General features: G+C 65.5%; 91 protein-coding genes and 1 other RNA gene (1 of these 92 only partly in view). 63 read left to right on the forward strand and 29 right to left on the reverse strand.

What is annotated here, in order from left to right:
• Positions 1 to 1046, reverse strand: the 5' portion of a protein-coding gene (locus HZZ13_RS16570) for a sensor domain-containing diguanylate cyclase (protein ID WP_197960620.1). Its footprint begins 451 nt before the window's first position; only the first 1046 of its 1497 coding nucleotides appear in the window; its start codon is at positions 1044 to 1046; its stop codon lies beyond the left edge, outside the window.
• A gap of 146 nt (positions 1047 to 1192) precedes the next feature.
• On the opposite strand from HZZ13_RS16570, the gene HZZ13_RS16575 reads away from it, so the two are divergent.
• Complete coding sequence (locus HZZ13_RS16575; protein WP_036021774.1) at positions 1193 to 1456, forward strand: DUF7662 domain-containing protein; 264 nt, start codon at positions 1193 to 1195, stop codon at positions 1454 to 1456.
• Between the two features lie 193 nt (positions 1457 to 1649).
• Here HZZ13_RS16575 and HZZ13_RS16580 read toward each other — a convergent pair whose 3' ends face one another.
• Together HZZ13_RS16580 and HZZ13_RS16585 are read right to left on the reverse strand one after the other, a co-directional pair.
• Complete coding sequence (locus tag HZZ13_RS16580; protein ID WP_197960621.1) at positions 1650 to 4526, reverse strand: EAL domain-containing protein; 2877 nt, start codon at positions 4524 to 4526, stop codon at positions 1650 to 1652.
• 153 nt (positions 4527 to 4679) lie between these two features.
• On the reverse strand, positions 4680 to 5678 hold the full coding sequence (locus tag HZZ13_RS16585; protein WP_197960622.1) for an NAD(P)H-quinone oxidoreductase: 999 nt from the start codon (positions 5676 to 5678) through the stop codon (positions 4680 to 4682).
• Positions 5679 to 5796: 118 nt separating this feature from the next.
• On the opposite strand from HZZ13_RS16585, the gene HZZ13_RS16590 reads away from it, so the two are divergent.
• Positions 5797 to 5988, forward strand: coding sequence for a DUF1192 domain-containing protein (locus HZZ13_RS16590; protein WP_197960623.1), 192 nt, complete (start codon positions 5797 to 5799; stop codon positions 5986 to 5988).
• Positions 5989 to 6552: 564 nt separating this feature from the next.
• Complete coding sequence (gene rcdA, locus HZZ13_RS16595) at positions 6553 to 7062, forward strand: protease adaptor protein RcdA (RefSeq protein WP_197948094.1); 510 nt, start codon at positions 6553 to 6555, stop codon at positions 7060 to 7062.
• A 151-nt stretch (positions 7063 to 7213) separates the two neighbouring features.
• Here rcdA and rpmE read toward each other — a convergent pair whose 3' ends face one another.
• Entirely contained in the window at positions 7214 to 7441 is a 228-nt protein-coding gene (rpmE, locus tag HZZ13_RS16600; protein ID WP_027573780.1) for a 50S ribosomal protein L31, read from the reverse strand.
• A gap of 199 nt (positions 7442 to 7640) precedes the next feature.
• Here rpmE and HZZ13_RS16605 point away from each other — a divergent pair, with 199 nt between their 5' ends.
• Complete coding sequence (locus tag HZZ13_RS16605) at positions 7641 to 9491, forward strand: ABC transporter ATP-binding protein/permease (RefSeq protein ID WP_197960624.1); 1851 nt, start codon at positions 7641 to 7643, stop codon at positions 9489 to 9491.
• 148 nt (positions 9492 to 9639) lie between these two features.
• On the opposite strand, the gene HZZ13_RS16610 is transcribed toward HZZ13_RS16605, so the two are convergent.
• From HZZ13_RS16610 to HZZ13_RS16620, 3 genes are all read right to left on the reverse strand, one after another.
• Positions 9640 to 10086, reverse strand: a complete 447-nt coding sequence (locus tag HZZ13_RS16610; protein WP_197960698.1) for a GNAT family N-acetyltransferase — start codon at positions 10084 to 10086, stop codon at positions 9640 to 9642.
• A 113-nt stretch (positions 10087 to 10199) separates the two neighbouring features.
• On the reverse strand, positions 10200 to 11228 hold the full coding sequence (locus tag HZZ13_RS16615) for a peptidoglycan -binding protein (protein ID WP_197960625.1): 1029 nt from the start codon (positions 11226 to 11228) through the stop codon (positions 10200 to 10202).
• A gap of 192 nt (positions 11229 to 11420) precedes the next feature.
• Positions 11421 to 12434 (reverse strand): flagellar motor protein MotA, encoded by a 1014-nt coding sequence (locus HZZ13_RS16620; protein WP_197960626.1) that lies wholly within the window; start codon positions 12432 to 12434, stop codon positions 11421 to 11423.
• A 165-nt stretch (positions 12435 to 12599) separates the two neighbouring features.
• Here HZZ13_RS16620 and HZZ13_RS16625 point away from each other — a divergent pair, with 165 nt between their 5' ends.
• The 3 genes from HZZ13_RS16625 to HZZ13_RS16635 all read left to right on the forward strand — a co-directional run bounded on the left by HZZ13_RS16625 (position 12600) and on the right by HZZ13_RS16635 (position 18212).
• Positions 12600 to 13619 carry an SAM-dependent methyltransferase gene (locus HZZ13_RS16625; protein ID WP_197960627.1) on the forward strand — a complete coding sequence of 340 codons (1020 nt, stop codon included), beginning with the start codon at positions 12600 to 12602 and terminating at the stop codon, positions 13617 to 13619.
• Between the two features lie 231 nt (positions 13620 to 13850).
• Positions 13851 to 15044 (forward strand): efflux RND transporter periplasmic adaptor subunit, encoded by a 1194-nt coding sequence (locus tag HZZ13_RS16630; RefSeq protein ID WP_197960628.1) that lies wholly within the window; start codon positions 13851 to 13853, stop codon positions 15042 to 15044.
• A 6-nt stretch (positions 15045 to 15050) separates the two neighbouring features.
• On the forward strand, positions 15051 to 18212 hold the full coding sequence (locus tag HZZ13_RS16635) for a multidrug efflux RND transporter permease subunit (RefSeq protein ID WP_197960629.1): 3162 nt from the start codon (positions 15051 to 15053) through the stop codon (positions 18210 to 18212).
• Positions 18213 to 18349: 137 nt separating this feature from the next.
• Here the strand turns inward: HZZ13_RS16635 and HZZ13_RS16640 are convergent, their stop codons facing one another.
• The 8 genes from HZZ13_RS16640 to tkt form a co-directional block, all read right to left on the reverse strand.
• On the reverse strand, positions 18350 to 19141 hold the full coding sequence (locus HZZ13_RS16640) for an inositol monophosphatase family protein (protein WP_197960630.1): 792 nt from the start codon (positions 19139 to 19141) through the stop codon (positions 18350 to 18352).
• An 84-nt stretch (positions 19142 to 19225) separates the two neighbouring features.
• Positions 19226 to 20299 carry a tetratricopeptide repeat protein gene (locus HZZ13_RS16645; RefSeq protein WP_197960631.1) on the reverse strand — a complete coding sequence of 358 codons (1074 nt, stop codon included), beginning with the start codon at positions 20297 to 20299 and terminating at the stop codon, positions 19226 to 19228.
• A gap of 8 nt (positions 20300 to 20307) precedes the next feature.
• Positions 20308 to 20997: a thiamine phosphate synthase gene (locus tag HZZ13_RS16650; RefSeq protein ID WP_197960632.1), complete on the reverse strand. Its 690-nt coding sequence runs from the start codon at positions 20995 to 20997 to the stop codon at positions 20308 to 20310.
• 3 nt (positions 20998 to 21000) lie between these two features.
• Positions 21001 to 22026, reverse strand: a complete 1026-nt coding sequence (locus tag HZZ13_RS16655) for a class I fructose-bisphosphate aldolase (protein ID WP_197960633.1) — start codon at positions 22024 to 22026, stop codon at positions 21001 to 21003.
• Between the two features lie 236 nt (positions 22027 to 22262).
• Positions 22263 to 23330: a class II fructose-bisphosphate aldolase gene (gene fba, locus HZZ13_RS16660; RefSeq protein ID WP_197960634.1), complete on the reverse strand. Its 1068-nt coding sequence runs from the start codon at positions 23328 to 23330 to the stop codon at positions 22263 to 22265.
• Between the two features lie 39 nt (positions 23331 to 23369).
• On the reverse strand, positions 23370 to 24566 hold the full coding sequence (locus tag HZZ13_RS16665; RefSeq protein ID WP_197960635.1) for a phosphoglycerate kinase: 1197 nt from the start codon (positions 24564 to 24566) through the stop codon (positions 23370 to 23372).
• A gap of 153 nt (positions 24567 to 24719) precedes the next feature.
• On the reverse strand, positions 24720 to 25727 hold the full coding sequence (gene gap / locus HZZ13_RS16670; protein WP_197960636.1) for a type I glyceraldehyde-3-phosphate dehydrogenase: 1008 nt from the start codon (positions 25725 to 25727) through the stop codon (positions 24720 to 24722).
• 148 nt (positions 25728 to 25875) lie between these two features.
• A complete protein-coding gene (gene tkt / locus HZZ13_RS16675; RefSeq protein ID WP_197960637.1) occupies positions 25876 to 27891 on the reverse strand; it encodes a transketolase in 2016 nt (671 codons plus the stop codon).
• A 301-nt stretch (positions 27892 to 28192) separates the two neighbouring features.
• On the opposite strand from tkt, the gene HZZ13_RS16680 reads away from it, so the two are divergent.
• The 5 genes from HZZ13_RS16680 (at position 28193) to HZZ13_RS16700 (ending at position 30979) form a co-directional block, all read left to right on the forward strand.
• The gene (locus HZZ13_RS16680; RefSeq protein ID WP_014439722.1) at positions 28193 to 28513 is read left to right on the forward strand and encodes a DUF4164 domain-containing protein; all 321 of its coding nucleotides are present in this window, start codon (positions 28193 to 28195) and stop codon (positions 28511 to 28513) included.
• Complete coding sequence (locus HZZ13_RS16685; protein WP_197960638.1) at positions 28510 to 28893, forward strand: cell division protein ZapA; 384 nt, start codon at positions 28510 to 28512, stop codon at positions 28891 to 28893. Before HZZ13_RS16680 ends, HZZ13_RS16685 begins: the two co-directional genes overlap by 4 nt.
• Positions 28894 to 29162: 269 nt before the next feature.
• Positions 29163 to 29323, forward strand: a non-coding RNA gene (ssrS, locus tag HZZ13_RS16690) — 6S RNA.
• Between the two features lie 257 nt (positions 29324 to 29580).
• Complete coding sequence (locus tag HZZ13_RS16695; protein WP_197960639.1) at positions 29581 to 30177, forward strand: 5-formyltetrahydrofolate cyclo-ligase; 597 nt, start codon at positions 29581 to 29583, stop codon at positions 30175 to 30177.
• Positions 30155 to 30979 carry a TIGR00282 family metallophosphoesterase gene (locus HZZ13_RS16700; RefSeq protein WP_197960640.1) on the forward strand — a complete coding sequence of 275 codons (825 nt, stop codon included), beginning with the start codon at positions 30155 to 30157 and terminating at the stop codon, positions 30977 to 30979. The genes HZZ13_RS16695 and HZZ13_RS16700 overlap by 23 nt, the downstream gene beginning before the upstream one ends.
• Before the next feature lie 437 nt (positions 30980 to 31416).
• Here HZZ13_RS16700 and HZZ13_RS16705 read toward each other — a convergent pair whose 3' ends face one another.
• Positions 31417 to 33165 (reverse strand): methyl-accepting chemotaxis protein, encoded by a 1749-nt coding sequence (locus HZZ13_RS16705; RefSeq protein ID WP_197960641.1) that lies wholly within the window; start codon positions 33163 to 33165, stop codon positions 31417 to 31419.
• 204 nt (positions 33166 to 33369) lie between these two features.
• Between HZZ13_RS16705 and HZZ13_RS16710 the strand changes: the two genes are divergently transcribed.
• The 7 genes from HZZ13_RS16710 (at position 33370) to HZZ13_RS16740 (ending at position 38905) form a co-directional block, all read left to right on the forward strand.
• Positions 33370 to 34116, forward strand: coding sequence for a YebC/PmpR family DNA-binding transcriptional regulator (locus tag HZZ13_RS16710; protein ID WP_197960642.1), 747 nt, complete (start codon positions 33370 to 33372; stop codon positions 34114 to 34116).
• Positions 34117 to 34352: 236 nt separating this feature from the next.
• On the forward strand, positions 34353 to 34880 hold the full coding sequence (ruvC, locus tag HZZ13_RS16715; protein WP_197960643.1) for a crossover junction endodeoxyribonuclease RuvC: 528 nt from the start codon (positions 34353 to 34355) through the stop codon (positions 34878 to 34880).
• 240 nt (positions 34881 to 35120) lie between these two features.
• On the forward strand, positions 35121 to 35738 hold the full coding sequence (gene ruvA / locus HZZ13_RS16720) for a Holliday junction branch migration protein RuvA (protein WP_025034044.1): 618 nt from the start codon (positions 35121 to 35123) through the stop codon (positions 35736 to 35738).
• Positions 35739 to 35758: 20 nt separating this feature from the next.
• Positions 35759 to 36790 (forward strand): Holliday junction branch migration DNA helicase RuvB, encoded by a 1032-nt coding sequence (gene ruvB / locus HZZ13_RS16725; protein ID WP_197960699.1) that lies wholly within the window; start codon positions 35759 to 35761, stop codon positions 36788 to 36790.
• Positions 36791 to 36919: 129 nt separating this feature from the next.
• Complete coding sequence (locus tag HZZ13_RS16730) at positions 36920 to 37840, forward strand: metallophosphoesterase (protein ID WP_197960644.1); 921 nt, start codon at positions 36920 to 36922, stop codon at positions 37838 to 37840.
• Between the two features lie 68 nt (positions 37841 to 37908).
• Complete coding sequence (gene ybgC / locus HZZ13_RS16735; RefSeq protein WP_197960645.1) at positions 37909 to 38358, forward strand: tol-pal system-associated acyl-CoA thioesterase; 450 nt, start codon at positions 37909 to 37911, stop codon at positions 38356 to 38358.
• 79 nt (positions 38359 to 38437) lie between these two features.
• Positions 38438 to 38905, forward strand: a complete 468-nt coding sequence (locus HZZ13_RS16740; protein ID WP_157283760.1) for a nuclear transport factor 2 family protein — start codon at positions 38438 to 38440, stop codon at positions 38903 to 38905.
• A gap of 291 nt (positions 38906 to 39196) precedes the next feature.
• Here HZZ13_RS16740 and HZZ13_RS16745 read toward each other — a convergent pair whose 3' ends face one another.
• Positions 39197 to 39910 carry a type 1 glutamine amidotransferase gene (locus tag HZZ13_RS16745; RefSeq protein ID WP_197960646.1) on the reverse strand — a complete coding sequence of 238 codons (714 nt, stop codon included), beginning with the start codon at positions 39908 to 39910 and terminating at the stop codon, positions 39197 to 39199.
• A gap of 50 nt (positions 39911 to 39960) precedes the next feature.
• Complete coding sequence (locus HZZ13_RS16750) at positions 39961 to 40887, reverse strand: LysR substrate-binding domain-containing protein (RefSeq protein ID WP_197960647.1); 927 nt, start codon at positions 40885 to 40887, stop codon at positions 39961 to 39963.
• Between the two features lie 276 nt (positions 40888 to 41163).
• Between HZZ13_RS16750 and HZZ13_RS16755 the strand changes: the two genes are divergently transcribed.
• The 20 genes from HZZ13_RS16755 (at position 41164) to HZZ13_RS16850 (ending at position 62958) form a co-directional block, all read left to right on the forward strand.
• Positions 41164 to 42198, forward strand: coding sequence for an ABC transporter substrate-binding protein (locus HZZ13_RS16755; RefSeq protein WP_197960648.1), 1035 nt, complete (start codon positions 41164 to 41166; stop codon positions 42196 to 42198).
• Positions 42199 to 42221: 23 nt separating this feature from the next.
• Complete coding sequence (locus HZZ13_RS16760) at positions 42222 to 43262, forward strand: ABC transporter ATP-binding protein (RefSeq protein ID WP_197960649.1); 1041 nt, start codon at positions 42222 to 42224, stop codon at positions 43260 to 43262.
• Positions 43259 to 44134 (forward strand): ABC transporter permease, encoded by an 876-nt coding sequence (locus tag HZZ13_RS16765; RefSeq protein ID WP_197960650.1) that lies wholly within the window; start codon positions 43259 to 43261, stop codon positions 44132 to 44134. The genes HZZ13_RS16760 and HZZ13_RS16765 overlap by 4 nt, the downstream gene beginning before the upstream one ends.
• Positions 44131 to 44937 carry an ABC transporter permease gene (locus tag HZZ13_RS16770; RefSeq protein ID WP_197960651.1) on the forward strand — a complete coding sequence of 269 codons (807 nt, stop codon included), beginning with the start codon at positions 44131 to 44133 and terminating at the stop codon, positions 44935 to 44937. The genes HZZ13_RS16765 and HZZ13_RS16770 overlap by 4 nt, the downstream gene beginning before the upstream one ends.
• Before the next feature lie 8 nt (positions 44938 to 44945).
• A complete protein-coding gene (locus HZZ13_RS16775) occupies positions 44946 to 46082 on the forward strand; it encodes an NAD(P)/FAD-dependent oxidoreductase (protein ID WP_197960652.1) in 1137 nt (378 codons plus the stop codon).
• Between the two features lie 27 nt (positions 46083 to 46109).
• On the forward strand, positions 46110 to 46406 hold the full coding sequence (locus HZZ13_RS16780; protein ID WP_197960653.1) for a (2Fe-2S)-binding protein: 297 nt from the start codon (positions 46110 to 46112) through the stop codon (positions 46404 to 46406).
• Positions 46403 to 47821 (forward strand): FAD/NAD(P)-dependent oxidoreductase, encoded by a 1419-nt coding sequence (locus HZZ13_RS16785; RefSeq protein ID WP_197960654.1) that lies wholly within the window; start codon positions 46403 to 46405, stop codon positions 47819 to 47821. The genes HZZ13_RS16780 and HZZ13_RS16785 overlap by 4 nt, the downstream gene beginning before the upstream one ends.
• Positions 47818 to 48939 (forward strand): NAD(P)/FAD-dependent oxidoreductase, encoded by a 1122-nt coding sequence (locus HZZ13_RS16790; RefSeq protein WP_197960655.1) that lies wholly within the window; start codon positions 47818 to 47820, stop codon positions 48937 to 48939. Before HZZ13_RS16785 ends, HZZ13_RS16790 begins: the two co-directional genes overlap by 4 nt.
• Before the next feature lie 13 nt (positions 48940 to 48952).
• A complete protein-coding gene (locus HZZ13_RS16795) occupies positions 48953 to 49300 on the forward strand; it encodes a RidA family protein (protein WP_197960656.1) in 348 nt (115 codons plus the stop codon).
• A 423-nt stretch (positions 49301 to 49723) separates the two neighbouring features.
• Positions 49724 to 51043, forward strand: a complete 1320-nt coding sequence (locus HZZ13_RS16800; protein ID WP_197960657.1) for a solute carrier family 23 protein — start codon at positions 49724 to 49726, stop codon at positions 51041 to 51043.
• Between the two features lie 69 nt (positions 51044 to 51112).
• Complete coding sequence (locus tag HZZ13_RS16805) at positions 51113 to 51949, forward strand: SDR family oxidoreductase (protein ID WP_197960658.1); 837 nt, start codon at positions 51113 to 51115, stop codon at positions 51947 to 51949.
• Positions 51950 to 52015: 66 nt separating this feature from the next.
• Positions 52016 to 52837, forward strand: coding sequence for an NAD-dependent protein deacetylase (locus HZZ13_RS16810; RefSeq protein WP_197960659.1), 822 nt, complete (start codon positions 52016 to 52018; stop codon positions 52835 to 52837).
• 141 nt (positions 52838 to 52978) lie between these two features.
• The gene (locus HZZ13_RS16815; RefSeq protein ID WP_197960660.1) at positions 52979 to 55063 is read left to right on the forward strand and encodes a hydantoinase/oxoprolinase family protein; all 2085 of its coding nucleotides are present in this window, start codon (positions 52979 to 52981) and stop codon (positions 55061 to 55063) included.
• Positions 55064 to 55065: 2 nt separating this feature from the next.
• The gene (locus HZZ13_RS16820; RefSeq protein ID WP_197960661.1) at positions 55066 to 56724 is read left to right on the forward strand and encodes a hydantoinase B/oxoprolinase family protein; all 1659 of its coding nucleotides are present in this window, start codon (positions 55066 to 55068) and stop codon (positions 56722 to 56724) included.
• A 33-nt stretch (positions 56725 to 56757) separates the two neighbouring features.
• Positions 56758 to 57759 carry a TRAP transporter substrate-binding protein gene (locus tag HZZ13_RS16825; RefSeq protein WP_197960662.1) on the forward strand — a complete coding sequence of 334 codons (1002 nt, stop codon included), beginning with the start codon at positions 56758 to 56760 and terminating at the stop codon, positions 57757 to 57759.
• Between the two features lie 9 nt (positions 57760 to 57768).
• Positions 57769 to 58362 (forward strand): TRAP transporter small permease subunit, encoded by a 594-nt coding sequence (locus tag HZZ13_RS16830; RefSeq protein WP_197960663.1) that lies wholly within the window; start codon positions 57769 to 57771, stop codon positions 58360 to 58362.
• 31 nt (positions 58363 to 58393) lie between these two features.
• Complete coding sequence (locus tag HZZ13_RS16835; protein ID WP_197960664.1) at positions 58394 to 59698, forward strand: TRAP transporter large permease; 1305 nt, start codon at positions 58394 to 58396, stop codon at positions 59696 to 59698.
• Between the two features lie 324 nt (positions 59699 to 60022).
• Complete coding sequence (locus HZZ13_RS16840; protein WP_197960665.1) at positions 60023 to 61741, forward strand: pyrroloquinoline quinone-dependent dehydrogenase; 1719 nt, start codon at positions 60023 to 60025, stop codon at positions 61739 to 61741.
• Between the two features lie 93 nt (positions 61742 to 61834).
• On the forward strand, positions 61835 to 62173 hold the full coding sequence (locus HZZ13_RS16845) for a c-type cytochrome (protein WP_246504453.1): 339 nt from the start codon (positions 61835 to 61837) through the stop codon (positions 62171 to 62173).
• A 17-nt stretch (positions 62174 to 62190) separates the two neighbouring features.
• Complete coding sequence (locus HZZ13_RS16850) at positions 62191 to 62958, forward strand: substrate-binding periplasmic protein (RefSeq protein WP_197960666.1); 768 nt, start codon at positions 62191 to 62193, stop codon at positions 62956 to 62958.
• Between the two features lie 251 nt (positions 62959 to 63209).
• Here HZZ13_RS16850 and HZZ13_RS16855 read toward each other — a convergent pair whose 3' ends face one another.
• Complete coding sequence (locus HZZ13_RS16855; RefSeq protein ID WP_197960667.1) at positions 63210 to 63854, reverse strand: glutathione binding-like protein; 645 nt, start codon at positions 63852 to 63854, stop codon at positions 63210 to 63212.
• Positions 63855 to 63961: 107 nt separating this feature from the next.
• Between HZZ13_RS16855 and HZZ13_RS16860 the strand changes: the two genes are divergently transcribed.
• The gene (locus HZZ13_RS16860; protein WP_197960668.1) at positions 63962 to 64648 is read left to right on the forward strand and encodes a TetR/AcrR family transcriptional regulator; all 687 of its coding nucleotides are present in this window, start codon (positions 63962 to 63964) and stop codon (positions 64646 to 64648) included.
• A 1-nt stretch (position 64649) separates the two neighbouring features.
• Here HZZ13_RS16860 and HZZ13_RS16865 read toward each other — a convergent pair whose 3' ends face one another.
• Positions 64650 to 66617 carry a methyl-accepting chemotaxis protein gene (locus HZZ13_RS16865; protein ID WP_197960669.1) on the reverse strand — a complete coding sequence of 656 codons (1968 nt, stop codon included), beginning with the start codon at positions 66615 to 66617 and terminating at the stop codon, positions 64650 to 64652.
• A 160-nt stretch (positions 66618 to 66777) separates the two neighbouring features.
• The gene (locus tag HZZ13_RS16870) at positions 66778 to 67743 is read right to left on the reverse strand and encodes a 2-hydroxyacid dehydrogenase (protein ID WP_197960670.1); all 966 of its coding nucleotides are present in this window, start codon (positions 67741 to 67743) and stop codon (positions 66778 to 66780) included.
• A 142-nt stretch (positions 67744 to 67885) separates the two neighbouring features.
• On the opposite strand from HZZ13_RS16870, the gene HZZ13_RS16875 reads away from it, so the two are divergent.
• From HZZ13_RS16875 to HZZ13_RS16890, 4 genes are all read left to right on the forward strand, one after another.
• Positions 67886 to 68254 (forward strand): YciI family protein, encoded by a 369-nt coding sequence (locus HZZ13_RS16875; protein WP_024337611.1) that lies wholly within the window; start codon positions 67886 to 67888, stop codon positions 68252 to 68254.
• A complete protein-coding gene (locus tag HZZ13_RS16880; protein WP_197960671.1) occupies positions 68251 to 69546 on the forward strand; it encodes an RNA polymerase sigma factor in 1296 nt (431 codons plus the stop codon). The genes HZZ13_RS16875 and HZZ13_RS16880 overlap by 4 nt, the downstream gene beginning before the upstream one ends.
• A gap of 193 nt (positions 69547 to 69739) precedes the next feature.
• Positions 69740 to 70279: an SRPBCC family protein gene (locus HZZ13_RS16885; protein WP_197960672.1), complete on the forward strand. Its 540-nt coding sequence runs from the start codon at positions 69740 to 69742 to the stop codon at positions 70277 to 70279.
• 30 nt (positions 70280 to 70309) lie between these two features.
• On the forward strand, positions 70310 to 70723 hold the full coding sequence (locus HZZ13_RS16890) for a VOC family protein (protein ID WP_197960673.1): 414 nt from the start codon (positions 70310 to 70312) through the stop codon (positions 70721 to 70723).
• A 104-nt stretch (positions 70724 to 70827) separates the two neighbouring features.
• Here HZZ13_RS16890 and HZZ13_RS16895 read toward each other — a convergent pair whose 3' ends face one another.
• The 3 genes from HZZ13_RS16895 to HZZ13_RS16905 form a co-directional block, all read right to left on the reverse strand.
• Positions 70828 to 71178, reverse strand: coding sequence for a hypothetical protein (locus HZZ13_RS16895; protein ID WP_197960674.1), 351 nt, complete (start codon positions 71176 to 71178; stop codon positions 70828 to 70830).
• A gap of 404 nt (positions 71179 to 71582) precedes the next feature.
• A complete protein-coding gene (locus tag HZZ13_RS16900; protein WP_197960675.1) occupies positions 71583 to 72020 on the reverse strand; it encodes a hypothetical protein in 438 nt (145 codons plus the stop codon).
• 120 nt (positions 72021 to 72140) lie between these two features.
• Entirely contained in the window at positions 72141 to 72929 is a 789-nt protein-coding gene (locus HZZ13_RS16905) for an SDR family NAD(P)-dependent oxidoreductase (RefSeq protein ID WP_197960676.1), read from the reverse strand.
• 240 nt (positions 72930 to 73169) lie between these two features.
• Between HZZ13_RS16905 and HZZ13_RS16910 the strand changes: the two genes are divergently transcribed.
• From HZZ13_RS16910 to HZZ13_RS16940, 7 genes are all read left to right on the forward strand, one after another.
• Positions 73170 to 73592 carry a YciI family protein gene (locus HZZ13_RS16910; RefSeq protein ID WP_246504454.1) on the forward strand — a complete coding sequence of 141 codons (423 nt, stop codon included), beginning with the start codon at positions 73170 to 73172 and terminating at the stop codon, positions 73590 to 73592.
• A gap of 51 nt (positions 73593 to 73643) precedes the next feature.
• Positions 73644 to 74009, forward strand: a complete 366-nt coding sequence (locus HZZ13_RS16915) for a YciI family protein (RefSeq protein ID WP_197960677.1) — start codon at positions 73644 to 73646, stop codon at positions 74007 to 74009.
• A 126-nt stretch (positions 74010 to 74135) separates the two neighbouring features.
• The gene (locus tag HZZ13_RS16920; protein WP_197960678.1) at positions 74136 to 74876 is read left to right on the forward strand and encodes a TetR/AcrR family transcriptional regulator; all 741 of its coding nucleotides are present in this window, start codon (positions 74136 to 74138) and stop codon (positions 74874 to 74876) included.
• Between the two features lie 121 nt (positions 74877 to 74997).
• Positions 74998 to 75489: a DUF2852 domain-containing protein gene (locus tag HZZ13_RS16925; protein ID WP_197960679.1), complete on the forward strand. Its 492-nt coding sequence runs from the start codon at positions 74998 to 75000 to the stop codon at positions 75487 to 75489.
• 196 nt (positions 75490 to 75685) lie between these two features.
• Positions 75686 to 75886, forward strand: coding sequence for a hypothetical protein (locus HZZ13_RS16930; RefSeq protein WP_197960706.1), 201 nt, complete (start codon positions 75686 to 75688; stop codon positions 75884 to 75886).
• 33 nt (positions 75887 to 75919) lie between these two features.
• A complete protein-coding gene (locus HZZ13_RS16935; RefSeq protein ID WP_197960680.1) occupies positions 75920 to 76177 on the forward strand; it encodes a hypothetical protein in 258 nt (85 codons plus the stop codon).
• Positions 76174 to 76338, forward strand: coding sequence for a hypothetical protein (locus HZZ13_RS16940; RefSeq protein ID WP_197960707.1), 165 nt, complete (start codon positions 76174 to 76176; stop codon positions 76336 to 76338). The genes HZZ13_RS16935 and HZZ13_RS16940 overlap by 4 nt, the downstream gene beginning before the upstream one ends.
• Here the strand turns inward: HZZ13_RS16940 and HZZ13_RS16945 are convergent.
• On the reverse strand, positions 76325 to 77488 hold the full coding sequence (locus HZZ13_RS16945) for an acyl-CoA desaturase (protein ID WP_197960681.1): 1164 nt from the start codon (positions 77486 to 77488) through the stop codon (positions 76325 to 76327). The genes HZZ13_RS16940 and HZZ13_RS16945 overlap by 14 nt on opposite strands.
• Before the next feature lie 316 nt (positions 77489 to 77804).
• On the opposite strand from HZZ13_RS16945, the gene HZZ13_RS16950 reads away from it, so the two are divergent.
• Positions 77805 to 78572, forward strand: coding sequence for a serine acetyltransferase domain-containing protein (locus HZZ13_RS16950; protein WP_197960682.1), 768 nt, complete (start codon positions 77805 to 77807; stop codon positions 78570 to 78572).
• A 10-nt stretch (positions 78573 to 78582) separates the two neighbouring features.
• On the opposite strand, the gene HZZ13_RS16955 is transcribed toward HZZ13_RS16950, so the two are convergent.
• Entirely contained in the window at positions 78583 to 79101 is a 519-nt protein-coding gene (locus HZZ13_RS16955) for a DUF2231 domain-containing protein (protein ID WP_197960683.1), read from the reverse strand.
• Between the two features lie 415 nt (positions 79102 to 79516).
• Here HZZ13_RS16955 and tolQ point away from each other — a divergent pair, with 415 nt between their 5' ends.
• From tolQ to ftsH, 10 genes are all read left to right on the forward strand, one after another.
• Positions 79517 to 80233: a protein TolQ gene (gene tolQ, locus HZZ13_RS16960; protein ID WP_197960702.1), complete on the forward strand. Its 717-nt coding sequence runs from the start codon at positions 79517 to 79519 to the stop codon at positions 80231 to 80233.
• A 145-nt stretch (positions 80234 to 80378) separates the two neighbouring features.
• Complete coding sequence (tolR, locus tag HZZ13_RS16965; protein WP_197960684.1) at positions 80379 to 80831, forward strand: protein TolR; 453 nt, start codon at positions 80379 to 80381, stop codon at positions 80829 to 80831.
• Between the two features lie 4 nt (positions 80832 to 80835).
• Positions 80836 to 81795 carry a cell envelope integrity protein TolA gene (gene tolA, locus HZZ13_RS16970; protein WP_197960685.1) on the forward strand — a complete coding sequence of 320 codons (960 nt, stop codon included), beginning with the start codon at positions 80836 to 80838 and terminating at the stop codon, positions 81793 to 81795.
• A 41-nt stretch (positions 81796 to 81836) separates the two neighbouring features.
• Positions 81837 to 83183 carry a Tol-Pal system beta propeller repeat protein TolB gene (tolB, locus tag HZZ13_RS16975; protein ID WP_197960703.1) on the forward strand — a complete coding sequence of 449 codons (1347 nt, stop codon included), beginning with the start codon at positions 81837 to 81839 and terminating at the stop codon, positions 83181 to 83183.
• 257 nt (positions 83184 to 83440) lie between these two features.
• Positions 83441 to 85777 carry a putative bifunctional diguanylate cyclase/phosphodiesterase gene (locus tag HZZ13_RS16980; RefSeq protein WP_197960686.1) on the forward strand — a complete coding sequence of 779 codons (2337 nt, stop codon included), beginning with the start codon at positions 83441 to 83443 and terminating at the stop codon, positions 85775 to 85777.
• Between the two features lie 146 nt (positions 85778 to 85923).
• Entirely contained in the window at positions 85924 to 86667 is a 744-nt protein-coding gene (locus HZZ13_RS16985; protein WP_197960687.1) for an N-acyl amino acid synthase FeeM domain-containing protein, read from the forward strand.
• Between the two features lie 261 nt (positions 86668 to 86928).
• Entirely contained in the window at positions 86929 to 87417 is a 489-nt protein-coding gene (pal, locus tag HZZ13_RS16990) for a peptidoglycan-associated lipoprotein Pal (RefSeq protein WP_197960688.1), read from the forward strand.
• A gap of 225 nt (positions 87418 to 87642) precedes the next feature.
• Positions 87643 to 88767, forward strand: a complete 1125-nt coding sequence (gene ybgF, locus HZZ13_RS16995; protein WP_197960689.1) for a tol-pal system protein YbgF — start codon at positions 87643 to 87645, stop codon at positions 88765 to 88767.
• A gap of 66 nt (positions 88768 to 88833) precedes the next feature.
• Positions 88834 to 89889 (forward strand): tRNA lysidine(34) synthetase TilS, encoded by a 1056-nt coding sequence (gene tilS / locus HZZ13_RS17000; protein ID WP_197960690.1) that lies wholly within the window; start codon positions 88834 to 88836, stop codon positions 89887 to 89889.
• Between the two features lie 278 nt (positions 89890 to 90167).
• Complete coding sequence (gene ftsH, locus HZZ13_RS17005) at positions 90168 to 92090, forward strand: ATP-dependent zinc metalloprotease FtsH (protein ID WP_197960691.1); 1923 nt, start codon at positions 90168 to 90170, stop codon at positions 92088 to 92090.
• Between the two features lie 450 nt (positions 92091 to 92540).
• Here ftsH and HZZ13_RS17010 read toward each other — a convergent pair whose 3' ends face one another.
• On the reverse strand, positions 92541 to 93395 hold the full coding sequence (locus HZZ13_RS17010) for an alpha/beta fold hydrolase (protein ID WP_197960692.1): 855 nt from the start codon (positions 93393 to 93395) through the stop codon (positions 92541 to 92543).
• Positions 93396 to 93620: 225 nt separating this feature from the next.
• On the opposite strand from HZZ13_RS17010, the gene HZZ13_RS17015 reads away from it, so the two are divergent.
• On the forward strand, positions 93621 to 95114 hold the full coding sequence (locus tag HZZ13_RS17015) for a hypothetical protein (protein ID WP_246504456.1): 1494 nt from the start codon (positions 93621 to 93623) through the stop codon (positions 95112 to 95114).
• Positions 95115 to 95122: 8 nt separating this feature from the next.
• Here HZZ13_RS17015 and HZZ13_RS17020 read toward each other — a convergent pair whose 3' ends face one another.
• On the reverse strand, positions 95123 to 95806 hold the full coding sequence (locus HZZ13_RS17020; RefSeq protein ID WP_197960693.1) for a class I SAM-dependent methyltransferase: 684 nt from the start codon (positions 95804 to 95806) through the stop codon (positions 95123 to 95125).
• A gap of 9 nt (positions 95807 to 95815) precedes the next feature.
• A complete protein-coding gene (locus HZZ13_RS17025; RefSeq protein ID WP_197960694.1) occupies positions 95816 to 96811 on the reverse strand; it encodes a glycosyltransferase family 2 protein in 996 nt (331 codons plus the stop codon).
• Between the last annotated feature and the right edge of the window lie 531 nt (positions 96812 to 97342).

The raw sequence follows: 97342 nt of genomic DNA on the forward strand, positions 1-97342 counted from the left end.
TCGATGACGGAATCGAACTTGCGGCGGTTTTTCAGGCCCGTGAGCGCGTCCGTCGTCGCCAACTCCTCGAGCTTGCGCTCGGCCTCGGCGCGTCGGCCGATCTCGCGCGCGAGCACGAGGGTCGATCCCAGCACGAACAGGATGAGCGCCAGCACCACGGCGCCGATGCGAAGCGCCTCCTTCTGCCAGAGCGCGAACACCGCGGCCAGCGGCTTGCCGGCGACCACGAACAGCGGTCCGCTGTTGCTGCTGCGGACATAGAGTCGCGGCGTCGTATCGACCGGGCCTTGTCCCGAATAGGCGACGCCGACCCTGAGATTGTCGGCCTTCCAGTTCTGGCGATCGTTCAGGTTCGTGCCGATGATGTCGAGATCGAACGGCCGCCGCATGATGATGGTGCGGTCGCGCTTGAGCACGGTGATGGTGTCGTCGGAGTCGAGGTGGAGCCGATCGAACAATTCGTGGAAATAGCTGAAGCGGATCGAGCCGGCGACGACGCCCATGAAGCCGCCGTCCGCATCGCTGATGCGCCGGCTCAGCACGATTGAGTAGGCACCGCGAAACAGCATGGGGCGGCTGATGAACAGCTCCGCGCCGGGATTGTCGCGGTGAACCCTGAAATAGTCCTCCTCGCTGCGGTCCTCCGGCAGGGGATCGAGCGTGGAGGCATCGATGGTCAGCCGGCCCTCGGCGTCGAATACCTGGATGGCACCAAAATGCCTGGCAGTGGTCGCGTGGTCGAACAGGATCAGGTGACGGATCGGCTTCGAGACCGTCGCCAGCTCCGGCAGCAGCATGTTGCCGGCGACCGCCTTCAGCGACAAATCATAGATCTCGACGTTGCGGCTGACGTCGGAATCGATCGTGGTCGCGAGGTTCTCCAGCGTCTGGCGTGCGAGCGCCTCCTCGCCGCGGCGCATGTCGAGCATGACATTGACGCAAATGGCGGAAAAGCCGATCACCGTCACCACGGACGAGATGATCAGCAGCTTCGCCGAAATCCGCCACGGCCGGCGGGCCGCAACGTCGCGCCATCCAGAGAACATCGCTTCGCTCCTGTCCATAGTGGATGCGCCCGAAAGCTTGAGTAGTGTTTAAGCCGCGACGGCGCTGCCGCAATGAGTTAAGAATCGGTTTATGCGGCTGACGGTTTTGAGCAGCCTGACCCTTCGCCCCGGACGAGAGGACGAGTGTGAACGACTACGACGCGTTGCGCGATTATCTGCTGCGGCAGAAGCAGGAGGAGTTCGTGCTGAGCTTCGAGCAGATCGAGGAAATCATCGGCGCGGCGCTGCCGCGCGCGGCCCAGCGTGCCTCATGGTGGGACAGCCTGCGCAGCCCCGACATCCAGATGCCGCAACGCGAAGCCTGCCTCGCCGCCGGCTTCGTCGCAACGCGCATGCCGGATGGTCAGAGTGTGCGGTTCAGGAAACAGAAGGGTGAGCGACGGCGGTGATGCTGCGGCACGCGGCACGCTGCCACCCTCCCCTGGAGGGGGAGGGTCGCTACGCATGTAGCGAAGCGGAATGCGTAGCGGGGTGGGGTGAAGGTCTCTCCACCTCCAACAGTGCCCGTGTGGAGAGATCACCCCACCCCGCTCGCGCTGCGCGCGATCGACCCTCCCCCTCCAGGGGAGGGTAAGAGAGCAATCAGCTCGCTGCTTCCAGCCGCACTTCCGTGAGCAGCCGCATCGCTGCGTCCGCGTCCATCGGCTCGCCGAAGGCGAAGCCTTGCGCGTATTCGCAGCCCATCTGGTAGAGCTCGACTGCGTCCGAATCGGTCTCGGCGCCTTCGGCGACGACGTCCATGCCGAGATCGTGGGCGAGCGCGATGATCGACTTCAGGATCACGGGGCGGGTGCCGCGGCTGGTGGTGCGCACGAAGGACTGGTCGATCTTGATGGTGTCGAACGGGAAGCGCTGCAGATAGGCCAGCGAGGAATGGCCGGTGCCGAAATCGTCGAGCGACAGTCCCGTGCCGAGCTCGCGGATCCGGGTCAGCATCTGGGCTGCGTGCTCCGGATTCTCCATCACCAGCGATTCCGTCAGCTCGAGCTTGAGCGTGCCGCGCGCGACCGAGGAGCGCGACAGCACGGTGCGGATGTCGTGGATCAGGTCGTGGCGCAGCAGCTGCCGCGAGGAGACGTTGACCGAGGCGAAGATCGGCTCGTGCGAGCGCATCGCGCGCTGCCACACCGAGAGCTGCTTGGCGGTCTGGTCGAGCACGAACATGCCGAGGTCGACGATCAACCCGGTCTCTTCGGCGATGGTGATGAACTCCGAGGGCGCCATGCGTCCGAGCTTTGGGTGGTCCCAGCGCGCCAGGGCCTCGAAACCCGCGATGGAGCGATCCTCCAGCCGCACGATCGGCTGGTACAGGATCGTGATCTCCTGCCGCTCGATGGCGCGGCGCAATTCGCTCTCCAGCGTCAGGCGGTCGGTCTTGCGCGCCCGCATCGCCGGCTTGTAGACGTCGATGCGGTCGCCGCCGATGCGCTTGGAATGATACATCGCAAGCTCAGCGTCCTTGATGATCTCGTCCGTGAGCTGGGTTTGCGGATCGGACAGCGCGAGGCCGATCGAGGCCGTGAGGAAGATCTCGCGGTCGTTGAAGGCGATCGGCGCGCGGATGGTCTTGCGGATGGTCTCGGCGAAAGCGGTGATGCGGGCCGGGTCCTGCTCCGACAGCAGGATCAGGCCGAACTGGTCGCCGGCCATCCGCGCCAGCGTGTCCTGCGGCTTCAGGATGCGGGTGAGGCGGCGCGCCAGCGTGAGCAGGATGGAATCGCCGACCGCAATCCCGACGGAATCGTTGACCTGCTTGAAGCGGTCGAGGTCGATCACCATCAGCGTCGGCCGCAGCGTCGGCATGGTCTTGGCGAAATGCGCGACCGCGCCCAGCCGGTCCATGAACAGTTTCCGGTTGGGCAGGCCGGTGAGATTGTCGTGCACGGAATCGTGCAGCAGGCGCTCCTCGGCATTACGCAGCTCGGTGACGTCGGTGAGCGTGCCGACCACGCGCGAGACCTCGCCGTCCGAGCCGACCACCGGGCGCGCCTTGAGCGCGAACCACATGAAATGACCGTCCGGGGTGCGCAGGCGGAAATCCTGCACCAGGCGGCCGCGGCGCTGGTCGAGCACGCTGTCGAGCGCGGCGCGGAAACGGTCCTGGTCGAGCGGATGCAGCACCTCGAGCCAGGAGGCGGCCGGGCCTTCCAGCGTGCCGCGCTTGAGGCCGAGCAGGGCCTCGGTCTCCGGGCTGGTGAAGACCTTGTCGGCCGAGACGTCCCAGTCCCAGATCAAATCGCCGGAGCCGGCCAGCGCCAAAGCGCGCCGCTCGATGTCGGAGACGACGCCCGTGCTGGCGCCGCCGCCGGCAAAGGCGTGCTGCATCACCGTGAAGCCGATCAGCATCACGATCAGCACGAGGCCGCCGAGCAGGGCAGGGCCGACGATGTCGTTGGTGACCGAGCCCGCCACCGTCATGCCGGCCGCGACTACCCAGACCACCAGGAGGAACCAGGTCGGGATCAACAGCACGGCGCGGTCGAAGCCGTGGGTGGAGAGATAGACGATCAGCGCAAAGCCGGCGAAGGCGATCAGCACCAGCGAGATGCGCGCGATGCCGGAAGCCACCGCCGGGTCGAACAGGGCGAGCGCCACCAGCGAGCCGAGGAAGGCGAGCCAGCCGACCGTGATGTGCGAATAGCGCACGTGCCAGCGGCTGAGGTTGAGGTACGCAAACAGGAACACCAGCAGCGTCGCCGCCAGGATCGCTTCGCCCGCTGCGCGCCAGATGCGCTCGGCGTTGTTCGACATGTCGAGCACCTTGCCCCAGAAGCCGAAATCGACGCCGATATAGACCAGCACCGCCCAGGCCAGCGCCGCCGCCGCCGGGAACATGATGCTGCCCTTGACCACGAACAGGATGGTCAGCACCAGCGCGAGCAAGCCGGAGATGCCGATCACGATGCCCTGGTAGAGCGTGAAGGAGTTGACCTTGTCCTTGTAGGCTTCCGGCTCCCACAGATAGAGCTGCGGCAGCTTGTCGGTGCGCAGCTCCGCGACGAAGGTGACGACGGCGCCGGGGTCGAGCGTGATGCGGAACACGTCCGCGGTGGCGCTTTCCTGCCGTTCCGGCCGGTCGCCGATCGAGGGCGTGATGGTCGCGATGCGAGACAGGCCGAGGTCCGGCCACAGCAATCCCGAGGAAACGATGCGATAGTGCGGAGCGACGATCAGGCGGTCGAGCTGGTCGTCGGTGTTGTTGGCGAGCGCGAACACCACCCAGTTCTGGCCGCCTTCGCGGGCGCGCACCTCGATGCGGCGGACGATGCCGTCGGTGCCGGGCGCGGTGGAGACCTGGATGCGATCGGCGTCGCTGCGCTGATGCTCGAGCACGCCGGTGAGGTCGATCGCGGGCGCGTCGCTACGGACGCTGACGGCGTCGAGCGCGCGCGCGGGATACGCGGCGACAAGAATCATGAAGCCCAGCGCGAGGGGCGCGAGGCACCTGATCAGACGCAAGGTCGGTTCTCCGCGTTCGACGCAAACTCGTCAGTGCAAGGCAAATCTAGAAGTCGATTTCAGACCGATCCGATGTGGTTCGGTGCGTCGCGATAGATGCCACGAAAGCGAGGAAAATCAAAGGGTTTCCGGCTTGCCCTGTGGGCCGGCGGCCTAGGCCTGCAACACAATTTTGCCAATATGTGCACTCGTCTCCATGCGGCGGTGGGCGTCCGCCGCCTTTTCCAGCGGGAAAGTGCTGTCCATCACCGGCTTGATGCGGCCTTCGCGCAAAAGCGGCATCACTTTCTCTTCGATCGCAGCCACCATCGCCGCCTTGTCCGCATTACTACGGGGGCGCAAGGTCGAGCCGGTATGGGTCAGGCGCTTGACCATCACCTTCGCGATGTTGACGCTGACCTTGGGGCCGTTGAGCGTCGCGATCTGGACGATGCGGCCGTCGACCGCCGCGGCATCATAGTTGCGATCGACATAGTCGCCGGCGACCATGTCGAGGATCAGGTTGACGCCTTCCTTGTTGGTCTCTTCCTTGACCACGGCGACGAAGTCTTCCGTCTTGTAGTTGATGGCGCGGTCGGCCCCCAGCTTGAGGCAGGCATCACACTTGTCCTGCGATCCCACGGTGACGAACACTTTTGCGCCGAAGGCTTTGGCAAGCTGGATCGCCAGGGTGCCGATGCCGGAAGAGCCGCCATGGATCAGCAGGGTCTCGCCGGCCTTGAGGCCGCCGCGTTCGAACACGTTGTGCCAGACCGTCATCAGGGTTTCCGGCAGCGCGCCGGCTTCCTTCATCGACAGCGCCGGCGGCACGCTCATCGCCTGGGCGTCCTGGGCGATGCAGTATTGCGCGTAGCCGCCGCCGGCGACCAGCGACATCACCTTGTCGCCGACCTTGTGCCGCTTGGCATTGCTGCCGACGGCGACCACTTCGCCCGATATCTCGAGGCCGGGCAGGTCGCTGGCGCCGGGCGGCGGCGGATAGGCGCCGGAGCGCTGCGCCACGTCGGGCCGGTTGACGCCGGCAGCTTCGACCTTGACCAGGATCTCGTCGGGACCGGGCTGCGGAACGCTGCGTTGCTCCGGCACCAGCACCTCCGGCCCGCCGGGCTTGGAGATGGCGACCACGGTCATTTGCGCGGGCAGCTTGTCCATGATGTGTCCTTGAGCAAAGGTGCGGGAGGAAACGAGGCCCTTGCTTAGCCAGCGCGGTGCAGGCTGGCAACCGCCTTAGACCGTGTGGTCCGGTCCGCGGACGACAGGAGGAACGACGATGCCGATCGAAGACGACGACCGCCCGCGCAAGAAGATCAGCCATGAGATTGGGCAGGACCTCTCACTCTTGTCAGTGGAGGAACTGACCGAGCGCGTGGCGCTGCTCAAGACCGAGATCGCAAGATTGGAAGAAGCCGCCACCAGGAAACGCGCCTCGCGCGATGCGGCGAACAGTATTTTCAAGTCGTAGTGGTCGCCACACAACGACTTCCCGGACGCTTGGGCCGAACTTTCTCCGCCTCGTCATTCCGGGGCGGCGCGTCAGCGCCGAGCCCGGAATCCATAACCACAAGCCGTTGAAACTGGCAGTCGGGCCACTCCATCTTCCTGTGGTTATGGATTTCGGGCTCGCGCTCCGCGCGCCCCGGAATGACGGCGGAGCGTTTGTTCCGCACGTCCCTCGGCCACTGGCCGACATGGCTAACGAACTCCCAAAAATTTAGCTCGTTTACTTGCAATTAAGCTTTCGGGTTTATGACTGGAACTGTCCTCGTTTGGACACCGAGTGGCTCCTGTCCACTCTGTTTGACGCCTCCCTGTTATCAACTTTCAAAGCCGCCGGTCTCCGGCGGCTCTTTTTTGCGTCCACTGCCTGCTTTGGGCGTCTCATCCCGGTTGCATTCGAAAGGATTGACCCGCAGAAACCATATCCGCGCTTGTCACTGGACTCCGCGTCTCGCCCGCGCAATGATTTGTTCATCATAAGCCGGCGCCAAAGCCGGGCGGTCAAACAGTTGCGTAAGAGGCGTTAACCATGGAACGTTTGCAGGCCGAGGGCGCTCTCGTTCAGCTCAGCGAGCGATTCACCAATTCTGCGGCGTTCGGCAATTTGTTCCGTGAGGGCATGGACCTCGTCGAGGAGACCGCCGCCTATCTCGACGGCGCCGGCCGCGTCGAGGCCAAGGCGCTCGACCGCGCCGTCAGCCTCACCTATGCGACCGAGAGCATGCGCCTCACCACGCGCCTGATGCAGCTCGCCTCCTGGCTGCTGCTGCACCGCGCGGTCAAGGAAGGCGAGATGACGCTGAGCCAGGCCAACCGCGAGAAGACCAAGGTCAAGCTCACCGCCGCCGATCCCGGCCCCGCCGACACCATCGAGAAGCTGCCCACGCAGCTTCAGGACCTGATCCATCGCTCGATGAGCCTGCAGACCCGCGTCCGCCGCCTCGACAGCACGATCCATACCCCGCCGGCCGAGCAGGCCGCGATCGGCAACCCGCTGGTGCCGCACCTCAATGCCCTGAAGGCCGCGTTCGAGCGGTAGGGTCTAGCGCTGTCATTCCGGGGCGCGCGAAGCGCGAACCCGGAATCTCGAGATTCCGGGTTCGGCTCTGCGAGCCGCCCCGGAATGACGGCACAAACAAAAACGCCCCCGGTCTCCCGGGGGCGTTTTTGTCTCCAGCCTTGCGGCCGGCTCAATCCTTCTTGAGGAAGCCCGAAAACTTCTTCTGGAAGCGCGAGACGCGGCCGCCGCGGTCCATGATCTGGGCGGAGCCGCCGGTCCAGGCCGGGTGCGACTTCGGGTCGATGTCGAGGTTCAGCGTGTCGCCTTCCTTGCCCCAGGTGGAGCGGGTCAGGTACTCGGTTCCATCGGTCATGACGACCTTAATCGTATGATAATTCGGATGAATTTCGGCTTTCATGGCAATTCCTCGGCGCTCCGGCGCCTTCTTGGGTGGCTCGCGAATGACGGATTTGGGCGGCTCTATACCCCACGAAACCCCGCAAAACAAGCCATGCCGGCGCGGCCGGACCGGGTTTGTCCCTAAGGGACTTCCCGGATTTGCCACTACTCCTGCACCGGCCTATTGGGAGCAGATCAATGCAACGGGTCGGATTATCATGAGCGCAGTGGAACGGCTGGATGACCGGGACGTCGAACGGCCTGCAATGAACGCCGCGGACACCCCCTCGATCGAGGCCGAGCTGATCGAAGCGCCGGCCAAGGGCCGCGCCAAGCTGCGGCCGCTGCTCGCGCTCGCGCCGTATGTCAGCCGCTATCGCGGCCGCGCGGCGCTGGCCTTCGTCGCGCTCACGATCGCAGCGTTGACCACGCTGCTGGTGCCGGTCGCCGTGCGCAGGATGATCGATTTCGGCCTGACGCCCGAGGGCATCGAGCTGATCAACAGCTACTTCTCGGTCATGCTCGCGGTCGTCGCCGTGCTCGCGATCGCGAGCGCCGCGCGCTACTACCTCGTGATGACCATCGGCGAACGCATCGTCGCCGATCTCCGGCGCGACGTCTTCGCCCATCTGCTGTCGCTGTCCCCCGCCTTCTTCGATTCCGCGCGCAGCGGCGAATTGATCTCGCGCCTCACCGCCGACACCACCCAGCTGAAATCGGCCGTCGGCGCCTCCGTCTCGATCGCGCTGCGCAACCTGATGATGTTTCTGGGCGCGACGGCGATGATGGTGATCACGAGCCCGAAGCTGTCGGGCTTCGTGCTGTTGGCGATTCCTTTGATCGTGCTGCCGCTGGTGGCGTTCGGGCGCTGGGTGCGGCGGCTGTCGCGCAATGCGCAGGACACGCTCGCCGATGCCTCCGCCTATGCGGGCGAATTGGTCGGCGCGATCCGCACCGTGCAGGCCTATACCAGCGAGCAATTTGCCGAGAAGCGTTTCGGCGGCGAGGTCGAGCAGGCCTATGAAGCGGCGCGCACCTCGACCCAGGCCCGCGCCGTGCTGACGGCGATCATCATCTTCATCGTGTTCGCAAGCGTGGTCGCCATCCTCTGGATCGGCTCGCATGACGTGCTCACCGGCACGATTACGCCGGGCCGGCTCGGTCAGTTCGTGCTGTATGCGGTGTTCGCCGCAGCGGGCCTCGGCCAGCTCAGCGAGGTATGGGGCGAGGTCTCGGCGGCATCGGGCGCAGCCGAGCGCCTGTTCGAGATCCTCCACGTCAGGCCCGAGATCGCCGCGCCTGCGGCGCCGCTTGCGCTGCCGGTGCCGGCGCGCGGCGAGGTCGGCTTCGACCGGGTCAGCTTCGCCTATCCGGCACGGTCCGACGTCAAGGTGCTCGATGCCGTCTCGTTCACCGTGCGCCCCGGCGAGAAGGTCGCGATCGTCGGTCCTTCCGGCGCCGGCAAGAGCACCATCTTTCATCTGCTGCTGCGCTTCTACGACCCGCGCAGCGGGACGGTCTCGCTCGACGGCGTGCCGGTCAGGTCCGCCGAGCCTGCGGATTTCCGCGCGCGCATCGCACTGGTGCCGCAGGAATCCGTGGTGTTCGCCGCCAGCGCCCGCGAGAACATCCGCTTCGGCCGGCCTGATGCGACCGATGCCGAGGTCGAGCGCGCCGCCGAGCTCGCCCATGCCGCCGAATTCATCCGCCGCCTGCCCGAAGGTTTCGAGACCGCGCTCGGCGAGCGCGGCGTGACGCTCTCCGGCGGCCAGCGCCAGCGCATCGCGATCGCGCGCGCCATCCTGCGCGACGCGCCGCTGTTGCTGCTGGACGAAGCCACCTCCGCGCTCGATGCCGAAAGCGAGACGCTGGTGCAGACCGCGCTGGAAGAGCTGATGCGCCACCGCACCACGCTGGTGATCGCCCATCGCCTCGCCACCGTGCTCTCCTGCGACCGCATCCTGGTGATGGACCAGGGCCGGATCGTCGAGGACGGCACGCATGCCGAGCTCGTCGCCGCGAACGGACTCTATGCGCGGCTGGCGCGGCTGCAGTTCGAGGGCGCGTGAGGGCCCCACAGTCCGTCGTTGCTAGCGAACTTTCGTGTCCCGGACGCGGCGCGGCGCGCAGTGCCGCTCCGCAGAGCCGGGACCCAGCAACTCTGGGCTCCGGCTCTGCAACGCATTGCGCTGCGTCCGGGGCACGGGAGTCCGTGACCTACGCCCGCCAAACCATCTTCAGCACCGGCCGCCCCGAGGTCGGGTTCACATCGTCGCCGGCATGGGCAAAGCCGTTGCGCTCGTAGAAGCGGATGGCACGGGCATTGTCCTTGTTGACGAGCAGCGTGACGCCCGAGGGTGACAGGCGCTTGGCTTCATCGACGAGCAACCGCGCGGCATCCGATCCCCAGTGCGCGGGATCGACCACGAGCTGGTCGAGATAGCCTTCGCCGTCGATAGTGACGAAGCCGGTGAGCGCGCCGTCCTGCTCCGCCACCACGATGTGGGCTTTCGGCACCAGATCCTTGCGCCAGCGCTCGCGCCACCAGTCCAGCCGTGCGGCGAAGTCGATCTGCGGATAGGCCTGCTGCCAGGTGCGATGCCAGAGGTCGATCGCGGCAGCCTCGTCGGAGGCCGCGTAGGGGCGGAGGTGGATCATCGGGATACTCCCGTCATGGCCGGGCTTGACCCGGCCATCCATCCACTTCGAAAGAATTCTCCTTGATGGATTGCCGGGTCGAGCCCGGCAATGACGAGCTGTGGTATCCTTCACCACCACTACCGTTCCGTCAGCTTCAGCTCGATGCGGCGGTTGCGCTTGTAGGCCTCCTCGGTGTTGCCGGTATCGAGCGGCTGGAATTCGCCGAAGCCGGCCGCGACGAGGCGCTGGGCGGGCACGCCGAGCGAGACCAGATATTGCACCACCGAGATCGAGCGGGCTGCGGACAGGTCCCAGTTCGACTTGAAGTTCGGACCGTAGACCGGGCGCACGTCGGTGTGGCCGTCGACGCGCAGCACCCAGGGGATGTCGCTCGGGATCTTCTTGTCGAGCTCGATCAGCGCGGCTGCCAAAGTGTCGAGCTCGGCGCGGCCCTCGGGCAGCAGAACCGCCTGGCCGGTGTCGAAAAACACTTCGGACTGGAACACGAAGCGGTCGCCGACGATGCGGATGTCGGGGCGGTTGCCGAGGATGGCGCGCAGGCGGCCGAAGAATTCCGAGCGGTAGCGCGACAATTCCTGCACGCGCTGCGCCAGGGCGACGTTGAGGCGAGAGCCCAGATCGGCGATGCGGCTCTGCGATTCCTTGTCGCGCTTCTCCGAGGCATCGAGCGCCTCTTCCAGTGCCGCCAATTGCCGGCGCAGCGCGCTGATCTGCTGGTTCAGCACCTCGATCTGCGCCAGCGCCCGCGCCGAGACCGCCTTCTCCGAGTCCAATGCCTTGCCGAGCTCGGCGGTCTTGCCTTGCGCGTCGTTGCCGGCGGCAGCTAAGCCGTCATAGAGACCCTTGATGCGGTCGCGCTCGGATTCGGCCGAGGCGAGGCCCGCCTTCAATTGCGAGACCTGGTCGTCGAGCGAGAGCTTGCCGAGCTTCTCCAGCGATAACAGCTCGTTGAGCTGGGCGATCTTGGCGTTGAGCTGCTCCAGCGCCTTGTCCTTGCCGGTGACCTCCTGCGACAGGAAGAACTGCACCACGAGGAACACCGACAGCAGGAACACGATCGACAGCACCAGCGTCGACAGTGCGTCGACGAAGCCGGGCCAGTAGTTGAAGGCGCCTTCGCTACGGCGGCCGCGCGCTAGAGCCATGTCATCCGTCTCCACTCTCGTGTCCCGGACGCGGTGCAGCGCCTTGGCGATGCGCCGCTGAGCCGGGACCCAGCGTTAGGTAGAAGATTCTGGGCCCCGGCTCGGCAGCGCATCACCATAGCGTGTCGAAGACGCGCGTAGACGCGCTTCTGGTGCTGCGCTGCGTCCGGGGCACGCGCTCTCCATTGTTGCTCAACTCTTCTCGGGCTGGCGCGCGATCCGTTCCAACAGGCGCCGGATCTCGCGGTTCTGCTCGCCCTGGCCGTCGGCCCATTCGCGGATCATCTGCTGCTCGGTGCGCATGTGCGAGACCAGCGCCTGGATTGCTTCGGCAAGGCTCGCCATCGCCGCCGTGGTGCCGCGGCCGGCGCTGCCTTCCTCGAGCACGGAACGCAGGCGCTCGACCGCCGCCTGGAGCTCGCTGCCCGCGACGCCGCCGCCGGAAGGGGCAGGCACCTCGCCATTGCCATATTCGCGCACGGTGGTGGCGAGCCAGTCTTCGAGGTCGGTGTAGAAGCGGTTCTGCGCCTGGCTCGACTGCAGATCGAGGAAGCCGAGGATCAGCGAGCCGGCAAGGCCGAACAGCGATGAGGAGAACGAGATGCCCATGCCGCCGAGCGGGGCGGCGAGGCCCTCCTTCAGCGTGTCGAACAGCGCCCCGGAATCGCTCCCGACCTTGAGCCCGTCGATTACCTTGCCCACCGAGCCCACCGTCTCGATCAGGCCCCAGAAGGTGCCGAGCAGGCCGAGGAAGACCAAGAGGCCGGTCATGTAGCGGGAGATGTCGCGGGCCTCGTCCAGGCGGGTCGCGATCGAATCGAGCAGGTGCCGCATCGTGGTCTGGGTGATGGTCATCCGCCCCGAGCGCTCCCCGCCGAGGATCGCGGCCATCGGCGCCAGCAGCTTGGGGTGGCGGGCCGGCGCCAGGCCGGGATCGGCGACGCGGAAATTGTTGACCCAGGAGACTTCGGGATAGAGCCGGATGACCTGGCGGAAGGCCAGAATGATGCCGATGAACAGCACCCCCCCGATCAGGGCGTTGAGGCCGGGATTAGCGAAGAAGGCCTGGATGATCTGCTTGTAGAGCACCACGCTCACCAGCGTGCAGAGCACCAGGAAGACCAGCATCCGCACCAGGAAGACGCTGGGCGAGGACAGTTTGGTGTACTCGATGTCCATGGTGGATCGGGAAGTGCCAGACCGCATGCCAGTATCATCCGTTACGTAAGCTGCTTGCGGCGCGCACTATGGCACAGCGCCGGCCCAAAAAAAGCGCCGGATGCAGCGATTTCGGGGATAGCTCGGGGAACCCGGACTGGAAGCGGCGCTTTGATAAGCAGGTCTCTGCAGAGTTCGCCGTTCGGGGGGCGCATGAGCGTCGTTTCCGCGATCATCGGGACTGCCGAGCGTGTGCCGCTGCCGGACGTGGTGATCCGCGCCGCGATCCACCGCCTGTGCTCCCGCACGGCGACGCGCCTGTCCGTGCTGGGCCCCGGCGACGATGCCGCCTTCGCCGGGCGGATGATGCTGCGGCCGATCGCCGAAGGAGCGGCGGCCTGGCATGACGAGGCGCCTGCGGCGTTCTTTGCCGCCTTGCTCGGTCCCAACCGAAAATTCTCCTCCTGCTTCTACAAGACCGGCGCGACCACCTTGCAGGAGGCGGAGGAGGAGGCGCTGCGCCAGACCGTCGAGCATGCCGGCCTGGCCGACGGCCAGGCTATCCTGGAGCTCGACTGCGGCTGGGGCTCGCTGTCGCTGTGGATGGCGCGGCAGTTTCCGCACGCGACGGTGATGGCGGTCGCGGCCTCACAGGCGCAGCGCGCCTATGTCGAGGATGAGGCGCGGCTGCGCGGGCTGCTGAATTTGCGCGTCGTCACGGCCGACATGAACGTGTTCGCGCCCGAGGGCCAGTTCGACCGCATCGTCTCGGTCGAGATGTTCGAGCAGGTGAGCAACTGGCGCAAGCTGATGACGCGCGCGCGGTCATGGCTCGCGCCGGAGGGGCGGTTCTTCATGCACGTGGTCACCCACCGGTCCGGCTCGCACCTGCCTGACCCGGCGGATCGCGAAGATTGGATCGCGCAATACGTCTACACGGGCGGGCTGATGCCGAGCCATCACCTCGTCAGGCAGTTCGACGATGTCTTTGCCATCGAGAAGGAATGGTGCTGGAGCGGCACGCATTACCAGCGCACCGCCAACGACTGGCTCGCCAATTTCGATGCGCATCGCGATTCCATCGAGACCTCCTTGCGCAGGGTCCACGGCGAGGAGACCGCTCTCTACATGCGGCGCTGGCGCTGGTTCCTGCTCGCGACCTCGGGCCTGTTCGGTTACGCCGACGGAACGGAGTGGGGCGTCAGCCACTACCGGATGAAGGCCGCCGAGTAATTGCGATGTTCCGTCGCAGCACGCGCCGGTGGACCCCGACTCACAATCAAGTGACAGCGCAAATCCCTTCTGATCTCAACGTCATAAGCTGTGTGACATTGAGCCGCCCGCGCCATGCGTTGCATCGCAGCAGATGCATTCTATTTTGGCGCCATCAGCCGCGCGCAAAAGGCCCAGAACGGGCCTCGCGCGAGCACGACCAGTTTCAACAATATCGGGGCACACCACTCCATGTCTGGACTTCGCGCGCGATCGGCATGCGTTGCAATGATGCTCGCGGCCCTTGTGCCGCTGCTGGGTGCTTGCGAAGAATCCAGTTCCGCGGTCTCCGCCGCCCCGCCTGCCGATCCTGACGTCAGCATCGTCGTGGTCAAGCCGCAGGCGCGCGCCGTGGTGCGCGAGCTGCCGGGCCGCATCGCGCCGACGCGCGTCTCCGACGTGCGGCCGCGCGTGTCCGGCATCGTGGTCGAGCGCCTGTTCCGCCAAGGCAGCGAGGTGAAGGCCGGCGATCCGCTCTACCGCATCGATCCGCGCCCGTTCGAGGTCGAGGTCATGGCCAACGAGGCCGCGCTCGCCAAGGCCGAAGCCGCTGCGATGCAGGCGCAGCAGCAGGCACGCCGCATTGCCGCGCTCACCAAGGATCGCGCCGCGCCGGAAGCCGAGAACGAGAAGGCCATCGCCGCCGAACGCCAGGCCCAAGCCGAGGTCGAGGGCCGCAAGGCCGAGCTCGCGCGGGCCAAGCTCAATCTCGATTATGCCACCGTGCGCGCGCCGATCGACGGCGTGGTCGGCGCGGCCCTCGTCAGCGAGGGCGCGCTCGCCGTGCAGAACGAGACCAATCTCGCCACCATCCAGCAGCTCGATCCGATCTATGCCGACTTCACCCAGTCGGTGACCGAGCTCAACCAGCTCCGCCGCGCCTTCGAGAGCGGCGACCTCGAGCGCATCGCCGCCGATGCCGCCAAGGTGCGCCTCGTGCTCGACGACAACACCATCTATTCGCTCGACGGCAAGCTGCTGTTCTCCGACGCCAAGGTCGACGCCCACACCGGGCAGGTGACGTTGCGCGGCGAGTTCCCCAATCCCAAGCGCGAGCTGCTTCCGGGCATGTACGTCCGCGTTCGCATCGACCAGGGTCTCGATTCCGACGCGATCGCGGTGCCGCAGCAGGCGATTCAGCGCAATGGCGGCGGCGGCAGCGAGGTGTTCGTCGTCAAGGACGACAACCACATCGCCGTGCAGCCGGTGCGCACCGGCTCGGTGCAGGACGGCCTCTGGTTCGTCACCGAAGGCCTGAAGGCCGGCGACAAGGTCGTGGTCGAAGGCTTCCAGAAGTTCGCGGCCGGCGACAAGGTCAAACCGCAATCCTGGTCGGAGGCGGACGCGACCGCGGACAACCGGCACGCTCAGAAGTTGACGCGGTAACGCGATATGCCGAGTTTCTTCATCGACAGGCCGATCTTCGCCTGGGTGGTCGCGCTGTTCATCTGCTTGATCGGTGCGATCGCGGTGCCGCTGCTGCCGATCGCGCAATATCCGATCATCGCGCCGCCCTCGATCTCAGTCTCGACCAGCTATCCCGGCGCCTCGCCGGAGAACCTCTACAACAGCGTCACGCGGCTGATCGAGGAGGAGCTCAACGGCGCCGCCAACATCCTCAATTTCGAATCGACCAGCGACTCGCTCGGCCAGGTCGAGATCATCGCCAACTTCCAGCCGGGCACCGATACCAGCGCCGCCTCGGTCGAGGTGCAGAACCGCATCAAGCGCGTCGAGGCGCGCCTGCCGCGCGCGGTGATGCAGCAGGGCATCCTGATCGAGGAAGCCTCCAGCGCGGTGCTGCAGATCATCACGCTGAACTCGACCGACGGCAGCCTGGATGAAGTCGGTCTCGGCGACTTCATGATCCGCAACGTGCTCGGCGAGATCCGCCGCATTCCAGGCGTCGGCCGCGCCACGCTGTACTCGACCGAGCGCTCGCTTCGTGTCTGGGTCGATCCGGCCAAGCTGGTCGGCTATGGCCTCACCGCCGACGACGTCAACAAGGCCATCGCCGCACAGAACGCGCAGGTCGCCTCCGGCAGCATCGGCGCCGAGCCGTCGACCTCAAACCAGCGCACCTCGGCGCTGGTGCTGGTCAAGGGCCAGCTGTCGTCGCCGGACGAGTTCGGCGCCATCATCCTGCGCGCCAATGCCGATGGTTCGACCGTGCGCCTGCGCGACGTCGCGCGCATCGAGGTCGGCGGCCTCAGCTACCAGTTCAACACGCGCCTCGACGGCAAGCCGACGGCCGGCCTGTCAGTGCTGATGTCGCCGACCGGCAACGCGCTGGCGACCGCGAGTGCGGTCGAAGCTAAGATGAAGGAGCTGTCGCGCTTCTTCCCGGCCAACATCACCTACGAGATCCCCTACAACATCACGCCCGTGGTCGAGGCCTCGATCAAGAAGGTGCTGTCGACGCTGGTCGAAGCCGTGGTTCTGGTGTTCGTGGTGATGTTCTTGTTCCTGCAGAACATCCGCTACACCATCATTCCGACCATCGTGGTGCCGGTGGCGCTGCTGGGCGCCTGCTCCACGCTGCTGCTCGCCGGCTATTCCATCAACATGCTCTCGATGTTCGGCATGGTGCTCGCGGTCGGCATTCTCGTCGACGACGCCATCGTCGTGGTCGAGAACGTCGAGCGCATCATGGCCGAGGAAGGCCTGCCGCCGAAGGAAGCGACGCGGAAAGCCATGTCGCAGATCACTGGCGCCATCATCGGCATCACCCTGGTGCTGATGGCGGTATTCGTGCCGATGGCGTTCTTCCCGGGCTCGGTCGGCATCATCTACCGCCAGTTCTCCGTCACCATGGTCGCCGCGATCGGCTTCTCCGCCTTCCTGGCGCTGTCGTTGACGCCGGCGCTGTGCGCGACCTTGCTCAAGCCCGTTGCCAAGGGGCACGCCCATTCGACCAATTTCGTGTTCAGCCGGTTCAATCGTTTCCTTGAGGCCTGCCGGTTTCACTATGCGCGCACCGTCGGCTTTTCGCTAAATCGCACCGGCCGCCTGATGCTGGTCTATGCCGCGCTGCTGGTCGGCCTGTCCTGGGCCTTCGTCAACCTGCCCGGCGGCTTCCTCCCCGTCGACGACCAGGGCTTCATCACCACCGACGTGCAGACGCCGTCCGACTCATCCTATGCCCGCACCGAAGCCGTCATCGAGAAGGTCGAGAAATACCTCGCCGCTCGGCCGGGCGTCGACAACGTCACGTTCCTCACCGGCTTCAGCTTCTCCGGCCAGGGCATGAACACCGCGCAGGCCTTCATCACGCTGAAGGACTGGTCGGAGCGCGGGCCGAAGGATTCCGCTGCGGCGATTGTCAACGACATCAACCGCGACCTGGGCACCTCGATCCGCGACGCAAAAATCTCGGCGCTGCAGCCGCCGCCGATCGACAATCTCGGCAACTCTTCCGGCTTCTCGTTCCGCCTCCAGGATCGCGGCCAGAAGGGCTATCAGCAATTGATGCGCGCCGCCGACCAGCTGATCGCGGAGGCCAATGCCAGCCCAGTGCTGCAGAAGGTCTATATCGAAGGCCTGCCCGAGGCGGGCGTGGTCAATCTCATGATCGACCGCGAGAAGGCCGGTGCGTTCGGCGTCACCTTCGAGGACATCAACAACACCATCTCGACCAATCTCGGCTCGAACTACATCAACGACTTCCCGAACCGCGGCCGCATGCAGCGCGTCGTGGTGCAGGCCGACGCGCGCGACCGCATGCGGACCGAGGACATCCTCAACTACAACGTCAAGAACAGCCGCGGCCAGCTGGTGCCGTTCTCGTCCTTCGCCACGGTCGAATGGGCGCGCGGCCCGACCCAGATCGCCGGCTTCAACTATTATCCGGCGGTGCGCATCTCCGGTGAAGCCAGGCCCGGCTTCACCTCGGGCGATGCGATCGCCGAGATGGAGCGGCTCGCCGACCGGTTGCCGCGCGGCTTCGGCTATGAATGGACCGGACAGTCGCTGCAGGAAAAGCTGTCGGGCTCGCAGGCGCCGTTCCTGCTCGCGCTGTCGGTGTTCGTGGTGTTCCTGTGCCTCGCCGCGCTCTACGAGAGCTGGACCATTCCGCTCGCGGTGCTGCTCACCGTGCCGCTCGGCATCGTCGGCGCGGTCGCGGCTGCAACGCTGCGGAGCCTGCCCAACGACGTCTATTTCACCGTCGGCCTGATCACCATCATCGGCCTTGCCGCCAAGGACGCGATCCTGATCATCGAGTTCGCCAAGGACCTGCGCAAGGAAGGCAAGCCGCTGCTCGAAGCCACCATCGAAGCCTGCCGCCTGCGCTTCCGCCCGATTTTGATGACCGGCCTCGCCTTCATCTGCGGCGTGCTGCCGATGGCCATCGCCCACGGCGCCGGCGGCGCCAGCCAGCAGGCGCTCGGCAGCGTGGTGATGGGCGGCATGATCGCGGTGGTGATCCTGGCGCTGCTGATGGTGCCGGTGTTCTTTGTCTCCGTGCAGCGCGTGCTGGCGGGGGACCGGGAGCCGAAGGCGGCGCGAGAAGCTGAAGCGCACGGCCGGCCGGCGCGGGCGCACACCGGCCATTGAATGCCCCGTCATTCCGGGGCGCGCGTAGCGCGAGCCCGGAATCCATCGTGCCACCATTGATGCTGAAAAATGGATTCCGGGCCCGTGCCAAGTGGCGCGTCCCGGAATGACGGCGGAATGTGGTGGGCGAGCTCGCCCTACGCCACCTTCCGCAAAATCTTCACCAGCTCCCCGTGCACGTACTCATTGCCGCACACGACGTGGCCCGTCGTCAGCGCATCGCCCGGCGTGTCGATGTCGCTCACCGTGCCGCCGGCTTCCTTGACCATGATCTGCCCGGCCGCAATGTCCCAGGGCGACAAATTGCGCTCCCAATAGCCGTCGAGGCGGCCGGCGGCGACGAAGGCGAGGTCGAGGGCGGCGGCGCCGAAGCGGCGAAGCCCTGCGACGCGGTTCTGGATCGCGGTCATCTCGCGGCGGAATTCCTCGTGGTCGCCGCGGCCGATATGGGGCAGGCCGCAGGCCACCACGCATTCGTTCAGCTGGCGGCGGCCAGCGACGCGCAGGCGCTGGTCGTTGAGGAAGGCGCCCTTGCCGCGCTCGGCGATGTAGAGCTCGTCATTGGCGGGGTTGTAGATCACGCCCGCGATCACCGTGCCTTCGCGGGCAAGCCCGATCGAGATCGCAAATTGCGGGATGCCGTGCAGGAAGTTGGTGGTGCCGTCCAAGGGATCGACGATCCAGGTGTGGCTCTTGTCGGTGCCCTCGCGCGTGCCCCCTTCCTCGCCGACGAAGCCGTAGCCGGGCCGGGCCTTGGCGAGGTCCTGGTAGAGGATTTCCTCGGCGCGCTTGTCGGCGAGCGAGACGAAATTCGCGGGCCCCTTCAGCGAGACCTGGAGATGCTCGATCTCGCCGAGATCGCGCTTGAGGCTGCGGCCGGCGCGGCGCGCCGCCTTGACCATGACATTGATAGTGGCGGAATACAGCATGTGCTTCTGGTCTTGATGGGGAGAGGGGCGCGGAAACACGCCTGTTTGGGGGACTGGGTGCCCCGTGAGGGGCCCCGCGTCAAGTCATTTGGACCCGAGCCACTTCCTGGCGGCGGCCTCGGCCTTGGCGCGGTCATCGGCCGGCAGATCGGAGAGCTGCTTGTCAAGTTCGGGATCGCCCTTGCCTGATGTCTTGGCCACCAGGTGCCATTTGAAACCCTCGATTTTGTCCACGGGCGTGCCGACGCCGTTGATCAGCACCCAGGCGAGGCGGTTCTGCGCGATCGCGCTGCCCTGGCGGGAGGCCTTGCGAAGCAGGGCGACGGCCGCCGGCTGGTTCTTCGGCGTGCCAGTGCCGTTGAACATCGCGATGGCATATTCGACCTCGGCATCGACATTGTCGGCGAGCGAGGCGGCCTGCAGCAGCCGCACCGCGCGTTCGGGGTCCTTCGGCACGCCGGTGCCTTCCTTGTAGAAGGTCGCGAGCGCGTATTGCGCTTCGGGCAGGCCGGCATCGGCGGCCTGGCGCAGCAGCTCGGCGGAGCGCTTGACGTCCTGCGGCAGGGTCTGGCCATCGAGATAGAGCAAAGCGAGGTTATAGGCCGCCTTGGGTTCGCCGAGCTTGGCGGCGGAGGCCATCAGCTTGACCGCCTCGTTCTTGTCGACCGGGCCGCCGCGGCCGGAGATGCGCAGCATGGCGAGCGCGAACATCGCCTCGCGATCGCCGGCATCGGCGGCGCGCTTGTACCATTCGGCCGCCTTGACGTAATCGCGCCTGATGCCCATGGCGTTGGAATAGAGCTCGCCGAGCATGGTCATCGCCTTGGGATCGCCGGCTTGCGCGCGCACCGTGGCGAGCTCGAACGCCGTCTTGTACTGGCCGCGCTGATAGGCGCCGAACACCAGATCGACATTGGGATCGTCGGATGGCGGCGCGGGGATCACCGTTGCCGGCTTGGGCGAGGGGGACGGCTTGGGCGATGAAGAGGGCTTCGGCGCCGGTGCTGTCTCCTTCTTCTTGGCAGGCGCGGGCGGATTTGGCTTCTGCTTCTCTGCCGGCGCGCTCGGCGTCGTCGCCGGCGGGGTGATCTGGAGCTGCGCGGCCGCCGGCACTGTCAGCAGCAGCGTGGCCAGCATGGTGATGCACGGGAGCTTCATGTCGGGCGCTAGCCGTGCTCCTGGCTCGCAGGATTCTGGCTGGCCGGCGCCGTCGCATGGGCCTTCTTGATCGCGGCATCGACCTCGATCAGCGCGGCCTTGGGCCCGCGTGGATCGGCCCAGATGAAGTCGCCGACCAGCACGAAATCGGCGCCGCTGGCGGCGAAATCGTAGGCCTCGTCCAGCGTGGTGGCAAAGCCGACGCAAGGCGGCTCGAACAGCTCGGCCCACCAGTCCAGCCGCTCCGCGATCGCCTGCGCCGAGGGCCGCTGGCCTTTCGCATCGGGCTCGCCGAACAGCACGTAGTCCGCCCCCATCTCGCCCGCGCTCATGGAATCGTGGCGCGTGGCCAGACCTCCGACGCCGGCGATGCGATCGGGCTTGAGCGAGGGCGCAGCCTCTTCCAGCGCCGCAACGCCCGTGAGGTGCGCGCCGTCGGCGCCGCCGCGCGCGACGATTTCGGGGTGGCCGTCGACGAGGAGCGCCGCGCCCGCCTTCTGCACCGGCGGCGCCAATGCCTTGACGCGCGAGATCATGCTGCGCTGATCGGTCTCCTTCAGCCGCAGCAGCACGGCGGCGACGTCGGCGGACGCGATCAGCCCCGGCAGCTCGGCGACCAGCGCCGCGGGATCATCGACAACGGGCGTCGCGAGATAGAGACGCGGCGCCGGGCGCGGCGGAGGCGGTTTGTTCGACAAGGTCTAGGCTGCCTTCTGTTCCAGGCTGCTTTGCCATTCACCCTTGGAGGCGAGGCCGTTCATGCGGGCGCGATGGCTGAAGGCGCGCTGGCCGGCCGCGACGTTCTCAGGCCTCCCGGACCAGGCCTTCTGCGGCGCGGCCTGCAACGCGCGGCCGTAGGAGAAGGTCAGGCCCCAGGGCAGCGACCCAAGCTTGTGCATGGCGTTGAGATGCGCGGTTGCCTGCTCGTCCGACTGCCCGCCGGAGAGGAAGGCGATGCCGGGCACCGCCGCGGGCACGCAAGCCTTGAGCAGCCGTATCGTCTTCTCCGCGACCTCCTCGACCGAGGCCTGCTTCGGACATTTCTTGCCCGAGATCGCCATGTTCGGCTTCAACACCATGCCTTCCAGCGCCACGCGCTGCACGCGCAATTCCTGGAAGGTCGTGTTGAGCACGCGTTGCGTCACCTCATAGCAGCGATCGATGTCGTGGTCGCCGTCCATCAGCACCTCCGGCTCGACGATCGGCACGATCTGCGCGGCCTGGCACAGCGCGGCATAGCGCGCCAGCGCGTGGGCGTTGACGCTGATCGCGGTCATCGAGGGGATGTCGCTGCCGATGTCGATCACCGCGCGCCATTTGGCGAAGCGCGCGCCGCGCTCGTAATATTTCTTCAGTCGCTCGGCAAGCTTGTCGAGCCCGACCGTCACGAGCTCGCCCGGGCACATCGGTAAGCCTTGCGTGCCCTCGTCGACCTTGATGCCGGGGATGGCGCCGCTCTGCTCGATCAGCTTGATCAGCGGCGTGCCGTCCTTCGCGTTCTGCCAGATCGTCTCGTCATAGAGGATCACGCCGGAAATATACTGGCTCATGGCGTCCTTGGAACGAAACAGCATCTCGCGATAGTCGCGGCGGTTCTCTTCGGTCGATTCCACGCCGATCGCGTCAAAGCGCTTCTTGATGGTGCCGGAGGATTCGTCGGCGGCAAGAATGCCCTTGCCCGGCGCGACCATGGCGGTCGCGATCCTGTTGAGCTCAGTCAGATTCATCGAGAGGTCCTCCCAAAACGATTCTGCCCTTGCCCGGGAAAATAGACCGTTCTCGGGCAATTGCCGAGGTTAACGTTCGTCGCAGGGTAAAGCCGTCTGTCATTCCGGGATGCGCCGAAAGGCGCAGGCCCGGAATCCATAACCACAGCCTGGGGTTATGGATTCCGGGCCCACGCTTCGCGTGTCCCGGAATGACCCGGGAATGGCTTGAGGGGCTTATGCCGCCGCGTGATCGCTTACGCGACCTTCGGATCCAGCTCGCCCTTGGCATAGCGCCTGGCCATCTCGGCGGTGGTCAGCACCTTCTTGATCTTGGAGGCCTGGCCTGCGGTGTTGAACTCCTGCAGGCGCTGCTTGCATAGCTTGGTCATGGCTTCCATCGCCGGCTTCAGGTACTTGCGCGGATCGAACTCTTCCGGATTGTCCTTCAGCACTTTGCGGATCTGACCGGTCATCGCCATGCGGTTGTCGGTGTCGATGTTGATCTTGCGCACGCCGTTCTTGATGCCGCGCTGGATCTCGGTAACAGGCACGCCCCAGGTCGGCTTCATCTTGCCGCCATAGGCGTTGATGATGTCCTGCAGCTCCTGCGGCACCGACGACGAGCCGTGCATGACGAGATGCGTGTTCGGCAGCTTGCGGTGGATCTCCTCGATCACGTTCATGGCGAGGATGTCGCCATCGGGCTTGCGGGTGAATTTGTACGCGCCGTGCGAGGTCCCCATCGCGATCGCGAGCGCGTCGACCTTGGTCTCCTTGACGAACTTCACGGCCTCGTCCGGATTGGTCAGCAGCTGGTCGTGGCTGAGCTTGCCTTCGGCGCCGTGGCCGTCTTCCTTGTCGCCCATGCCGGTTTCGAGCGAGCCGAGCACGCCGAGTTCGCCCTCGACCGAGATGCCGCCGAGATGGGCCATGTCGGTCACGGTCTTGGTGACGCCGACATTGTAGCCCCAGTCGCCCGGCGTCTTGCCGTCGGCCTTCAGCGAGCCGTCCATCATCACCGAGGTGAAGCCGGCCTGGATCGCGGTCATGCAGGTCGCCGGCTCGTTGCCGTGGTCGAGATGCACGCAGACCGGAATGTGCGGATAGATTTCGGTCACCGCGTCCATCATGTGCTTGAGCATGACGTCGTTGGCGTAGGAGCGCGCACCGCGCGAAGCCTGGATGATGACGGGCGCGTCGACCTGGTTGGCCGCGTCCATGATCGCCAGCGCCTGCTCCATGTTGTTGATGTTGAAGGCCGGTACGCCGTAATCGTTCTCCGCCGCGTGGTCGAGCAATTGACGTAACGTGATCCGAGCCATCTGTCTTTGTCTCCCGTTGGGGCCTGCTAGGCCGCTTGATTACTTGCTACGCAGAACTTCAACGCCGGGCAGGGGCTTGCCTTCCATCCATTCGAGGAATGCGCCACCGGCCGTCGACACATAGGTGAAGTCACCGGCCACATGGGCCTGGTTGAGCGCTGCGACGGTGTCGCCGCCGCCCGCGATCGAGATCAGCTTCTTGTCCTTGGTGCGCTCGGCGGCATGCTTGGCGGCCGCGACCGTGCCGCGGTCGAACGGCTGCATCTCGAATGCGCCCAGGGGGCCGTTCCAGACCAGTGTTGCGGCATCATCGATCGCGGCGTGAACGCGCGCGATCGATTGCGGGCCGACGTCGAGGATCATGCCGTCGGCCGGGATCGCATCGAGCCCATAGGCATGCGACGGCGCGTTGGCGGCGAAGTGATAGGCGACGGTGGCGTCGACCGGGAGGATGATGGCGCAATTGGCGGCTTCCGCCTTCTCCATGATGCGCAGTGCCGTCGGTGCGAGATCCTTCTCGGCCAACGACTTGCCGATCGCGACGCCCCGGGCGTGCAGAAAGGTGTTGGCCATGCCGCCGCCGATCACGAGCGCGTCGACCTTGGTCACGAGGTTTTCCAGGAGGTCGATCTTGGTCGAGACCTTGGCGCCGCCGATGATGGCGATGACTGGCTTGGTCGGCGAGCCAAGCGCCTTCTCCAGCGCGTCCAGCTCGGCCTGCATGGTGCGGCCGGCATAGGCCGGCAGCTTGTGGCCGAGGCCTTCGGTCGAGGCGTGGGCGCGGTGCGCGGCCGAGAACGCGTCGTTGACCCAGATGTCGCCGAGCTTGGCGAGCTCCGCGACGAAGGCCGGATCGTTCTTTTCCTCTTCCTTGTGGAAGCGGGTGTTTTCCAGGCACAGGATGTCGCCGTCTTTCATGCCGGCGACGGCCTTGGCTGCGGGCTCGCCGATGCAGTCGTCCGCAAACGCCACGGGCTTCTTCACCACCTTCGCCAGCGCTTCGGCGACCGGCTTCAGCGAATCCTTGGCGTCGCGGCCCTTCGGCCGGCCGAAATGCGCGAGCAGGATGACCTTGCCGCCCTTGTCGGCGATCTCGGTGATGGTCGGCGCGACGCGCTCGAGCCGGGTGGCATCGGTGACGCGCCCATTCTCCATGGGCACGTTGAGGTCGACGCGCAGCAGCACGCGTTTGCCCTTCACGTCGACGTCGTCGAGGGTGCGGAATTTGTTGGTCATCTGACGATCTCTCTTGTCCCGGGCGCGCTGCGGCGCAAAGCGCCGCTGTGCAGAACCGGGACCCACCTTGCAGCGAGTCCCGCGGTGAAATGGGTCCCGGCTCTGCGGAGCAGCGCAAGTGCGCTGCACCGCGTCCGGGACACGAGACCTTCCTCAGATCACCTTCGCCATCGCAACGGCGGTGTCCGCCATGCGGTTCGAGAAGCCCCACTCGTTGTCGTACCAGGACATCACGCGCACCAGCGTGCCGTTCTGCACCTTGGTCTGGTCCTCGTGGAAGGTCGAGGAGTGCGGGTCGTGGTTGAAGTCGATCGAGACGTTGGGCGCGCTGGTGTAGCCGAGGATGCCCTTGAGCTGCTGCTCGCTGGCGCGCTTCATCGCCGCGTTGACTTCCTTGGCGTCGGTTGAGCGCTTGGCGACGATCTTGAGGTCGACGACCGAGACGTTCGGGGTCGGCACGCGGATCGCGACGCCGTCGAGCTTGCCCTTCAGCTCGGGCAGCACGAGGCCGATCGCCTTCGCGGCGCCGGTCGAGGTCGGGATCATCGACATCGCCGCGGCACGGCCGCGGTAGAGATCCTTGTGCAGCGTGTCCAGCGTCGGCTGGTCCCCGGTATAGGCGTGGATCGTGGTCATGAAGCCGGTCTCGATGCCGACGAGATCGTTCAGCACCTTGGCGACCGGGGCGAGGCAGTTGGTGGTGCAGCTGCCGTTGGAGACGACGAGGTGATCCTTGGTCAGCGTCTCGTGATTGACGCCGTAAACGATGGTGGCGTCGGCACCGTCGGCGGGCGCGGAGACCAGCACGCGCTTGGCGCCGGCGGTCAGATGCGCGGAGGCCTTGTCCTTCGAGGTGAAGATGCCGGTGCATTCCAGCGCGATGTCAACGCCGAGATCCTTCCAGGGCAGCTTCGAGGGATCGCGCTCGGCGGTCACCTTGATCTTGCCGCTGCCGAGGCTGATGGAGTCGCCGTCGACGGTGACGGTGCCGGGGAAGCGGCCATGGACGCTGTCGAAGCGGAGGAGATGGGCGTTGGTCTCGACCGGACCGAGGTCGTTGATGCCGACGACCTCGATGTCCTTGCGGCCTGACTCGGCGATAGCCCGCAGGACGTTGCGGCCGATGCGGCCAAAACCGTTAATTCCGACGCGGACTGCCATGTTTCGTCTCCTTCAATGACCGTTGTCATCCCGCACGACGCGCTTTGCACGCCTGCGAGGGTTTTTTAGGGGCGGGCGCCCGGTTCGGCCGGGCGGTGCTTGATCATATGGGAGATTAGGTAGTCCTTTTTTGCGGCAAGCTCAACTCTCAGGAAACGCGCTTCAGCACAGCGTTAACCGCGGCCTCGGCAGTAATGCCGAAATGCTTGTAAAGCTCCTTTGCAGGGCCGCTTTCGCCGAACGAATGCATGCCGATGAATTCGCCATCCTGGCCGATCACGGCATCCCAGCCCCAGCGCACGGCGGCCTCGATCGCAATCTTCACCGGCGCGTTGCCGATGATGGCGGCGCGTTTCGCCTCTGGTTGCGCTAACAACAGCTCGAGCGACGGAACGGAGACAACGCGCGAGGCGACGCCGCGTTCCGCGAGCTGCTTTTGGGCCGCGACCGCGATCTCGACCTCGGAGCCGGAAGCGAACAGCGTCACCTTGGCTTCGCCCTGGGCGGCGACCAGCTCATAAGCGCCAGCGGCGCAGGGATTGTCGTTCGGTGCGGTGGTACGCAGCTGCGGCAGGTTCTGCCGCGTCAGCGCCAATACGGTCGGGCCGTCCACGCGGTTGAGCGCGAGCTCCCAGCACTCGGCGACCTCGATGGCATCGCAGGGGCGGAACACGCGCATGTTGGGAATGGCGCGAAGCGCAGCGAGATGCTCGACCGGCTGATGGGTCGGGCCGTCTTCGCCGAGGCCGATGGAATCGTGGGTCATCACGTAGACGACGCCGGCGCCCATCAGCGCGGCAAGGCGCATCGCCGGACGCGCATAATCGGTGAAGACGAGGAAGGTCGCGCCATTCGGCGCGAAGCCGCCATGCAGGAAGATGCCGTTCATCGCGGCGGCCATGCCGTGCTCGCGGATGCCGTAATGGATGAAGCGGCCCTTCGGCGTCTTGGCCGAGAATGCGGTCGCCGACTTCGCCTTGTTGTTGTTGGAGCCGGTGAGGTCGGCCGAGCCGGCCAGAAATTCCATCGGCATGGCGGCTGCGATCGCCTCGATCGCCGCCTCCGAGGATTTGCGCGTCGCCGCCGTGAGCGGCTTCTCCAGCAGCTCCTTCTTGTGCGCGCGCAGCGCCTTTGCCAGCGAAGCCGGACGCTCATGGCGCAGGCGGCGTTCGAACTCGGCGCGCTTGCGGCTGCCGAGCTCGCCGAGCCGCGCCTCCCATTCCTGCCGCGCTGATGCGCCGCGGCTGCCGGCCGCACGCCAGGCCTTCAGCACGTCGTCGGGGACCGTGAACGGCTCGAGCGCGATGCCGAGATTTTCCTTGGCGGCCTTGAGCTCGTCGGCCCCGAGCGCCTCGCCGTGCACCTTCGAGGTGCCGGCCTTGTTCGGCGCGCCGAAGCCGATGGTGGTGCGGCAGGCGATCAGCGTCGGCTTGTTCGACTTCTTCGCGCGGGTGATGGCATCAGCAATCGCGGCCTGGTCGTGGCCGTCTATCTTCTCGGCCGCCCATCCGGCGGACTTGAAGCGCTTCACCTGGTCGACGGAATCGGCGAGCGAGGTCGGGCCGTCGATCGAGATGCCGTTGTCGTCGTAGAGCACGATCAGCTTGTTGAGCTTCCAGTGCCCGGCCATCGCGATCGCTTCCTGCGACACGCCTTCCATCAGGTCGCCGTCGGAGGCGAGCACATAGGTGTGGTGATCGACGATCTTCTTGCCGAACTCGGCCGCCAGCATCTTCTCGGCCAGCGCCATGCCGACCGCAGTCGAGATGCCCTGGCCGAGCGGGCCGGTCGTGGTCTCGATGCCCTTGGTGCGGAAGTTCTCGGGATGTCCGGGGGTCAGCGAGTTGACTTGGCGGAACTGCTTGATCTGGTCCAGCGTCATTTCGGAATTGCCGGTCAGGTACAGCAGCGAATAGAGCAGCATCGACCCGTGGCCGGCCGAGAGCACGAAGCGGTCGCGGTCTGGCCAGGCGGGCGCGGTGGCATCGAATTTCAGGAACTGGGTGAACAGCACCGTGGCGATGTCGGCGGCGCCCATCGGCAGGCCGGGATGGCCCGATTTCGCCTTCTCGACAGCGTCCATCGAGAGGCCGCGGATCGCGTTGGCCATACGGGTGTGGTCGACCTGCGTATAGCCCGTACGGGTGGCATCGAGCTGCATCATGATGAAAATCCGTCTGAAATGAGGTGCTTGATGGCCGTGCGCGCCGCGCGGGATCGAGCCTGGCAGCCACGGGAGGTGGGGGCTGGATAGCATCTCGGTTCCGGGAGTCCAAGGCAATCAAACGCCGGTTTGGCCGTAAAAGTTGCTTAGCAGTGCATAGTTTCGCGGCGGCGTTGCGCTGGGCTAGCTTGCCACGTAAATTTCTGCTTCTAACCGCTTGCCGAACCGAGTCTTTTGCCGGACGGCGAGCCCCAGGGATAAGGCCACTGGGCAAAGGCCAAAAGGTTCCGCCGCTGACTGCATGAACGATCGCGTGTCCAACAGCTCTGCCATGACGGAATCATCCGCCGTCGAGATCGAGATTGCGACTCGCAGGCTCACGGCGGCGCTCGACGCGCTCGAAAGTGCGGTGGAGCGGCGGCGCGACGCCGATCGCGACGAGAACGAGCTCGCGGCGCGAATCCAGGCGCTCGGCGCAGATCGCTCGCGTCTTGCCGATGAGCTCGATGGCGCGCTGGTGAAGGCGCGCAAGCTCGAGCGCACCAATCGCGAGATTTCCGACCGGCTGGATTCCGCGATCGTCACGATACGCTCGGTGCTCGATACCGGAGAGGACGGATGAGCCACATCAACGTCACCATCAACGGCCGGCAATATCGCATGGCCTGCGAAGAGGGCCAGGAGGTGCGGCTGCTCAAGCTCGCCGAGACGCTGGAGACGCGCATCCAGTCGCTGCGCGGAAAATTCGGCGAGATCGGCGATGCGCGCCTCACCGTGATGGCCGCGCTGACCGTGTGCGACGAATTGATCGACACCACCAACCGCGTCCGCACCCTGGAGCAGGAGCTGACCGAGCTCAGGGATTTCCGCAACGCCGCCGTCGAGCGCGCCCGGATGACGCAGACCGCCGTGGTCAACGCCCTCAACGCCGCCGCCGAACGCATCGAGAAGTCGACCCAGATCCTGAACCGCACCGTCGGCAACGGCATCGCGATCGGCTGAGGCTCTTCAGACGACTCGATCATTTGTTGAGCTTGATGTGTCCGCGCCCCTTACCCTCCCCTGGAGGGAGAGGGTCGATCGCGCGCAGCGCGAGCGGGGTGGGGTGATCTCTCCGCACGGGCAGTGTGCAAGGCGGAGAGACCGTCACCCCACCCCGTCTCACATTTCGCTGCGCTCCATGTGAGCCGACCCTCCCCCTCCAGGGGAGGGTAAGAAAGCGAGCCCGCGCCGGGCTGGCGATTCGTCAGCGTCGTTGTTACATTGGCCGGGCGAGGCTGCGACGTGCGTCAGGAGCCATATATCCCCGGGGCCTTATCGATCCTTTAGGGAACTGTCCCTGGCCGGGCCCGTGGGCTCGGACATATGGTGCCCACCTACTTTCGTAGGGAACTCCGGGATCGAGTGCTTCAACGGCGTCCGCGGCTTCGCACTTTCGTTTGCTTGCAATGAGTTCTTGTCGAGTGGGGTCTACGACAAACCGGCAATGTCATGCCCCGGCTTGCCGTCTTCGCTGAAGCTTCGCCGGCCGAGCACCCGCGTTGGCCCGGCGTAGCCTAGCGGAGCCGGGACCGGGGCATCCAGTACGCCGCGGCGTCGATGTTTGATCACTGGCGTCTCTGGAATACTGGATCGCCCGCCCCAGTGCGAGGGCGCACAAGGCGGGCGATGACCGCGGAGCAAGCGCACATGTCCAACTCCAAAGCCGAGCTCCGTGCCAAAGCCCTCGCCAAGCGCGATGCGCTGAGCGAGAAGAAACGCATCGCTGCCGCCGCAAAGCTCGCCAAGCGCGGGCTGCCGTTCAAGCTGCTGCCCGGCAGCATCGTCTCCGGCTATTCGCCGATTCGCAGCGAGATCGATCCGATGCCGCTGCTCGCGAAGCTCGCGGAAGAGGGCGCCAGGCTCGCGCTGCCTTGCGTCACAGCGCGCGGCCAGTCGCTGATCTTCCGCATCTTCCATCCGAACGACCGCCTGATGCTCGGCCCGCTCGGCATTCCCGAACCTTCACCTGCTGCGGCCGAAGTCATTCCCGACATCATGCTGACGCCGCTCGCCGCCTTCGACCGCCTCGGCCATCGCATCGGCTATGGCGCGGGCCATTACGATTTCACCTTCGCGCATTTGCGAAAAGCCAAGCACATCATCGGCATTGGCCTTGCGTTTGCAGCGCAGGAGATCGAGGCGGTTCCGGCACTATCCCACGACGTGGCGCTGGATTATGTGCTAACGGAATCGGACGTGTTCGATTTCCGGAGTTCTGAAGTTGCGCATTCTCTTCGTGGGTGATGTCGTCGGCCGTAGCGGGCGCGAGGCCATCGCCGAATACCTGCCTAGCATGGTCAAGGACTGGTCGCTCGATCTCGTCGTCGTCAACGGCGAGAATTCGGCAGGCGGCTTCGGCATCACGGAAGCGATCTACCAGGAATTTCTCGAGGCCGGCGCCGATGCGGTGACGCTCGGCAATCATTCCTGGGACCAGCGCGAGGCCCTCGTCTTCATCGAGCGCGCCGACCGCCTGGTGCGCCCCGCCAACTACCCGCGCGGCACGCCCGGCCGCGGCGCCGCCCTGGTCGAGACCAAGAACGGCAAGCACGCGCTCGTCGTCAACGCGCTGGGCCGCGTCTTCATGACCCCGTTCGACGATCCTTTCGCCGCGCTCGAACGCGAGTTAGGGGCGTGTCCGCTCGGTGTTGCCGCCGACGCCATCGTCGTCGATTTCCATTGCGAGGCTTCAAGCGAGAAGCAGGGCATCGGCTTCTTCTGCGACGGCCGCGCCAGCCTCGTCGTCGGCACGCACACGCATGTGCCGACCGCCGATCACCAGATCCTGTCGGGCGGCACCGCCTACATGACCGACGCCGGCATGACCGGCGATTACGATTCGATCATCGGCATGCAGAAGGAAGAGCCGCTGCGCCGGTTCACGTCAGGCATTCCGTCGAGCCGCTTTGAGCCGGCCGCAGGCGCTGCCACGCTCAGCGGCGTCGCCGTGGAGACCGACGATGCCACGGGCCTCGCGCTCCGCATCGCACCGGTGCGCGTCGGCGGAAGGCTGGAGCCGACGACGCCGAAGTTCTGGTTGAGCTAGCTGGCGCGGCAATCGCCGCGGCCACCCTCCCCCTCCAGGCAGGGCTATCGCATATGAGATGTGGCTATGGGCACCGGCTGTCTCCACAGCGTCATGGCCGGGCTTGTCCCGGCCATCCACGCCTTTCCACGCGGCACAAAGAACGTGGATGCCCGGGACAAGCCCGGGCATGACGACCTCTGCAATATTCAAATGCGATAGCCCTGCCCTCCAGGGGAGGGTAGGAGCAGCGACGCCTCGCCTAGTCCCCCTTTGCGAGGGACGGGATAGCCGGCGCTCCGACATTTCGGAATAATAGCATTATGCCCGTGTTTTGCCCGACGAGTCAAAGCGCGCCATACCCCCGCCGGTAAGCCATTGATTCCGCACACCCCGGCTACTGTGCATGGGGTTGTTTTCGAATTTTTGTTTGAGGACGTCGGAGAGCCCTCGGGGCGCTACAGCTTGTAAGCCGTGCGGAAGCCGCCCCAGTGCCGGCCCTGCACGCGGATCGGCACGTCGATCTCGCGCATCATCACCGTGTTGCCGTTGCCCATGTCGCGCGCATAGCTCTGGATCAGGTAGGATCGCAGGTTGCGCGCGGCGGCGAGCCCGGCCGGGTCGTTGAAGATGCGCCGGTTGCGGCAGTTGGCCGTGTTCCAGGCGACGTCGCCCGGCCGCTGCGGATGCGAATAGATCTTGTTGTGCACCGGCAAGAAGCCGTTGCGGTCGACCATGGCGCAGAACGCCATCCGCGGCTCCCTCGCCAGAAAGGCTTCCTGGAACGGCGGCAAAGCGCGGTCGGCCCAGTCGAGATATCTGGTGCGGTACTGCTGCGGATTGGTGCCGGCGATTTCCACGTAGTCGGTGTCGAAGAGGTCATCGATCTTGACCTCGCCGCGCGCAACCGCCTGCTCGAATATCTTCGTCAGCGCATTGCCCGCTTCCATGGCGCGGGTGACGAACTCGGTGTTCTCCTCGTGGATCGACCAGAGCTTGTCCTCGATCTTCTCGTTGAGCGCGGCGGTGGTGCCGATGAATCGCGCGCGGGCGCCGGCCTTGGATTGCTCGACCACGCGCAGGCGGCAGGCGCCGATGTCCTCTAAGGTGCCGTCGATCGTCGCTTGCGTTGCCAGCCGGCTTGCATCCGCGCCGCCGATCAGCACGCCCTCCATCGCGATTTCATAGACCGGCATCACGCCGCGCGCGGTCTCGAATTTGAGGTGGCAGGGCAGCCGCTCGGTCTTGCGGCGGTCGTCGTGCTCGCTTTGGCGCAGCAGCACCGCGCAACGCGATTTCAGCTTCTGGGCGAAGGTGGTGACGGCCTTGCCGGCGCTGGCGACGCTCTCGCCATGGGTCTCGGCCGCCTTGGTCGCCGCGTCGATCTCGGCCGCGCTCTCGCCGACCGAGACGATGAACTCCGAGGCGCTGGCGGCATTGCCGGAGACTTCGCTGGTCGTGGCATTCTGCTCGGCGACCGCGCCGTTGACGGTGTCGAACACCGGGCGGATCGCCTCGATCGCCTGCGAGATGCGGTGCACCGCCTCCGCCGAGCCGGCGGCGTCGCGCTGCAATGCGTCGATCTTCTTCGTGATTTCCTCGGTCGCGCTCTGGGTCTGCACCGCGAGCGCCTTGACCTCGGTGGCGACGACGGCAAAGCCTTTTCCAGCCTCGCCCGCGCGCGCGGCCTCGATGGTCGAGTTGAGCGCGAGCAGCGTGGTCTGCCGCGCGATCTGCGCGATCAGATTGACGACGTTGCCGATGGCGGCGGAGGATTCGCGCAGGCGGTCGACATTGGCGCGGGCTTCCTGCGCGGCGGCGCTGGCCGCGTCGGCGAGCTTACCGGCCTCGCGGACCTGCGCGCCGATGCCTTGCGCGGATTGGGTGAACTTGTCGGCGGCATGGGCGAAGGTGGAGGCGGTGGATTGCGCCGCATTGGTGCGGCCGGTCAAGGCGTCGGTGCGGTCGCGAATGGCGGCGAGGGTCGCCGCGGTCGCTTCGGCTCCGCCGGCAACGGAATTGGCGGCGCGCTCAAGCTGGCGGATCATGGCGCCGAGCTCGAGTTCCAGCAATTCCAGGATTTCCCGGGCCGAATCACCTTCGGCGGCCGGGACGGGTGCGGCCGGGGCCGCCGGCTGCGCAGCCTTCGGGGCTGGCGCCGGCGCGGCCGTGTCCGGCAGACGCTTCCGAAATAGTCCGAACGCCATCAGGTCTCTCTTGTCGGGGGACGGTCGGTTGCTATTTTCGCAAGTCGGAATGAAATCAGGGTTAACGGTGCCCGACATTTGGGCAGGAGCGACTACGCTGCTGCCTCAGGATCGGGGGAGCCCCTTTCATTCCGGTGGGTTGGCGGCCTATAAGGCCGCCCATCCTACGCTTACCCTTGGCTGACGACCCTCAAGAGACCACGCATGGCCGGACATTCCCAATTCAAGAACATCATGCACCGCAAGGGGCGGCAGGATGCCCAGAAGTCGAAGATCTTCGGCAAGCTGGCGCGTGAAATCACCGTCGCCGCCAAGCTGGGCACCCCCGACCCCGCCATGAACCCGCGCCTGCGTGCCGCCGTCATTGCGGCGCGGCAGGAGAACATGCCGAAGGACAATATCGAGCGCGCCATCAAGAAGGCGATCGGCAGCGACGGCGAGAACTATGACGAGATCCGCTACGAGGGCTACGGCCCCGGCGGTGTTGCCGTCATCGTCGAGGCGCTGACCGACAACCGCAACCGTGCCGCCTCCGACATCCGCTCCTTCTTCACTAAGTCCGGCGGCAATCTCGGCGAAACCGGCTCGGTCTCCTTCATGTTCGACCGCACCGGCATCATCGAATATGACCGCAGCGTCGCCTCCGACGACGCGGTGCTGGACGCCGCAATCGAGGCCGGTGCCGACGATGTGGTCTCAGGCGAGAACGGTCACGAGATCTACGCCTCGACCGAGAGCTATCGCGACGTCGCCAAGGCGCTGGAAGCCAAGTTCGGCGAGCCGCGCAAGGCCGCGCTGATCTGGAAGCCGCAGAACACGGTTACTGTCGACGACGAGACCGGCGAGAAGCTCTTGAAGTTGATGGACCTGCTCAACGAGCACGACGACGTCCAGAACGTCTACGCCAATTTCGAGGTCTCGGACGCGCTGATGGCGAAGATGGGCGGGTAGGATCTTTTGTGTCCCGGACGCGCTGCAGCGTCCCCGGCGATGCGAAGCATCGTCCGGTACGCTGCTGCGCAGAGCCGGGACCCATGGTTCTCTCAGCATCGGTCGCAAAATGGGCCCCGGTTCAGCGGCGCACCGCTTCGCGCTGCGTCGCGCCCCGGGGCACGAGACCGCCTTTCCCCTGTTACTTCCGTTCTGTTTCTGTTTCCCCCGCGGCGGCCAGCCGCTATCACTGGCCCATGACTGCGCTCCCGATTCGTGGCCCCGTTCGCATCATCGGCATCGACCCCGGCCTGCGCCGCACCGGCTGGGGCGTGATCGAGGCCGAGGGCAACCGCCTGACCTACGTCGCCTGCGGCTCGGTGGAACCGCCCGACGATTTGCCGCTGTCGAGCCGGCTGCTCGCGATCCATGAAGGCCTCGCTTCCGTCTTGTCCGCTCACCGGCCGGTGGAAGCTGCGGTCGAGCAGACCTTCGTCAACAAGGACGGCGTTGCGACGCTGAAGCTCGGCCAGGCCCGCGGCGTCGCCATGCTGGCGCCCGCAATGTTCGGCATCTCTGTCGCCGAGTATGCGCCGAACCAGGTCAAGAAGACCGTGGTCGGCGCCGGCCACGCCGACAAGCAACAGATCGCGATGATGCTGAAGATCTTGCTGCCGAAGGCCGAGCCGCCGTCCGCGGACGCCGCCGACGCGCTCGCCATCGCCATCACCCACGCCCATCACCGCCAGAGCACGGCGCTCCGGCTGAAGGTGGCGAACCTCTAATGCGCGTTGCGAGGCACAGATGAGCCGCATGGACGGTGCGCTCCCTCCCCCCTTGTGGGGGAGGGGTGGGGAGAGGGGTAGCCGCGGCGGCGGTGTCGCCGTCGTTGGTGATCTGCGCACGCCATCCTCGCGGCTTCGAGAGAGCCCCCGTGTGGCACCCCCCTCCCTGACCCTCCCCCACAACGGGGGAGGGAACGGACCCGGTTTGCCGTGCGTCCTTCAGGCAGTGGGTGCGCAGCGATGATCGGCAAGCTCAAGGGCCTGATCGATTCCTACGGCGAGGATTTCGTCATCCTCGACGTCGGCGGCGTCGGCTATCAGGTGCATTGCTCTTCGCGCACCTTGCAGCATCTGCCCTCGCCGGGCGAGGCGGCCGTGCTGTCGATCGAGACCTATGTCCGCGAGGACCAGATCAAGCTGTTCGGCTTCCGCACCGATCAGGAGCGCGAATGGTTTCGCCTGCTTCAGACCGTGCAGGGCGTCGGCGCCAAGGTCGCGCTGGCCGTGCTCGGCACGCTGCAGCCTTCCGATCTCGCCAATGCGATTGCGCTGCGCGACAAGGCCGCGGTGGCGCGCACGCCCGGCGTCGGCCCCAAGGTCGCCGAGCGCATCGTCACCGAATTGAAGGACAAGGCGCCGGCCTTCGCCAATGTCGATCCCGCCGTCGTGCATCTTGCCGGCGCCGTCGACGACCAGCGCGCCCCGCGGCCCGTAGCGGATGCGATCTCCGCCCTGGTCAATCTCGGCTACGGCCAGCCGCAGGCCGCCGCGGCGATTGCCTCGGCTTCGCGCAGCGCCGGTGAGGGCGCCGAGACGGCGCAGCTGATCCGGCTCGGCCTGAAGGAGCTGGCGAAGTGAGCGATCCCAAAGCCAGCCGCATGGTCTCGCCCGAGCGCCGCAGCGATGATGTCGGCGACACCGCGCTGCGGCCGCAATCGCTGTCCGACTTCGTCGGCCAGCAGCAGGCGCGCAAGAACCTCTCGATCTTCATCGAGGCGGCGCGCAAGCGCGGCGAGGCGCTGGATCACGTGCTGTTCGTAGGTCCCCCGGGGCTCGGCAAGACCACGCTGGCGCAGATCGTGGCGAAAGAGCTCGGCGTCGGCTTTCGCGCCACGTCAGGCCCGGTGATCGCCAAGGCCGGCGATCTCGCGGCGCTGCTCACCAATCTCGAGGAGCGCGACGTGCTCTTCATCGACGAGATCCATCGCCTCAGCCCGGCGGTGGAAGAGGTGCTCTATCCCGCGATGGAGGACTTTCAGCTTGACCTCATCATCGGCGAGGGCCCGGCGGCGCGTTCGGTCAAGATCGAGCTGTCGAAATTCACGCTCGTCGGCGCCACCACGCGCGCTGGCCTGCTGACGAATCCCTTGCGCGACCGCTTCGGCATTCCGGTCCGGCTCAATTTCTACACGATCGAGGAATTGGAGAGCATCGTCAGTCGCGGCGCACGCGTGCTCAATGTCGGCATGAGCGCGGACGGCGCCAACGAGATCGCACGCCGCGCCCGCGGCACGCCCCGCATCGCCGGTCGTCTGCTCCGCCGTGTGCGCGATTTCGCCTCCGCGGCCGATGCCGACAAGATCGACCGTGAGATCGCCGACCACGCGCTGAGCGCGCTCGAGGTCGACGCCGCGGGGCTGGACGCGATGGATCGCCGCTATCTCTCGACCATCGCGCTCAACTATGGCGGCGGCCCGGTCGGCGTCGAGACCATGGCTGCGGCCTTGTCGGAGCCGCGCGATGCCATCGAGGACATCATCGAGCCCTATCTGATCCAGTGCGGCTATCTCCAGCGCACGCCGCGCGGCCGCCTGCTGACCTCGCACGCCTTCCGCCATCTCGGTCTCGCCGAGCCCTCGCGCGATGCGGCGGCGCAGTTCGGCCTGTTTGGCACGGACGGCGACGAGTGATCTGCTGAAACGTTCGCCGTTCCGGCTTTGATGAATTTCCGTTAACCTCGTGCAGACGATCTGCACGAACACACCCCAATTCCGCTCCAATCGGATATCATCAAGACGCCGCATCATCATCGGGCTTCCATGATCACGCGCCGTCATCTCATCCGTTCCATCGGCGGCCTGTCCGCCCTCGGCGTCTCGACCGCAGCCTATGGCGTCGGTGTCGAGCCGGTGCTGCGCCTCCGCGTCACGCGCTATCATCCGATGCCGCGGCAGTGGCCGGCGGATTTTCCGCTGAAGATTGCTGCCATCGCCGACATCCATGCCTGCGATCCCTGGATGTCGTTGGAGCGCATCGAGGGTATCGTCGACCGGACCAACGCGCTCAACCCCGATCTCATCGTGCTGCTCGGCGACTATGTCGCCGGCCTTCATCAGGTCACGCGCTTCATTCCGTCGCGCGAATGGGCAAGGGTGCTGGCGCGCCTGAAGGCGCCTCTCGGCGTCCATGCCGTCATGGGCAACCACGACTATTGGGACGACAGGACCGTGCAGCGGGCAGGGCACGGGCCGACCATCGCGCATCGTGCGCTGGAGGCAGCCGGCATTCCAGTCTATGAGAACGACGTCGTGCGCCTTACCAAGAATGGCCGGCCGTTCTGGCTCGCCGGGCTCGGCGATCAGCTCGCCTACCTGCCGGCGCAGCGCTTCCGGAGCATGGCGCACTTCGGCGCCGACGATCTCGCGGGCACGCTGGCGAAGATCACCGACGATGCGCCAATCATCCTGCTCGCGCACGAGCCCAATATCGCCCCGCTCGTGCCTGCGCGCGTCGCGCTGCAACTGTCCGGCCATACCCATGGCGGTCAGGTTCGCCTGCTCGGCTGGTCGCCGGCGGTCTCGCCCAAGAACGGCCTGCGGCTCGCCTATGGTCACTTCCGCCTCAAATGCGATCTCATTGTCTCCGGCGGCCTCGGCTGCAGCATCATGCCGCTCCGTGTCGGCGTGCCGCCCGAGATCGTCGAGGTGACGCTGGGGCGGGCAGGGCTGGTTGTGTCCTAACACGCTTGCGCGTCCGGCTGTTTTTGCGCAAAACGAGCCGGTTACCGACCAGCGAAGAGGCTCGCGACGTGACAGCTCATCTCGACGGCGAGATCCGCGACGGCCGCCACCACATGCAGGTCCGCGTCTATTACGAGGACACGGATTTTTCCGGCATCGTCTATCATGCCAATTACCTGCGCTACATGGAGCGCGGACGCACCAATCATCTCAGGCTGATGGGCGCCGAGCAGCAGGTGCTGTTCGAGCAGACCGAGACGGACGGTGCGGGCTTTGCCTTTGTGGTGCGTTCGATGCATCTGGACTTCTTGAAGCCCGCGCGAATGGATGACGTGCTCGATGTCGTGACCTGGCCGGTCGCGGTGAAGGGAGCGTCCATCATGCTGGCGCAGGAGGTGCGGCGCGGTGACGACGTGCTGGTGAAAGCCGAGGTCCGCGTTGCCTTCATCAGCGGCGGTCGCGCCCAGCCGATCCCGAAATCGATTCGCCAACTGATGAAGGCCGATCTGGTTTCGTGATCCCTCGATAGCGGGTGGCCTATCGACTCTGCCGATTGCGACGATACATTCGCGGTCCTGATCAACCGATGAGGCCACCATGTCGCGCCCGCCGCTTCCCCCCTTCACCCGCGAGACCGCCGCGCAAAAGGCCCGCATGGCCGAGGACGCCTGGAATTCACGCGATCCGGTGCGGGTCTCGCTCGCCTATACCGAGGACAGCCGCTGGCGCAATCGTTCGGAAGTGTTTCAGGGCCGCGAGGCCATCGTCGCCTTCCTCACCCGCAAATGGGAGAAGGAGCAGGACTATCGCCTGATCAAGGACCTTTGGGCCTTCGACGGCAATCGCATCGCCGTGCGCTTCCAATACGAATGGCACGATGCAAGCGGCCAATGGTATCGCTCCTATGGCAATGAGCAATGGGAGTTCGACGAGCACGGCCTGATGAAGCGGCGGGAGGCGTCGATCAACGACATCGCCATTGCCGAGAAGGACCGCCGGTTTCACTGGGCGGCGCCGGGCCCGCGTCCGGCCGATGTGCCCGGATTAGGAAGCGACCCGTTCTGAGTATCTAACCGCCTCACTGCTCTTGGCTCTCGCTTTTGGGAAGTCCTCCCAGAGCCACATGCAGCCTAGCGCCGTCACGAAGCCGGCGGCCATTAACATCCAGCCCTTCCATGCAAGCGCGAAGAACATGAGATATATTAGGGCCCCCAGCCCTACGACGGTCAGGGCGAGTGCAAACATCAGGCTTATCGTGCGACGAATCGGGCTCATTCCCATCCAGCCTTAAGCGTCCAGAAGACAATTATGCCCCATCAATGAGGACACTCAAGGGGAGAGCTATGAAGTGTGCAACTAAGGCGCCGCGCGCCTCGCCAGAAATCGCGCAATCGCCCCGCCGAGCTTCGCATTGTCCATTGGCTCGGCCAGTGACGCCCTTGCTGTGGCAACGACAGCCTCCGGCGCCTTGCCGTCGCGCAGATCGCAGCACACTTGCGCAAATCCGACGTCGAATTCCGGATGCGGCTGCACGGTCAGCGTCGCGCCGTTGGCGTAGAGCAGACCGGCATGCGGGGTGAACTCGGAGGAGAGGATCGTCAGCGCATCGCTTGGCGGCTCGATCACCTGGTCCTGATGCGAGGCGGCGACCGCAACCGCTTCACCGTCGATGACGCCGTTCTCCGGCAGCACCTGATAGACATGCCGGCCGATGCCCCAGCCTTGCTCCGACTTGCGCACGGTGCCGCCGAGCGCCTGCGCGATCAGCTGGTGGCCGAAGCAGACACCGACCATCGGCGTCTTGTTGGCATAAGCCATCCGCACGAAATCTTCCAGCGGCGCGATCCAGTCGAGCCCGTCATAGACGCCGGCCGCCGCGCCGGTGATCAGGACGGCCTCGAGCTTGCTCGGATCGGGAAGCGCATCGCCACTGGGGATGCTGACGACCTCGATCGTCGCGGCCGGATCCTCGGCGCGGATCATGCGCGCGAACATGTCCGGAAATGAACCGTGGCGCTCGCGGTGTTTTTGCGGCACCTCTCCGGTCTCGATGATGGTGATGCGTGCCATGGGCCCTGCTTCGGTTGCGTCGCCATAACACTGCGGCAATGGCGTCGGCGTCAACCGCCTTCAAGCCGGCTCGTTGGTTCATCCTCGAACTCCACCAGAGCCTTGCGCATGGTCTCGACCAGGTCCAGCGCCACCGGTGACGGGCTGCGCTGCGCCGGAAAGACCGCGGAGAATTCGAAGTCGATGCGCGGCAGAAAGCGGCGCACGACGACGCCGCGCGTTGCAAATTCCTGTGCCGTGAAGGGATCGCAGATCGCGACGCCGAGGCCCGACGAGACCATGCCGCACATGATCTCCGACAGCGTGGTTTCGACTCTGAGTACGCGGCGGACATCGTGGCGATGGAAGACCTGGTCGACGAGATGCCGGCTCGACGATCCCGCGGACAGCGAGATGAAAGTCTCGCCCTCGAAATCGCGCGGCTCCAGGACTTTCTTCTCCGCGAGGCGATGACCGGTCGGCAGCACTGCGACGCGCGCCGGCGCTGGCAGTCTCTGGCTCGGCAGACCGGAATGCGCGATCGGCACCTCGGCAAAGCCGACGTCACATTGATTGTTCAGCACCCAGTCGACCACGATCGGCGAGATGACACCGAAGAACGCCAGGTTGAGGTTCGGCCGCTCCTTCAGGAAGTGACCGGTGAGCCGCGGCAGATAACCGTTCGACAGCGCCGGCAGTGCTGCGATGCGTAGCGAGCCGGTGCGGCGTCCCCGGATTTCTTCCGCCGCCGCAGTGATGCGTTCGAGGCCGACGAAGGAACGCTCGACCTCGGTGTAGAGCGCCATCGCCGCGGCGGTCGGCACCAGGCCGGTGCCGCGCCGCTCGAACAGCTCCATTTTCAGCAGGGCCTGGAGGTCGCGCAGCAACCGGCTGACGGCCGGCTGCGTCACCTTCATCAGCGCCGCCGCCTCGGTCACGCTGCCCGTCAGCATTGTCGCCCGGAAGGCCTCCACCTGCCGCGAATTGATCCGCGCCATCCCAAATTCCGTCCATAACATTTCGGCATGCAGAGGGTGCCATTATTCATTGGACCATGGAAGTATAGGTCTGCGATCTTTTTCATCAGGACTGGAGACAGCCCGCTTTTTCGGCAGATTGGAGGGGTTCAAGCCTCCAGATCGCGCCAAAACCCGCCGAATGGGGGCCGGAGCCCTGATCGGAGAGGGATTCGCGCGGAAGGAGATGCGGAAGGCGCTTCAGCCAGCGAGACTCGTCGGCACGTCACCTCATTCCGGTATTGGAGATCGGTCCACATGAAGACTTTTCGCCTTCTGACCGCGGTCAGCATCGCAGCGCTCATTGCAGCCCCCTCGGTCGCCTCGGCCCAGCAGAAAACGCTCTACGTCGCCGGCTATGGCGGCTCGTTCGAGAAGACCATCCGCGACGAGGTGATCCCGGCCTTCGAGAAGGAGAACGGCGTCAAGGTCGAATACGTCGCCGGCAATTCCACCGACACCCTGGCCAAGCTCCAGGCACAGAAGGGCAACCAGCAGATCGACGTCGCCATCGTCGATGATGGCCCGATGTACCAGGCAATCCAGCTCGGCTTCTGCGGCAAGCTCGACGGCTTGCCCGCCGATCTCTACGACACCGCGCGCTTCAAGGACGATCGCGCGGTCGCGATCGGCATCGTCGCCACCGGGCTGATGTACAACACCAAGGTGTTCAAGGAGAAAGGCTGGGCGCCGCCGACCTCGTGGAACGACCTGAAGGACACGAAATACGCAAAACAGCTCGTGATCCCGCCAATCAACAACACCTATGGTCTCGAAGCGCTGGTGATGCTGTCGAAGATGAACGGCGGCGGCGAGAGCAACGTCGAGTCCGGCTTCAAGATCTTCAAGGAACAGATCAATCAGAACGTGCTGGCCTATGAGCCGTCGCCGGGCAAGATGACCGAGTTGTTCCAGTCCGGCCAGGCCGTGATCGCGGTGTGGGGTACCGGCCGCGTGCAGAGCTTTGCCAATACCGGCTTCCCGGTCGACTTCGTCTATCCCAAGGAAGGCGCAGCGACGCTGTTGACGACGGCGTGCCCGATCAACAAGCCCAACGCCTCGCCGCTGGCGGCGAGCTTCGTCAAGATGCTGCTCGATCCGAAAATCCAGCTCGTGATGCTGAAGGATTACGGCTACGGCCCGGTGCTGAAATCGCTGGTGATCCCGCCGGAGCTCGGCAAGATGGCGCCGATCGGCGAGCGCGCGGCCAAGCTCTACAATCCGGACTGGACCGTCATCAACGAGAAGCGCGAGGAGTGGACCAAGCGCTGGAATCGCGAGGTCGAACGCTGATCGGTCGCCGCGGAAACAGCGCCATGGCCTATCTCGAGCTCGATCGGGTCGCAAAGCAGTTCGGCACGCAGACTGTGGTCGACGACTTCAGTCTGTCGGTCGGGAAGGGCGAGTTCATCTCCTTCCTCGGCCCGTCCGGCTGCGGCAAGACCACGACGTTACAGATGATCGCGGGCTTCCTCGACCCGACGCGCGGCGCGATCCGGCTCGAGGGCAAGGACCTGACCGCGATCCATCCGGCCAAGCGTGGCCTCGGCATCGTGTTCCAAAGCTATGCGCTGTTTCCGCACATGACCGCGGCGGAGAACGTCGCCTTTGGCCTCGAGATGCGTGGCGTGCCGCGCGCTGAAAGGTCCGAGCGCGTCCGCGCCGCGCTCGCGATGGTGGGCCTCGCCGGATACGAGGACCGTCATCCGCGCCGCATGTCCGGCGGCCAGCAACAGCGCGTGGCGCTGGCGCGTGCGCTGGTGATCAAGCCGAGCGTGCTGCTGCTCGACGAGCCGCTGTCCAACCTCGACGCCAAGCTGCGCGAGGAGATGCAGATCGAGCTGCGCCAGATCCAGCGCACCGTCGGCACCACCACGATCCTGGTCACGCACGACCAGAACGAAGCGATGTCGCTATCCGACCGCATCGTGGTCATGAGCCAGGGCAGGATCGAGCAGATCGGCACGCCGCAGGAGACCTATGAGAAGCCCGCCTCGGCCTTCGTCTCGCAGTTTCTCGGCAAGACCAACGACTTTGCCGGAACGATCGACCGGACTGTGGCGCCGACGCAGTTGGTGGCCGGCTCATGGCGTGCACCGGCGCCGGCCGGGCTCGGCGGTCCCGTTACCGTCAGCGTTCGCCCCGAAAGAATCGGCTTTGGCGATACAGGGCTCAGCGCAAAGATCATCACGCGTATCTTCCAGGGCAATCACTGGCTGTTCCAGTGCGACAGCGAATGCGGCCCGGCGATCGTGATCCGCCAGAACGACGGCAAGGCGCAGCCGGCCGAAGGCGACGCGGTTCGCCTCACCTGGCGTCCAGAGGACATGAGCGTGCGCGCGAGGGCTGGCGCATGAGCATGGCCGCCGAGGAGCGCAGCCTACGTGCGCCGTGGGCGCTGACCGCGCCCGCCTTGATGCTGTTCGTCGGCGTGCTGCTGATTCCGCTGGCGATGACGGTGATGCTGTCGTTCCACGATTGGGGCCAGTACAAGGGCATCGAGGCGGTCTTCATCCTCAAGAACTGGCACGAGATCGCGACCGATCCCTATTTCGCCGAGATGTTCTGGCGGACCTTTCGCATCGCAATCCTGACCACGCTGCTCACCGCGCTGTTAGGGGCGCCCGAAGCCTACATCCTCAACCGCATGAGCGGCCGCTGGAAGAGTTTTTTCCTGCTGGTGATTCTCGGGCCGCTCTTGATCTCCGTGGTGGCGCGTACGCTCGGCTGGGCGCTGCTGTTCGGCGGCAACAACGGCCTCGTCAACAAGCTGTTGATGTCGCTCGGGGTGATGCGTTCCCCGATTCCCTTCATGTTTACCGAGACGGGCATGATCATCGCGCTCGCGCATGTGATGATGCCGTTCATGGTGTTGTCGGTGTGGGCGGCGCTGCAGCGGCTCGACCCGCAGATCGAGAATGCCGCGATGTCGCTGGGTGCGGGCCCGGCGACCATCATCCGCCGCATCATCATGCCGCAGATCATCCCCGGCGTGCTGTCGGGGGCGATCATCGTGTTCTCGCTCTCGGCCAGCGCCTTTGCGACGCCGGCGATCATCGGCGGCCGCCGGCTCAAGGTTGCCGCGACGCTTGCCTATGACGAGTTCCTCAACACCCTGAACTGGCCGCTGGGCGCTGCGGTCGCAACGCTACTGCTGGTCGCGCTGGTGCTGATCGTCATCGGCAGCAATGCGCTGATCGAGCGCCGTTATGCGGAGGTGTTCCGATGAGCCGGAACGGCCCGCTCGCGCTGATCTTCCACACGGTGTTCGTCATCATCATGGTGGCGCCGATCCTGGTGGTCTGCCTCGTCGCCTTCACGCCCGAAGGTTTTCTGTCGCTGCCGACCAACGGCTTCTCGCTGCGCTGGTTCAGGACCATCGCGAACTATCCCGAATTCGTCCATGCCTTCTGGGTCAGCCTTGGCCTCGGGGCGCTCTCGTCCTTGGTGGCGCTCGTGTTCGCGGTGCCGGCGGCGCTCGCGATCGCGCGCTACCGCTTTCGCGGCCGTGATGCGCTGGCGGCGCTGTTCCTGTCGCCGCTGATGATCCCACATGTCGTGCTCGGCATCGCCTTCCTGCGCTTCTTCACCTCGGCGGGGCTCGGCGGCAGCTTTGCCGCGCTGATCATTGCCCATGTCATCATCGTGTTTCCGTTCGCGCTGCGGCTGACGCTGGCTGCGGCAACCGGCATGGACCGCACGGTCGAGATGGCGGCCGTCTCGCTCGGCGCCGGTGGCTGGACGTTGTTTCGCCGCGTGACCTTGCCGCTGATCCTGCCCGGCGTCATCAGCGGCTGGGCGCTCGCCTTCATCCAGTCCTTCGACGATCTCACCATGACCGTCTTCCTCGCCGCCCCCGGGACCGAGACTTTGCCGGTCCGCATGTTCCTTTACATCCAGGACAATATCGATCCGCTGGTGACGTCGGTCTCGGCCTGCGTGATCGCGATTACCATGACCGCCCTCATTCTGCTCGATCGCTTCTACGGGCTCGACCGTGTGCTCGCCGGCAAGGGCGATACGGGACGATAGGAGAACCTATGCGAACGGATTACGACGTCGCCGTCGTCGGCGGCGGACTGCTCGGCTCCGCCATTGCCTGGGGCCTCGGCCGGCTTGGCAAGAAGGTCGCCGTGCTCGACGAAGGCGACATCACTAAGCGCGCCTCGCGCGCGAATTTCGCGCTGGTGTGGGTGCAGAGCAAAGGGCTCGGCATGCCCGCCTATACGGTGTGGACCGTGCAGGCCTCGCAGGCGTGGGGCAGGCTGGCCTCCGAGCTGAAGCAGCAGACTGGCCTCGACGTCGCCCTGCAGCAGAACGGCGGCTTTCATCTCACGCTCGGCGAGGACGAATTCGGCCAGCGCACCGAGCTCGTCAAGCGCATGCACAATCAGGTCGGCGCGGCCGACTACAAGATGGAGATGCTGCGGCCGTCCGAGGTGAAGAAGGCGCTGCCGCTGATCGGGCCCGAGGTCTCCGGCGGAAGCTATTGCCCGCTCGACGGCCACGTCAATTCGCTGCGCACCTTCCGCGCCTTTCACACCGGCTTCATTGCGTTCGGCATCGACTATTTTCCGGAGCGCCCGGTCTCGGCGATCAGCAAGAGCGGCGGCGAATTTCGTCTGACCACGCCGCAGGGCGAGCTGCGCGCCGCCAAGGTCGTGCTGGCCGCCGGCAATGCCAACCAGACGCTGGCGCCGATGGTCGGCCTCTTTGCTCCTATGGGCCCGACCCGCGGCCAGGTCGTCGTGACCGAGCGCACCGTGCCGTTCCTGCCGCATCCGCTGACCACGATCCGCCAGACCGACGAGGGCACGGTGATGATCGGCGACAGCAAGGAGGACGAGCTGGACGATCGCACGCTGAAGCCGTCGATCAGCGGCGTGATGGCCGATCGTGCGCAGCGGATGTTCCCGCATCTGGCGCGGCTCAACGTGGTCAGGAACTGGTCCGGCATTCGCGTGATGCCGCAGGACGGCTTTCCGATCTACGACCAGTCGGAGACGCATCCCGGCGCCTTCGTCGCCTGCTGCCATTCCGGCGTGACGCTGGCTTCCAATCATGCCTTCGAGATTGCTCGCATGGTGGCGCAGGGCGCGCTCGAGCCGGAGCTGGTCGGCGCGTTCTCCGCCAGCCGCTTTGGTGGCGCGGGTGCCGCGAACAGCAGCGGCTACTAGAGATCACAAGGAGCCAAGGGGCATCCCATGTTTAGACGATCCGAACAGGACAAGCGCCCAGAGGTGCAGATCTTCGTCGACGGCGTCGCCGTCGCGGCGCGCCAGGGCGACACCGTCTCTGCCGCGCTGTTGGCCTCCGGCGTTGACGCACGGCGTTCCACCGCAGTCAGCGGCGCGCCGCGTCTGCCCTATTGCATGATGGGCGTCTGCTTCGACTGCCTCGTCACCATCGATGGCGTCGGCAATCGGCAGGGCTGCCTCGTGCCCGTCGCTGAGGGCATGAGAATCGAAATCCAGAAGGGCAAGCGGGAGATCGGAAAATGACTGTGGCTCCCAAGCGCGAGGACTACGATGTCGTGGTGATCGGCGCGGGGCCGGCGGGTCTTGCTGCCGCCGCGACCTCCGCCGAGGCCGGCCTGTCGACGCTGCTGCTCGACGAGAACATCGGCCCCGGCGGCCAGGTGTTCCGCGCGATTTCTTCGACGCCGGTCACCGAGCGCAATCAGCTCGGCGCCGATTATTGGGTCGGGGCCGATCTAGTGCAGTCGCTGCGCGCGAGCGGCGCGGAAGTCATCCAGCGTGCGATCGTCTGGAGCCTCGATCGCAACCTCGACATCGCCGTCTCGATCGGCGGCGCGTCCGCGTTCGTCAAGGCGAAGCGCGTGATTCTCGCGACCGGCGCGCTGGAGCGGCCATTCCCGATTCCCGGCTGGACGCTGCCGGGCGTGATGACCGCGGGCGCGGCGCAGACCATGCTGAAGTCCTCAGGCCTGGTGCCCGACGGACGCACGGTGATCGCAGGGCAGGGGCCGTTGCTCTGGCTGCTCGCCGCGCAGATCCTGCGGCTTGGCGGCCGCATCGATCGCATCCTCGACACCACCCAGCGCGGCAATTATTTCGCGGCGCTCCCGCACGCTTTCGCCTTTTTGACCTCGCCCTATTTCGCCAAGGGCCTCTCGATGATGCGCGAGGTGAAGGCGAAGGTGCAGGTCGTCTCTGGTGTTACCGAGCTTGCGGCCTCCGGCGATGGCCAGCTTGCCAGCGTCAGCTATGTCGCCGGCGGCAAGCGCGAGACCATTCCGGCCGATCTCTTGCTGCTGCATCAGGGCGTCGTGCCCAACGTTAATCTGGCGATGTCCGCCGGCATCGAGCATCGCTGGGATGATCTGCAATTGTGCTGGTCTCCAGTATTGGACGCCAGCGGCAATTCGTCGGTCGCCGGCATCGCGATTGCCGGCGACGGTGCCGGTATCGGCGGGGCCAATGCAGCCGTGGTGCGTGGTCGCATTGCCGCCCGCGCCGCCGTCGAAGCGCTGGCGCCTGCGGCTGCCGCAAAACTTCCCGCAATGGCGACACTTCGTTCCGATCTCGCCAAGGCCGAGCGCGGTCGCGTCTTCCTCGACACGCTGTTCCGCCCGGCGCCGCAGTTCCGCATTCCGTCGGGCGACACCATCGTCTGCCGCTGCGAGGAAGTGACGGCCAAGGACGTTCTGGATTCCGTCGCGATCGGCGCGACAGGGCCGAACCAGCTCAAGGCCTATCGCCGCACCGGCATGGGGCCGTGCCAGGGCCGGCTCTGCGGCCTCACCGTCACCGAGCTGATGGCACAGGCGCGCGGCAAGACCCCGCAGGAGATCGGCTATTACCGGCTGCGCGCGCCGGTGAAGCCGATCACGCTGGCCGAGCTCGCCGCCGTTCCGAAGAGCGAGGCCGACATCAAGGCCGTGGTGCGCGGATGACACGAAACGTGGATGCGATCGTCATTGGCGGCGGCATCCACGGGTGCTCGACCACGCTGCATCTGTGTCTCGCCGGCCTGAAGCCGATGCTGATCGAAAAGGACTATGCCGGCCGTCACGCCTCGGGCGTCAACGCCGGCGGCGTCCGCCAGCTCGCCCGGCATGTCCCGGAGATTCCGCTCTCGATCCGCTCGATGGGCATCTGGGAGAAGATCGCCGATCTTGTCGACGACGATTGCAGCTTCGAGAGCCATGGCCAGGTGCTGGTCGCCGAGAACGAGGAGGAGCTCGCGGCCTGCCGCGCGCGCGTCGCCGAGCTCAATGCGCTCGGCTTCACCCACGAGGAGCTGATCGACGCGGCCGAACTGCGCCGCCTGGTACCGGCCGTCGCCGAGACCTGTCCCGGCGGCGTGGTCTCGCGCCGCGATGGTGCGGCCAATCCGGCGCAGACGACGACGGCGTTCCGCCGCAAGGCCCAGCAGTTGGGCGCCACCGTGCGCGAAGGTGTGGCCGCCGGCAACATCCGGCACCGTGACGGCCTGTGGCACGTCGATGTCGGTTCGGAGAGCTTTGCCGCGCCGGTGCTGGTCAACGCCGCCGGCGCCTGGGCCGGCAAGATCGCAGCGGATCTCGGCGAGCCGGTGCCGGTCGAGACCGTGGCGCCGATGCTGATGATCACCTCGCGCGTGCCGCACTTCATCGATCCCGTCGTGATCCTGCGCGGACGAAAGCTCTCCTTCAAGCAGTTCAGGAACGGCACCGTGCTGATCGGCGGCGGCTATCTGGCGACGCCCTATCAGGATCGCAACGAGACGGTGCTGGACTGGAAGAGTCTTGCGGTCAGCGCGCAGACCGTGTTCGAGCTGTTCCCGGTGATGCGTAGCGCGACCATCGTCCGCGCCTGGGCCGGCATCGAGGCCAAGATGAAGGACGACATTCCCGTGTTCGGGCCGAGCTCCCGTCACAAGGGGCTCTATCACCAGTTCGGTTTCTCGCTGCACGGCTTTCAGCTCGGCCCCGGCGCCGGCGCGGTGATGGCGGAGCTGATCGTCAACGGCGGCACCCAGACCCGCGTCAGTGATCTCGGCATCGACCGCTTCCATCCTTCCACGCTCTAAAGAAGAGGACATCATGAGCATCACCCGCAGCATCCGCACGCCCATCATGCACCGCGCCGTCGAGGCCAATGGCTTCGTCTTCCTCGGCGGCACCATCGCCGACGACACGAGCGTTTCCATGGGCGACCAGACCCGCAACATCCTCGGCAAGATCACCGGCTATCTGAAAGAGGCGGGAACCGACAAGTCGCGCGTGGTCAGCGCCTCGATCTTCGTCACCGATCTTTCCAAGAAGAAGGAGATGGACGCCGCCTGGACCGAATTCTTCGGCGACAACCTGCCGACCCGCGCCACCGTCGGCGTCGCCGATCTCGGCGGCGGCGCGCTGATCGAGGTGGTGGTGACCGCGCTCAAGGGCTGATCAGCGATTGGCGGGAATCGAGACGACGCGAACTCTGTTTTGCCAGCCCGCCAATGGCGGGATGGTCTAATCCCGCGCGAAGTTCCGAAGTCTTAGAACTATCAAAAGCCCGACGCCCTGCCCCCAGCGCGTCGGGCGGAAAGAATGAGTATCAATCCGTGATCCCAACGCCGTTGTTGTGACGCGGGCCGCGCCAATTTACTACTCCGGGAAACTACCGCAACGGAACCGGGCTGCTCGCTGTCGATCTGCGCAGCCTCACGCGCCAGGACGGCTGACTGCACCGCGACTTGTGTCATAGAGTGTGCCTAGGCACATTGATCTTCCAGAGTTTGACCCGCGCCATGTGATGGCGGCAGCCGAAACGGCGATCACATCGTCTGTATGACGAGGATCGATCGCCGCACCGCAATTGGGGGGAACATGCCGACTGCAACCGGCTCCGACGAGAAAACGCAGAGCTATTTTCCACGTTGGAAGCTCAAGACCTCGGGCGTGATCATGCCGGAGGAGCGGCTGTCCTGGGGTCAGACGATCGTTTCAGGTCTTCAACATTGCGTCGCGATGTCCGGTGCGACGATCATCGCGCCGCTGTTGATGGGGTTCGATCCAAACGTTGCAGTTCTGTTCTCCGGCGTCGGCACACTGATCTTCTTCGTCGTCGTTGCCGGGCGTGTGCCGAGCTATCTCGGCTCGAGCTTCGCCTACATCGCCGTCGTCATCGCCGCCACCGGCTATGCCGGGCAGGGGCCGAACCCGAACCTGCCGGTTGCGCTTGGCGGCATTGTCGGCGCTGGGGTGCTGTATGGCCTGATTTCGCTCGTCGTGATGTGGTCCGGCGTCGGCTGGATCGAGCGGCTGCTGCCGCCGGCCGTCACCGGCGCTGTCGTCGCCGCGATCGGCCTCAATCTCGCGCCTGTGGCGGTCAAGGCGGTGAGCGCCAATGCGTTCGACACCTGGATCGGTCTCGCCACCGTCCTGATCATCAGCGTGGTGGCCGTTGCCGCGCCAGGCCTGTGGCGTCGCCTGCCGATCATCCTCGGGGCGGCCGGCGGCTATCTCTTGTACCTGTTGTTTGCGAACGGCTTTGGCTTCGGCAAGCCGATCGACTTCACGCAATTGTCGGCCGCGCCGTGGCTCGGGCTGCCGAACTTCACGGCGCCGAGCTTCCATGCCGATGCGATCTTTCTCATTGCGCCGGTTGCGGTCATTCTCGTCGCCGAGAACCTCGGCCACATCAAGGCCGTCGGCGCCATGACGGGCCGCAGCCTCGATGCCTATCTCGGTCGCGCTTTGTTCGCCGACAGCGTCGCGACCATCGTGGCCGCCTGTGGCGGTGGCACCGGCGTCACCACCTATGCCGAGAACATCGGCGTGATGGCCGCGACCAAGGTCTATTCGACGCTGCTGTTTGCGTTCGCAGCCCTGGTGTCGATCCTGCTCGGCTTCTCGCCGAAATTCGGCGCGCTCATCTTGTCCATCCCGGGTCCCGTCATCGGGGGGCTTTCGATCGTGCTGTTCGGATTGATCGCGGCGATGGCCGGACGAATTTGGGTCGAGAACAAGGTCGACTTCGCCAATCCTGCGAACCTCATCACCGTCGCGGTGGCGCTGACGGCGGGTGCCGGCGATCTCACGCTCAAATTCGGTGCGTTCACGATCGGCGGCATCGCCACCGCGACCTTCGGCGCGATCATCCTCTATCAGATTCTGACCTCGCCGCTCGCGCAGCGCGCCGACTAGATTCCAGCAGCGCTAAAGGATGGAACAAAACGCCGGTTCCATCCATGATGGTGCATCCGGAGAGAACACATGCCGCAAACCGAACGCTCGACCTCGTTTCCCTCGCGCCTCGTCGGCCAGTATGCGCTGGTGACCGGCGCCTCGCAAGGCATCGGTCGCGCCGTCGCCATCCGGCTGGCGCAGGAAGGCGCAACGGTCGCCATCAACTATCTCGATCACGCCGGCAACGCCGAAGAGACCCTCGCGCTTGCGCGAACCGCATCGACCGATCGCGGTCACGGCAGGCTCGACCATATCGTCGTCAAGGCCGATATCGGCAATGAGCAGGACATCGCCGCGATGTTCGAGACCGTATTGGCGCGCTTCAAGCGCCTCGATTGTCTCGTCAACAATGCCGGCTTTCAGCACGAATCGCCGAGCGAGGCGCTCGACGTCGAAACCTACCGCCGCATCATCGACGTCAATCTCAACGGCGCTGTGCTCTGTGCGCAGAAGGCGCTGGCGCATTTCGTCGCGCGCGGCGGAGGCGGCAGCATCATCAACTGCTCCAGCGTCCACCAGATCATCCCGAAGCCCGGCTATCTCGCTTATTCCATCAGCAAGAGCGGTATGGCCGGTCTCACCCGCACGCTGGCGCTCGAATTCGCGCGGCACGGCATCCGCGTCAATGCGGTCGGTCCCGGCGCGATCGACACGCCGATCAACGCGGCCTGGACCGGCGATCCCGAAAAGCGCGGTGTCGTCACCAGCCACATTCCGATGGGGCGCGTCGGCACGCCCGAAGAGATCGCCGCCGTGTTCGCCTTCCTCGCCTCCGACGATGCCAGCTACATCACCGGGCAGACCATCTATGCCTGCGGAGGCATCACGCTGTTTCCGGAGTTTCGCGAGAACTGGGCGAGCTAGCTCCATGCGCCGCCGGCGCCTGCGCGCCATCTGGCAGAATCCGCCTGCGCAGACTACATCTGCGCCATGACGAGTTCTCCGCTGGCCAATTCCCCGCTCCAGGATTTCATCGGCCGGCACGAAAATCTGTTCGTGCTGACCGGCGCCGGCTGCAGCACCAATTCGGGCATTCCCGATTATCGCGACAGCCAGGGCAATTGGAAGCGGACCCAGCCGGTCAACTTCCAGGCCTTCATGTCGGACGAGCCTGTGCGCCAGCGCTATTGGGCGCGCAGCCTGATCGGCTGGCGGCGGTTCGGCCAGGCCAAGCCGAACGATGCGCATCGTGCGCTGGCCCGGCTCGAGGCGAATGGGCGATGCGGGATGCTGCTGACGCAGAATGTCGACCGGCTGCATCAATCGGCCGGCCACCGCCAGGTGATCGATTTGCATGGACGGCTCGATCTGGTCCGCTGCATGGGCTGCGGCCGCAAGACGCCTCGCGAGGCGTTTCAGCACGCTCTCGGCCGCGCCAATGCGGCATGGCTGACGCTCGATGCCGCGGATGCACCTGATGGCGACGCCGATCTGGAGCACGAGGATTTTTCCTCCTTCGAAGTGCCTCCTTGCGAAGCCTGCGGCGGCATCCTCAAGCCCGACGTCGTGTTCTTCGGCGAGAACGTGCCGCGCGAGGTGGTGGCCATTGCGCAGGATCATCTGGCGCAGGCCGATGCCATGCTGATCGTCGGCTCGTCGTTGATGGTCTATTCCGGCTTCCGCTTCGTGCAGGCCGCCGCCCGGCGCAATATCCCCATCGCTGCGGTCAATCTCGGCCGTACCCGCGCCGACGATCTCCTGACGCTGAAGGTCGAGGCGCGCTGCGAAGCGGCGCTTGCATTCCTGCTCTGATCGCGCTCCCGGCGAACACGCCTTGCCTATTGCATAGGTGCCGCGCAAAATAGCCGTGCACAGCGTTACAGGCATGCCTCATGGCACGGGAATTGCTGCGCTTTTTGGACCCAGTCTTGCGACCAGCACGGAGAAATTGGAATGCGTGAGGGAGCCGAGGTACGGCTTGCCGTGGACATCGGTGGCACGTTCACCGATATCGTGCTGGACGTGGGCGAGGCGCGCAAGACGCGCAAGGTGCTGACGACGCCGCAGCGGCCCGAGCAGGCGGTGCTGGACGGCATGCGGCTCATTCTTGCCGATGCACGCGCGCATATCAGCGATATCGACGTCTTCATCCATGGCACGACGCTCGCGACCAATGCGATCATCGAACGGCGCGGCGCCAAGACGGCGCTGATCGCAACCGAAGGCTTTCGCGACGTGCTCGATATCGGCACCGAGAGCCGGTACGACCAGTACGATCTCAGCATCGACAAGCCGAAGCCGCTGGCCCCGCGCAGCCTCCGCTTCACGGTGCCGGAGCGGATCGACGCCCATGGCGCCGTCCGCCTCCCGCTCGACGAGACGGCGGTGCGCGCGCTCGCGCCGAAATTGCGCGATCTCGGCGTCGAGAGCGTCGCGATCGCTTTCCTGCACTCCTACGCCAATCCCGAGCACGAGCGGCGCACAGCGGCAATCATCGCGGAAGAGATGCCCGGCATCTCCGTCACCGTGTCCTCGGCGGTGTGTCCCGAGATCCGCGAATATGAGCGCACCTCCACGGCCGTTGCGAACGCCTATGTGCAACCCTTGATCGACGGTTATCTCGCCCGCATGGCCGATGCCCTGCAGGTCGAGCAGTTTCGCGGCGCGATCTATCTGGTCACGTCCGGCGGCGGCGTCACCTCGATCGAGACGGCGCGGCGCTTTCCGGTGCGTCTGGTCGAATCCGGGCCTGCCGGCGGCGCGATCTTCGCAGCACAGATCGCGGCGCGGCTCGGCGAGAGCAAGGTGCTCTCCTTCGACATGGGCGGCACCACGGCGAAGATCTGCCTGATAGAGAAATACCAGCCCGAGACCTCGCGCGTGTTCGAGGTCGATCGCGCCGCGCGCTTCCTCAAGGGCTCCGGCCTGCCGGTGCGCATCCCTGTGATCGAGATGGTCGAGATCGGCGCCGGCGGCGGTTCGATCGCCCATGTCGATGCGATGAAGCGCGTCACCGTCGGCCCGGAGAGCGCCTCGTCGGAGCCGGGGCCGGCCTGCTATGGCCGCGGCGGTCAGCGTCCGGCGGTGACCGATGCCGACGTTGCGCTCGGCATGATCGATCCCGATGCCTTTGCGGCCGGCACGATCAAGCTCGATCCGGAGCTGTCGAAACAGGCGCTGCTGCGCGATGTCGGTGCGCCGCTCGGCCTGTCGGCGGAAACCGCGGCCTATGCCGTGCACGAGGTCGTCTGCGAGAACATGGCGAGCGCGGCGCGCGTGCACGCCGTCGAGCGCGGCGCCGTGGTCGGCCAGCATACGCTGATCGCCTTCGGCGGTGCCGCCCCCCTGCATGCGGCGCGCGTCGCCGAGAAGATCGGCGTCTCCCGCGTGATCGTGCCGTCGAATGCCGGCGTCGGCTCGGCGGTCGGCTTTCTGGCCGCGCCGATCGCCTATGAGCTGGTGCGCAGCCGGCACGTCCGCCTCGATGATTTCGACACCGAGGCCGTCTCCGACCTCCTTCAGGACATGGCGACCGAGGCGCGCGCGCTGGTCGAGCCTGGTGCCGCCGGTGCGCCGGTCCGCGAACGCCGCGCGGCTTTCATGCGCTATGTCGGCCAGGGTCACGAGATCACCGTCGAGCTGCCGAACCGTCGGCTCACCTCGTCCGATCTCGCTTCGCTGCGTCAGCAGTTCGAGACCGACTATTCCGCGATGTTCGAGCGGCCGATTCCGGGCGCGGCCATCGAGGTGTTAAGCTGGTCGGTGCTGGCGACCACCGAGGCGCGCAATCCGCCTGCCGTCGCGGCGGTCGCGCGCAAGGCCGCGGCCAAGGCGTCCGGCAGCCGAAAATTCTTCGACGGCCGCGCCGGCGAAGTGATCGAGATCCCGCTCTATCGGCGCGAGGACATGGCGCCGGGGGCGACCATCGCGGGACCCGCCGTGATCGCGGAAGACGAAACCTCGACCTTCGTCTCCACCAGTTTCGACGCCCATATCGACGGTGCCGGCAGCATCGTCATGGAACGAAAGGCGGCCTGATCATGGGCAAGGCAAATGGCGCGAGCCTGATCGACCTTCAGATCATGTGGCACCGGCTGATCGCCGTGGTCGAGGAGCAGGCGCAGGTGCTGCTCCGTACCGCCTTCAGCCCGATCGTCCGCGAATGCGGCGACCTTTCGGCCGGCGTGTTCGACCTCAGGGGCCGGATGCTGGCGCAGGCGGTGACCGGCACGCCCGGCCACGTCAACTCGATGGCGGAATCGGTCAAGCACTTCATCGCTCACTTTCCGCTTCAGACGATGAAGCAGGGCGATGCCTACATCACCAACGATCCCTGGATGGGCACCGGCCATCTCAACGATTTCGTCGTCACCACGCCCTGCTTCAAGGACGGCAAGGTCGTCGCGCTGTTCTCCTGCACCAGCCATCTCATGGACATCGGCGGCATCGGCTTCGGCCCTGACGCCACCGACGTGTTCATGGAGGGGCTCTACATCCCCATGCTGAAGCTGATCGATCAGGGCGTCGTCAACGAGACGCTGATGGCGATGATCCGCACCAACACGCGGCTGCCGATCGATACCGAGGGCGACACCTATTCGCTGGCCGGCTGCAACGACGTCGGCTGCGAGCGCCTGGTCGAGATGATGACCGAGTTCGGCATCGATACGCTCGATGAGCTCGGCGATTACATCTGCGAACGCTCGCGCGAGGCCGTGCTGGCGGAGATCGCAAAGCTGCCGAAGGGCAGCTGGCGCAACACCATGGTGGTCGACGGTTATGATGCGCCGGTGACGCTGGCGGCGACGCTGACGATCTCGGAGCAGGGCATTCACGTCGATTTCGACGGCACATCCGCGGCCTCGAAGTTCGGCATCAACGTGCCGCTGTCCTACACCACGGCCTACACCGTGTTCGGCCTCGGCTGCGTCGTCGCCTCGCAGATCCCGAACAATGCCGGTTCGCTCTCGCCGTTGACGGTGTCGGCGCCGGCGGGTGCCATCCTCAATGCCCCGAAGCCGGCGCCCGTGGCGTCGCGTCACGTCATCGGCCAGATGCTGCCGGACGTGGTGTTCGGCTGCCTGCGCCAGATCATTCCCGAGCGGGTGCCGGCGGAAGGCACCTCCTGCCTGTGGAATCTCAACGTGCGCGGCCAGACCCGCTCCGGCGCCGGCGGCAATTACGGCTTCTCGATGGCGGTCACCTCCAATGGCGGCACCGGCGCGCGCTTCGGCAAGGACGGGCTGTCGGCCACCGCTTACCCAAGCGGCGTGCGCGGCACGCCGGTGGAGATCGCGGAAACGCAGACGCCGCTGATCTTCTGGCGCAAGGAGCTGCGTCCGGATTCCGGTGGGGCAGGGCGCACCCGCGGCGGCCTCGGCCAGATCATCGAAGTCGGCAGCGGGGTCGATGCGCCGTTCGACATTCTCGCCGCGTTCGACCGCATCGATCATCCGCCGCGCGGGCGGGACGGCGGCCGGAACGGCGAGGCCGGCTATGTCGGTCTCAAGTCCGGCAAGAAGCTGCGCGGCAAGGGCTTCCAGCAGGTGCCGCCGGACGACCGGCTGGTCGTGATGACGCCCGGCGGTGCCGGCATCGGCGATCCCAGGGAGCGCGATCGCGCGGCCGTCAACGACGACGTCGCGAGCGGTCTCGTGTCTTCAGAGAACGCAGTCAAGGTCTATGGGTACGCGCGTTGATGCATCAACGCGCTCGGTAAACGGAGGGGAGCAATGATTACGCGACGTCATTTCACCGCGGGCGCAGCAACGCTGCTCGCTGCCGGACATATCTCGACCCGCGCGCGGGCGGCGACGACGAGCTGGGACATGTCGACGGTCTGGCCCGACGGCAATTTCCACACCCAGAACGCGATGGCCTTCGCCGAAGAAGTGAAGAAGCAGAGTGGCGGTGCGGTCGCCATCACCGTGAAGGCGGGCGGCCAGCTCGGCTTCAAGGGGCCCGAGCACCTGCGCGCCGTGCGCGACGGCCTCGTGCCGCTCGCCGACGTCCTCAACATCCAGCAGGTCGGCGACGAGCCCTTCATGGGCGTCGAGAGCATCCCCTTCCTCTGCGGCTCCGTGGACGAGCTCAAGGTGCTGCACAAATATGTGCGCCCCGAATACGAGAAGATCGCCGCGCGCAACAACCAGAAGATCCTCTACATCGTGCCGTGGCCGACGCAGTATCTGCATCTGAAGACGAAGGTCGCCGACGTCGAGGGCCTCAAGAACATCAAGATCCGCGTGCCCGACAAGAATGCGGTCGAGATGCTCAATGCCATCGGCATGGCGGCGGTGATGATCCCCTGGGGCGAAACTATTCCCGCGCTCGCCTCCGGCGCGGTGGCTGGCGTCTCCACCTCGTCGGTATCGGGCGTCGACGGCAAGTTCTGGGAGTTCCTGAAATACGTCTACCCGACCAACCATGTCTGGTCGTCGCAGATGGTCACCGTCAACCTGGATTCCTGGAAGACACTCTCCGCAGATCAGCAGAAGCTGGTCGCGGATATCGCGGCGAAGATGGAGCCGGGCTTCTGGGCCAATTCGCTCAAGGCCGACGTCGACAGCCTCAACCGCCTCAAGGAGGGCGGAATGGAGGTGGTGCCGGTCTCGGATGCCATGATGGCGGAAATCCGGGCCAAGACCGCGCCGCAGTTGGACGCCTTCCTTAAACGCGTGCCGGCGGCGGACAAGCCGGTGCGGGCCTATCTTGCCGAAATGAAGCGCGGCTGAGGACGAGGCGTGGTGAGCGTTACGCCCGAAACACCGCAAAGCCTCAACGCAGCGGCGCCTGCGCCGCTGCGCATCGTCCTCGACGGCATCGATCGCCTCGGCCGGCTCGACGGCTGGATCGGCGGCTTCTGTCTCTTGATGCTGACGCTGTTGATGCTGTGCGAGGTCGCAACCCGCTTCCTGTCGAATTTCCTGCCGTTCTTCCCGCCGACCATCTCGATCGCGTGGGAATACTCGTCCTATCTGATGGCGGCGTCCTTCACCTTCGGCGCCGCCATGACGTTGCGCGTTGGCGGCCACATCCGGGTCGTGCTGCTCCTGAAGAACGCAACGGTGCCGGTGCAGCGCGCGCTCGAGATCCTCTCGGCGGCGGCCGGCTTCGCCTTCATGGCGTTCCTGACCTTGGCCATGGCGAAATTCGCCTGGAGCGCCTTCCTGCGCGGCCAGGTCTCGACCTCGAGCGACACGCCGCTGTGGTTTCCCCAAGCGATCGTCACCTTCGGCATGCTGCTGCTGACGCTGCAGTTCCTGGCACGCGCGATCCAGGCCGCGCTCGGCCTGCCGCTGGAGGATCATCGCATGAAGGCCTCGCCCGTCGAATGACCGCCTTTTCCGCATCCGGATCCGAGATCGCATGACCATCGAAGTCGTCGCCCTGTTCGCGATCCTGTTTGTGCTGCTGGCCTGCGGCGTCTGGATCGGCCTCACGCTTGCGCTCACCGCGACGCTGCTGCTCGCGATGTTCCGCTCGATCCCGCTCGACAAGCTGCTGCCGCAATACGCCTGGAACATCCTGACCACGCAGGAGCTGCTGGCGCTGCCGCTGTTCATCCTGATGGGCGAGTTGCTTTTCCGCACCCGCCTGTCGCGCTCGCTGTTTCAGGGATTGGCGCCCTGGGCCGGGCTGCTGCCCGGCCGCCTGCTGCATGTCAACGTGATCGGCTGCACCATCTTCGCGGCGATCTCGGGCTCGTCGGCTGCGACCACGCAGGTGATCGGCCGCATGTCGCTCAACGAGCTCTTGCGCCGCGGCTATTCGCGCGACATCGCGATCGGCTCGCTCGCCGGCGCCGGCACGCTCGGCTTCCTGATCCCGCCGTCGAATATCATGATCATCTACGGCGTGCTCGGCGACGTTTCGATCCTGAAGCTGTTCACGGCGGGCGTGCTGCCCGGGCTGCTGCTCGCCGCGACCTTCATGGGCTGGGTGATGCTGCACACCACGCTAAAGCCGGCGATGGTGCCCGAGACCGAAGCCAAGCTCTCGCAGGTGCCGTGGAGCGAGCGCTTCGCAGCGCTGAAGGATCTCGCGCCGGCGCTGTTCCTGATCGGCTGCGTGCTCGGCTCGATGTATGGCGGGCTCGCAACGCCCTCGGAGGCTGCCGCCGTCGGCGTGCTCGGCGCTGGCCTGGTTGCCTGGGCGCAGGGCGCGATGTCGCACCAGGTGATGCGCGACGTGCTGATCGGCTCGGTGGTCACCTGCTCGATGATCGCGCTGATCGTGCTCGGGGCCTCGATCCTCGGCAATGCCGCGGCGTTCCTCGGCATCCCGCAGGCGGTGGCCGCGTTCGTCAAGGGCCTCGGCCTGTCGCCCTTCATGCTGATCGTGGCGCTGATCGTCTTCTATCTCGTGCTCGGCTGTTTCCTCGACGGCTTCTCAATGATCGTGATGACGTTGCCGATCGTGCTGCCGATCGTGAAGGGCGCCGGCTTCGACGAGGTCTGGTTCGGCGTCTTCCTTGTGCTCGCCGTGGAAATGGCGCAGATCACCCCGCCCGTCGGCTTCAACCTGTTCGTCATCCAGGGCCTGACCGAAGACGGCCTCGGCTACATCGCGCGCGTCACCTTGCCCTATCTTCTGATCATGATCGGCTTCGTGCTGCTGCTGACGCTCTGGCCGGGCATCGTCACGATTCTGCCAAAGGTGCTTTACGGATAAAGCGACATGTTTCGGGATCGGCGGATCGAAAGCAAAAACGGTCAGCGCCCCTGCCGTTTCAAGGTCGCCCTGCATCGAACCGACTTCAGCGCGCATTCCGTATTTGCACGTCCTGTGATCCGTCGTACAGTGTAACGGCAAGCGGAAGTACAACAGCAACCACTCCGGTGAACGTGGCTCCTCGGCGCAATGCGCCGAGAGAGGGGCATCTGTTGACGATTCGGTCCGATGGAGGACGATCGACGCACACTGAACGGCAAATACCCCCTCGTAGCGGCGTTCGCGAGACGCAATCAACAAACACAAGAGCGGGAGGAAGTACAAATGAGGAAGCAGTGGCTCAGCTCGGTCTTGCCTGTCGTCGTCGTTGCGACATTTGCGGCGACGGCGGCATCGGCTCAAACCGTGGATACGTCCCGGATCGAGGCCGCCGGCCAGAACGATTGGCTCACCTATCACGGCTCGTACAAGTCTTATCACTACAGCCCGCTTGCGCAGATCAATGCGAGCAATGTCGGCAATCTGGGCGTGGCGTGGATGCACATTCCCGGACGCTCGACGCGCGGCCTGCAGTCGATGCCGCTCGTTGCCGATGGCGTGCTGTACTATTCGGGCTCTTACAGCCGGGTGTTCGCGCTGAACGGCGCGACCGGCGAGGTCATCTGGTCGTTCTTTCCGGAGCTGGATGAGGCGCTGATCAGCCGGCAGACCCACTCGCCTTACAACCGGGGCGTCGCTCTCGGCGAAGGCAAGGTCTTCGTCGGCACGATGGATGGTCGGCTCTTCGGGCTCGATGCGAAAACCGGCAAGGTCCTCTGGGAGACCAGGCTGATCGACTCGCAGAAGCTCACGGTCGGCTTCACCGGCGCGCCGCTCTACGCGAAGGGCAGCGTGATCATCGGCGCGCAAGGCGGCGAATGGCCGGGCCGCGGCCCGATCTTCGCGGTCGATGCCACCACTGGAAAGAAGAAGTGGGAGTTCCTGACGGTCGCAGGCACCGACGAGGCCATGAAGACCTGGGCTAACGATTCTTGGCGCACCGGCGGGGGTGGCGGCTGGATGCCGGGCACCTACGATTCCGAGACCAACACCATCCTGTGGGGCACTGCGAACCCGGCGCCGCTCTACGATTGGTCGGGCGCAGACTACAAGACGCAGGGCGCGCGTCCCGGCGACAATCTCTACACCAGCTCGGTGATCGGGCTCGACACCGACACCGGCAAGCTGAAGTTCTACCACCAGGAACTGCCGCACGATGCCTGGGACTTCGACAGCGCGGTCGGCGAATTCGTGATGCTCGAGCGAGACGGCCAGAAATACGTGGTCCATCCGAACAAGGGCGGCTTCGTCTTCGTCTACGACCGCAATCTCGCCGTGAAGAACGTCTGGCGCCTGGTCGAGAACATCAACTTCGTCAAGGATATCGATCCCAAGACCGGCGCGCTGATCGGCCGTCGCGATTTCCCGGTCGGCAAGGTCACCGAACCACCGCTATGTCCGTTCATCGGCGGCGGCATCAGCTGGAACGCCGGCTCGTACAGCCCCAAGACCGGTCTCTATTACAAGATCGGACAGGAATGGTGCATGACGCTGGATATCCAGAAGACGACACCGGTCACCGCGCCGCAGGCCCAGCTCAACATCGGTGCCGATTTCAAGATGGTGCCTCCTCCGGGTGGCGAGATCTACGGACACCTCGACGCGCGCGATCCCATCACGGGCGCGAAGAAATGGGAGGTTCGCTATCCCGAGCCTCCGCTGGGAAGCGTGCTGTCGACCGCGGGCAACCTCGTCTTCGTGCCTGATTCCCGCGGGGTGCTGCACGCCTATGATGCCGAGACCGGCGCCGAGCTGTGGAAGCACAATAACGGTACCGGCCACCAGGGCGGCATCGTCAGCTACTCCGTCGGCGGCAAGCAATATATCGCCGTGACGGCGGGCTTCGGCGGGATGCTGGCGGACGAATATGCGCCGAACTTCGGCGGCGTCTACAAGAGCATGCCGCGTGACGACGGCGCCTTGGTCGTCTTCAGCCTGAAATAGGTAAGCCGCGGATGTTCTGATCATGGAGCGGGCACAAGCCCGCTCCTGGATCGATGTCGCGGCCGTGCGTGGATCAGGAATGGAGCGTAACTGTTGAGACTGCCTTGCAAAACCATTCCGGCGGGGCTGGGCGCCGCGTTGCTGTGGGCTGCGATGGCCCAGGCACAATCCCCCACGCCCGCGCCGGAGAACGGGGCGTTCGAGGTCGAGCAGGTGTTCGCGGGGACCTGCGGCTTTTGTCACTCCGACGGTGGCCGGGCCGCCGGCAAGGGACCGCAATTGATGAATTCGCCGCGCGATGACGCCTTTATTCGCGACCGCATCAAGCACGGCAAGCCGGGGGCGATGCCGGCCTTCGACGGCGCCTTCACCGATGCCCAGATCGACCAGATGATCAAGTACATCCGCGCCCTGAAACCGCGCGACGGCTGAGGAGCAGAGAGCGCGGAATGAAGGCATTTGCCCCTGTCATCGTCGCTGCCGCCATCGTCCTGTCGGGGCAGGCGTCGGCGCGACCCCTGGAGGCGATCCGCTCGAGCGGCGTGATCGGGCTCTGCGCACATCCCAATTCGCTTCCCTTTGCGCACAAGGCCGGCGATCCGCCCGGCTTCCAGGTCGAGCTCGGTCGGGTTTTGGCACGCGAGCTCGGTGTCTCGCTGAGGCTCGATTGGATCATCACGCAGTACCAGATGCGCAGCGCCGGCTGCGACATTCTTCTGGACGTCATCGCCGATCGCGAAGCGCAAGGCGAAACCCGCCTGAGAATCTCGAAACCGTATTATCGCACGGGCGTCGCGCTGGCCGTGCCCGCATCCAGCACGCTCACGTCGTTCGCGAGCCTCAACGAGGAGACTAAGGTGGGTGTGCAGGTTGGGTCGATCGCAGCCATGATCATCGGTCAGCGGCGCGTGCCGATATCGATCTTCGGCTTCGAGAGCGACAGCCTGGAGGCCGTGTCGAACCGCCAGATCGACGCCGCCGCGGTCACGCCCACTGCGGCAAGCTATTTCAATCTGACTCATCCGGACAATCCGCTCCGGATCCTCGATCGCGATGAGAGCACGGCCGATCTGAACTGGAACGTCGGCGTCGGCATGGTCCGACCGGACGATGCGCTCCGCGAAGCCATCGACGCAGCCGTGGAACGGCTGCGCAGTGACGGCACGATCGACCGCATCTATCGCCGCTACGGCATCGCGCTGCAGGCGCCGAGATAGCGAGCTGCATGACGCAATGGCTTGGTTGAATCGACGGCCGTGGCTCGTTCACCTCTCCCGCTTGCGGGAGAGGTCGCGTCCACCGGGTCGCGCCGTAGGCGCGCCCGATGACAGGCTCCGGCGCGGGAGAGGGCTTTCTCCTCTGGGGAATTGTCCCGTTGTGGAGACACCCTCTCCCCAACCCTCTCCCGCAAGCGAGAGAGGGAGCGCACCTCCGTTGTTGCGGCCATCGAGCCTCATTTGGTCGTGCCTCAGGCCGCTGCCTTCTTCCGCGCGAGCTCGGCCTTGTACAGCTCGAACTCCTCGGCGATCGCCTTCGCGATCGACGGCCGTTGACGCAACCGCTCGTAATAGGCCTTCACGTTCGGCCATTTCGCAAGCTCGATCGGCGGCGTCGCCATGGTCCAGTTGATGACCGTGACGAGATAGGCATCGGCCACGCTGAAATGGTCGAGCAGGAACTCGCGTCCCTCGAGGTACTTGTCGAGATAGTCGAGCCGCGACAGGTTCTTCTCCAGGGCATAGGCCTTGGCTTCCTGCGGCGCCTTGCGGTCGAGCACGGGGATGAAGAGACCCTTGTGCAGCTCGGTGCCGATGAAGCACAACCATTGATGCAGTCGCGTCCGTTCGATGCCGGCGCTCGCGCCGAGGCCGGCTTGCGGGAAACGGTCCGCGACATATTGCAGGATCGCGGCGTTCTCGGTCAGCACCATGCCCTCGTCGGTGCGCAGCGTCGGCACGAGACCGATCGGATTCACGGTACGGAAGTCCGAGCCGTCCTTCAGCACCTTCTTGGTCGGCGGATCGACTTCGAGGTAGTTCGCCTCGGCGCCGGCTTCATAAAGCGCGACGCGTGTCGCCATCGAGCAGGCAAGCGGCGAGAAATAGAGATCCATCTGTAGCCTCCTTGGGGCAATTCCTCTTGGGGTGTCGCTCAACCTGGCCAGATTGATTTTTGTACCATCTTGCATAATATGGGTGCGGTCAAGGATTATCTTGCGAAATGGTACAAAAATCGAAGCCGCCAGCTGCTGCCAATCAGCCCGAACCCCGCGGCGCGCCCGAGCGCCGCGGCGGCCCTAAACGCCGCGGCCGTCCGCGCGCCTACGAGCCCGATATCGCGCTCGGCAAGGCGCTCGATCTGTTCCGCACGCAGGGTTTCGCGGCCACCTCGCTCGACGATCTCAGCGCAGCAACCGGCATGAATCGGCCGAGCCTCTACGGCGCCTTCGGCGACAAGCGCGAGCTCTACATCAAGAGCTACCAGCGCTATCGCGACCAGGCAGCCGCGGCGATGGTCGCGATCTTCCGCGAGGAGACGCCGCTGCGCCAGCGGCTGGAGCGCATCTACGCGGCCGCGCTGGACATCTATCTGTCGGGCGACACCGGACCGCGCGGTTGCTTCACGGTCGTGACTGCGGCGTCCGAGGCGGTCGGCGATCCCGAGATCCGCGCCATGGTGCTGGACGGCCTCACCGGGCTCGACAAGGCGTTTGCCAGTTGCTTCCGCCGCGCCAAGGAGAAAGGCGAGCTGCCGGAGCGCGCCGATCCGGTCGCGCTGGCGCAGATCGCATCGGCCACCATCCACACCATCGCCATCCGCTCCCGCGCTCGCGTGCCGCGCAAGGAGCTGGAGGCGATCGTGAAGGGCGCGATCGACGTGATGGTGGGAGCCGGCACCAGGGCCTGAGCTACGCCGCGCGAATCTGCGCCAGGAAACGGTCCACCTCCTCGCGCAGCCGCTGCGATTGCCTGGCCAGCTCCACCGCCGAGCCCAGCACTTCTTCGGCGGCGGTGCCCGTCGCTGCGATGCCGTCGGTGACGCCCGCGATGTTTTGCGAGACTTCGCCGGTGCGGGCCGCGGCCTGCTGGACGTTTTGCGCAATCTCCTGCGTTGCCGTGCCCTGCTGGCCGACGGCGGCGGCAATCGCGGCCGAGATCTCGTCGACCTGCTGGATGGTTGCGCATATCGACTGGATGCCGTCAACCGCGCCCGAGGTCTCGCCTTGCACGGCGGTGACCTGTGCGCCGATCTCCTCGGTCGCCTTCGCGGTCTGGGTTGCCAGCGCTTTTACCTCGGAGGCCACCACGGCAAAGCCGCGGCCGGCTTCGCCCGCGCGCGCCGCCTCAATCGTCGCGTTCAGCGCCAGCAGGTTCGTCTGACCGGCGATGCCGTTGATGAAGGAGACGACATCGCCGATCTTCTGCGCGGCGTCGGCGAGGCTCTGCACGCGCGCATTCGATCGCTGACCGTCGCTGGCGGCCTTGCCGACCACCTCGGTCGCATGGGCGAGGCGGCGGCTGATCTCCGTCATGGACGAGGACAGCTCTTCCGCGGCTGCCGCAACCGTCTGCACGTTCTCGGAAGCCAGCGCCGAGGCCGAGGAGACCATCCGGGTCTGCTGCCGCGACTGTTCGACGATGGCCGACATCGATCGCGCCGTATGCTCCATCTCGACCGCGGCCGAGGACACCGTGGTGACGACGTCGCGGATGCTGGCTTCGAAATTGTCGGCGAGCGCCGCGAAGGTCCGCCGCTTCTCCGCCTCGGACTGGGCCTTGGCCTCGAATTGTTCGGCCTGAAGCTTGCTGAAGCTCACGGCATTGTCGCGGAACACCCCGACCGCCTTCACCATCGCACCGACTTCGTCATTCGCCGTGCTGACGGGAACCTCGACGTCGAGCCGGCCGTCGGCGAGCTCGCGCATCACTGATGTGATCGACAGGATCGGGCGCGAAATGCTGCGCGCGATCAGATAGCCGACGATCGCGGCCAGCACGAGCCCGAGCGCGGCGATACCGAGCGAAAGCCACCAGGCGCGATCGGCGGAAGCGACATAGTCGGCATTGTCCATCACCAGCTCGACGGCGCCGAGCGGCTTGCCGGAAAAGTCCTTGATCGGTCCCAGCAGGGCGGCGACCGGCGTGCTGTCGAGCTTGCCCTGCCGCACCGTGAAGTCGCCGCCGGTGGCCTGGCCATAATCGGTCGCATCGAAGAAGCTCTTGCCCTTCAGCGTGCCGCCGAACAGCTTGAAGCCGGAACCGTCGGCGAGATGGAAGGCGATGTCGACATGGCGGTTGGCTTTGAAGTCGTCGAGGAAGGACTGGCCGAAGGTCAGGCCGAATTCGACGCTGCCGACATGCTTGCCGGTTTGCGCGATCGGCACCACGCCGCGGATGCCGAGACCGGCGACGCCGCCCTCGAGACCGACCACGACGTTGCGGTCCTGGTTGGCGGCGACGACCGTCTTGCGAAAGCCCGAGAGGTCGTCGCCGAACTTGGCGGGTTGGTGCACGCGCAGGAACGAGGTTGCCGGCGCCACATGAAACTGGAACTGCTCGACGCCGTACTCCGACTTGGTCGCGGCGAACACTGGTCCAAACAGGGTGACGAGCGCGTTGCGGTCCTGTTTCGCCATTGCATCCTGCGTCGCCGGCATTGCGGCCACCACGGTGCTCATGGCGGCGGCGCGGCGGGATTCCTCGGCGATGCGCGACAACAGGGCATCATAATGGCTGCGCAGCTCGCGCTGGTCGGCGCGGTCGATGATCCCGCCGATGATCCACATCGCGCCGAGCACGGCAAACAGTGCAGTCGCTGCGGCCGTCCCAGCCAGAGCAACCGTGATCCGCATCCTGAGGCCGAGGTTCGCCCGCATGTCCGACTCGTTGTTTGAGCGTTGATTAACAACGCCTATCAACTTCTCGCTAAGAGAGGGTGAACGGGATACCGGCGGAGCGTGATGGCTTAAGCGACTGCCGGCCCGCAGCCCGGGCACGACAGCCAGGATGAAACGCGGTGGTGCGCCTCCGCCGGTCTCAATAACCCCTTGCGCGGTCCACCACGTTCTCCAGCGCGCCGCCCGCCTCGAACCGCGCGATCTGCGCGGCGACATAGGCCGAGATCGCATCCGCGTCGGTGTCGGCGGCATTGTGCGGCGTCAACACCACCTTGGGGTGGGTCCAGAACCGGCTGTCCTTCGGCTGCGGCTCCTGCACGAAGACGTCGAGCGAGGCGGCGCCCAGCGTGCCGTCGTCGAGGCAGGCGAGAATATCGGCCTCGTTCTGCAGGCCGCCGCGGCCGGCATTGATCAGCACGGGCGCGCCGAGCGGGCTGGTGCGATTGAGCTTGGCGAAGACCTCGCGGTTGAGGATGCCGTGCGTGTCTGATGTCAGCGGCAGCAGGCAGACCAGGATATCGGTCTTGCGCAGGAACGCGTCCATGCCTGCAATGCCATGGAAGCATTCGACGCCCTCGATCCTGCGCGGGCTGCGGCTCCAGCCGGCGACGCGGAAGCCGAGCCGCCGCAGCACGTCGGCCGCATCGGCTCCCAACGTGCCCAATCCCATGACGCCGACCGTGATCGCGCTGGCCGGCCACTGATATCTGGGCTCCCAGCGCTTCTCGCGCTGCGATTGCCGCAGGTAAAGCTCCTGGCGGTGATGCATCAGAACATGCAGCACGACATATTCGGTCATGCGGTTGGTGAGATCGGGCACGGCGACGCGCACCAGCGGCACCTCGGGCAGGCTCTTGTCGGCCATTAGCGCGTCGACGCCCGCGCCAAGGTTGAAGATCGCCCGCAGATTTGGGAACGCCCCGAGATCGCCCGGCACCGGCTTCCACACCGCCACATAATGCACCTCCTTAGGATCGAGCCCGGCGTCCGGCAGCAGCACAACGCGGCGCTTGCCGCAGACCGCGTCGAAGCGGGCCTTCCAGCGCTCGGGCAGCCAGTTCTGCTGCGTGCTGTTGATCAGGACGGCCAGTGTGCCCATGGTCATTCGAAGTGCCTCTTTAAGGTTCCGCTCGAGAAAGCCCTCCTTGGCACGATCCGCCGGATTTTTCTTGCAAATTTTTCCCGCAGCGCTGTCGGCGCGGGGCATATTGGCGCGTCTTTAAGAACAGACGAGGGAAGTGCCGCCCATGCTTTACGCCATTCTTTGCTATCACGATGAGGATTTCGTCGGCTCCTGGAGCAAGGACCAGGACGAGGCCGTGATGAAGAAGCTCGCCGTGGTGCAGGAAAAGCTCACCAAGCAGGGCCGGCTCGGGCCGGTGGCGCGGCTGTTGCCGACGACCGCGGCGGCGACGCTGCGCAAGGAGGATCCGCCGCTGGTGCTCGACGGCCCCTATGCCGAGACCAAGGAGCAGCTGCTTGGCTTCTACATCGTCGACTGCAAGAATCTCGATGACGCCCTCGACGTCGCACGCGAGCTGGGCGCCGCCAACCCCGGCGGCGCCTATGAGGTACGTCCCGTCGGCGTGTTCCGGCCCGGAGGAAACCTGACGTGAGCGAGGCCGATACCGCCTGGATCGAGACTGCGCTGACCTCGGCGCGACCCCAGGCGGTCGGCGCGCTGCTGCGCTATTTCCGCGACCTCGATACGGCAGAGGAGGCCTTTCAGAACGCCTGCCTGCGCGCGCTCAAGACCTGGCCGCAGAACGGGCCGCCGCGCGATCCCGCGGCCTGGCTGATCATGGTCGGCCGCAACGTTGCGATCGACGAGGTGCGCCGCGCGCGGAGGCAGCAGCCGCTGCCCGAGGACGACCAGGCGATCTCCGATCTCGACGACGCCGAAGGCGAGCTCGCCGAGCGGCTCGACGGCTCGCACTATCGCGACGACATCTTGCGGCTGATGTTCATCTGCTGCCATCCGGGGCTGCCGGCGACGCAGCAGATCGCGCTGGCGCTGCGCATCGTCTCGGGCCTCACGGTGAAGCAGATCGCCCGCGCGTTCCTGGTCTCAGAAGCGGCGATGGAGCAGCGCATCACGCGTGCCAAGGCAAAGGTCGCCGAGGCCGGGACGCCGTTCGAGGCGCCCGGCGCCGTCGAGCGCTCCGAACGGCTCGCCGGTGTCGCGGCGATGATCTACCTGATCTTCAACGAAGGTTATTCCGCGAGCGGCGACACCGCGGAGATCAGGAAGCCGCTGTGCGAAGAGGCGATCCGACTGGCGCGGCTGCTGCTGCGGCTGTTTCCGAGCGAGCCGGAGATCATGGGCTTGACGGCGCTGATCCTGTTGCAGCACGCGCGCAGCGCCGCGCGCTTTGCCGAGGACGGATCGCTGATCCTGCTGGACGATCAGGATCGTTCCTTGTGGAACGGCACCATGATTGCGGAGGGGCTCGCGCTGATCGACAAAGCGATGCGTCACCGCCGCAGCGGGCCCTACCAGATCCAGGCCGCGATCGCCGCGCTGCATGCGCGCGCGGCAACGCCCGAGGAGACCGACTGGACCGAGATCGACCTGCTCTACGGCGCGCTCGAAGTGGTGCAGCCCTCGCCGGTGGTGACGCTCAACCGGGCGGTCGCGGTCTCCAAGGTGCGCGGGCCGCAGGCCGCGCTCGAGCTGATCGAGCCGCTGGCGCCGAAGCTCGCCAATTATTTCCATTTCTACGGCGTGCGCGGCGCCTTCCTGATGCAGCTCGGCCGCAACGACGAAGCCCGAATCGCATTCGACCGCGCCATCGCGCTCGCCAATACCTCGGCCGAAGCCGCCCACATCCGCATGCATCTCGATCGCCTGATCCGGGACAGCCAGCCGAAGGGAGCCGATGCGCGGCAGGGCGCGAAGGCGACATAGGCGCATCTGCCTCCACATCGTCATGCCCGGGCTTGTCCCGGGCATCCACGGTCTTTCCCTCCGCGCCAAGAACGTGGATGGCCGGGACAAGCCCGGCCATGACGTGGGGTGGGCAGTGCGCTAAAGAATTTCTGTCCCTTTGTCGGCTCCTGCCGTTCCCCTTCGTCTTAATCCCGTACCAGGGGAGCCATCCATGATGAAAGCCATTGCCGTCATCGCCATCGTTCTCGCCGTCGGCCTTGCCGCGGTCTTCGGTTTTGCCCTGACGAAACCCGATACGTTTCGCGTCGAGCGCTCGCTCGCGGTAAAGGCGCCGGCCGCTGCGATCTATCCGTTGGTTGCCGATTTCCATCGCTGGACCGCCTGGTCGCCCTATGAGACCCGCGATCCCGCCATGAAGCGGTCGTTCGGCGGAACCGCGGCGGGGAAGGGGGCGACCTATGCCTGGGACGGCAACAACAATGTCGGCGCCGGCCATATGGAGATCCTCGAGGCGAACGGGCCCACCAAACTCCGCATCAAGCTCGATTTCGAGCGGCCGTTCGAAGGCCACAACACCGCCGAGTTCACCTTTGTGCCGCAAGGCGATGCCACACTCGTCACATGGGCGATGTACGGTCCGGCCCCGTTCCTGTCCAAGCTGATGCAGGTGTTCATCAACATGGACAGCATGATCGGCAACGATTTCGAGGCGGGCCTCGCCGGCCTGAAGAAGCTCACCGAGACGCAATAAGCTTCACTGCCAACGAAGAGGAGAGAAACGATGCTCAATCCTTATCTGTTCTACCAGGACAATTGCGAAGCGGCGTTCAACTATTACGCCAAGGTTCTCGGCGGCAAGATCGACGCGATGATGCGCGCATCGGATGCTCCGCCGGAGATGCCGGCCGCGCCCGGCCGGGAGAAGATGATCATGCACGCCCGCATGACGCTCCCGGACGGCAGCGTGCTGATGGCCTCCGACGCGCCGGCCGAGCACTTTCACAAGCCGCAGGGCTTCTCGATCTCGCTCACGGTCAAGGACCCCGCAGATGGCGAGCGCAAGTTCAACGCCCTCGCCGATGGCGGCAGCGTCACCATGCCGTTCAGCAAGACGTTCTGGGCCAAGGGCTTTGGCATGTGCGTCGACAGGTTCGGCATTCCCTGGATGGTGAATTGCCCGGCCGAGGGCATGTGACGGGCGCGACCGCGCTTCGTCGCGTTGCGATCCCCTCTCTCCGATGCTGCGGGAGAGGGGACGTACGCATCGTTACGTCACGCGCCGATCTGCCGTTTCTCCTCTCACCGGATTGATCCGGTGACGTCCTCGCGCGGCGGCGACGATTCCACGCAACGAGGACAGATCACAAGCTTGGCGCCGAGTTTCCTGTCGTTCTCCGCCTGTATCTCGTCTTGGACCGCCCACCACGCCTCGGAATATGGGCGCAATGTGCCGAGCACCCTTTCCCGCTCCTGATTGGGATCGCTTGCGGCCGGCGCGCCGGTCGTGACGCGCCGCTTCGCGACATGCGTACGGTTCGGATCCTTGCCAAGACCATCCCATGCGACGGCGCGGCGTTCCTGCGCCGGCGCCTCTGCGCATCCGATCAGCGCTGTGCAAAAAGTAAGCAGGATGAAGCCGTGTCGAATCATGCCCGGGCTTTTGCCTCCATAAGCGGCGCGCAGAATCGGCGTGAGACACGCGCATCGTCGGTTCAATGGAACTCAAGGCAAAACGAGCTTGCCGGCATGGCCGAATATGAGTCGTGCTTTCGCACCACTTTGCGGACGCAGTGAGGCCGCTTCGTGAAGCGAGCTGCATCGCACAACAATTGGCGCAATATTGGGCTGTGCTCTGCACGCGAGAATCGTTATTTATGAGTCATAAAAGCTACAAACTGGGATGGACGTCACTTGGAAGGGAGCGACCGATGGCGGCGGCGCTACAGATCAATTTTGCTCTCTGGGGAATGCTCATTTGCGCCAGCGCAAAGCTGGCACCGGTGATCCAGACTCTCTTTTGAGAGCGGCCAGCGCTTTGGCGGCTGCCAGCTGCATCAGCGGCAACGCGGATAGATCGCGGCGAGATCACGCCCCTTCAACAGCAGCAACCGCGAGGTCAGACCGCCACGGCGGCTGATCCAGGCGCGCACCGGGCCGGGATAGGCGGCAAGCACCGCGACCGAAGCTTCCGGCTCGGCATAGAAGCGGCCGCGCCGGTCCACCGAGCGCGCAGCATGGAAGCCGAGCACGGCGCGCTTGGTGACGCAGATGCGCTCGCCCGGCACGATGCTCAGCACCAGCGTGCAGGCCGACAGGCAGGGGCCGTCGATCACCACGCGCTCGCCACTCTCGCGCACTTTCTCGAACAGATCGAGGAACGGCCCGACCTCTCCGCCAGGGGATTGGATGATGCGGATCTCGGCCGCAGCGGGCGACACGGCGAGCAGCGCGCATGCAAGCATCAGGGCTTTGAGGAAGGTGATGCGTTGCATGAACTTTCCTCCAACTCGATTCCGTAGGGTGGGCCAAGCGTAGCGTGCCCACCATCCGCAAACTTGGGATCGATGGTGGGCACGGCGCGTTGCGCCTTTGCCCAACCTACAATCCTGTGCCTACCCGTTGCGCCGTTGCCCGCGCAGCGTCGGCAGGCCGATACCCGCCGCATCGAAGCCGCCGTCCACGGCCAAAATTTGGCCGGTGATGTAGCTGGCGCGGCCCGAGCACAGGAAATAGATCGCTTCCGCGAGTTCCTCTTCCAGGCCGTAGCGGTTGAGCGGAATGGCGTCGTGATAGTCGGCGCGGATCTCCTTGGTGTGCACCTGCTTCGCCATCGCGGTGTCGACCGGTCCGGGTGCGACCGCGTTGACGCGGATGTTGAGGGAGGCGAGCTCGACCGCGAGCTGCTTGGTGAGGTGCGCAAGGCCCGCCTTGCTGGTGCCGTAGGCCGAGCGCAGCGTCGAAGCGCGCACGGCCGAGATCGAGGTGATGTTGACGATGGCGCCGCCACCGCCGTCGCGCATCAAGGGAACCGCCGCCTTGGTGCAGAAAAACGGGCCGGTGAGGTTGACCTCGAGCACGCGGCGCCAGTCGGCATCCGACGTCTCCATCAGCGGCGCGAACACTGCGATGCCGGCATTGTTGACCAGCGCATCCAGCCGGCCGAACCGCCGCTCGAGTCCCTTCATCGCATCGCGGACTGCGGCCGCGTTCGAAACGTCGCAGGTGAGCGCCAGCGTCGCCCCACTCTGGCCGATCTCGGCAACCGCCCGGCCGAGCAGCTCCCTCTCGATGTCGAGCAGCGCCACGCGCCAGCCCTCGGCCAGGAACTTCTTCGCGGTCGCAAGCCCGATGCCGCGTGCGGCTCCGGTGACGAGGGCGACTTGTTGCGGGGCTTGCGGCATTGGCTGATCTGTCCTGTGTCCGGGAGCGGCGCGCGAGAGCGCCGGCCCCTTTTACTGCGCTTTCGTTTCGGCATGAAAGGCCTCGAACCGTGCCGATCCAGCCCGGTGCGGCCCAGAATGCGCCGGCCGCGGCCGCACTGCGGCCGGCAAATAAATCCCGTCCCGCTGTCGGCCCGGCAGAAGGTCGTTCGTCTTGGAGGGGACGCGGGCCAGCCGTCTCCGCCCGCAGCACATATCGGAATGATTGCGACCAACGAGGAAGTCCATGCGATGCTGATGATCCCGCTCGGCTACGAGAACGCGCCGCCGGAGGTGCAGCTCGATCCCGAGCGCGTTGCGGCGATGATGCGCTACAACGAGGCGCTGAAGGATGCGGGCGTGCTGATCACGCTGGACGGGCTGCACCCGCCGTCAACCGGCGCGCGCGTCTCGTTCGCGACCGGCAAGCCCATCGTCACCGACGGTCCCTTCGCGGAGGCCAAGGAAGTCCTGGGCGGTTATTGGATGATCGAGGTCGCCTCGCGCGAGGAGGCGATCGCCTGGGCCAAGAAGTGCCCGGCCTCGCCGAACGAAATTATCGAGATCCGGCAGGTGCAGGAGATGAGCGATTTTCCGCCCGACGTGCAGCAGGCCGCCGCCGGGTTTGGCGATCTGAAAAGGTAGACGAGACAGCCGCTACCCGATGTTCCGATCAATCAACCACAGGAGATATCCATGAGCACCGAAAACAAATTCCTCGCCATCTATCTCGGCAGCATGACCGGATCGAAAATGGCCGCGTGGCGCGCGCTGCCGGAGGCCGAACGGAAGGCGAAGGAGCAGGAGGGCATGGCCGCCTGGCACGGCTGGGTCGAGAAGCACAAAGCCGTGATCGTGGAGATGGGCGGTCCGCTCGGCAAGACCCGCAGGATCGACGGGAGCGGCATCACCGAGGTCAGCAACGCGCTGACGGGTTTCACGGTGGTGCGCGCCGGCTCGCAGGAGGAAGCTGCAAAGCTGTTCGAGAACCACCCGCATTTTGCGATCTTCCCGGGCGAGGCGATCGAGGTCATGCCCGTGCTGCCGATTCCGCAGATGTAGCTTCCAGTGGATCGTCATTCCGGGTTCGATGCTGGCGCATCGCCCCGGAATGACGTGGAAATACGGATTAACCAATCCGGCCGCCGCTAGTGACCTTCACGCCCGCCTCATGTAAAGGTCGTTCACATGAGCTGGCGCAAGGAGCAGCGCCGCGCCGAGCGCGGCTATCACCACGGCAATCTGAAGGAAGCCCTGTTGCAGGCGGCCCTCGGGCTGATCGCCGAGAAGGGGGCGGCCGGCTTCACCTTCGCCGATGCCGCGCGCATGGCCGGCGTCAGTGCGGCGGCGCCCTACCGGCACTTCCGCGACCGCGACGAGCTGCTGTCCTCGATCGCCCAGCGCGGTTTCGAGCAGTTCGAGGCGCGCCTGTCGGCGGCCTGGGACGACGGGCGGCCCGACACGGTCACCGCCTTCGAGCGCGTCGGCAAGGCCTATCTCGCCTTCGCCCGCGAGGAGCCGGCCTTCTACAACGCGATGTTCGAATCGGGCGTGCCGGTCGATGCCAATGCCGCACTGCAGGCGGCCAGCGAACGCGCCTTCAACGTCATTCGAGCCGCAGCCGAGCGGCTCGCCGCACTGACGCCTCCCGGCACGCCCCGCCCGCCGGCGATGATGATGGCGCTGCACATCTGGTCGATGGCGCATGGCGTGGCCTCGCTGTTTTCCCGCGGCGATGCTGCGCGACGCAAGCTGCCGATGTCGCCGGACGAGCTGCTGGAGGCCGAGGTGCTGATCTATCTGCGCGGCCTCGGCTTCCCGATCGACCGCCGTCCTCCGGCCAGAGGCGCCGAGCCGCCGCCGGTGCCGCCGGAGGCCCCCTCCGGTTCGGGCGTCCCTCCGGGCCGCCCCTGGGGCAAGCCGAAATGAAGTTGCGCCAATAATCACGCGGGCGTGTCTGGCGGCCAGCTTGACAAAATCGCGGGATGGTCTAGCTATGTAAATGTTATTTACATTCACAACGGCGCTGGTGCCGTGATGGAGATGGGAAATGGCCTACACCGCTGACGTCAATCGCTGGCGCGGCCCCTCGGACCAATACCAACAGTACGAGCGGCCCCGCATGCTCGATACGCCTTGGCATCCCGGCTGGATCGCCGTGACCATTCTCGGCTTCATCATCTGGTGGCCGATCGGACTTGCCCTTCTATTTTTCACACTCGGGAGCAGAAGAATGTCGTGCTGGAGCCACCAGGATCGCTGGCAGAACAAGATGGAAAAGATGCAGTACAAGATGGACCGCATGCGCGACCGCATGGAGCGCCGCGGCTTCGGCTTTGGCTTCGGCCCGCCGTCCTCCGGCAACCGCGCCTTCGACGAATATCGCGCCGAGACGCTGCAGCGGCTCGAGGAAGAGCAGCGCGAGTTCAAGGATTTCCTGACCCGTCTGCGTCACGCCAAGGACAAGGAAGAGTTCGACCAGTTCATGGCGCAGCACAGGACCCGTCCGACCCCGCCGCCGAACGACCAGCAGCAGGGTTGATCCGAAGAATTACACCTCTCAAAGCCTTCAGGCGCATGCCCCCAAAGTCCTGATGGCCCCGAGCCGCCCGCCTGCGCAACCCGCAGGCGGGCGGTTTGGTTTTGGGAGACGAGAACCAACTGCCGACAATCCGACACCGAGACGTGCGCGCGCCATTTCAGTCCGCAGCGCTGCTCATGTCCGGATGAGCCGCATCATGGACTTCATCACCCGCCTGCTGCTTGGCATCACCGCCTTCGCGGTGCTGGGCTATACCGGCTTCGTCTATGGCGGCTGCGCAGCGGATCCCGACTGCCATTTCGCCTCTGTGCCGGCGGGCGCGTGCTCTGTGGCGTTGATCACGCATATGTGCAGGGTCGGTAGAACCGGATCCGCGCCTGGCCCGACCAAGCCCTGACAGCACACTTCCCGCGCGCCAACAGGGCCGAACATGACCAGCGCCGAACGCAAAGAGATCAGCCGGCGGCTCGCGCTTCTCGAGCGCGCATCTGTGCTGTTCGATCGCTTCGGCGTCTCGGTGCCGCTCGCGATCGCGTTCCTCAACCATTGGCCGACGGAGATCAAGTCCTACCAGGACCTCGTGACCACCAATGCCTGGAAAGTCTTTCTCAGCTGCGTCCTCTATCAGCTCGCCGCGTTCGCGCTGCGCCGCGCCGTCAAGTTTGCGACAGCGGATCTTGCCCCATGATCCCGCTTCGCGATTTCGCGCTCTATGTCCTGCCGGCCCTCGTGGCGGCGGGCGGCTGGCTTTATGCGCTCAGCCTGCGCAGGCGCGCGCAGTCGGGCCGGGCGCGCGAGGGGACGCGTCCCGGCGGCATCAGTGGCGCCGAAAAGTTCAGCGCACCGTGACGAGCTGCACGCGGACCGACGTCAAGAAGTGCTCGTAGGCGTGGTCCACGATCTCGTTAAGCGATCGCGTTCGCGCGAACATCGCCCTGGCCTCGGTGAGAAACTCGTCGCGGGTCGGGATCTTCGGCAGCTGCAGATGCGTCAGCGCGTCGACACCTTCATGCGCGCGATTGAGGATGTCGTGCAACGTCGGCAGTTGCAACTGGGCCAGGTCGGCCCTGTGCAGCGCCGACGAGATCGCGTGCGCCAGCGCGTGAGCGTCGAACCGTCCGGCAAGCTGGCGGGCCGCCCGATTGATGACCCGTGCGCCGAGCTGCTGCTCGTTGCGCAGCACCAGTTCGGGTGGCGCTTTCATGTTCCAGACGATGCCGAACCAGGACAGGACCTTCAGGACGCCATAGGTCATGTCGACTTCCCACCAGCGAAAGCCTTGTCGCACGCTGCTCTGGTAGGCGTGGTGATTGTTATGCCAGCCCTCTCCAAGGGTGAGTAACGCCAGCACCCAGTTGTTGCGGGAATCGTCGCCCGTCACGTAGCGCTTGCGGCCATGCACATGAGCGAGGGAGTTGATGCAGAAGGTCGCGTGATAGACCAGCACCGTGCTCCACAGGAAGCCGACGACCAGACCCGACCACCCCGTAGCCAGGAAGCAGAGCACTGCAAGCACAACGGCCGGCAGGAGCTCCAGCCGATGCAGCCACATCAGCTCCGGATAGACCGTGAGATCGCCGACTTTCACGAGGTCGGTCGCGTCGTGCTGCCGGTAGAAAATCCAGCCGACATGGCTGTACAGAAAGCCGCGTTGGCGCGGTGAGTGCACATCCAATTCGGTATCCGAATGGAGATGATGATGCCGATGTTTGGCCGCCCACCACAGAACGCTCTTCTGTGCGCTGCTCTGCGCGAGACAGGCCAGGATGAACTGAAACACCCGGCCGGTCGCAAAAGCCTTATGCGAGAAATAGCGGTGGTAGCCTGCTCCGATTCCAAACATGCGTACGATATAGAGTGCACCGCAGATCGCGACGGCCTCCCAGGTAATGCCTGACCAGACGGCCGCGAAGCAGCCGAGATGGACCAGCAGGAATGGCACGACGGAGGGGTACATGACGTCGTCATGGTGGTCGTCGGCGGGCGCGTTGGGCGACATGTCTTGGCGTGACCTTGGGTGAGGGGGATCGGGTATTCGCATCGGCCGCGCAGGACGCCGGTACGAAAAACCCGCGGCTGGCGGACCACCGCGGGGGAGGGGACTTGAGATGCTCTGCGTGTACATCTCGGGCCAACGCAGCGTCGGCCGAATAGCAAACGAACTATAGGGTGGCGGGTGTCTGGCATGCAAGCTCGTAGCCTCACGGGGAGCTGCGGCATGTCGCTTGGGGGGCACGCGTGCGCCGTAGCGCGGGGGCCACCCACGTCCTATATTCGGTACCTGAGTAGGACGCGCCAGAATACCGGAGGCGACAATGTCTGAGGCTGCGATCATGGCGAGCGACAGCCTTTGGCGGAAGCTTCGCAGCGAGGCTCAGCGCACGGCCAAGGCCGATCCTGTTTTCGGCAAGGCCGTTGCTGGCGCCGTTCTCGCCCATGATGATTTCGCCGCGGCCCTCGCCGATCTGATCGGGCAGCGGCTCGGCAGCAACGCCGCCGAACGCGCGCGCTTCACGTGCTTTGCTCGCGACGCGTTTGGCGGCGAGCCGGACCTGATCGAGGCCGCCAGCCGGGACCTCTTGGCCATCGCGCGCCGCGATCCCGTCGTCGCCGGCCTGCTGCCGCCGCTGCTGCATTACAAAGGGTACCTCGCGCTGCAAGCCTGGCGCGTCTCGAACTGGCTCTGGCGCCACCATCATCGCGACGCCGCGCTGCTGTTTCAGAACGAGGCCTCGAATCTGCTCCAGGTCAGCATTCATCCGGCAGCCAGCATCGGCTCCGCCGTCTATCTCGACCACGCCACCGGCATCGTGATCGGCGCCAACGTCGTCATCGGCGACGACGTCACCATTCTCCAGAGCGTCAGCATCGGTCGCAGCAGCGAATTGCCGGCGCGCTCGCCGCGCATCGGCCGCGGCGTCTTCATCGGCGCGGGCGCAAGCATCCTCGGCGATATCAGCATCGGCGATCTCGCCAAGATCGGCGCCGGCACCGTCGTGACGCGGGACATCCCCGCCGGCTGCACGGCGGTCGGCAATCCGGCGCGGCTGACCAACTGCCCCGAGGCGGCATCGGCCGCCTGAGGTTCCCGGCTTAGGCGGCGCGGCGGCGGCTTTCGCCGCCATGATGCGGGTTCACCGGCTCCGAGCTGGTCTGGCCCGGCGCATCCAGCACCGCGACGTGGTGGCGATAGACCATCTCCCAGCCCTTCCATCCCGTGAACAGGAGGATGCCGACCACGACCAGGGACAGCACGACGCCCCAGGGCTTGATCGCCGCCTCCGCGCCTTGGGCGTAGCGGATATAGAAATTGACCAGGGCCAGCACCACCGCCGTGAGATTGCCGACCATGTGGTACCAGGCATCATTCAGGCGGCGGATGCGCGGCTCGCTGAAGAAGTCGGTGAAGCCGGCCGCCGCGGCAACCAGCGCCATGACGATGCCGGCGCCGATCAGCCACATCGCGGCGCGTGCCCAGAAACCGTCGCCGGTTCCGATGAAGGCGAGATCGGCGATGGGGGCGCCGACCAGGAAGGCGACGGGGAAGGGGATCAGCATGGGGTGGAGCGGGTGATCGCCGACCGCGGCGGTCGTCTTGGGGTTGATTGACATGGCAGGACCTCGCTGAGAGTGATTTTCCGGACAATTTTTGGCGCGAGAGCAGGTTCCTCGGGCCGCACCCCTGGTCCGGGACCAGGCCATCTCCCTGCACTGCCTGGGTTTCCTGCAGCCAAATGCGCCGCCGGTAACCCCGCATTAACCAACGGCGGGCTCTGGTAAGGCGGGACAGGCGTGCCCGGAGCCCGACGTCAAGGCCCGGGGCAGAAGGCCCTTAGTTTTGACATCTTGGCGGGGAATGCAGGCGGCCGGCTTTGGATGAGCTATTGGACGAGCCCTGCACCCCAGAAAGACAAGGCTTTGAGCGGGCTTGCCCGCCGCGCGGGTCCAGCGCGGCTGTTGGGGAACACCGGCCGCGTTTGCTGGCCGAAGGACATCAGGTAACGATCGCCTTGAGAGGATACTATTTATGAATCCGGCCGAATTGGCTCAGTCAGCCCTTCCGGTTGCTGCCTCCGCCGACGTGTCGCTGATCGCGCTGTTCTGGCAGGCTCACTGGATCGTGAAGGCGGTGATGCTGGGGCTTCTGGCCTGCTCGGTCTGGGTCTGGGCGATCGCCATCGACAAGATCTTTCTTTACGCCCGCACCCGCCGCTCCATGGACCGTTTCGAGCAGGCGTTCTGGTCCGGCGAGTCGATCGAGGAGCTCTATCGCACGCTTTCGGCCAAGCCGACGCATTCGATGGCGGCCTGCTTCGTGGCGGCGATGCGCGAGTGGAAGCGCTCGTTCGAGAGCCATGCCCGCTCGGTTGCAGGCCTGCAGATGCGCATCGACAAGGTGATGAACGTCTCGATCGCGCGCGAGGTCGAGCGGCTGGAACGGCGCCTTTTGGTGCTCGCGACCGTCGGCTCCGCCGGCCCCTTCGTCGGCCTGTTCGGCACGGTCTGGGGCATCATGTCGAGCTTTCAGTCGATCGCGGCGTCGAAAAATACCTCTCTGGCGGTGGTCGCCCCCGGTATCGCTGAGGCGCTGTTTGCGACCGCCATCGGCCTTATCGCCGCCATTCCTGCCACTATTTTCTACAATAAGTTCACCTCCGAGGTGAACCGGCAGGCCCAGCGGCTCGAGGGCTTTGCTGATGAATTTTCAGCCATCTTGTCCCGTCAGATCGACGAGCGGGGCTGACGGACGGCATGTATGGAGCGTTTTCGAGCGAAGTGGATACCGGTTCGCGTAAAGAAAACGCGTCAAGGCAAGAATCTAGAGCCCCGTTCCGATTTCATCGGAACGGAATTGGCTCTACTGTGAAGGGCAATTTGGGCACGCGATCATGGCCATGAACGTTGCGAGTTCGTCCGGCGGCGGCGGGCGCCGCGGCCGGCGCAAGCCGGTCGTGGCCGAGATCAACGTCACGCCCATGGTCGACGTCATGCTGGTGCTGCTCATCATCTTCATGGTGTCGGCACCGATGTTGACGGTCGGCGTGCCGCTCGACCTGCCCCAGACCCAGGCCAAGAGCCTCGAAAACAACGACCAGAAGCCGATCCAGATGTCGGTCGACATCAAGGGCAAGGTGTTCATCAACGACGCCGAGATTGCGCTGAACGAGCTGATCCCGAAGCTGAAGGCGATCACCGAAGCGCGTGGCGGCCTCGAGGAGCGCATCTATCTGCGCGCCGACAAGAAGGCGGATTACGGCACCGTGGCCAAGGTGATGGGCCAGCTCTCGGGCGCCGGATTCAAGAAGCTGGCCCTCGTCACGGAAGCGGATCAGGGGTCTTGAGGCCGTGAAGGTGAACGTCGACAAGACACTCGTTGCGTCGATTGCCCTGCATGTCCTCGTGCTGGGATGGGGGCTCGTCACCTTCAGCAGCAAGGCCTATGTCGCGCCGGAGGAGTCGCTTCCGGTCGACATCATCACCACCGACCAGCTCGCCAGGATGATGGCGGGGCAGAAGACCGGCAAGAAGGAAGAGCCGAAGCCCAAGGTCGAGAAGATCGCGGAAGCCAAGCCCGAGGAAGACGCCGTCGGCAAGGTCACCGAGAAGAAAGAGCTGATCAAGACCAACTCCCAGCCGGAGCCGCCGCCGAAACCCGTCGAGAAGCCGGTGGAGAAAAAGCCCGAGCCGCCCAAACCCGTGGCCGAAGCCAAGCCGAAGGAAGAGCCGAAGCCGCAGGAGAAGAAGCCTGATCCGGCCAAGGAAGATCCGATCGCCGAGCTGCAGAAGAAGCTCGAAACCAAGAAGCCGCCGCCCAAGCCCGTGGAGCAGAAGGTCGCGGCGGTGCAGCCGCAGCAGCAGCCGAAGCCGAAGGAGCGCACCTTCGATCCCGCGCAGATCCAGCGCGACCTCGACAAGCGCGCCGCGACCCGGCACGAGCTCGCCGGCTCGACGCTGAACGCATCGGCCTCGCTGGGAGCGGCAACCGGGACGGCCGCCAACAACGTTGCGACCTGGCGCGGTGCATTCCAGGGCGCCGTCAAGCGCTGCTTCACCCCCACCTATAACGGGCAGGATGCCGATCAGTACGAGGCTGACATCGACATTCCCATGAAGATCGACGGTTCGCTCGCCTCCGAGCCGATCGTCGTCGCAGTGCGTGGACCGTCGCGGTCGATCGCACAGGCCGTGGCGGAGAGCGCCAAGCGTGCCATCGTGCAGTGCCAGGTCTATTCCTTCATGCCGAAGCAGCAGTACGAGAGCTGGAAGCTCATTCCGATGACTTTCGGCCTGAAAGATATGTTGTGACATCCGAACAAAAGAATTTTGCGATGAATGACGTCCGATCGATGAACCGCCGCCGCTTCATGACCCTGACCGGATCGACGCTCGCGATGCTCGGGAGTGGACGCGCCTTCGCTCAAGGGCAGGAGGGGCGCCTACGCATCGATCCCACGGCATTCCAGCCGATCCCGATCGCGATCACCAATTTCCTGCCGGGCTCGCCCTCCGACGGCGACGTAGGCAACGGCGTCACGCAGGTCATCACCAACAATCTGAAGCGTTCGGGCCTGTTCGCGCCGATCGATCAGGCCGCCTTCATCGAGCGCATCAGCAACATGGACGTCGCGCCGCAATTCCAGAACTGGAAGACCCTCAACGCGCAGGCCCTCGTCACCGGCCGCATGACGCGGCAGCCGGACGGCCGCCTCAAGGCCGAATTCCGTTTGTGGGACGTCATCTCCGGCCAGCAGCTCGCCGGCCAGCAATATTTCACCTCGCCGGAATATTGGCGCCGTATCGCCCACATCATCTCTGACCAGATCTACGAGCGCATGACCGGCGAGAAGGGTTATTTCGACAGCCGCGTCGTGTTCGTGGACGAGACCGGGCCGAAGGAGCGCCGCGTCAAGCGGCTCGCGATCATGGATCAGGACGGCGCCAATGTGCGCTATCTGACCCGCGGCTCCGACCTCGTGCTGACGCCGCGCTTCTCGCCGAACTCGCAAGAGATCACCTACATGGAGTTCGGCCAGGGCGATCCGAAGGTCTATCTCTACAATATCGAGACCGGCCAGCGCGAGATCGTCGGCAATTTCCCCGGCATGACCTTTGCGCCGCGCTTCTCGCCGGACGGCCAGCGCGTCATCATGAGCCTGCAGCAGGGCGGCAATTCCAACCTGTTCGTGATGGATCTGCGCTCGCGTTCGACCACGCGTCTCACCGACACGCCGGCGATCGACACCTCGCCGTCCTATTCGCCCGACGGCAGCCGCATCTGCTTCGAGTCCGATCGCGGCGGCAGGTCGCAGATCTACGTGATGAGTGCGGGCGGGGGACAGGCGCAGCGCATCTCCTTCTCCAAGGACGACACCAACGCCAGCTATTCGACGCCGGTGTGGTCGCCGAAGGGCGATTACATCGCCTTCACCCGGCAGGGTGGCGGCCAGTTTGCGATCGGCGTCATGAAGCCGGACGGCTCCGGCGAGCGGCTGCTCACCTCCGGCTTCCACAACGAAGGCCCGACCTTCTCGCCGAACGGCCGCGTGCTGATGTTCTTCCGCGATCCCGGCGGCAATGCCGGGCCGTCGCTGTACTCGGTCGACATCTCCGGCCGCAACGAATTGAAGGTGCCGACGCCGGGCTTTGCCTCGGACCCGGCATGGTCGCCGCTGTTGTCCTCGACGTCGGGCTGACGATATCGCAGCTGAAACATCGCGCGTTCAGACGCGCGATGTTTTCGAAAAAGCGCGCCGATTTTTCGAGGTTGTGTGCACAAGGCAATACTTCCTTCACCTTGTACTCGGCAGAGCTTGCCTACCTCTTTGATATCTAAGCGCAAATTGGTTCGCCGCGCCTGAAAAACAACTCGACCTTAAGGATGTTCCCTCAGAAAGGCTTCATCTCGACTGGGTAAGACTACGCCTCGAACAGGACGCGCGTACAAACCCATATGAAGCTTGCAAGCCAGAGCGGAGAGCCCGATCGAGGACAGGCCGCGCCGAAAGTTTCGGCCGCGCTGATCGATTCGCTGTTCGAAGCGCCTGGTCCACTGCTTGCAGGCATCGTCTTCGTGGCCATCGGGGCGGCCATTACGGCGCTGAGGACCGGACAGGTTCTGACCTGGGCAACGGTTGGGTTCATCATTCTGGCCGGCGCGATCCGCCTGTTCGATTTGCAGCGCTTCCTGCCGCGCAAGGCCAGCCTGACCCCCGAAGAAGCCGCGCTTTGGCAGAAGCGCTACCTGATCGGTGCATTGATCCAGGCAGCAGCGATCGGCGCGTGGTGCTCCCTGGCTCTGGTCAGCACTGACGACGCCGTCGTTCACATGATCGCCCTCTCCATCACCACTGGAATCGTGGGCGGAGGTGCGGGACGAGCTTACGGACGGCCATCGATATACCACCTGCAAGCTGCCCTGATGTTCGGTCCGGCAGTCCTTGCACTGGCTTGGCATGGCACGGCCTACTACATCGCGATGTCGGTCGTGAGCGCCGCGTTCCTGCTAGCCATCATGCAGCTCTCGGCCAATCTGCACAGAATATTCATGCGGGCGGTCGTGGCTCGCGAGCGCGAGGCGGCGCTCGCCGGCCAGTTCGACACCGCTCTGAACAACATGCCGCACGGCCTGTGCATGTTCCGCGTCGACAGGCAACTCGCGGTGATGAACCATCGGTTCAGCCGGATGCTGAACCTGCCCGAGGATCTCGTCCGCAATGGCGCGAGCGCTGCCGATATCATGGCCGCGTGCGTCAATTGCGGCTCCATTTCAGCTGCGAGCGGCGAGTTGATTCTGGCCGAGATCGAGAGTTCGCACGCGAGGGAGATTGTCACCGACGATCCTGACGTGGAGAGAAACCGGTCATTGTCCTGGACGGTGCAGCCGATGGCTGACGGCGGTGCAGTCGTGCTGCTCGAAGACATTACCGAGCGGCGCAATGCCGAGGCCAAGATCACCCATCTCGCCCGCTACGACGAGCTGACGGCGCTCCCGAATCGCGTGCATTTCCGCAACGAGATCGAGCGGCTGCTGGCGGCCTCGCGCTATGCCGATCGCCTGTCGGCTCTCCTGTTCATCGATCTCGACGAGTTCAAGCAGGTCAATGACACGCTCGGACATCCCTGCGGCGACCAGCTCCTCTGCGCGGTCGCCAATCGCCTGCGCGAGATGCTGCGGCCCGAGGATTTCGTGGCGCGTTTCGGTGGCGACGAATTCGTCGTGTTCCAGCAGAATCTCGCCTCGCCCGAGGACGCAGCGAGCCTTGCCCGCCGCATCGTCGAGCGACTGAGCGAGCGCTACCGCATCGACAACCATCTGGTCGAGATCGGCGCCAGCGTCGGCATCGCGCTGACCTCGCCGGAGGGGGCCAGCGCCGATACGCTGCTCAAGAACGCCGACATGGCGCTGTACCGCGCCAAGGCCGATGGGCGCGGAACCTATTGCTTCTTCCGCGACGAGATGGCGGCGATCGTCGAGGCGCGCCGCACGCTCGAGCTCGACCTGCGCAAGGCGCTCGCCAACGAGGAGTTCGAGCTGTTCTACCAGCCGCTGGTCAATCTGAAGTCCGGCAAGATCACCGCCTGTGAGGCGCTGCTGCGCTGGAACCATCCGGTGCGCGGCACGGTGTCGCCGATCGATATCATCCCCGTTGCCGAGGACATGGGCCTGATCGTCGATCTCGGCCGCTGGATCCTGCGCCGTGCCTGCATGGAATGCATGAAGTGGCCGGAGGGTGTCAGCGTCGCCGTCAATTTCTCGCCGCAACAATTCCACCAGCGCGACGTCCTGAGCGAAATCCGCTACGCGCTCGAAGTGTCGGGCCTGCCGGCGCATCGTCTGGAGATCGAGATCACCGAGTCGTCTTTGCTGCGCAATACCCAGCTCACCCACGACATCCTGTCGCAATTGCACGCGCTCGGCGTGCGCATCTCGCTCGACGATTTCGGCACCGGCTATTCCAGCCTCAGCTACCTGCACAATTTCCCGATGCAGAAGGTGAAGATCGATCGCTCGTTCCTCGAAGGCATCGATGCCGACCGGCCGCTGACGCTGCTGCGCGGCGTGGCGCGACTGTCCGCGGACCTCGGCATGTCCGTCGTGGTGGAAGGGATCGAGACCAACGAGCAGCTCGAGCTGATCAGCGCCGACGGCACGGTCACTGAAGGGCAGGGCTATCTGTTCAGCCGGCCCGTCCCCGCAGTACGAGTCCGCCAATTGCTCAACGCCTCGTACGGCCGTCGCATGCCCGACGACCAGGTCGTCGCGATTTCCTCGCGGTCATTCGCCTAGCTTCACCCGTTCGGTGCCTTCGCGCACCCCGGATTCTTGCGGGCCTGATCCTTAACCCTAATGATTCTAAGCCTTTGCAATTTTATTAAGGAGTCATTAATCTTCGACGGCGCTCGCAGAAGTTGCTGGAGTGGCGGGAGTATCAGATGAAGTCACGAGCCGAGCCGCGAGCGCCGCTCGAAATGCGTGGGGCAGGGCTGTTTGAGCGCGTCGACTATCGCCTGGTCGAGACTGCCGAGGAGCGAGATGCGATTTACGCGATGCGCTACCGGGCCTATCTGCATGGCGGATTGATCTCGCCGTCGGCGTCTCAGCGGATCGTCGACACTTACGATGACGCGCCCAACGCCTGGATCTTCGGAATATATCTCGACGGAGAACTCTGCAGCTCTCTTCGCCTCCACGTTCTGACGTCGGAGCGGCGGATGTCCTACACGACGGAGCTGTTCGGTGACGTCGTTCATCCTCGGCTCGATCGGGGCCAAGTCTTGGTCGATCCGGCGCGCTTTGCCGCGGATCCCGACAAGAGCCAGCGGTTTCATGAACTGCCCTATCTGACGTTGCGTCTGGCCTATCTGGCCTGCGATCATTTCAATGCCGATCTCGGACTTGCGATGGTGCGTACCGATCACCAGGCGTTCTATCGCCGCGTCTTTCTTCATGAGACCCTTACCGAGCCGCGTCCGTTTCCCGGCTGGCATTCGCGGAAGGTGGTCTTGATGGCTTCCGATTTCGCAAAGCTCCGGGATCGGGTCTTGACGCGCTTTCCCATCATGCGCTCGAGCGCCTTTGAGCGCAGGATGCTGTTCAATCGTGCCGGTGAGCCCCTGTCCCGACAGGTATTCGCTTCGGCACCGTTGAGTCCTGATCCGGCGGTCACCGTGGCCTGACGGGCGAGCGGTCTCGTCGGTAGGCGGCCGCGATCGGCAGGGCTCAAGATTTCAGCAAAGTCGGCGTTTTTGCCCGCTGGAGCGGCTTGCCTTCACCCTCGCGCCACATTTACAACCCATTAACCATGCCGGTTGCTTTTCGCTGGTTGGGGGCATTTGACCGGCTGTGGCAAGGTTCCGTCAAGGTTGACGGAACGTTCGCTTAACCAACCCCCTGTAGACCGGACAGCAGTGGACTAACGTGAGCGTGGAGGCTCCGGAATGAGACATCCTATGCGTATCCTCCAGGGATTGAAGCTGGTCGCGGTGCTCGCCGTCGCACTGTCGATGGGCGCCTGCGCCAACAAGAATGCTGCGACGGATGCGATGGCCAATGCGGCGACGCCGGGCAGCCAGCAGGACTTCGTCGTCAACGTCGGCGACCGCGTGTTCTTCGAAAGCGACCAGACCGATCTGACCCCGCAGGCGATCGTGACCCTGGAGAAGCAGGCGCAGTGGCTGCAGACCTATCCGCGCTACTCCTTCACCATCGAAGGTCACGCCGATGAGCGCGGCACCCGCGAATACAACATCGCGCTCGGCGCCCGCCGTGCCCAGTCGGTGCGTTCGTTCCTCGCCTCGCGCGGCATCGACCCGAATCGCATGCGCACGATCTCCTACGGCAAGGAACGGCCGGTCGCCGTCTGTAATGACATCTCCTGCTGGTCGCAGAACCGCCGCGCCGTCACTGTCCTGAACGCGAGCTCCTGACGATCGATCAGGTCCCTGACCATCAGTCAGGTCCCTGGCGTCAGTCAGGCCCCGTTCAGCTTTGCAATTGGATGATGCCGGCGCCCTCTCGGGCGCCGGTTTCGTTTCCGCATTCTGTGACTGAAAACCCCTTGGTATCAGTCACATTTTTGGCGTACTCCACTTCAATGTGTGGCGCGTCGAGGGTTCCGTCGCAGGCCATTTCGCTTTCGTCGTCAGGGCAAGATGTTATCCAGATTTAAGGTTTTTACCGGCACCGTGGCGACCGCCGCGCTGCTCTCTTTGTGCTCGCCCGCACTTGCGCAATCCGGTTTCGGGCAATCGGATGATGTCGACCCGGAAATCCGGATCGAGCGGCTGGAGAACCGGCTGCGCCAGCTCACCGGCCAGAACGAGGAGCTGCAATATCGCAACCGCCAGCTCGAGGAGCGCCTGCGCGCGCTCGAGGGCGGCGCGCAAGCCGCGCCCGGGCAGGCACCCAACGTCGCGGCGATGCCGCCCGCGCAGATCGCACCGAGCCAGATTGCCCCAGGTCAGGTTGCCCCAGGTCAGGTTGCACCAAGTCAGGTTGCCCCAAATCAGGTCGCGCCCGGCTATCGCCAGCCGCCGCAACAGCAAGCCGCGCAGCCTGCTTACGAGCAGCCGCAGATCGCCGCGCCCGCGCCGATCGTTCAGGAGCAGCCGGCGCCCGGCGCACCCGGCACGCGCCGCCGCGGCGATGCCTTCGACCCGAACCAGAACCCGAATGCGCCCGGTGCGCCGCGTGCGCTCGGCGGCGGGCAGCAACCGATGCCGGCGGTCACGCCTGGCGGCGGCCGCAATGCGGGCGAGCCGCTCGATCTCGCCAACACCACCCCCCGCTACCAGCAAGGTGTGCCGCCGGCCGCGCAGCCCGGCTATCCGCCGGCACAATCGGGTTATCCCGCACCGGCCGGTGGCGCTGGTTTGGCCACCCTGCCGCCGTCGGCGACGCCGCGCGACGAGTTCGATCTCGGCATCGGCTACATGCAGCGCAAGGACTACGCGCTCGCCGAGCAGACCATGAAGAACTTCACGCAGAAATTTCCGAGCGACCCGCTGGTCGGCGACGCGCAGTACTGGCTCGGCGAGAGCTATTTCCAGCGCCAGCAATATCGCGATTCCGCCGAAGCCTTCCTCGCCGTCACCACCAAATACGAGAAATCGGCCAAGGCCCCGGATGCGCTGCTGCGGCTCGGCCAGTCGCTCGCCGCGCTGAAGGAGAAGGAGGCCGCCTGCGCCGCCTTCGGCGAGATCGGCCGCAAATATCCCCGCGCCTCGGCGAGCGTCAAAGCCGCGGTCGATCGCGAGCAGAAGCGGGTGAAGTGCTGATCCGCTGACAAAGCGGATGGCGTTGCGCTAAACACTCGGTCCATTCCCGCGGACGATTGCAGCGTCATGTCAGACGACGACAATTCACCGATCTCGGCGCGCGAGGCGAGGCGGCTCTTCGCGGGCCTGAGAGATGCGCCGGCCCTGGTGCTCGCGGTCTCCGGCGGGCCCGACTCGGTTGCGCTGATGTGGCTCGCGGCGCGCTGGCAGCGCAGCCTTGCGCGCGGCCCGCAACTCACTGTCGTCACCGTCGATCACGGCCTGCGCCCGGAGGCCGCGAGCGAGGCGCGCGAGGTCAAGCGGCTCGCCGCCGCGCTCGGATTGCCGCACCGGACCCTGCGCTGGCGCGGCGCAAAGCCGAAGACGGGGTTGCCTGCCGCCGCGCGCGAGGCCCGGTATCGGCTGCTCGCGCAGGCCGCACGTGCCGCCGGCGCGAGCCATGTGCTGACGGCTCATACCCGCGATGACCAGGCCGAGACCCTGTTGATGCGCCTGTTCCGCGGCAGCGGACTTGCCGGGCTCGCGGCCATGGCTCCTTTCACCGAGCGCGACGGAATCGTGCTGGCGCGTCCGTTGCTCGATGTTCCGAAATCGCAGCTGATCGCGACCTTGCGGCGGGCGAGGATCGGCTTTGCCGAGGACCCAACCAACCGGGACACCGCCTTCACCCGGCCGCGGCTGCGCGCGCTGCTGCCGCTCCTCGCGGCCGAGGGCGGCGACGCCAGAAATCTGGCGCGGCTCGCGGCAAGGCTGGCGCGGGCCAATGCGGCGGTCGAGGTGCTCGCCGACGGCGCCGAGCGCTTCCTCCGCCTGCGGGATCGCGGCGATGCGCCGCAGGCGGGCGTCCGCAGCTTCGAGGCCTCGGCCTTTGCCGCCCTGCCGGAGGAGGTGCGGCTGCGGCTCTTGCTGCGGGCCATCAACGCGCTCGGCCATGAAGGGCCGGCGGAACTCGGCAAGGTCGAAACCCTGATGTCCATGCTTGATCGGGCGATCGCCAGCCCCCTCGCAGCCGCAGATGGCCGGCCGGTCCTGAAGCAGACCCTCGCGGGAGCCTTGATCAGCCTCGCCGGTGGGCGTATCCAGATCGCGCCGGCGCCGGCCCGGCGGCGCAAGGGCAGATGAGCGCGAAGAGAGCGGATCATGACACCGGTCAATTCGCGTCCGCGCCGTCAGGCCACCTTAACCAGGCAGGAAAAACCCCGGTCTGGGCGCCATGATTTCAGCGGGAATCGCGGTAAGATGGGATAAATAGTCCCATCTCGTTCCCTTGGCAGCGACCGGGGCGGCACCTAAATTGTATGCGTCTAACGATGAGGATTCCTTGGGGATTTCCTCGCATTGACGGAAAGTAACGACCCAAGGATCAGGGCCGCGATCCGCGCGACCACGAAGGAAGATCGATGAACGCCAATCTGCGCAATTTCGCCCTCTGGGTCATCATTGTTTTGCTGCTGTTGGCGTTGTTCACGCTCTTCCAGAATCCGGGTCAGCGGGCCTCCTCGCAGGACATCGCCTTCTCGCAGCTCTTGAGCGAAGTTGACCGCGGCAATGTGCGCGACGTCGTGATCCAGGGGCCGGACATCCACGGCACCTTCACCAACGGCTCCAGCTTCCAGACTTATGCGCCGAACGACCCGACGCTGGTGAAGCGCCTCTATGACAGCAAGGTGCAGATCACCGCCAAGCCGCCCGGCGACAACGTGCCGTGGTTCGTCTCGCTGCTGGTCTCCTGGCTGCCCTTCATCGCGCTGATCGGCGTCTGGATCTTCCTGTCGCGGCAGATGCAGGGCGGCGCCGGCAAGGCGATGGGCTTCGGCAAGTCGCGGGCCAAGATGCTGACGGAGGCCCATGGCCGCGTCACCTTCGAGGACGTCGCCGGCGTCGACGAAGCCAAGCAGGACCTGCAGGAGATCGTCGAATTCCTGCGTGACCCCGGCAAGTTCCAGCGCCTCGGCGGCCGCATTCCGCGCGGCGTGCTGCTGGTCGGCCCTCCCGGCACCGGTAAGACCCTGATCGCGCGCGCGGTCGCGGGCGAAGCCAACGTGCCGTTCTTCACCATCTCCGGTTCTGACTTCGTCGAGATGTTCGTCGGCGTCGGCGCGTCCCGAGTCCGCGACATGTTCGAGCAGGCCAAGAAGAACGCGCCCTGCATCATCTTCATCGACGAAATCGACGCCGTCGGTCGTCACCGTGGCGCCGGCCTCGGCGGCGGCAATGACGAGCGCGAGCAGACGCTGAACCAGCTGCTGGTCGAGATGGACGGCTTCGAGGCCAACGAGGGCGTGATCCTGATCGCCGCGACCAACCGCCCCGACGTGCTCGATCCCGCGCTGCTGCGTCCGGGCCGCTTCGACCGCCAGGTCGTGGTGCCGAATCCCGACGTCGTCGGCCGCGAGCAGATCCTGAAGGTTCACGTCCGCAAGGTGCCGCTGGCCCCCGATATCAACCTCAAGACCATCGCGCGCGGCACCCCGGGCTTCTCCGGCGCCGACCTGATGAACCTCGTCAACGAGGCTGCGCTGACCGCCGCCCGCCGCAACAAGCGCATGGTGACGCAGGCCGAGTTCGAGGAGGCCAAGGACAAGGTGATGATGGGCGCCGAGCGCAAGTCGCTCGTCATGACCGAGGAAGAGAAGCTGCTGACGGCCTATCACGAGGGCGGCCACGCCATCGTCGGCCTCAACGTGCCCGCGACCGATCCGATCCACAAGGCGACCATCATCCCGCGCGGCCGTGCGCTCGGCATGGTGATGCAGCTGCCGGAGCGCGACAAGCTGTCGATGTCGCTGGAGCAGATGACCTCGCGCCTTGCCATCATGATGGGCGGCCGCGTCGCCGAAGAGCTGATCTTCGGCCGCGAGAAGGTGACCTCGGGCGCGGCCTCCGACATCGAGCAGGCCACGCGCCTTGCCCGCATGATGGTGACGCGCTGGGGCCTGTCGGAAGAGCTCGGCACCGTCTCCTATGGCGAGAACCAGGACGAGGTCTTCCTCGGCATGTCGGTGTCGCGCACGCAGAACGCCTCCGAAGCCACCGTCCAGAAGATCGATTCCGAGATCAAGCGCCTGGTCGAGGAAGGCTACAAGGAAGCGACCCGCATCCTCACCGAGAAGCGCGTCGATCTCGAGACGCTGGCCAAGGGCCTGCTCGAGTTCGAGACGCTGACCGGCGAGGAGATCGTCGACCTTCTCAAGGGCAAGAAGCCCAACCGCGAGTCCGTGCTCGAGCCGACCACCCCGCGCGCCTCCGCCGTGCCCCCGGCCGGCAAGCCGCGCCCGCGTCCCGATCCGGATCCCGGCCTCGAGCCGCAGCCGCAGGCCTGATCGAGCAGCAGATGACATCGAAAAACGCGGCGGAAACGCCGCGTTTTTTCTTGGCTTGAACTCACCTGGTGCCCCGGACGCAGCGCAGCGTCCCTTCGACGGTGCGCTGCAGAGCCGGGGCCCATGTTTCGGTATCGAACCGTGTCGCCTTCTGGGTCCCGGCTCTGCGCGGCAACGCCAAGAGCGTTGCGGCGCGTTCGGGACACGAGAGTGACGCACGCCGCAGCCACAAACTCCGTCATTGCGAGCGCAGCGAAGCAATCCAGGCTGCCTCCGCGGAAGACCATGGATTGCTTCGCTGCGCTCGCAATGATGTGGATGCAGTTCGCGCAATAGTTTGGCACCGGCTTCGTCGGGTGGGCAAAGGCGCCCTTGCGCCATGCCCACCATCTCTCGGCTGTCGCGACAGAAGTGGTGGGCACGCTGTCGCTTTGCCGACTCTACGATATCTCACTTCGGCGTCGCATCCGGCCGCCGCAGAAACCGCAGCACATCCTGACTGAACTGCTCCGGGTCCTGCAGGAACGAGAAGTGGCTGACCTCCGGCTGGATCAAGAGGCCGGCGCCCGGAATGTTCGCGGCCATGAACTCGGTGTTCTCGCGCTTGATCGCCTCGTCGTGATCGCCATCCACGATCCAGGTCGGCACCTTGATCGCCGCGAGATCTGACGCCGTCCATTTCGGCTGGCTCTCCCACATCTTGGTGATCTCGTCGACGAAGCTCTTGTACTGCGTCGGCGTCGGCGACAGACGCTTGTACTCTTCGCCCGCCCGCGCGATGTAGGCGTTGAAGACCTCGCTCGAGGCGATGTCCGCAACGCCCGACGGATCCGAGTTCGCCGCGAAGGCGAACAGCCTGCTCACCCGCTCCGGATGCTTCATTGCAACGTCGAGACCGATGATCGCACCGTCGCTCCAGCCGACGATCGCCGCCTTCCTGATCTTGAGATGGTCGAGCAGGGCGACCACGTCCGAGGCCATCAGATCGTAGCCATAGGGCTCCTGGTTGCGGCTGCTGCGGCCATGACCGCGGCTCTCCATGACGATGACCTGATAGTGCCGTTGCAGCGCGCGGACCTGGTGGCCCCAGTAGTTGGCGTTGGCCAGGCCGCCATGCAGCAACAGGACGGGCTGGCCGCGGCCGAACACGGCGTACCAGACCTTGACGCCGTTGACGGGGGCAAGGCCGCTCTGTGCCGCCTTGGGCAAGGTTGGCGTTGGCGGCAGGCTCAGCCATTGCGCTGCGTGCGCCGTCGTAACCGAGACCGTGATGAGAAGTGCGATGAAGAAATTGCGAAGCAGCATGACACCTTCCTGGTCGGCCATCGGATGATACCGCATGACTGAACGGGCGCGTCAGCTCCCAAGACGGGCCGCACCGAGAAGTGAACGCAGCCTGCGATCACGCCGGCGACAACCCAAACCGAGATGGGCATCTGAAGGCGCATGCGCCGGACCTGTTCAGCTGGGTTTCGATACGGCTTCGACCCGCTCGAGATCATCCGGAGCCGCCGCCCTGTCTTGGGGCAAATGCGCGAAACCCTAAAGAAGAACTTAACGCTTGCGGCCTATTTTGGCCGCATGACTGATCAGGTCGTCCACAGCGCGGTTCAACCGTTTTCGGCGCGTGCAGCGCTCCCTTGGGCGGTGGGGCTGTTGCTCTATGCCGCGCTGCTGGCGATCGGGCCGCGGCTGCTCGGGGATCCCGACAGCTATTCCCACATCGAGGTCGGGCGCTGGATCATCGCGCATGGCACCCTGCCGACGACCGACCCGTTTTCGTTCTCGAAGCACGGCGCGCCCTGGATCACCTTCGAATGGTTGTCCGAGGTCATCTATGCCGCCGTCTACGCGCTGGCCGGCTGGCCGGGCGTCGTCGCCATCGCCGCTGCGGCGATAGCGCTCGCCTTTGGCCTGCTCACGTTCTTCCTGCTGCGGGAGCTTTCGCCGGCCCTGACGTTGCTGATGGTTATCGCGGCCATCGTCCTGCTGGCGCCGCACATGCTGGCGCGGCCCCATGTTCTCGTGCTGCCGCTGATGGTGACCTGGGCGGCTGCGCTGGTTCGCTGCATGGATCGCGGCACGCCTCCGCCATATTGGGCCCTGCCGCTGCTGGTGCTGTGGACCAATCTGCACGGCAGCGTGGTGCTGGCGCTCGGGCTGATCGGCCCGGCGGTGCTCGAGGCGCTGCTGCGCGAGCAGCGAAGCCAATGGCCACGCGTGCTGCTGCGATGGCTGCCGTTCTCGGCGCTTGCGCTGGCGGCGTCCTGCCTGACGCCGCACGGCCCGGAACCGCTGCTGATGCCGCTGACCACGCTCGGCCTCGGCTCCGCGCTCGCCTGGATCGCGGAATGGCGGCCGCAGGATTTCAGCCGCATCAGTGGCTTCGAGCTGCTGCTGCTGGGGAGCATCTTCGCGCTCTCGCGCGGCGTGACGCTGCCGGTCGTGCGGACCCTCGTGGTGATCGGCCTGCTCCATTTCGCGCTGGCGCAGATGCGCAATGCGGATCTGCTGGCCATGCTGGCGCCGCTCTATCTCGCGGCCCCGCTGGGCCGCACGTTCGGCGGGCCGAGCGAAGGCGAGGTCGACGGCTCCTCCCGCGGCTTGCATCTCGCCGCATTCGGTGTCCTGGCCGCGATCAGCGGACTGGCGCTGGCACGCGACATCCGGCCGGCGCCGATCATCACGCCCGAGGCCGCCATCGCCCGGGCTGGCCTCGCCAAAGCGGAGCGCGTGCTCAACGATTATTCCTTCGGCGGCTATCTGATCTTTGCCGGCATTCCCACCTTCATCGATGGTCGCGGCGAGCTCTACGGCGGGCCGTTCATCGACCGCTACAACCGTGCGCTGGCGCTGGTCGACCTCGGAGATCTTCTCAAGCTGCTCGACGAATACAGGATCGGCGCGACGCTGCTTGCGCCTGGCACACCGGCCGTTGCGTTGCTCGACCGGCTGCCGGAGTGGCAGCGTGTCTACGGCGATGATGTGGCGGTCGTGCACAAGCGGCGGGCGGCGCCGCAATAATTCAAAATTCAAGCGGTGCCGAACGCGGCGTATTGGCCGCCGAGCCACACACCGCTCAGCGCCTTTTCGAGATGCCGCGCCGGTTTGGTGGCCCAGGGCAGCAGCAGGAAGTGCCGCGCGCCGATCTCGCGCAGGCCGCCAGCCGCCATCAACTTCCGGGCCGTGCCGGCACCGAGCAACACGGCGTCCCGGTCGAACTCGCAGCGCGCAACGGCCAGGCGCGTCAGCGGATTGTACGGGTTGTGCTCGATCACGCAGACGAGCCCGCCGGGGCGCGTCACGCGCCGCATCTCGGCGATGAACTGCGCCCATTCGGCCGGTACGATATGGTGCATCACGCAGATGGCGGTGACCAGGTCGAAGCTGGCGTCGGCGTGCGGAAACCTGCGGCCGTCATACTCCCGGTAGTCGACCGCAGCGTTGTGCGCGCGCGCCTGCGTCAGGCTGGCGGACGAGACGTCGATGCCGCTCAGGCGTCCGACCATGCCGTACAGCAGCGGGTGAAGACTGCCGACGCCGCAGCCGACGTCCAGCATGTCGGGCCTCTCCGCGTCCAGCCGCTCTGCGATCAGGTCGCGCAGCAGATCGGCCTTCGCGCGCATGAAGAAATCGTGCGGCAGACCCGAGAAGTCGATCGAGGATTGCACCACCTCGCGGTAATTGTCGTGGTAGCCGTCGAAGAGTTCAGTCATGCGCTTAAGTCACTCATTGACGGCGTGGATCGCTTGTGTCGCTGCGGTCTCGCCGCGATCGAAGCCGATGCGTGCCTGCACCACGTAGAGCGGGCGGCGTTTCACCTCGGCATGGATGCGACCGACATAAAGTCCGACGATGCCGGTCATCAGCATGTTGATGCCGCACAGCAGCGACACGACGACGATCGTCGAGGACCAGCCGGTGACGAGATGGCTGTCCTTGCTGAGCCACAACACGACCACCCAGCCGCCGTAGAGCAGCGCAAGTCCGGAGACCGTCAGTCCGCACCAGATGGCGAGCCGCAACGGCAGATCGGAAAAGCCGAGCGCGGCGTTCACCGCGAGGCGGACCATCTTGAACAGCGGGTATTTGGTTTCGCCCGCGGCGCGCTCCAGGCGGTGGAAGGCGACCTCGGCCTGGCGGAAGCCGAGCCAGGCGATCATGCCGCGCACGAAGCGATCCTGTTCCGGCATCTGCTTGAGCGCGTCGAGCACCTTGCGATCGATCAGGCGGAAGTCGCCGACATCGGCGGGGATGCCGACGGAGGACATCCTGCCGAGCAGCCGGTAGAACAGATGCGCGGTCGCGCGCTTGAAGCGGCTTTCGCCCTCGCGCGACAGGCGGCGGGCGTGAACGATATCGTTGCCGTCCTTCCACTTCGCGATCAATTGCTCGATCACTTCGGGCGGATCCTGCAAGTCGGCATCCATGACGATGATGGCGTCGCCTTGCGCGGCGTCCATGCCGGCGGTGATGGCGATCTGATGGCCGAAATTGCGCGACAGGCCGATGTAGCGAAAGCGTGTGTCGCGAACGGCGAGCGCACGCAGCACGATGGCGCTGGAATCGCTGCTGCCGTCGTCGACGAAGATCGCTTCCGCCGGCCCGTCGAGCTTGGACATGACCTGGTCGAGCCGGCGCAACAGCACCGGCAGCACGGCCTCCTCGTTGAACACGGGGATGACGAGGCTGTAGCGGATCGATCTGGAATTGGCCGCCATGCGAAGGAGTCCGGCTGGTTGTCAGGGGCGGAAGTCTATGACCAGTTGGTTAAGGTCGCCTTGCCGCAACCGTTAAGGGTCTACGACCCGCGATATTGAGGAGGAAACCGCTGGGCTATCGGGCATTTGAGAGCTATTCGCCCTGCGGCCATCCTTCGAGACGCCCGCTTGGGCGGGCTCCTCAGGATGAGGATCGAGTGCGTGGCTGGAGTTTCAAAGGGCGCTGACGTCGATTAGCCTCATCCTTGTATGGGGAGTGAGTTGTCAAGAGAGCATTGTTTGTTGGCGGCGGTCTTGGGCGCCGAGGCGAGGCACGGTCAAGACTGGCCGCAGGCCACCGCCGGAGGCGGCGCGTTAGCGGCCTTGACCGCGACGAGCTCGGCGCCACAATGGAGCGTTCGCAACATGCGCATCGGCGCTGGCAGGCGGGACGTGATGCGAGGCCTGGGCCGTGAACGACAATGCGGCAGGACCGCATCACCTTGTATCCGGTCGGGCACGCGGCCCGGTACCCTGATCTTTCATGCACGG

The organism is Bradyrhizobium agreste (assembly GCF_016031625.1).
In the GTDB taxonomy this organism is placed as follows: Bacteria; Pseudomonadota; Alphaproteobacteria; order Rhizobiales; family Xanthobacteraceae; genus Bradyrhizobium; species Bradyrhizobium agreste.

Coding starts and splice junctions, on each gene's coding strand:
- tolR (WP_197960684.1), top strand. CDS start 80,379: ATGGCCATGAACGTTGCGAGTTCGTCCGGCGGCGGCGGGCGCCGCGGC.
- HZZ13_RS16730 (WP_197960644.1), top strand. CDS start 36,920: ATGATCACGCGCCGTCATCTCATCCGTTCCATCGGCGGCCTGTCCGCC.
- HZZ13_RS16935 (WP_197960680.1), top strand. CDS start 75,920: ATGACCAGCGCCGAACGCAAAGAGATCAGCCGGCGGCTCGCGCTTCTC.
- HZZ13_RS16815 (WP_197960660.1), top strand. CDS start 52,979: ATGCGTGAGGGAGCCGAGGTACGGCTTGCCGTGGACATCGGTGGCACG.
- HZZ13_RS16790 (WP_197960655.1), top strand. CDS start 47,818: ATGACACGAAACGTGGATGCGATCGTCATTGGCGGCGGCATCCACGGG.
- HZZ13_RS16825 (WP_197960662.1), top strand. CDS start 56,758: ATGATTACGCGACGTCATTTCACCGCGGGCGCAGCAACGCTGCTCGCT.
- HZZ13_RS16945 (WP_197960681.1), bottom strand. CDS start 77,488: ATGTCGCCCAACGCGCCCGCCGACGACCACCATGACGACGTCATGTAC.
- HZZ13_RS16630 (WP_197960628.1), top strand. CDS start 13,851: ATGTCTGGACTTCGCGCGCGATCGGCATGCGTTGCAATGATGCTCGCG.
- HZZ13_RS16805 (WP_197960658.1), top strand. CDS start 51,113: ATGCCGCAAACCGAACGCTCGACCTCGTTTCCCTCGCGCCTCGTCGGC.
- HZZ13_RS16755 (WP_197960648.1), top strand. CDS start 41,164: ATGAAGACTTTTCGCCTTCTGACCGCGGTCAGCATCGCAGCGCTCATT.
- HZZ13_RS16865 (WP_197960669.1), bottom strand. CDS start 66,617: ATGCGGGCGAACCTCGGCCTCAGGATGCGGATCACGGTTGCTCTGGCT.
- HZZ13_RS16890 (WP_197960673.1), top strand. CDS start 70,310: ATGCTCAATCCTTATCTGTTCTACCAGGACAATTGCGAAGCGGCGTTC.
- HZZ13_RS16775 (WP_197960652.1), top strand. CDS start 44,946: ATGCGAACGGATTACGACGTCGCCGTCGTCGGCGGCGGACTGCTCGGC.
- HZZ13_RS16740 (WP_157283760.1), top strand. CDS start 38,438: ATGTCGCGCCCGCCGCTTCCCCCCTTCACCCGCGAGACCGCCGCGCAA.
- HZZ13_RS16980 (WP_197960686.1), top strand. CDS start 83,441: ATGAAGCTTGCAAGCCAGAGCGGAGAGCCCGATCGAGGACAGGCCGCG.
- ruvB (WP_197960699.1), top strand. CDS start 35,759: ATGGTCTCGCCCGAGCGCCGCAGCGATGATGTCGGCGACACCGCGCTG.
- HZZ13_RS16645 (WP_197960631.1), bottom strand. CDS start 20,299: ATGAAGCTCCCGTGCATCACCATGCTGGCCACGCTGCTGCTGACAGTG.
- HZZ13_RS16930 (WP_197960706.1), top strand. CDS start 75,686: ATGGACTTCATCACCCGCCTGCTGCTTGGCATCACCGCCTTCGCGGTG.
- HZZ13_RS16760 (WP_197960649.1), top strand. CDS start 42,222: ATGGCCTATCTCGAGCTCGATCGGGTCGCAAAGCAGTTCGGCACGCAG.
- pal (WP_197960688.1), top strand. CDS start 86,929: ATGAGACATCCTATGCGTATCCTCCAGGGATTGAAGCTGGTCGCGGTG.
- HZZ13_RS16875 (WP_024337611.1), top strand. CDS start 67,886: ATGCTTTACGCCATTCTTTGCTATCACGATGAGGATTTCGTCGGCTCC.
- HZZ13_RS16855 (WP_197960667.1), bottom strand. CDS start 63,854: ATGGATCTCTATTTCTCGCCGCTTGCCTGCTCGATGGCGACACGCGTC.
- HZZ13_RS16800 (WP_197960657.1), top strand. CDS start 49,724: ATGCCGACTGCAACCGGCTCCGACGAGAAAACGCAGAGCTATTTTCCA.
- HZZ13_RS16940 (WP_197960707.1), top strand. CDS start 76,174: ATGATCCCGCTTCGCGATTTCGCGCTCTATGTCCTGCCGGCCCTCGTG.
- HZZ13_RS16705 (WP_197960641.1), bottom strand. CDS start 33,165: ATGGCGTTCGGACTATTTCGGAAGCGTCTGCCGGACACGGCCGCGCCG.
- HZZ13_RS16835 (WP_197960664.1), top strand. CDS start 58,394: ATGACCATCGAAGTCGTCGCCCTGTTCGCGATCCTGTTTGTGCTGCTG.
- HZZ13_RS16915 (WP_197960677.1), top strand. CDS start 73,644: ATGAGCACCGAAAACAAATTCCTCGCCATCTATCTCGGCAGCATGACC.
- HZZ13_RS16765 (WP_197960650.1), top strand. CDS start 43,259: ATGAGCATGGCCGCCGAGGAGCGCAGCCTACGTGCGCCGTGGGCGCTG.
- HZZ13_RS16810 (WP_197960659.1), top strand. CDS start 52,016: ATGACGAGTTCTCCGCTGGCCAATTCCCCGCTCCAGGATTTCATCGGC.
- HZZ13_RS16840 (WP_197960665.1), top strand. CDS start 60,023: ATGAGGAAGCAGTGGCTCAGCTCGGTCTTGCCTGTCGTCGTCGTTGCG.
- HZZ13_RS16665 (WP_197960635.1), bottom strand. CDS start 24,566: ATGACCAACAAATTCCGCACCCTCGACGACGTCGACGTGAAGGGCAAA.
- HZZ13_RS17020 (WP_197960693.1), bottom strand. CDS start 95,806: ATGACTGAACTCTTCGACGGCTACCACGACAATTACCGCGAGGTGGTG.
- HZZ13_RS16770 (WP_197960651.1), top strand. CDS start 44,131: ATGAGCCGGAACGGCCCGCTCGCGCTGATCTTCCACACGGTGTTCGTC.
- HZZ13_RS16680 (WP_014439722.1), top strand. CDS start 28,193: ATGAACGATCGCGTGTCCAACAGCTCTGCCATGACGGAATCATCCGCC.
- ftsH (WP_197960691.1), top strand. CDS start 90,168: ATGAACGCCAATCTGCGCAATTTCGCCCTCTGGGTCATCATTGTTTTG.
- HZZ13_RS16750 (WP_197960647.1), bottom strand. CDS start 40,887: ATGGCGCGGATCAATTCGCGGCAGGTGGAGGCCTTCCGGGCGACAATG.
- HZZ13_RS16870 (WP_197960670.1), bottom strand. CDS start 67,743: ATGACCATGGGCACACTGGCCGTCCTGATCAACAGCACGCAGCAGAAC.
- HZZ13_RS16640 (WP_197960630.1), bottom strand. CDS start 19,141: ATGCTGTATTCCGCCACTATCAATGTCATGGTCAAGGCGGCGCGCCGC.
- HZZ13_RS16780 (WP_197960653.1), top strand. CDS start 46,110: ATGTTTAGACGATCCGAACAGGACAAGCGCCCAGAGGTGCAGATCTTC.
- ybgF (WP_197960689.1), top strand. CDS start 87,643: ATGTTATCCAGATTTAAGGTTTTTACCGGCACCGTGGCGACCGCCGCG.
- HZZ13_RS16900 (WP_197960675.1), bottom strand. CDS start 72,020: ATGCAACGCATCACCTTCCTCAAAGCCCTGATGCTTGCATGCGCGCTG.
- HZZ13_RS16785 (WP_197960654.1), top strand. CDS start 46,403: ATGACTGTGGCTCCCAAGCGCGAGGACTACGATGTCGTGGTGATCGGC.
- HZZ13_RS16850 (WP_197960666.1), top strand. CDS start 62,191: ATGAAGGCATTTGCCCCTGTCATCGTCGCTGCCGCCATCGTCCTGTCG.
- HZZ13_RS16860 (WP_197960668.1), top strand. CDS start 63,962: ATGGTACAAAAATCGAAGCCGCCAGCTGCTGCCAATCAGCCCGAACCC.
- HZZ13_RS16885 (WP_197960672.1), top strand. CDS start 69,740: ATGATGAAAGCCATTGCCGTCATCGCCATCGTTCTCGCCGTCGGCCTT.
- rpmE (WP_027573780.1), bottom strand. CDS start 7,441: ATGAAAGCCGAAATTCATCCGAATTATCATACGATTAAGGTCGTCATG.
- HZZ13_RS16615 (WP_197960625.1), bottom strand. CDS start 11,228: ATGGCTCTAGCGCGCGGCCGCCGTAGCGAAGGCGCCTTCAACTACTGG.
- HZZ13_RS17025 (WP_197960694.1), bottom strand. CDS start 96,811: ATGGCGGCCAATTCCAGATCGATCCGCTACAGCCTCGTCATCCCCGTG.
- ruvC (WP_197960643.1), top strand. CDS start 34,353: ATGACTGCGCTCCCGATTCGTGGCCCCGTTCGCATCATCGGCATCGAC.
- HZZ13_RS16625 (WP_197960627.1), top strand. CDS start 12,600: ATGAGCGTCGTTTCCGCGATCATCGGGACTGCCGAGCGTGTGCCGCTG.
- HZZ13_RS16635 (WP_197960629.1), top strand. CDS start 15,051: ATGCCGAGTTTCTTCATCGACAGGCCGATCTTCGCCTGGGTGGTCGCG.
- HZZ13_RS16950 (WP_197960682.1), top strand. CDS start 77,805: ATGTCTGAGGCTGCGATCATGGCGAGCGACAGCCTTTGGCGGAAGCTT.
- HZZ13_RS16685 (WP_197960638.1), top strand. CDS start 28,510: ATGAGCCACATCAACGTCACCATCAACGGCCGGCAATATCGCATGGCC.
- HZZ13_RS16910 (WP_246504454.1), top strand. CDS start 73,170: ATGATTGCGACCAACGAGGAAGTCCATGCGATGCTGATGATCCCGCTC.
- HZZ13_RS16585 (WP_197960622.1), bottom strand. CDS start 5,678: ATGGACAAGCTGCCCGCGCAAATGACCGTGGTCGCCATCTCCAAGCCC.
- tolB (WP_197960703.1), top strand. CDS start 81,837: ATGAACCGCCGCCGCTTCATGACCCTGACCGGATCGACGCTCGCGATG.
- HZZ13_RS16955 (WP_197960683.1), bottom strand. CDS start 79,101: ATGTCAATCAACCCCAAGACGACCGCCGCGGTCGGCGATCACCCGCTC.
- HZZ13_RS16695 (WP_197960639.1), top strand. CDS start 29,581: ATGTCCAACTCCAAAGCCGAGCTCCGTGCCAAAGCCCTCGCCAAGCGC.
- HZZ13_RS16620 (WP_197960626.1), bottom strand. CDS start 12,434: ATGCGGTCTGGCACTTCCCGATCCACCATGGACATCGAGTACACCAAA.
- HZZ13_RS17015 (WP_246504456.1), top strand. CDS start 93,621: ATGCGCGAAACCCTAAAGAAGAACTTAACGCTTGCGGCCTATTTTGGC.
- HZZ13_RS16590 (WP_197960623.1), top strand. CDS start 5,797: ATGCCGATCGAAGACGACGACCGCCCGCGCAAGAAGATCAGCCATGAG.
- ruvA (WP_025034044.1), top strand. CDS start 35,121: ATGATCGGCAAGCTCAAGGGCCTGATCGATTCCTACGGCGAGGATTTC.
- fba (WP_197960634.1), bottom strand. CDS start 23,330: ATGGCTCGGATCACGTTACGTCAATTGCTCGACCACGCGGCGGAGAAC.
- rcdA (WP_197948094.1), top strand. CDS start 6,553: ATGGAACGTTTGCAGGCCGAGGGCGCTCTCGTTCAGCTCAGCGAGCGA.
- HZZ13_RS16895 (WP_197960674.1), bottom strand. CDS start 71,178: ATGATTCGACACGGCTTCATCCTGCTTACTTTTTGCACAGCGCTGATC.
- tilS (WP_197960690.1), top strand. CDS start 88,834: ATGTCAGACGACGACAATTCACCGATCTCGGCGCGCGAGGCGAGGCGG.
- tkt (WP_197960637.1), bottom strand. CDS start 27,891: ATGATGCAGCTCGATGCCACCCGTACGGGCTATACGCAGGTCGACCAC.
- HZZ13_RS16710 (WP_197960642.1), top strand. CDS start 33,370: ATGGCCGGACATTCCCAATTCAAGAACATCATGCACCGCAAGGGGCGG.
- HZZ13_RS16655 (WP_197960633.1), bottom strand. CDS start 22,026: ATGAATCTGACTGAGCTCAACAGGATCGCGACCGCCATGGTCGCGCCG.
- HZZ13_RS16985 (WP_197960687.1), top strand. CDS start 85,924: ATGAAGTCACGAGCCGAGCCGCGAGCGCCGCTCGAAATGCGTGGGGCA.
- HZZ13_RS16820 (WP_197960661.1), top strand. CDS start 55,066: ATGGGCAAGGCAAATGGCGCGAGCCTGATCGACCTTCAGATCATGTGG.
- HZZ13_RS16920 (WP_197960678.1), top strand. CDS start 74,136: ATGAGCTGGCGCAAGGAGCAGCGCCGCGCCGAGCGCGGCTATCACCAC.
- HZZ13_RS16925 (WP_197960679.1), top strand. CDS start 74,998: ATGGCCTACACCGCTGACGTCAATCGCTGGCGCGGCCCCTCGGACCAA.
- HZZ13_RS17010 (WP_197960692.1), bottom strand. CDS start 93,395: ATGCTGCTTCGCAATTTCTTCATCGCACTTCTCATCACGGTCTCGGTT.
- HZZ13_RS16745 (WP_197960646.1), bottom strand. CDS start 39,910: ATGGCACGCATCACCATCATCGAGACCGGAGAGGTGCCGCAAAAACAC.
- HZZ13_RS16795 (WP_197960656.1), top strand. CDS start 48,953: ATGAGCATCACCCGCAGCATCCGCACGCCCATCATGCACCGCGCCGTC.
- gap (WP_197960636.1), bottom strand. CDS start 25,727: ATGGCAGTCCGCGTCGGAATTAACGGTTTTGGCCGCATCGGCCGCAAC.
- HZZ13_RS16905 (WP_197960676.1), bottom strand. CDS start 72,929: ATGCCGCAAGCCCCGCAACAAGTCGCCCTCGTCACCGGAGCCGCACGC.
- tolQ (WP_197960702.1), top strand. CDS start 79,517: ATGAATCCGGCCGAATTGGCTCAGTCAGCCCTTCCGGTTGCTGCCTCC.
- HZZ13_RS16605 (WP_197960624.1), top strand. CDS start 7,641: ATGAGCGCAGTGGAACGGCTGGATGACCGGGACGTCGAACGGCCTGCA.